97 protein-coding genes and 13 tRNA genes (2 of these 110 running past the window's edge) are annotated in these 115,343 nt (G+C 38.4%); 95 read left to right on the top strand and 15 right to left on the bottom strand.

What is annotated here, in order from left to right; genetic code table 11:
- Positions 1 to 371, top strand: the 3' end of a protein-coding gene (locus AC3B5D_RS07890; RefSeq protein WP_489840570.1) for an MDR family MFS transporter. The gene continues 862 nt to the left of window position 1, outside the view; the window shows 371 of its 1,233 coding nt (coding positions 863-1,233); the start codon falls outside the window, past its left edge; its stop codon occupies positions 369 to 371.
- Positions 372 to 535: 164 nt separating this feature from the next.
- Here the strand turns inward: AC3B5D_RS07890 and AC3B5D_RS07885 are convergent.
- The 3 genes from AC3B5D_RS07885 to AC3B5D_RS07875 all read right to left on the bottom strand — a co-directional run bounded on the left by AC3B5D_RS07885 (position 536) and on the right by AC3B5D_RS07875 (position 1,584).
- Positions 536 to 608, bottom strand: a tRNA-Gln gene (locus tag AC3B5D_RS07885).
- 7 nt (positions 609 to 615) lie between these two features.
- Positions 616 to 698 (bottom strand) — tRNA-Tyr (locus AC3B5D_RS07880).
- A gap of 58 nt (positions 699 to 756) precedes the next feature.
- A complete protein-coding gene (locus AC3B5D_RS07875; protein WP_489840571.1) occupies positions 757 to 1,584 on the bottom strand; it encodes a metallophosphoesterase in 828 nt (275 codons plus the stop codon).
- A gap of 177 nt (positions 1,585 to 1,761) precedes the next feature.
- On the opposite strand from AC3B5D_RS07875, the gene AC3B5D_RS07870 reads away from it, so the two are divergent.
- The 14 genes from AC3B5D_RS07870 (at position 1,762) to AC3B5D_RS07805 (ending at position 15,316) form a co-directional block, all read left to right on the top strand.
- Positions 1,762 to 3,207, top strand: a complete 1,446-nt coding sequence (locus AC3B5D_RS07870; protein WP_489840572.1) for a peptide MFS transporter — start codon at positions 1,762 to 1,764, stop codon at positions 3,205 to 3,207.
- Positions 3,208 to 3,567: 360 nt separating this feature from the next.
- A tRNA-Tyr gene (locus tag AC3B5D_RS07865) sits at positions 3,568 to 3,650 on the top strand.
- A gap of 7 nt (positions 3,651 to 3,657) precedes the next feature.
- Positions 3,658 to 3,730 (top strand) — tRNA-Gln (locus tag AC3B5D_RS07860).
- A gap of 112 nt (positions 3,731 to 3,842) precedes the next feature.
- Positions 3,843 to 3,915, top strand: a tRNA-Gln gene (locus tag AC3B5D_RS07855).
- A 159-nt stretch (positions 3,916 to 4,074) separates the two neighbouring features.
- A complete protein-coding gene (locus AC3B5D_RS07850) occupies positions 4,075 to 4,836 on the top strand; it encodes a DUF975 family protein (protein ID WP_489840573.1) in 762 nt (253 codons plus the stop codon).
- Positions 4,837 to 4,845: 9 nt separating this feature from the next.
- The gene (locus tag AC3B5D_RS07845; RefSeq protein WP_489840574.1) at positions 4,846 to 5,310 is read left to right on the top strand and encodes a SprT family protein; all 465 of its coding nucleotides are present in this window, start codon (positions 4,846 to 4,848) and stop codon (positions 5,308 to 5,310) included.
- A 61-nt stretch (positions 5,311 to 5,371) separates the two neighbouring features.
- Entirely contained in the window at positions 5,372 to 7,291 is a 1,920-nt protein-coding gene (locus tag AC3B5D_RS07840) for an acyltransferase family protein (protein WP_489840575.1), read from the top strand.
- 122 nt (positions 7,292 to 7,413) lie between these two features.
- Positions 7,414 to 7,878, top strand: coding sequence for a MarR family transcriptional regulator (locus AC3B5D_RS07835; RefSeq protein WP_489840576.1), 465 nt, complete (start codon positions 7,414 to 7,416; stop codon positions 7,876 to 7,878).
- Positions 7,871 to 8,782 (top strand): metal ABC transporter solute-binding protein, Zn/Mn family, encoded by a 912-nt coding sequence (locus AC3B5D_RS07830; RefSeq protein WP_489840577.1) that lies wholly within the window; start codon positions 7,871 to 7,873, stop codon positions 8,780 to 8,782. The genes AC3B5D_RS07835 and AC3B5D_RS07830 overlap by 8 nt, the downstream gene beginning before the upstream one ends.
- Positions 8,779 to 9,471 (top strand): metal ABC transporter ATP-binding protein, encoded by a 693-nt coding sequence (locus AC3B5D_RS07825; RefSeq protein WP_489840578.1) that lies wholly within the window; start codon positions 8,779 to 8,781, stop codon positions 9,469 to 9,471. The genes AC3B5D_RS07830 and AC3B5D_RS07825 overlap by 4 nt, the downstream gene beginning before the upstream one ends.
- Positions 9,464 to 10,246, top strand: coding sequence for a metal ABC transporter permease (locus AC3B5D_RS07820; RefSeq protein ID WP_489840579.1), 783 nt, complete (start codon positions 9,464 to 9,466; stop codon positions 10,244 to 10,246). The genes AC3B5D_RS07825 and AC3B5D_RS07820 overlap by 8 nt, the downstream gene beginning before the upstream one ends.
- A 139-nt stretch (positions 10,247 to 10,385) precedes the next feature.
- Positions 10,386 to 12,017, top strand: coding sequence for an ABC-F family ATP-binding cassette domain-containing protein (locus AC3B5D_RS07815; protein WP_489841194.1), 1,632 nt, complete (start codon positions 10,386 to 10,388; stop codon positions 12,015 to 12,017).
- 411 nt (positions 12,018 to 12,428) lie between these two features.
- Positions 12,429 to 13,799, top strand: a complete 1,371-nt coding sequence (locus tag AC3B5D_RS07810) for a sugar porter family MFS transporter (RefSeq protein WP_489841195.1) — start codon at positions 12,429 to 12,431, stop codon at positions 13,797 to 13,799.
- 167 nt (positions 13,800 to 13,966) lie between these two features.
- Positions 13,967 to 15,316 (top strand): MATE family efflux transporter, encoded by a 1,350-nt coding sequence (locus AC3B5D_RS07805; protein WP_489841196.1) that lies wholly within the window; start codon positions 13,967 to 13,969, stop codon positions 15,314 to 15,316.
- Positions 15,317 to 15,391: 75 nt separating this feature from the next.
- On the opposite strand, the gene AC3B5D_RS07800 is transcribed toward AC3B5D_RS07805, so the two are convergent.
- Positions 15,392 to 16,498, bottom strand: a complete 1,107-nt coding sequence (locus AC3B5D_RS07800; RefSeq protein ID WP_489841197.1) for a GntR family transcriptional regulator — start codon at positions 16,496 to 16,498, stop codon at positions 15,392 to 15,394.
- Between the two features lie 280 nt (positions 16,499 to 16,778).
- On the opposite strand from AC3B5D_RS07800, the gene AC3B5D_RS07795 reads away from it, so the two are divergent.
- The 4 genes from AC3B5D_RS07795 (at position 16,779) to AC3B5D_RS07780 (ending at position 21,638) form a co-directional block, all read left to right on the top strand.
- Positions 16,779 to 18,398, top strand: coding sequence for a xylulokinase (locus AC3B5D_RS07795; protein ID WP_489841198.1), 1,620 nt, complete (start codon positions 16,779 to 16,781; stop codon positions 18,396 to 18,398).
- Between the two features lie 6 nt (positions 18,399 to 18,404).
- Positions 18,405 to 19,109, top strand: a complete 705-nt coding sequence (locus AC3B5D_RS07790) for an L-ribulose-5-phosphate 4-epimerase (protein ID WP_489841199.1) — start codon at positions 18,405 to 18,407, stop codon at positions 19,107 to 19,109.
- A 32-nt stretch (positions 19,110 to 19,141) separates the two neighbouring features.
- Positions 19,142 to 20,569 (top strand): L-arabinose isomerase, encoded by a 1,428-nt coding sequence (gene araA, locus AC3B5D_RS07785; protein WP_489841200.1) that lies wholly within the window; start codon positions 19,142 to 19,144, stop codon positions 20,567 to 20,569.
- A gap of 220 nt (positions 20,570 to 20,789) precedes the next feature.
- Complete coding sequence (locus tag AC3B5D_RS07780; protein ID WP_489841201.1) at positions 20,790 to 21,638, top strand: aldo/keto reductase; 849 nt, start codon at positions 20,790 to 20,792, stop codon at positions 21,636 to 21,638.
- Between the two features lie 86 nt (positions 21,639 to 21,724).
- Here AC3B5D_RS07780 and AC3B5D_RS07775 read toward each other — a convergent pair whose 3' ends face one another.
- A complete protein-coding gene (locus tag AC3B5D_RS07775; protein WP_489839388.1) occupies positions 21,725 to 23,059 on the bottom strand; it encodes an ISL3 family transposase in 1,335 nt (444 codons plus the stop codon).
- Positions 23,060 to 23,380: 321 nt separating this feature from the next.
- On the opposite strand from AC3B5D_RS07775, the gene AC3B5D_RS07770 reads away from it, so the two are divergent.
- The 13 genes from AC3B5D_RS07770 (at position 23,381) to AC3B5D_RS07710 (ending at position 37,985) form a co-directional block, all read left to right on the top strand.
- A complete protein-coding gene (locus AC3B5D_RS07770; RefSeq protein ID WP_489840614.1) occupies positions 23,381 to 23,614 on the top strand; it encodes a hypothetical protein in 234 nt (77 codons plus the stop codon).
- Positions 23,615 to 23,627: 13 nt separating this feature from the next.
- Entirely contained in the window at positions 23,628 to 23,894 is a 267-nt protein-coding gene (locus AC3B5D_RS07765) for a hypothetical protein (protein WP_489840615.1), read from the top strand.
- Positions 23,895 to 24,059: 165 nt separating this feature from the next.
- Positions 24,060 to 24,791, top strand: a complete 732-nt coding sequence (locus AC3B5D_RS07760; protein ID WP_489840616.1) for an amino acid ABC transporter ATP-binding protein — start codon at positions 24,060 to 24,062, stop codon at positions 24,789 to 24,791.
- A 16-nt stretch (positions 24,792 to 24,807) separates the two neighbouring features.
- The gene (locus tag AC3B5D_RS07755; RefSeq protein ID WP_489840617.1) at positions 24,808 to 26,292 is read left to right on the top strand and encodes an ABC transporter substrate-binding protein/permease; all 1,485 of its coding nucleotides are present in this window, start codon (positions 24,808 to 24,810) and stop codon (positions 26,290 to 26,292) included.
- Positions 26,293 to 26,467: 175 nt separating this feature from the next.
- The gene (locus tag AC3B5D_RS07750; RefSeq protein ID WP_489840618.1) at positions 26,468 to 27,199 is read left to right on the top strand and encodes an amino acid ABC transporter ATP-binding protein; all 732 of its coding nucleotides are present in this window, start codon (positions 26,468 to 26,470) and stop codon (positions 27,197 to 27,199) included.
- A 16-nt stretch (positions 27,200 to 27,215) separates the two neighbouring features.
- Positions 27,216 to 28,697, top strand: coding sequence for an ABC transporter substrate-binding protein/permease (locus tag AC3B5D_RS07745; RefSeq protein WP_489841181.1), 1,482 nt, complete (start codon positions 27,216 to 27,218; stop codon positions 28,695 to 28,697).
- 305 nt (positions 28,698 to 29,002) lie between these two features.
- The gene (locus tag AC3B5D_RS07740) at positions 29,003 to 29,500 is read left to right on the top strand and encodes an aminoacyl-tRNA deacylase (protein WP_489840619.1); all 498 of its coding nucleotides are present in this window, start codon (positions 29,003 to 29,005) and stop codon (positions 29,498 to 29,500) included.
- A 54-nt stretch (positions 29,501 to 29,554) separates the two neighbouring features.
- A complete protein-coding gene (locus AC3B5D_RS07735; protein WP_489840620.1) occupies positions 29,555 to 30,223 on the top strand; it encodes an HD domain-containing protein in 669 nt (222 codons plus the stop codon).
- 23 nt (positions 30,224 to 30,246) lie between these two features.
- Positions 30,247 to 31,641 carry an MDR family MFS transporter gene (locus AC3B5D_RS07730; RefSeq protein WP_489840621.1) on the top strand — a complete coding sequence of 465 codons (1,395 nt, stop codon included), beginning with the start codon at positions 30,247 to 30,249 and terminating at the stop codon, positions 31,639 to 31,641.
- Between the two features lie 106 nt (positions 31,642 to 31,747).
- Entirely contained in the window at positions 31,748 to 32,479 is a 732-nt protein-coding gene (locus tag AC3B5D_RS07725; RefSeq protein WP_489840622.1) for a GntR family transcriptional regulator, read from the top strand.
- Positions 32,480 to 32,627: 148 nt separating this feature from the next.
- The gene (locus AC3B5D_RS07720; protein ID WP_489840623.1) at positions 32,628 to 35,087 is read left to right on the top strand and encodes a phosphoketolase family protein; all 2,460 of its coding nucleotides are present in this window, start codon (positions 32,628 to 32,630) and stop codon (positions 35,085 to 35,087) included.
- A 122-nt stretch (positions 35,088 to 35,209) separates the two neighbouring features.
- Entirely contained in the window at positions 35,210 to 35,935 is a 726-nt protein-coding gene (locus tag AC3B5D_RS07715; protein WP_489840624.1) for a DUF4811 domain-containing protein, read from the top strand.
- A gap of 154 nt (positions 35,936 to 36,089) precedes the next feature.
- On the top strand, positions 36,090 to 37,985 hold the full coding sequence (locus AC3B5D_RS07710; RefSeq protein ID WP_489840625.1) for a M13 family metallopeptidase: 1,896 nt from the start codon (positions 36,090 to 36,092) through the stop codon (positions 37,983 to 37,985).
- A 136-nt stretch (positions 37,986 to 38,121) separates the two neighbouring features.
- On the opposite strand, the gene AC3B5D_RS07705 is transcribed toward AC3B5D_RS07710, so the two are convergent.
- A complete protein-coding gene (locus AC3B5D_RS07705) occupies positions 38,122 to 39,015 on the bottom strand; it encodes an ArsR/SmtB family transcription factor (protein WP_489840626.1) in 894 nt (297 codons plus the stop codon).
- A 332-nt stretch (positions 39,016 to 39,347) separates the two neighbouring features.
- Between AC3B5D_RS07705 and AC3B5D_RS07700 the strand changes: the two genes are divergently transcribed.
- From AC3B5D_RS07700 to AC3B5D_RS07615, 18 genes are all read left to right on the top strand, one after another.
- A complete protein-coding gene (locus AC3B5D_RS07700; RefSeq protein WP_489840627.1) occupies positions 39,348 to 40,805 on the top strand; it encodes an alpha-N-arabinofuranosidase in 1,458 nt (485 codons plus the stop codon).
- 19 nt (positions 40,806 to 40,824) lie between these two features.
- Positions 40,825 to 42,078, top strand: coding sequence for an MFS transporter (locus AC3B5D_RS07695; RefSeq protein ID WP_092463370.1), 1,254 nt, complete (start codon positions 40,825 to 40,827; stop codon positions 42,076 to 42,078).
- A gap of 172 nt (positions 42,079 to 42,250) precedes the next feature.
- The gene (locus AC3B5D_RS07690) at positions 42,251 to 42,688 is read left to right on the top strand and encodes a CopY/TcrY family copper transport repressor (protein WP_489840628.1); all 438 of its coding nucleotides are present in this window, start codon (positions 42,251 to 42,253) and stop codon (positions 42,686 to 42,688) included.
- Between the two features lie 23 nt (positions 42,689 to 42,711).
- Entirely contained in the window at positions 42,712 to 43,083 is a 372-nt protein-coding gene (locus AC3B5D_RS07685; RefSeq protein ID WP_489840629.1) for a cupredoxin domain-containing protein, read from the top strand.
- Positions 43,084 to 43,095: 12 nt separating this feature from the next.
- On the top strand, positions 43,096 to 43,365 hold the full coding sequence (locus AC3B5D_RS07680; protein ID WP_489840630.1) for a cupredoxin domain-containing protein: 270 nt from the start codon (positions 43,096 to 43,098) through the stop codon (positions 43,363 to 43,365).
- 9 nt (positions 43,366 to 43,374) lie between these two features.
- Entirely contained in the window at positions 43,375 to 45,294 is a 1,920-nt protein-coding gene (locus tag AC3B5D_RS07675) for a copper-translocating P-type ATPase (protein WP_489840631.1), read from the top strand.
- Between the two features lie 486 nt (positions 45,295 to 45,780).
- Complete coding sequence (locus AC3B5D_RS07670) at positions 45,781 to 46,797, top strand: efflux RND transporter periplasmic adaptor subunit (RefSeq protein ID WP_489840632.1); 1,017 nt, start codon at positions 45,781 to 45,783, stop codon at positions 46,795 to 46,797.
- Positions 46,790 to 47,470: an ABC transporter ATP-binding protein gene (locus AC3B5D_RS07665; RefSeq protein WP_489840633.1), complete on the top strand. Its 681-nt coding sequence runs from the start codon at positions 46,790 to 46,792 to the stop codon at positions 47,468 to 47,470. The genes AC3B5D_RS07670 and AC3B5D_RS07665 overlap by 8 nt, the downstream gene beginning before the upstream one ends.
- Positions 47,471 to 47,472: 2 nt before the next feature.
- On the top strand, positions 47,473 to 48,672 hold the full coding sequence (locus AC3B5D_RS07660) for an ABC transporter permease (protein WP_489840634.1): 1,200 nt from the start codon (positions 47,473 to 47,475) through the stop codon (positions 48,670 to 48,672).
- Positions 48,673 to 49,028: 356 nt separating this feature from the next.
- The gene (gene adhE / locus AC3B5D_RS07655; RefSeq protein ID WP_489840635.1) at positions 49,029 to 51,722 is read left to right on the top strand and encodes a bifunctional acetaldehyde-CoA/alcohol dehydrogenase; all 2,694 of its coding nucleotides are present in this window, start codon (positions 49,029 to 49,031) and stop codon (positions 51,720 to 51,722) included.
- A gap of 106 nt (positions 51,723 to 51,828) precedes the next feature.
- Complete coding sequence (locus AC3B5D_RS07650) at positions 51,829 to 52,659, top strand: exodeoxyribonuclease III (protein ID WP_489840636.1); 831 nt, start codon at positions 51,829 to 51,831, stop codon at positions 52,657 to 52,659.
- Positions 52,660 to 52,993: 334 nt separating this feature from the next.
- Positions 52,994 to 53,722 (top strand): 5-oxoprolinase subunit PxpB, encoded by a 729-nt coding sequence (pxpB, locus tag AC3B5D_RS07645; protein ID WP_489840637.1) that lies wholly within the window; start codon positions 52,994 to 52,996, stop codon positions 53,720 to 53,722.
- Positions 53,722 to 54,726 (top strand): 5-oxoprolinase subunit C family protein, encoded by a 1,005-nt coding sequence (locus AC3B5D_RS07640; protein WP_489840638.1) that lies wholly within the window; start codon positions 53,722 to 53,724, stop codon positions 54,724 to 54,726. Before pxpB ends, AC3B5D_RS07640 begins: the two co-directional genes overlap by 1 nt.
- A gap of 12 nt (positions 54,727 to 54,738) precedes the next feature.
- Positions 54,739 to 55,146 (top strand): acetyl-CoA carboxylase biotin carboxyl carrier protein, encoded by a 408-nt coding sequence (locus tag AC3B5D_RS07635; protein WP_489840639.1) that lies wholly within the window; start codon positions 54,739 to 54,741, stop codon positions 55,144 to 55,146.
- Between the two features lie 16 nt (positions 55,147 to 55,162).
- On the top strand, positions 55,163 to 56,491 hold the full coding sequence (locus tag AC3B5D_RS07630) for an acetyl-CoA carboxylase biotin carboxylase subunit (RefSeq protein WP_489840640.1): 1,329 nt from the start codon (positions 55,163 to 55,165) through the stop codon (positions 56,489 to 56,491).
- Entirely contained in the window at positions 56,484 to 57,272 is a 789-nt protein-coding gene (locus AC3B5D_RS07625; protein WP_489840641.1) for a putative hydro-lyase, read from the top strand. Before AC3B5D_RS07630 ends, AC3B5D_RS07625 begins: the two co-directional genes overlap by 8 nt.
- 13 nt (positions 57,273 to 57,285) lie before the next feature.
- Positions 57,286 to 58,035: a LamB/YcsF family protein gene (locus AC3B5D_RS07620; protein ID WP_489840642.1), complete on the top strand. Its 750-nt coding sequence runs from the start codon at positions 57,286 to 57,288 to the stop codon at positions 58,033 to 58,035.
- 33 nt (positions 58,036 to 58,068) lie between these two features.
- Positions 58,069 to 59,277 carry an NRAMP family divalent metal transporter gene (locus AC3B5D_RS07615; RefSeq protein ID WP_489840643.1) on the top strand — a complete coding sequence of 403 codons (1,209 nt, stop codon included), beginning with the start codon at positions 58,069 to 58,071 and terminating at the stop codon, positions 59,275 to 59,277.
- Positions 59,278 to 59,472: 195 nt separating this feature from the next.
- Here the strand turns inward: AC3B5D_RS07615 and AC3B5D_RS07610 are convergent, their stop codons facing one another.
- The 3 genes from AC3B5D_RS07610 to AC3B5D_RS07600 form a co-directional block, all read right to left on the bottom strand.
- Positions 59,473 to 60,282 carry a Cof-type HAD-IIB family hydrolase gene (locus AC3B5D_RS07610; protein ID WP_489840644.1) on the bottom strand — a complete coding sequence of 270 codons (810 nt, stop codon included), beginning with the start codon at positions 60,280 to 60,282 and terminating at the stop codon, positions 59,473 to 59,475.
- Between the two features lie 232 nt (positions 60,283 to 60,514).
- Positions 60,515 to 60,586, bottom strand: a tRNA-Glu gene (locus tag AC3B5D_RS07605).
- 32 nt (positions 60,587 to 60,618) lie between these two features.
- Positions 60,619 to 60,690, bottom strand: a tRNA-Glu gene (locus AC3B5D_RS07600).
- A gap of 221 nt (positions 60,691 to 60,911) precedes the next feature.
- On the opposite strand from AC3B5D_RS07600, the gene AC3B5D_RS07595 reads away from it, so the two are divergent.
- Together AC3B5D_RS07595 and hflX are read left to right on the top strand one after the other, a co-directional pair.
- Positions 60,912 to 61,583: a histidine phosphatase family protein gene (locus tag AC3B5D_RS07595; RefSeq protein WP_489840645.1), complete on the top strand. Its 672-nt coding sequence runs from the start codon at positions 60,912 to 60,914 to the stop codon at positions 61,581 to 61,583.
- A gap of 7 nt (positions 61,584 to 61,590) precedes the next feature.
- Positions 61,591 to 62,877, top strand: coding sequence for a GTPase HflX (hflX, locus tag AC3B5D_RS07590; RefSeq protein ID WP_489841182.1), 1,287 nt, complete (start codon positions 61,591 to 61,593; stop codon positions 62,875 to 62,877).
- A gap of 96 nt (positions 62,878 to 62,973) precedes the next feature.
- Here hflX and AC3B5D_RS07585 read toward each other — a convergent pair whose 3' ends face one another.
- The gene (locus AC3B5D_RS07585) at positions 62,974 to 63,663 is read right to left on the bottom strand and encodes a GntR family transcriptional regulator (protein WP_489840646.1); all 690 of its coding nucleotides are present in this window, start codon (positions 63,661 to 63,663) and stop codon (positions 62,974 to 62,976) included.
- Between the two features lie 175 nt (positions 63,664 to 63,838).
- Between AC3B5D_RS07585 and AC3B5D_RS07580 the strand changes: the two genes are divergently transcribed.
- From AC3B5D_RS07580 to AC3B5D_RS07540, 9 genes are all read left to right on the top strand, one after another.
- Positions 63,839 to 65,296: a 6-phospho-beta-glucosidase gene (locus AC3B5D_RS07580; RefSeq protein ID WP_489840647.1), complete on the top strand. Its 1,458-nt coding sequence runs from the start codon at positions 63,839 to 63,841 to the stop codon at positions 65,294 to 65,296.
- A gap of 28 nt (positions 65,297 to 65,324) precedes the next feature.
- A complete protein-coding gene (locus tag AC3B5D_RS07575) occupies positions 65,325 to 65,648 on the top strand; it encodes a PTS sugar transporter subunit IIB (protein WP_489840648.1) in 324 nt (107 codons plus the stop codon).
- 80 nt (positions 65,649 to 65,728) lie between these two features.
- Entirely contained in the window at positions 65,729 to 66,052 is a 324-nt protein-coding gene (locus tag AC3B5D_RS07570) for a PTS lactose/cellobiose transporter subunit IIA (RefSeq protein ID WP_489840649.1), read from the top strand.
- A 1-nt stretch (position 66,053) separates the two neighbouring features.
- Positions 66,054 to 67,505 carry a 6-phospho-beta-glucosidase gene (locus AC3B5D_RS07565; RefSeq protein WP_489840650.1) on the top strand — a complete coding sequence of 484 codons (1,452 nt, stop codon included), beginning with the start codon at positions 66,054 to 66,056 and terminating at the stop codon, positions 67,503 to 67,505.
- 30 nt (positions 67,506 to 67,535) lie between these two features.
- On the top strand, positions 67,536 to 68,819 hold the full coding sequence (gene celB / locus AC3B5D_RS07560) for a PTS cellobiose transporter subunit IIC (protein ID WP_489840651.1): 1,284 nt from the start codon (positions 67,536 to 67,538) through the stop codon (positions 68,817 to 68,819).
- A 66-nt stretch (positions 68,820 to 68,885) separates the two neighbouring features.
- Positions 68,886 to 69,980: a DUF871 domain-containing protein gene (locus tag AC3B5D_RS07555; RefSeq protein WP_489840652.1), complete on the top strand. Its 1,095-nt coding sequence runs from the start codon at positions 68,886 to 68,888 to the stop codon at positions 69,978 to 69,980.
- 173 nt (positions 69,981 to 70,153) lie between these two features.
- Complete coding sequence (locus AC3B5D_RS07550) at positions 70,154 to 71,881, top strand: ABC transporter ATP-binding protein (protein ID WP_489840653.1); 1,728 nt, start codon at positions 70,154 to 70,156, stop codon at positions 71,879 to 71,881.
- Positions 71,871 to 73,658 carry an ABC transporter ATP-binding protein gene (locus AC3B5D_RS07545; protein ID WP_489840654.1) on the top strand — a complete coding sequence of 596 codons (1,788 nt, stop codon included), beginning with the start codon at positions 71,871 to 71,873 and terminating at the stop codon, positions 73,656 to 73,658. The genes AC3B5D_RS07550 and AC3B5D_RS07545 overlap by 11 nt, the downstream gene beginning before the upstream one ends.
- Positions 73,659 to 74,046: 388 nt before the next feature.
- Positions 74,047 to 74,781 (top strand): SDR family NAD(P)-dependent oxidoreductase, encoded by a 735-nt coding sequence (locus AC3B5D_RS07540; RefSeq protein WP_489840655.1) that lies wholly within the window; start codon positions 74,047 to 74,049, stop codon positions 74,779 to 74,781.
- A gap of 170 nt (positions 74,782 to 74,951) precedes the next feature.
- On the opposite strand, the gene AC3B5D_RS07535 is transcribed toward AC3B5D_RS07540, so the two are convergent.
- Both AC3B5D_RS07535 and AC3B5D_RS07530 read right to left on the bottom strand, forming a co-directional pair.
- Positions 74,952 to 75,023: transfer RNA gene (locus AC3B5D_RS07535), tRNA-Asn, on the bottom strand.
- A 113-nt stretch (positions 75,024 to 75,136) separates the two neighbouring features.
- A tRNA-Asn gene (locus tag AC3B5D_RS07530) sits at positions 75,137 to 75,208 on the bottom strand.
- A 197-nt stretch (positions 75,209 to 75,405) separates the two neighbouring features.
- Between AC3B5D_RS07530 and AC3B5D_RS07525 the strand changes: the two genes are divergently transcribed.
- From AC3B5D_RS07525 to AC3B5D_RS07360, 34 genes are all read left to right on the top strand, one after another.
- Positions 75,406 to 76,128, top strand: a complete 723-nt coding sequence (locus AC3B5D_RS07525) for a MucBP domain-containing protein (RefSeq protein WP_489840656.1) — start codon at positions 75,406 to 75,408, stop codon at positions 76,126 to 76,128.
- Positions 76,129 to 76,160: 32 nt separating this feature from the next.
- Positions 76,161 to 77,126 carry a mannose-6-phosphate isomerase, class I gene (manA, locus tag AC3B5D_RS07520; protein WP_489840657.1) on the top strand — a complete coding sequence of 322 codons (966 nt, stop codon included), beginning with the start codon at positions 76,161 to 76,163 and terminating at the stop codon, positions 77,124 to 77,126.
- 151 nt (positions 77,127 to 77,277) lie between these two features.
- The gene (locus AC3B5D_RS07515; protein WP_489840658.1) at positions 77,278 to 78,630 is read left to right on the top strand and encodes a DUF1727 domain-containing protein; all 1,353 of its coding nucleotides are present in this window, start codon (positions 77,278 to 77,280) and stop codon (positions 78,628 to 78,630) included.
- Between the two features lie 4 nt (positions 78,631 to 78,634).
- Positions 78,635 to 79,342 (top strand): type 1 glutamine amidotransferase, encoded by a 708-nt coding sequence (locus AC3B5D_RS07510; protein WP_489840659.1) that lies wholly within the window; start codon positions 78,635 to 78,637, stop codon positions 79,340 to 79,342.
- A 667-nt stretch (positions 79,343 to 80,009) separates the two neighbouring features.
- Positions 80,010 to 80,612 (top strand): thymidine kinase, encoded by a 603-nt coding sequence (locus tag AC3B5D_RS07505; protein ID WP_489840660.1) that lies wholly within the window; start codon positions 80,010 to 80,012, stop codon positions 80,610 to 80,612.
- A 20-nt stretch (positions 80,613 to 80,632) separates the two neighbouring features.
- Positions 80,633 to 81,718 carry a peptide chain release factor 1 gene (gene prfA / locus AC3B5D_RS07500; RefSeq protein WP_489840661.1) on the top strand — a complete coding sequence of 362 codons (1,086 nt, stop codon included), beginning with the start codon at positions 80,633 to 80,635 and terminating at the stop codon, positions 81,716 to 81,718.
- A 6-nt stretch (positions 81,719 to 81,724) separates the two neighbouring features.
- On the top strand, positions 81,725 to 82,585 hold the full coding sequence (gene prmC / locus AC3B5D_RS07495; RefSeq protein ID WP_489840662.1) for a peptide chain release factor N(5)-glutamine methyltransferase: 861 nt from the start codon (positions 81,725 to 81,727) through the stop codon (positions 82,583 to 82,585).
- A 2-nt stretch (positions 82,586 to 82,587) separates the two neighbouring features.
- A complete protein-coding gene (locus AC3B5D_RS07490) occupies positions 82,588 to 83,616 on the top strand; it encodes an L-threonylcarbamoyladenylate synthase (RefSeq protein WP_489840663.1) in 1,029 nt (342 codons plus the stop codon).
- 29 nt (positions 83,617 to 83,645) lie between these two features.
- Positions 83,646 to 84,896, top strand: a complete 1,251-nt coding sequence (glyA, locus tag AC3B5D_RS07485) for a serine hydroxymethyltransferase (protein WP_489840664.1) — start codon at positions 83,646 to 83,648, stop codon at positions 84,894 to 84,896.
- Positions 84,897 to 84,938: 42 nt separating this feature from the next.
- Positions 84,939 to 85,568, top strand: coding sequence for a uracil phosphoribosyltransferase (gene upp / locus AC3B5D_RS07480; RefSeq protein ID WP_489840665.1), 630 nt, complete (start codon positions 84,939 to 84,941; stop codon positions 85,566 to 85,568).
- Positions 85,569 to 85,984: 416 nt separating this feature from the next.
- Positions 85,985 to 87,262: a solute carrier family 23 protein gene (locus AC3B5D_RS07475; RefSeq protein ID WP_489840666.1), complete on the top strand. Its 1,278-nt coding sequence runs from the start codon at positions 85,985 to 85,987 to the stop codon at positions 87,260 to 87,262.
- A gap of 329 nt (positions 87,263 to 87,591) precedes the next feature.
- Complete coding sequence (gene atpB / locus AC3B5D_RS07470) at positions 87,592 to 88,302, top strand: F0F1 ATP synthase subunit A (RefSeq protein WP_489840667.1); 711 nt, start codon at positions 87,592 to 87,594, stop codon at positions 88,300 to 88,302.
- 38 nt (positions 88,303 to 88,340) lie between these two features.
- Positions 88,341 to 88,559 (top strand): F0F1 ATP synthase subunit C, encoded by a 219-nt coding sequence (gene atpE, locus AC3B5D_RS07465; protein WP_002828033.1) that lies wholly within the window; start codon positions 88,341 to 88,343, stop codon positions 88,557 to 88,559.
- A gap of 24 nt (positions 88,560 to 88,583) precedes the next feature.
- Positions 88,584 to 89,099: a F0F1 ATP synthase subunit B gene (gene atpF / locus AC3B5D_RS07460; protein WP_489840668.1), complete on the top strand. Its 516-nt coding sequence runs from the start codon at positions 88,584 to 88,586 to the stop codon at positions 89,097 to 89,099.
- Complete coding sequence (gene atpH, locus AC3B5D_RS07455; protein ID WP_489840669.1) at positions 89,099 to 89,641, top strand: ATP synthase F1 subunit delta; 543 nt, start codon at positions 89,099 to 89,101, stop codon at positions 89,639 to 89,641. The genes atpF and atpH overlap by 1 nt, the downstream gene beginning before the upstream one ends.
- 74 nt (positions 89,642 to 89,715) lie before the next feature.
- Positions 89,716 to 91,230 (top strand): F0F1 ATP synthase subunit alpha, encoded by a 1,515-nt coding sequence (atpA, locus tag AC3B5D_RS07450; RefSeq protein WP_489840670.1) that lies wholly within the window; start codon positions 89,716 to 89,718, stop codon positions 91,228 to 91,230.
- 17 nt (positions 91,231 to 91,247) lie between these two features.
- Positions 91,248 to 92,129, top strand: coding sequence for a F0F1 ATP synthase subunit gamma (locus tag AC3B5D_RS07445; RefSeq protein ID WP_489840671.1), 882 nt, complete (start codon positions 91,248 to 91,250; stop codon positions 92,127 to 92,129).
- A gap of 45 nt (positions 92,130 to 92,174) precedes the next feature.
- On the top strand, positions 92,175 to 93,575 hold the full coding sequence (gene atpD, locus AC3B5D_RS07440) for a F0F1 ATP synthase subunit beta (RefSeq protein WP_489840672.1): 1,401 nt from the start codon (positions 92,175 to 92,177) through the stop codon (positions 93,573 to 93,575).
- Between the two features lie 17 nt (positions 93,576 to 93,592).
- Positions 93,593 to 94,018 (top strand): F0F1 ATP synthase subunit epsilon, encoded by a 426-nt coding sequence (locus AC3B5D_RS07435; RefSeq protein ID WP_489840673.1) that lies wholly within the window; start codon positions 93,593 to 93,595, stop codon positions 94,016 to 94,018.
- A gap of 218 nt (positions 94,019 to 94,236) precedes the next feature.
- The gene (locus AC3B5D_RS07430) at positions 94,237 to 94,887 is read left to right on the top strand and encodes a deoxynucleoside kinase (protein ID WP_489840674.1); all 651 of its coding nucleotides are present in this window, start codon (positions 94,237 to 94,239) and stop codon (positions 94,885 to 94,887) included.
- A gap of 17 nt (positions 94,888 to 94,904) precedes the next feature.
- A complete protein-coding gene (gene serS, locus AC3B5D_RS07425; RefSeq protein WP_489840675.1) occupies positions 94,905 to 96,188 on the top strand; it encodes a serine--tRNA ligase in 1,284 nt (427 codons plus the stop codon).
- Positions 96,189 to 96,511: 323 nt separating this feature from the next.
- Positions 96,512 to 96,594, top strand: a tRNA-Leu gene (locus tag AC3B5D_RS07420).
- Between the two features lie 20 nt (positions 96,595 to 96,614).
- A tRNA-Thr gene (locus AC3B5D_RS07415) sits at positions 96,615 to 96,687 on the top strand.
- A gap of 6 nt (positions 96,688 to 96,693) precedes the next feature.
- Positions 96,694 to 96,766: transfer RNA gene (locus AC3B5D_RS07410), tRNA-Gly, on the top strand.
- Positions 96,767 to 96,796: 30 nt separating this feature from the next.
- Positions 96,797 to 96,870 (top strand) — tRNA-Arg (locus tag AC3B5D_RS07405).
- A 233-nt stretch (positions 96,871 to 97,103) separates the two neighbouring features.
- Positions 97,104 to 97,580 (top strand): CtsR family transcriptional regulator, encoded by a 477-nt coding sequence (locus AC3B5D_RS07400; RefSeq protein WP_489840676.1) that lies wholly within the window; start codon positions 97,104 to 97,106, stop codon positions 97,578 to 97,580.
- 1 nt (position 97,581) lies between these two features.
- On the top strand, positions 97,582 to 100,077 hold the full coding sequence (locus AC3B5D_RS07395) for an ATP-dependent Clp protease ATP-binding subunit (RefSeq protein ID WP_489840677.1): 2,496 nt from the start codon (positions 97,582 to 97,584) through the stop codon (positions 100,075 to 100,077).
- A 270-nt stretch (positions 100,078 to 100,347) separates the two neighbouring features.
- A complete protein-coding gene (gene rpoB / locus AC3B5D_RS07390; RefSeq protein ID WP_489840678.1) occupies positions 100,348 to 103,953 on the top strand; it encodes a DNA-directed RNA polymerase subunit beta in 3,606 nt (1,201 codons plus the stop codon).
- A gap of 152 nt (positions 103,954 to 104,105) precedes the next feature.
- Entirely contained in the window at positions 104,106 to 107,750 is a 3,645-nt protein-coding gene (rpoC, locus tag AC3B5D_RS07385) for a DNA-directed RNA polymerase subunit beta' (RefSeq protein ID WP_489841183.1), read from the top strand.
- A 147-nt stretch (positions 107,751 to 107,897) separates the two neighbouring features.
- Complete coding sequence (locus AC3B5D_RS07380) at positions 107,898 to 109,091, top strand: iron-containing alcohol dehydrogenase (protein ID WP_489840679.1); 1,194 nt, start codon at positions 107,898 to 107,900, stop codon at positions 109,089 to 109,091.
- 162 nt (positions 109,092 to 109,253) lie between these two features.
- Positions 109,254 to 110,102 (top strand): methyltransferase domain-containing protein, encoded by an 849-nt coding sequence (locus AC3B5D_RS07375; protein ID WP_489840680.1) that lies wholly within the window; start codon positions 109,254 to 109,256, stop codon positions 110,100 to 110,102.
- Positions 110,103 to 110,232: 130 nt separating this feature from the next.
- Entirely contained in the window at positions 110,233 to 110,634 is a 402-nt protein-coding gene (locus AC3B5D_RS07370; protein ID WP_489840681.1) for a helix-turn-helix domain-containing protein, read from the top strand.
- 14 nt (positions 110,635 to 110,648) lie between these two features.
- Complete coding sequence (locus tag AC3B5D_RS07365) at positions 110,649 to 111,479, top strand: SAM-dependent methyltransferase (RefSeq protein WP_489840682.1); 831 nt, start codon at positions 110,649 to 110,651, stop codon at positions 111,477 to 111,479.
- A 14-nt stretch (positions 111,480 to 111,493) separates the two neighbouring features.
- Positions 111,494 to 112,738 carry a chloride channel protein gene (locus tag AC3B5D_RS07360; protein ID WP_489840683.1) on the top strand — a complete coding sequence of 415 codons (1,245 nt, stop codon included), beginning with the start codon at positions 111,494 to 111,496 and terminating at the stop codon, positions 112,736 to 112,738.
- A 137-nt stretch (positions 112,739 to 112,875) separates the two neighbouring features.
- On the opposite strand, the gene AC3B5D_RS07355 is transcribed toward AC3B5D_RS07360, so the two are convergent.
- The 3 genes from AC3B5D_RS07355 to AC3B5D_RS07345 form a co-directional block, all read right to left on the bottom strand.
- Positions 112,876 to 113,052 (bottom strand): PspC domain-containing protein, encoded by a 177-nt coding sequence (locus AC3B5D_RS07355; RefSeq protein ID WP_489840684.1) that lies wholly within the window; start codon positions 113,050 to 113,052, stop codon positions 112,876 to 112,878.
- Between the two features lie 85 nt (positions 113,053 to 113,137).
- Positions 113,138 to 114,511, bottom strand: a complete 1,374-nt coding sequence (locus AC3B5D_RS07350; RefSeq protein WP_489840685.1) for a sugar porter family MFS transporter — start codon at positions 114,509 to 114,511, stop codon at positions 113,138 to 113,140.
- Positions 114,512 to 114,770: 259 nt separating this feature from the next.
- A protein-coding gene (locus AC3B5D_RS07345) for a M3 family oligoendopeptidase (RefSeq protein ID WP_489840686.1) crosses the window boundary here: on the bottom strand, positions 114,771 to 115,343 show its 3' end. Its footprint extends 1,233 nt past the window's final position; the window shows 573 of its 1,806 coding nt (coding positions 1,234-1,806); its start codon lies beyond the right edge, outside the window — the gene reads right to left on this strand; it ends in the stop codon at positions 114,771 to 114,773.

The following is a 115,343-nucleotide window of genomic DNA, read 5'->3' as shown; positions in this document are numbered from 1 at the left end:
GGCCATTATTACGAAGCTTTGCGATTGGCACTTTCTTACAAGGACTTGGTTTTGCTGTTTCTTTCTTGTTACGTGATTTTTGGCCATTGGTATTTATTTCATTTGTCTTTACATTAGGTGAAATCATTAATGTACCATCTAGCCAAACAATGCGTGCTGACATGATGAATCCAGTTCAGATCGGTGCTTATTCTGGTGCCTTTTCAGCAACACGCCCAGTTGGAAATATCCTTTCAGGTTTGATGGTATCGTTATCACAGTTTACCAATGATCTCGGTATGGCTACTATCTTGATGTTGGGTACATTTATTGCGATTGGTACAATTGTGAAGGCGGCTAAAATGCCAGCGCATTTTAAAACTGAAAATTAGTTATGATTAAAAGTAACGCGTTATAGCAGTAAAACTGTCAATCGATCCATTTAGTATGGTCGGTTAACAGTTTTTTTGTGTAATAAAAGGGGGTATTATAATTATGTGGAGAAATGTGCAAAATAAAAAGCCAACAAGCGTAATCGCTCATTGACCCTTTGTAGCTGGGATAGCTGGATTCGAACCAGCGAATACACGGTACCAAAAACCGATGCCTTACCACTTGGCCATATCCCAATAATGATGGGGGCTATAGGATTCGAACCTATGAACCCGAAGGAATGGATTTACAGTCCACCGCGTTTAACCGGACTTCGCTAAACCCCCATATGTATCGTTTAAGTAATTAAGATATCACTCAACGAATATATACTATACAGAATAGTTATTTGTTTGTCAACACTATTTGTATAATTTTGTTACGCCACGATTGATAAAATGTATCAGCTGTCCATTCTTTTAAACGGTGACGATTATAACCAACGCTTGGATTATAATAAGTGAGTGATCCCTTTTCTCGTGGGGGGACAGTGACGTGAATATGGCCATAGAAAACATGACGAATATTAGGGTAATGTGCTAGTAATTCGCCCGTTTTTGCTGATCCTAAAACGCCGTTGACCATTGTCCAGCGTGTATTATCTTGCGGATAAAAGAGCTCATCATTAATGGGCGCAAAGTGTGTGAAGAAAATGACTTGTTTGTGTTGCTTCATGGCATCGTCAAATAGCGCTTGCATTTGATAATGGCCAAGAGCCATTCGTTCAATATCACTCATTGGTTGGTCAATGACGCGATCATAATAAAAGCCAGATCGAAAGCGGGCAATCGCCTCAGGTGCAACATTTGGGGCAAAAGTGTAATCATACCAACCGTTATGACCAATAATTCGCCAGTTTGTCTGAGGAATATCAAGATACTGATTATGAAGATAGCTGGTATCTAAGGGTGTTTCTAATTCAGAAAAGGCAATATTACGACCCATATCATGATTACCAGCAATGAAAAGAACTCGTGTATCTGAGGCAAGCGCTTGTTGTAAAGCATGAACGTATTTTAGAGACTTTTCAAAATCATTAAATAAATCACCAGCAATTAAATAGTAATCTGGTTGTAGCTGGTTTAGGGTGGTAATCTGTTGTGTCAAAGCTTTTTCGATATCTTGTTTGTTGACGTCAAAGTGATTGTCACTGGATACGATAATTTTTGTCATAAACGCTCCTTTCTTTACCGGGTTCATCATTTGATTATAACAAGGTCGCAAAAAATTAGCGAAAGATGCTGGTTGTTCTTGTCGAAAGTTATAAAATCAAGTAAACTTTAACGAGTGATCTGACATCACGTTGTTCAGAGTAGAAGAACAGTTGATATGAATAAGGAGTTTTTGATTATGAAAACGGAAAAGAAATTTCTGGGACAACCATATGGTCTAAAAACATTGTTTATGACCGAAATGTGGGAACGTTTCAGTTATTATGGTATGAAAGCCATTTTGTTATACTACATGTGGCATTTAATTAGCACTGGTGATCTTAATATCTCTAGAGCCACAGCTGCATCTATTATGGCGATTTATGCATCGATGGTTTACTTATCAGGTGTAATTGGTGGCTTTATTGCTGATCGTATTTTAGGACAGCGACGGACAGTCTTCTGGGGTGGTGTCCTTATCATGTTTGGGCATATTGCGTTATCACTACCATTTGGGGCAACTGCAATGTTTGTTTCAATGATTTTAATCGTCCTTGGAACAGGGTTACTAAAGCCTAATGTCTCGTCATTAGTTGGTTCATTATATGATGATAATGATAGTTCACGTGATTCAGGTTTTTCAATTTTTGTGTTTGGTATTAATTTAGGGTCATTTATTTCGCCATTATTGGTTGGCTGGACACAAGAAAATATTGGTTTCCATGTCGGCTTCTCACTAGCAGCAATTGGGATGCTTTTTGGGTTGATACAGTATCACTTTGGTGGTAAGCATCTTCATGAAGATTCAAATTATGCACCGGATCCATTACAAGAAGAAGAAATTAAACCATTGGTCGTTAAAATTATTCTTGGTGTGATTTTCTTTATATTAGTGATTATTTTAATGAATCTAATGGGTTGGAATAGTCTCCAAAGTTATATTAATTTATTGACGATTGTGGCAGTGATTTTACCCATCTCGTACTTTGTGTTGATGATTACGTCTACTAAGGTAACCAAAAATGAGCGGTCACGTGTTTATTCATATATTCCGTTATTTTTAGCAGCAGTATTGTTTTGGGCAATCGAAGAACAAGGATCAATTGTTTTAGCAACGTTTGCTGCTGAACGGGTGGACACATCTTGGTTCCCAGCGGCATGGTTCCAATCGTTGAATCCTTTGTTCATTATGCTTTATACACCATTTTTTGCTTGGTTATGGGTAAAGTGGCAAAAGAATCAGCCATCATCACCAATGAAGTTTGCTGTGGGATTAATGTTTGCTGGCGCATCATTCCTATTGATGGCTGTACCAGGAGCATTGTTTGGTACTACTGGTAAAGTATCACCACTTTGGTTAGTTGGTTCGTGGGCACTAGTTATTATTGGTGAGATGCTTATTTCACCCGTTGGTTTATCAGTAACCACGAAGCTAGCACCGAAAGCTTTTATGTCACAAATGATGTCAATGTGGTTCTTGGCTTCTTCAGCAGGATCAGCATTAAATGCTCAGCTAGTAACACTATATTCAGCTGACAATGAAGTTGCTTACTTTACATGGTTTGGTGTGGCATCTGTCGCTCTTGGTGTCTTATTAGTATTCATGGTACCGCGTATTAAGCGATTGATGAGTGGTATTAAATAGAGTCATAAAGCGTTGGCACATCAATCGTTATGAACCAGCTGCAACGGGGCGTCGATCTATCAATTTGATTGGTAGATTGGCGCCTTTAAACGTGTTCCAAAAGACTGAAGCCTTACTGTAACAACAATTAGGCGCTTCCGGTTCTTCGTTATACTGCGAACCAGAATCCCCCAATTATCGTTACAATCGGCTTCAAACCGTCTTTTGTCACATTCTTTTTATCATAAATACTTTAAAAATTAATCATCAATCGGTCACTTGTTTTGGTCGTCATGGGCACCTTAAAAGAAAGTCTTGCATTCTCCATTTTTAATTGGTATGATATAAGAGTTGTCGGGACAGAGTGCCTGACAGAAATATGGGGGTTTAGCGAAGTCCGGTCAAACGCGGTGGACTGTAAATCCATTCCTTCGGGTTCATAGGTTCGAATCCTATAGCCCCCATTATTATTGGGATATGGCCAAGTGGTAAGGCATCGGTTTTTGGTACCGTGTATTCGCTGGTTCGAATCCAGCTATCCCAGCTACAAAGGGTCAATGAGCGATTACGCTTGTTGGCTTTTTATTTTGTCTGATAAAAGATGATGGTATTGACATGAATAACAGGTTGCACTAAAATAATTAAGTTGATGACATTGGGATATGGCCAAGTGGTAAGGCATCGGTTTTTGGTACCGTGTATTCGCTGGTTCGAATCCAGCTATCCCAGTAATATATTGTTAAACATCTGTCTTAAAACAGGTGTTTTTTTTAGTTGTTTATTTCATTTGTTAGGGAGAATTTGTGATATAGAATCTGATGTAAAATAGCTAATTTAGTAACTAATTTATGTTAAAATTAATAGAAATTGACAAATGAAAGGTAATCTATGTTAACGAATTACGATTTAAAAAAACAAGCGAAAACATATGTGCAAGGTAGTAATTTTGGTATAGCAGTGAAGCTATCCGCTATCTTAATTATTTGGCAAATTGTTACCGCAGTTCGAGATAATAATCAGGCAGTTTCTGGCACAATGAGTCAAGCAAAGAATACGGAAACAATGGCGTATTCATCACAATTATTGTCAAACTCATTCTCGTATGCAGTGCAGATTTTTACAACGAGTTTATTATCAGAAGTTATTTTTGGTGTGTTTACATTAGGGATTACTTGGGCGTTTGTGCAGTGGCATCGTCAAAAAAAGGGACCTGAAAAACCTTTCCAAACTAGTTTTCATTTTTGGAGTGGTAAAACAATTGTTGATATTGTCGTGTTATTAGGATTACGATTTATCTTCACCGTCTTGTGGACGTTTGTATTTATTATTCCAGGTATTTTGAAAGCTTATTCGTATTCACAGGCCCCGCTGTTATACGCAGAGGATGTGAAGGCTGGTCGAGAAATTGCGTCAATTACATCATATTTAAAAAAATCTGAGGAAATGATGCGTGGTTACCGGTTGCAATTATTCTGGTTACAAATTAGTTTTATTTTTTGGTGGATTTTTGTCTCGTTGACTTATGGTATTGCAGCAATCTATGTTATTCCATACTATCAAGCAACTTTGGCTGAATTCTATTTAGCGGTTCGTTCAGGAAAACCTATGCAACGGAGAACGATGCCGTTCGATGAAAATGATGAACTGTAAAGAGTTACTATGACGGATCAAGACTTACAGCGATTGGTTGAAAAAATATCTAAAGCGTTTTTTGGAAGATCATTTGAACACCAAGCTAGGTTTAATGACCGGTTGAGGACAACAGGTGGCCGTTATTTATTGACCAGTCATGATATTGAAATTAATCCATTGATGTTGTCAGCTTTTGATTTAGATAACCTTGTTGGTATCATTAAACATGAGTTAGTTCATTATCATTTGCATAGACAACAACTGCCATACATGCATCGTGATCAAGCATTTAAAGATTTATTGCAACAAGTTCATGGGTTACGGTATGCACCACGTATTGTTAAGCCCCATGAAGAAAAACGATATTGGCTTTATGTTTGTCAAAATGGTCATAAAATATATCGACAACGTCGTATTAATTTAGCGCGCTATGTTTGTGGTGACTGTCAAACAGCGCTAAAATTAGTAGGATATTATTATTTAGAAAATTGATTAAAATACCCGGACAGGGTGAATGTTTAAATAAGAGTAGAAGTATTTAGGAAGAGATAAAATGAGCCAAAATGTTACAAATAAGCCACGTTACATTACGGGATTTGATGGGCTTAGAGCAATTGCTGTTATTGGAGTAATTATATTTCATTTATGGCCAACGTATTTACCCGGTGGTTGGATGGGTGTCCCATTGTTTTTCGTCCTATCAGGGTATTTAATTACAGATTTATTGATCCAAGAATATGATCGTAATGGTCGCATAGATATTTTAGGATTTTATAAACGCCGAATGAAACGTTTGTATCCTGCATTATTAATGATGTTATTTGCTACAGCATCCTATATTGCATTTTTTGCCCGCGATTTACTATATAATTTACGCGCAATTTTAGTTAGTAACATGTTATATGTCTATAATATTTGGGCAACTAAGCATGGTGATTCATATTTTGATTCATGGGGTGGTTCATCACCGTTTACCCATTTATGGTCATTATCAATTGAAGGTCAATTTTATTTAATTTGGCCAATTATTGTTATGATTTTATTAGGATTGCGTATTCGCCGTATTTCCATTGGTGTTGCTTTGATTGGGCTTGCGGGCGTCTCAGCAATCTTATTGGGCATCATGTATGATCCAATGAACATTAATCGTGCCTACTATGGTTCAGATACACGTATTTTTGCAGTTTTATTTGGTGCCGCATTAGCATTTGGTTGGCCGTCTAGGCGGATGAAATATATTTTATCGCCACGTGTACGTCGCAATTTGAATGTTTTAGGTGGTATTGCCCTCGCGTTAACAATTGTGACGTTGTTTGGCTTGAATGGTCAATGGCGTGCAACATATATGGGCTTGATGTTTGCTGCAACAGCAGTGATCACAGGTTTAATTGCCATCACAGCTCATCCAGCATCCTTTTTGAGTCATGCATTAGATAATCGTTTTTTGAACTATTTGGGTACGCGTTCATATAGTATTTATTTGTATCAACTACCTGTGTTTGTATTTTTTGATAAATTGATACCACAGCACGAATCATTTTTAATGAATCTAGCAAAAATTGCAATTGTGTTAGTGCTAGCAGAATTGAGTTATCGCTACGTTGAAAATGTCTTCCGTCAGCTTAAAAAGCCAGCAATACCTGAAAAAACATCGTGGTACAAACAGTTCTTTGGTGCACATTCTGTCCAAGCAATGCTAGTTGTGGCGGTATTATTGATTGCAGGGACTGGTTATGCGGTATCAGCAGATGCTTCAGGACATGCAAAACCCAAAAATACGTTAGAAAAGCGACTAACTAAAAATAAAGATCGCATCAGTCAGGCAAATAAAAAAGCTGTTGCACAAGCAAAACAAGCGCAAAAAGATCAAAAAGACAAGAAAGACCAAACGAGTGCGCAGTCATCTAGTCAAAAGATTGATCCACAGTCGTTATCACAGTCTGATCGTGATTTGATGGGAAAGTATGGTCTTAATGCAGATCAATTTACAGCAATTCGTGATAATCGCGTGACAGCAGTTGGTGACTCTGTCATGGTTGATGTTGCGCCTGATTTACAAGAGTTAATGCCAAATACCGTTGCAAATGCGACAGTTGGTCGGCAACCGTATTCTGTGCCAGAAATCCTTGAATCATATGATAGTCAAAGTTTGTTATCACAAAATGTTGTTATTTCCATCGGAACGAATGGTTTGATTGGTGAAAATGATTTTAAAAAGATCATGGATACTGTTGGTAATGACCGGCAAGTCTATTGGGTTAATGGATTTGCTAGTCGTGATTGGGTTGGTAAGAATAATAACTTCTTAACTGAACAAGCAAAACGTTATAAGAATCTGCATATTGTTGATTGGGCAGCACTCGTGAAAGATCATCAGGATTGGTTAGGTGATGATCATGTACATCCAAATCAAAATGGTTCTGTACAATATGCTGCACTGATTGCGAAAACAATGGCTGAACAAAATAAATAAATAATTCACTGTCAATCTGCTAGGTTAAGCTAGTCAGATTGACAGTTTTTTTTAGATGTTGCACTAACTATTTGTACGTGTTATTATTAACTGGTTAATTAACCGGTTAAGGAGATGTACAGATGACAAATCATGATTATGCAAGTCAAATTGATGAATTTTTAAATCATTTAAAGTTAAGTTCCGAAAATCAACGTGAGGTGTTGATTGGTGAAAATAAAACAGATATTACGACAACGCAAGGACATCTGTTGATGTTGTTATCACAAAATGGTCCCCAAACAAATTCAGAACTTGCACGTGCGTTGCACGTTTCTGGTGCCGCCGTAACTAAGGCAATGAAGAGTTTATATATACGTGATGAGCCAATGGTCAATGCCATGCCAGACCCGGCAGATGGGCGTGTTAGTCGCTGGTCATTAACAACGTTAGGTATTTCATTAGCGTCTGCACACACACGACGTCATCGTGAAACCATCGTGGAATATGAAAAATTATTAGATACATTTTCGAAAGAGGAACAGGCGGTCATTAGTAAATTCTTAACGCAATTATCAGTATGCTTAACAGGAGAAATACATGAATAACAAACAGTCAAAGTTTATTTGGGTGCCAATTATTTTAGTCATTGTATTACTAGGTATGATTTTTTATCGTGCGTGGCAACGACAAACACCAACAGTTAAAACCAATAAAATTACCGTTGTTGCTAGTCTGGATAGCTATGGTGAAATGGCCAAAGCGGTTTTAGGGAATCAAGGAAAAGTGACGAGTGTGATCAATAAGCCAGATATGGACCCTCATGAATATGAACCAACGGCAAGTGTTGCCAAGCAGTTCCAAAAAGCAAATATTATTATTTCTAATGGTGGTGGCTTTGATAATTGGAGTGTCAATTTTGCGAAACAAAATACAACCGCTAAGACGATTACGTTAGCAAAGCTTTATCATTATAAAGATGGTCAGAGTGGTGGTAATGAACATTTTTGGTATAAAACCGATGTGATTCCTCGTTTAACACAACAATTAGTCAAAAAATATAGTGCATTAGTGCCAGCAAAACAAGCCTACTTTGAAAAGAATGCAAAAAATTATCAAAAGAAAGCAGAAAAATTAATCAATTTACAAAATCAAGTTAAAAAGCATTTGACGGGGAAAAAATTATTGGCAACTGAACCAGTGTTTGATAACACATTGATAGCATTAGGTGCTGATATGCAAGATCAAAACTTTGCTCGGGCTATTGAAGAAGGCGATGATCCAACACCAAGTGATGTACGTGAATGGCAGACGCTCATTAATCAGGGGAAAATTGCTGTCGTGATTAATAATCCTCAAGCAACTGGTAAATTGGCGAAGCAAGGTGTGGCTTATGCGAGGGCCCATCATGTACCTGTTGTTCAGGCACGTGAAACAAAACCGGCAAAGACAACATATATTGATTGGCAAATCCAACAATTAAAAGCGTTAGATGAGGCATTACAAAAATGAAGATTTTAAGTGGTAAAAATATTGGTATTAAATTTGGTGATCGTTGGTTGTATCAGAATGTTAATTTCGAATTAACACAAGGACATAATATGGCCTTGATAGGTGATAATGGGGTTGGAAAAACAACCTTGATTCGTGCGATGCTTGGGAAAATACCTTTAACGACAGGACAATTTGAATGGGATAAAAAGAGCCAATATAAAATTGCGTATGTGCCACAGTATCGGCCGGATATGCAAGCTTTTCCATTGCGAATCAAAGATTTTGTGGGTCTAACTTTCGATCAAGGGGTACGACCATGGTTATCAAAAAGTGAAAAAGATCGTTTGGCACAGATATTATCTTTGACAAATTTAACCACCATTGCTAATCAACGTATTGACATGGCGTCTGGTGGCGAACGGCAACGTGCTTATTTGGCACAGGCATTGGTGCAACAACCCAATGTTTTGATATTAGATGAAGCAACAGCTAATTTAGATAATGTTGCCAAATATGAATTAATGGATGTTATCACAGCTTATCAACAACAGTATCAACTAACGATTATTATGGTTAGTCATGATATTGATATCATCCAACGTTACGCTGATGAATATTTACTCTTAACAACACAAGGCAGTGAATACGATACGATTAATCAGCTAGATGTTATGAAACTACGTGAGGGAGGCACAAATTTTGTTTAGTTTTCCATTTATGCAACATGCTTTTGTAGCCGGCACGATTATCGCGATAATGAGTGGCCTGATTGGACCATTCATTGTTGCTCGACGCATGTCCTTCTTAGCACATACATTGAGTGAGATTGGTTTTGCAGGGGCCTCTTTTGCTTTGTTTATGAGTTGGTCACCATTAGTGGGGATGCTGTTATTTTCAGTTGTTGCTTCAATGAGTATTGGTGAGTTAGGGATGAAAGAGCAACGTTCTGAATCATTGATATCAGCAGTGAGTGCGGTGGCGATTGGCTTAGGAATTGCCTTCTTATCGTTATCTGATAAAAATGCGACCGCTGCTACAGGCATTTTATTTGGTTCAATTTTTAGTATTGACCATATTGATGTTGTGGAAGTGGTTGTCTTGGCCTTAATCGTTATTTTAGTCACATTACTAATGTATCGACCATTACGTCATTTTGCTTTTGATCACACGACAGCTAGTTTTAGTTTGAAAAATATTCAGTTGATTGAGGTGCTATTTTTAGGTTTAATGGCGGTGACAGTCGCTGTTTCTGCTCAAATTGTTGGGTCATTGTTAATTTTTATTCTAATGATTTTACCAGCAAGTTCAGCAATGCGTTGGGGTAGATCGGTTGCCCAAATTATTGTTTTGGCAATGACATTCTCCGTTTTAGGTGTCTGGGTATCGCTTGTACTATCATTTTGGCTAAATTTGCCAGTTTCATTTTTTATTGCTTTGATTGAAGCTGGTATTTACTTCGTTAGTTTAATGAAAAAAAGATAGTTGATTTCGGCTGATTATCGTTCATTAAACTTGCTTATAAATACACCATTTGATACAGTTATAAATGGTATGCTTATGTTTATTAAGCGGAAGTTTATACGTAAAAATAAGATAATATTTTGTAGGAGAAGTAAAAAATATGCTAACTGTTTCGAATGTCTCAGTTTCATTTACTGGGAAAAAATTGTACGACGATGTTAACTTGAAGTTTACACCGGGCAATACTTACGGCATCATTGGTGCTAACGGTGCTGGAAAGTCAACCTTTTTAAAAGTTTTAGAAGGCAAGTTACAACCAACAACTGGTCATGTATCAATGGATCCTAATGAACGGATGTCATCACTAGTACAAGATCACTTTGCCTTTGATCAATACACTGTTTTGGATACAGTGATGCAAGGTCACAAGGAATTGTATGACGTCAAAACGGAGATGGATGCCATCTATCTACACGATCCATTTACGGATGAAGATGGTATTCGTGTTGGTGAATTATCTGCTCGGTTTGAAGAGTTGGATGGTTGGACTGCTGAAACGGAAGCAACACAATTGTTGCAGAGTATTGGTATTCCAGAGAGTCAGCATCAAACAATGATGTCAGATTTACCTGAAGTTACTAAGGTTAAGGTATTGCTCGCACAAGCATTATTTGGTAATCCTGATATCTTGATTCTCGATGAGCCAACGAATGGGTTGGATACAAAGACCATTGCCTGGCTAGAAGATTTTTTGGCTGACTATCAGAACACCGTTTTAGTGGTTTCCCACGATCGTCACTTCCTGAATGCGGTGGCAACAATGATTTTGGATGTTGATTTTGGTAAAATCAAGCTCTTTGTTGGTAATTATGATTTTTGGAAGCAATCATCTGAATTAGCACAGCGGCTTCAATCGCAAGCTAATGCTAAAAAAGAGGAACAAATCAAAGAATTACAAGACTTTATTGCTCGTTTTTCTGCCAATGCTTCTAAGTCAAAACAAGCGACATCACGTAAGAAGCAATTAGATAAGATTACGTTGGACGATATTCAACCATCTTCACGTAAGTACCCATATATTAACTTTGAAACGTTACGTGAAATGGGAAACGATATGTTGCGAGTTGAAGGTGTTTCAAAGAGTATCGATGGTGAAAAAGTGTTGGATAATATTTCATTCACAGTTAACCCTAATGAAAAAGCATTAGTCATGGCTGAAAATGACGTTGCCGCAACGATGATTTTGGATATTATTGCTGGTAAGGTAAAGCCTGATTCTGGTAAGGTTACTTGGGGTGTCACGACGACTCAAGATTATTTAGCTAAGGATATGGGAACTAACTTCCCCAATCCTGAGCGTCCAATTCTAGATTATTTGCGTGACTTTGCTTCCAAAGAAGAAAGTGATAATACCTTCTTACGTGGTTTATTAGGTCGGATGTTGTTTAAGGGTGAAGACGCTGAAAAGACATTGGATGTTCTTTCAGGAGGTGAAAAAGTCCGCGTGATGTTGTCAAAGCTCATGTTGACAAAAGCAAACGTCTTAATTCTTGATGATCCAACGAACCATTTGGATTTGGAGTCAATTACATCATTAAATGATGGCTTGATTAACTTTAAAGGTGGTCTAATTTTTACGTCTCACGACCATACATTTGCTCAAACAATTGCAGATCATGTGATTGTTGTTTCTGATCAAGGTGTCATTGATCGCGCAGAAACGACTTATGATGAATTTATGGCACATCCCGAGGTGCAAAAGCAATTAGCTGCTAAGAATATTGTATTGTAAAAAAGAATATAACAAATTTAATGATTGATACAGTTCGTTAAATCATACTGCCTAATTGGTACACCTCATAATGGTGTTTACCAATTAGGTTTTTTTGTTGTTTATAGAAAAATATTTTCAGCATACAAATAACCGAACAAACCTGAATAAAAGCATTACTATGATAAATTGCTCCGAATATTTGTACGTAAATTTGTATGTTTTCAATAAAAGACTTTTAATTTGTCCGCACAACATGTATAATGATGTTGTTGATGAAAACGGTTACAAAATTTCACGAAGTTTTATTTGATTCTAAATCATTGCAGGTATTTGTTTTTGAACTTCGTTTGGGGGTCAGATAGTCGTTTTCAATAAAATTTTTTAAAGTTTAGGATTATGCAAAAAGCATGATTTTGGAGGGATTAGTTCATGTCTGAGAAGAAAATTTCTAGTAAATTTATTTACTTCTTTGGAGCCTTTGGAGGTATTCTGTTTGGGTACGATATTGGTGTTATGACCGGTGCATTACCATTCTTGCAAAGTGACTGGAATTTGTCAGGTGGTGGTGTTACAGGTTGGATTACATCATCGCTGATGTTAGGTGCTGTATTTGGAGGTGCTATTGCTGGTCAGTTATCTGATCGTTTGGGACGTCGTAAGATGGTGTTATATTCAGCATTGCTATTTATGATTGGTGCTCTTCTAGCAGGAATTTCACCACATAATGCTGTTGGTTATTTGATTTTCACGCGTGTGGTATTAGGAATTGCGGTTGGTGCAGCCTCAGCGTTGGTACCAGCTTATATGTCAGAGATGTCACCAGCTGAAAAGCGTGGTAGTTTATCAGGAATCAATCAATTGATGATTGTTTCAGGTATGTTGATTTCATACATTGTTGATTTCATTCTTAAAGGATTGCCAGAACATATTGCATGGCGTTTGATGCTATCTTTGGCAGCCGTGCCTGCCTTGATTTTGTTCTTGGGAGTGCTACGTTTGCCTGAGTCACCACGTTTCTTGATTAAATCAGGTAAGAATGATGAAGCACGTCAAGTATTGTCATGGATTCGTAAGCCAGAAGAAATTGATGCTGAAATGACTGATATTAGTGAAACTGCTAAGATTGAGCAACAAGCTGCTAAGACCACAACTTGGGGTTCATTGTTAGATGGCCGTTACCGTTATCTAGTTATTGCGGGTGTCGTTGTCGCCTTCTTCCAACAATTCATGGGTGCTAATGCTATCTTCTATTACATCCCATTGATTGTTGAAAAGGCTACTGGTCAAGCTGCTGCTGATGCCTTGCTATGGCCTGTTGTTAACGGTGTTATCTTGGTTGTTGGTGCTTTGTTCTATATGGCTATTGCTGAGAAGTTTAACCGTCGTCACTTATTGATTTTAGGTGGTACGGTGATGGGTCTTTCATTCATCTTGCCAGCAATAATTAATTCATTTATGGATACTAATCCAATGATGATTGTTGTATTCCTATGCATCTTCGTTGCTTTCTATGCCTTTACATGGGCCCCAATAACTTGGGTGTTAGTTGGTGAAGTTTTCCCACTAGCTATTCGTGGTCGCGCATCAGGTTTGGCATCATCAATGAACTGGGTCGGATCATTCGCAGTTGCTTTGGTCTTCCCAATCATGACTGCATCAATGTCACAAGAAGTGGTCTTTGCTATCTTTGGTGTCATTTGTTTAGCCGCTGTTGTGTTCGTATTATTCCGCGTACCAGAAACACGTGGTCGTTCTCTTGAAGAAATTGAAAAGATTGGTGCTGAAAAAGGTAACAATTAAATATTTGTGTTATTTTCTAAAGTAGCAGATGAGTGAAACAAAAGTTCGGACAAATTGTTCGGACTTTTTTAATTTACTGATAAATAATCATTATTAATAGACAAATGCGCAACGCTTATTCTATACTTTAACCTAATGCAAATTTATAGATTTAAGGAGCGGTAAGCATGCAAGATTTAACAAGTGGCAAGCCAGTGAAAGTCATTCTGATGTTTGCCATTCCATTAATGATTGGAAATATGGTACAACAACTTTACAATATTTCTGATACGTTAATTGTTGGGCAAACACTGGGTGTGAATTCTTTGGCTGCAGTTGGTGCAACAGGTAGTATTCAATTTTTGATTATGGGTTTCGTGCAAGGATTTAGTTCAGGGATGGCCATTATTACTGCGCAACGTTTTGGTGCACAAAATGTGCGTGGTGTCCGTGAATCATATGCAGCAAGCATTATTGCAGCATTGATTATGTCAGTTATTCTCACCATTATTAGTTTGGTGTTTTTAGATAATCTGATGCAAGTCATGCAAATGCCTGCTGCCATTTATGGAGAAGCGAAGCTATTTATCGGGATTATTTTAGCAGGAACTGTGATGACAATGGGCTATAATGTCATTTCAAATGCTATGCGAGCGGTTGGAGACAGTAAAGCCCCCTTATATTATTTAATTATTGGTATGATTGTTAATGTGACTTTAGAATTACTACTGATTTTAAAGTTTCATTGGGGCGTTGAAGGTGCCGCAACGGCAACAGTTTTTGCACAATTTGTGACAGTTGCTGTTTCGTATTGGCATATCACAAAATATACAGATACATTGAGATTAAGTTGGTCTGATTTTAAGTTAAAAAAAGGTGATTTACGTAAGCATTTCATGGCGGGGCTACCAATGGGATTCCAGCAATCAATTATTGCGATTGGTTCAGTGACATTAGCAACGGCTGTTAATACATTGGGAACTAATGCCGTTGCAGCAAATACAGCAGCTTCTAAAGTTGACCAAATTAGTACCCAATTGTTAATGGCTGTTGGTGTTGCTATGGCGACGTATACTGCACAAAATTATGGTGCCGGAAAATATGATCGTATTTTAACGGGTGTGAAAAATGCGTTAACGGTGTCAATCAGTGTTAGCTTTGTGTTAGGAGCCATTGAAGTTATCTTTGGTCGCGATTTGGTGAGCTTGTTTGTTGGTGCTGGTCAGTACAAGGTTATGAATCTAGCACAAGAATTTTTCTGGGCAAATGGACCATTTTATTTTATTTTAAGTATCTTGTTTGTTTTACGTTATACTTTACAAGGACTTGGAGATGTACGAACACCTACTTTAGCCGGTATGGGTGAAATGGTGATGCGGTCAATTGCAGCATTTTCGTTAGTTGTATGGTTTGGTTTCTTTGGCGCTAGTTTGGCTAACCCATTAGCATGGTTAGGTTCACTATTATTCTTAATACCAGCCTGGCTTCGAATGGTTCGGCGATTACGTCAGCTATCGACACCAGTGCGTGATGAATAGTATTAGTCAATTAAATAGTTTGTACATATAAAAAGGCAGTTGCCTTCCATTTTGGAAGGTGGCTGCCTTTTTTTATCACATGTTTTCTGAATCTTTTATTGGGTGAAGAGTTGTTGATGAGTTACGGATAATAATATCTGGTTCATAAACAACATCATGACCATCTTGACCATCAATAATGTTTAGCAAAATTTGAGCGGCATCGCGCCCCATTTTACGTTTTGGATGGCGATTGGTTGTTAAACTAGGTGTCATATATGTTGATAAGCTATAGTCATCAAAGCCGACAATCGCAATATCTTCAGGAATCCGAAAACCTAATGATTTCACCAAATCAATCGTTTGTATCGCGAGTGAATCGTTATATAGTGCTAAAGCAGTTGGGCGATGAGGTGATTCTAAATAGGTTTCGATTTTATTTAAGATCAAGTCATTATTTTCCTCATCATTTGATTGATACATAATAATGTTGCTATCTAATGCATAGTCAGGTTGGGCCTGAAATGCCTTATAGAACCCCTGCATACGATGAGCACCTTGAATATCATCAACTTTAAAGACTCCCAGAATGCGTTTATGGCCTTCTGTAATTAGGTGGCGGACTAACTTGGCCTCTGAATCAATATCGTTAACTTCTAAATAATTGAAATCTAAATCTTCATATTTTGAATTGATAAAGACGGTTGGGATGTTTAGTTGCTTGATTTGATCGTATAAATCTTTATTAGGGTTTGGTAGAGCTGACATGGTAGGTTCGATGATAAGTCCACTAACACCAGTCTCAATAATTCTCAATAAGCTACGACGTTCTCGATCGAATGTGTTGTGAGTGTTACTGATAAAAAGCGCATAACCGGCATCAGAAATGACTTGGTCAATACCACTAATGATTTCAGGGAAAATGTAGTCTGCCAAATGTGTTGTTACAACACCGATGACTTTATTTTCGGTCTTGGCAGCAGGAACTTTCTTCCAATCATTAACGTACATGCCATCCCCTTGGATGCGATAGAGGTAATGTTCTTGTTCTAGACCTGCAGTCGCCCGCCGTACAGTATAACGGCTAACGTTATATTGTTCAGTTAAGTTCGCTTCAGTTGGTAATTTATCACCAATTGCAAATTTTCCAGAAATAATATCGTTGCGGAGCCCTTTTTTAACGATGTCATATTTTGTATCCATAATTTGATAGCTCCATTTCAAGAATTTAATAACTAAGTTCATTATACAAAAAAAACATAATGGAACAAAGCGCTTTATTAATGCAACCAGAGTGAATAGTTAGCGGTATGAAAATGACTTTTAAAAGCCTAGTGCTATCATGTTTGCAAACATGTATGGAATTGTGCATACAAATTTAAAGATTTTTACTTGATTTGTCCGCACAAATGTTTTATTATAATAATTGTAAACGGTTACAAAAACGAAAACAGATTGATTCTCATTTGAGGGGAATAGATTAATGAATAAAGAACAGATTCAAGAACAAATTAAAACAGGGCAAACTGCCCTTGGTGTTGAGTTTGGATCTACCCGAATTAAAGCAGTATTAGTTGCAGCTGATTCATCAGTGATTGCAGTTGGTAGTCATAATTGGGAGAACAAGCTAGAAAATGGTATTTGGACATATTCTTTGGAAGATGTCTGGTCAGGTTTGCAAAGTGCTTACAAGAATTTGACGGAAGTTGTTGCTGACAAATACAACGTGAAAGTAACAAAGCTTGCTTCGTTTGGCATTGCGGCCATGATGCATGGCTATCTTGTATTTGATAAAGATGATCAGTCATTAGTACCATTCCGTACATGGCGTAATGCAATTACTGCTGAAGCTGCTGCAGAGTTGACAAAGCTGTTTAACTTCAATATTCCACAGCGTTGGAGTATTGCTCACTTATATCAAGCAATTTTGAATCAAGAAACGCATGTGAAGGAAATTAATTACTTAACAACGTTGGCTGGGTATGTTCACTGGCGTTTGACCGGTGAAAAAGTTATTGGTATTGGTGATGCGTCGGGTATTTTCCCAATTGATGCTGAGACAGATGATTACAATCAAGTAATGATGGATAAGTTTAATGCTTATAAGTCAGTGCAGCAATATTTATGGCAGTTACGTGATATTTTACCAACTATCAAGTTAGCTGGTGAAGAAGCGGGTCACTTGACTGATGCAGGAGCGAAGTTACTCGATCCATCAGGAACACTTCAAAGTGGTGCACCTGCAGCAGCGCCCGAGGGAGATGCTGGTACTGGTATGGTATCAACAAACTCAGTTAAGAAGCGAACAGCCAATGTATCTGCGGGTACGTCAGCCTTTGCGATGGTGGTTCTTGAAAAGGACTTATCACAAGTTAATGAAAATATTGATATGGTAACAACGCCTGATGGCTCACCAGTTGCCATGGTTCATATTAACAATAGTACGTCAGAAATTAATTCATGGGCACGTGTCTTTACTGAATTTGCTGCGGCAATTGGTGCAACGGTCACTGGTGGTGAAATCTTTAGTGCATTGTTCAATAGTGTTCTAAAGTCCGACCCAGATGCTGGTGGTCTACTGAGCTATGGTTATCATTCAGGTGAGAATATCACAGGTATGAACGAAGGTCGTCCACTATTTGTCCGGACACCAAATGCTAAGTTTACTTTAGCTAACTTGATGCGGATGCATCTATACAGTGCTTTTGGTGCCATGAAGATTGGGTTGGATGTTTTAGCAGAGGAAAAGGTTGCTATGGATTCGGTCGTTGCTCAAGGTGGTATTTTTACAACACCAGTTGTTGCGCAAAAGATTTTAGCAGGTGTCATGGATACGCCTGTTACTTTGATGAAGAATGCCGGTGAGGGTGGTCCTTGGGGCATGGCAGTTTTGTCACAATTTGTGGTGAACCGCAAAGAGGGTCAAACATTGGCTGATTATCTAGAAACTGAAGTATTCCAAGCGCAAGAAAGTACAACGATTGCGCCAGATGCAGAAGATGTTGCTGGCTTTAATGAGTTTATGACAAGGTATAAAGCAGGTCTGTCAATTGAACAAGAAGCAATTGATAAAATGCCAGTTGAAACAACTAAGGAGGATTAATTAAGAATGTTAGAAGATGTTAAGCAACGTGTTTATGATGCAAACATGTCTTTACCAAAGCATGATTTGATTAAATTTACTTGGGGTAACGTTTCAGAAATCGATCGTGAAAGTGGTTTATTTGTTATTAAGCCTTCTGGCGTACCATATGATGAATTAAAACCAGAAGATATGGTTGTCGTTGACCTTGATGGCAAGATTGTCGAGGGTGATCTTAATCCATCAAGTGATACGGAAACGCACCGTGTGCTATACAAGGCGTTTCCAGAAATTGGTGGTATCGTGCATACACACTCGCCATGGGCTGTTGCGTTTGCACAAGCTGGGATTGATTTGCCAGCTGCAGGGACGACTCATGCAGATACATTCTATGGGGATGTGCCAGTTGCTCGCCAAATGACCGATGAGGAAATTAATGGTGAGTATGAGCTTGAAACAGGTAATGTGATTGTTGAGACGTTCAAGAAGCGTGGAATTGATCCAATGGCAGTGCCAGCTGTATTGGCACAGGATCATGGCCCATTTACATGGGGAACATCTGCGGATAAGGCAGTCTATAATGCTGTTGTTTTGGAAGAGTCAGCAAAGATGGCTTACCATACCATTATGTTGAATCCGCATAGTATCCATGTTTCACAGGCGTTGTTGGATAAGCATTATTTGCGTAAGCATGGTGCAAATGCTTACTATGGTCAGAAGTCTAAAGACTAATTGTTATTATATATTTCAGGGGGAAATAGAACATGTTTAACACAGAGAATTACAAGTTTTGGTTTATTACAGGATCACAATTCCTATATGGTCCAGAAGTATTAGATAAAGTTGAAGCAGATGCGAAAGATATCGTTGATAAGTTGAATGAATCAGGAAACTTACCATATCCAGTTGAGTTTAAATTAGTTGCAACGACTTCAGAAAATATTGCTGGTGTTATGAAGGAAGCTAATTATGATGATTCTGTTGCCGGAGTCATTACTTGGATGCACACATTCTCTCCAGCAAAGAACTGGATTCGTGGCACACAATTACTACAAAAGCCATTACTACACTTTGCGACACAATATCTAGAAGAGTTGCCATATGATAGCATTGATTTTGATTACATGAATGCCAACCAATCAGCTCATGGTGATCGTGAATATGCATTTATTAACGCGCGTTTGCAGTTAAACAACAAGATTGTTTATGGCCACTGGGCAGATACAGATGTCCAAGCACAAATTGGTAAGTGGATGGACGTTGCTGTTGCATATAACGAATCATTCAAGATCAAGGTTGCTTCATTTGCTGATAAGATGCGCAATGTGGCTGTTACCGATGGTGACAAAATTGAAGCACAAATCAAGTTTGGTTGGCGTGTCGATTACTGGGCAATGGGTGATTTGGTTGAAGCCGTTAACAATGTTAGCGAAGATGATATCAATGCCAAGTATGAGGAACTACAAAAAGTTTATGACTTTGTGATTGGTGATAACACACCTGAAAAGTTTGAGCACAGTGTTAAGTATCAAATTCGCGAGTATTTTGGTTTGAAGCACTTCATGGACGAGCATGGCTACACAGCCTTTACAGATAACTTCGAAGACTTGTATGGTCTAGAACAATTACCAGGTTTGGCATCACAATTATTAATGGCCGAAGGTTATGGATTTGCTGGTGAAGGTGACTGGAAGACAGCTGCTTTGGATCGTTTGATGAAGATTATGTCACACAACAAGCACACAGTTTTCATGGAAGATTACACACTTGATTTGCGTAAGGGTCACGAAGCAATTCTTGGATCACACATGCTTGAAGTTGATCCAACGATTGCTTCAGACAAGCCACGTGTTGAAGTTCACCCATTAGACATTGGTGACAAAGCTGATCCCGCTCGTTTGGTCTTCACTGGTATGGAAGGGGATGCTGTTGATGCAACCCTTGCCGACTACGGTGATGAATTCAAGTTGATGTCATATGATGTTCGTGGTAACAAGCCTGAAGCAGAGATGCCATTGTTGCCAGTTGCTAAGCAATTATGGACGCCAAAGCAAGGCTTGCGTGAGGGTTCTGTTAGTTGGTTGACACTTGGTGGTGGTCACCATACAGTGCTATCATTCGACATTGATTCAGAACAATTGTCAGATTTGGCAAAGATGTTTGATTTGACTTACGTTGATATCAAAGACTAAAATAATTCACTAATAAAATTTCTTAATTTAACAATAAATAAAAAATAAAACCTAAAATCTCATATAAAAGTTAACAATAAAATCTCTCACAAAATTGTCAGTAACAATATGTCACATAAAGCATATTATTACTGACTTTTTTATGTTATCTGTTATGATTTATTGTTAAAATATTAAGTGAGCACAGTTATTCCATGTAAGAAGGGGCATAAATCATAAAATGGATATTCACACACAGCTTCAATTGGCAGATGGTTATCAAATGCCACAACAAGGGTTGGGACTTTATAAAGTTACTGATCAAGCTAACCTGACAGAAGTCGTTAAAACCGCTTGGCAAACAGGTTATCGTTTGTTTGATACAGCACAAATGTACAAAAATGAAGCAGAAGTTGGCCAAGCATTACAGGAACTTCATGTACCACGTGAAGATTACTTTGTGACGACGAAGGTTGCAGAAGTTAATCAGGGCTATGATCAGACGTTGGCTTCTGTTGAACAGTCGTTAAAAGATTTACAAATGGACTATGTCGATTTATTGATGGTACATTGGCCATTACATGAACAATTTTTTGAAACTTGGCGTGCATTTGAACGCTTACAAGCAGAGGGAATCGTCAAATCATTAGGCACGTCAAATTTTGGCATGATTCATTTACAATATCTAGCAACACAAGCAAATGAAATGCCAGTTGTTAATCAAATTGAAAATCATCCACATCTTGTTCAACCGGAATTACGTCATTTTTTGCGTGAAAATGATATTGTGACACAAGCATGGGCACCATTAGGTCGTGGTTCAGTACTCAATGAACCAGTGATTGCGAAAATTGCCGAGAAATATGGGAAGTCACCTGCACAAGTTGTTTTACGTTGGCATTTAGCACATGGCACAAGTATTATTCCAAAGTCAGTTCATCCACAACGTGTGATTGAGAATGGTGATATCTATGACTTTTCACTTACTGTGGAAGAAATTAAGGCCATTGATGCGCTAGATAAGTTTACGCGTATCAGTCAAGAACCTGAACAAGTATATGAACGTGGGCGTCAATATCCACATCAATAACGTTTGAGGGCGTCGATCTACCAATTAAATTGGTTATTGGTCAAATTGTACTGATAGCAGAATTATTTAATTAAATAGCTTAAACATTAAGCAGCTGAATTTTTCATAAATTTAGTTGCTTTTTGTCTGTAGCTTTGCGAATAAAAACTATCTTTGAAGGCAATTAATATGCGCAAACGAAACATTTTAAAGTTTCGAAAACCATAGGCAGTCCGTTTAATGGCTTTAATTTTGTTATTAGCCCCTTCAACGGGACCGTTTGAGAACGGGTAAATAAAACTGTTTTTAATTTCTGGTAGGTGCTTACGCAAGGTCCGTTGGGCCTTTTTCATAGTTTCTGGCAAATGTTGGAAACGAGTTTCTTGCGTATTTGTTGTAACAGCTATTTGCAGTTGTTCAAAATCTTTATATCGTACGGCGTAAAGGATGTCTTGATAAAAATTATAAGCTGAACGTAGCTCTGGTGATAAGGTTAATAATCGATCGATGACCTCTTGATCGGTTAAATAAGCATAACGATAGTTTCGACGCTTTCGAAAATCAGTATAATTCAAAGTGGTTTCATCTTTCAAAAGCAGTTTCCAATATCGCTTTAACTGGCGATAAGCTCGTGAATCTGTACCATAGGATTTCATCGTTTGGATACGTGTTTGGTTTAATGCACGGTAAACTTGTGTGACAACATGAAATCTGTCGGCGATGATTTGAGCGTGTGGAAACAAGTCATGAATTATATTGCGATAAGGACTAAATAAATCAACGGTAATGGTTTTAACAGCAGCACGCGCTGCTGCTGAATATTGCTCAAAGTAATGGCGAAGACTATGATCGCCACGTTCACGCATGATATCTAATACGCGGTAGGTTGTACTGTCCATTAAAATCATGCTCATACCACTATTTTCCGCAAAGTTACCAGACTTAAAATCATCAAAAGCAATATGCTGAGGTAGATAATGAAAACTTGTTTTGTTGTAAGTAAAGAGTCCTTGCGCTTGACGCATCACAGTGTGTGATGAAATGTTATAGGCTTGGGCGATATGTTTTTGGCTAACATTTTCACTTAACTCCATGGCAGCTGCTTGTTTAACATTCGTCATGATATGATCACCTGATTTAATATCAGAAAATTCAGCTAGTGCTGTTCGATGACATTGTGGGCAGATGTATTTTTGTTTGCGAATCGCTAGCTGATTAAATATATTGGCAGCACGAGAGGCGATATGTTGGACGAATTTCATGCCATTCTTATTCATTAAACAAGCACAATGTGGACAATAATTATCATAAGATAATTTCAAATGCCAAATTTGTTGTCGAACGCCATTTTTTAAGACCGTGGTCATCACCTCCGAGGCTTGATCATCTAATTCAATACGTGTGTCTTTAATTCCGAGTAAAATCTTGATATACTTATCCATGTTAGAGGTCCTTTCAAAGGGATTTTGTGAGACAGACTAGTGGCTGCTGGTCTGTTTTTTTGTGTTTATAAATGAATTATACAAAAACAACAAAAAAAGCACTAATGACTAATCTGTCAGATTAGCTATCAGTACCAAATATTGTAGAACCATTAAATTGATAGATCAACGTCCTTTTCATTTGGTCATAACGATTACTGCCGCAACCCCTTTGAAAAAATGTGACATTATTAATGATTGGTAACGTTAGTATAAGTGTCAGCAATAAGCTGATAATTCAAATGGCCATTTGATCAAATATTAGGAATGAGGAAAGTTATCATGGTAGAAAAGCAGGTAAAGGTGCCAAATATGTTAAAAGTCAAAATTATTGGGAAGGCATCTGAAAATGTTGTAACGAGTCGTCAATTTTATGTGAAGTCTGGCACAACGGTTCATGAATTATCACAGTTAGCACAAGTGATGTTGCGATTAGGTATTGAAACAACCATTGAAAAAATAACAACCGTTGAAACGAAGGCACATTTATTTAGTCCCAATACAGGCGGTAATTAAGGAGATGATTAATATGAACCAAGTATTAGAATTAACATTTATGACACTTGATGGTAAGGATACTGATACATCAAAAAAGCTATCAGTCATCAAAATTAAGCATCCAGCGACGATGTTAGATCGTGAAACGGTTTACGAAGCGATGAAGACGTTAGCGTCATTTGATTTCTTGTTAAATGCTAAAGGGGAATCAATGAAATTAGGCACACCATACATGGCAACAATGGCTGTGACTAATAAGCAAATTATTTTTGATAGTCAGCAAAAAGCAGTAGCTTAAAACGGATATTTTATTCTAAAAACAGTGAATATGTGCATAATTAAATGCATATATTCACTGTTTTTTGTATAAATAAAAGTTTTTAAAGAAAATATTAGTTTTTCATTGCATAAATTCTCATTACTTGTTAATATTTATTCATCAACAACGAATGGGAGTAGCGTGATGGCAATTTTAGAGATAAAAAATTTACATAAAGAGTACGGTAAGCATACGGTCTTGCAGTCAATTAATGCCAAAGTTGAAGAGGGCGATGTGATTGCAATTCTTGGACCATCGGGTACAGGAAAATCGACATTATTACGAGAATTAAATATGCTAGAACATCCAACATCAGGGGCGGTTATTTTTGAAAATCAGGATATTACAAAGGCAAATGAGGCAGGGTTAGATAAGATACGTCAAGATTTAGGCATGGTTTTTCAGAGTTTTAATCTATTCCCAAATATGACGGTATTAGATAATGTGAAAATTGCATTATTAAAGGTCAAGGGATTATCTGATAGTGAAGCAACCACAACGGCAAAGCAATTTTTAGACAAAGTTGGGGTGGCAGAAAAAAGTGACGTTTATCCAGCATCGCTTTCTGGTGGTCAACAACAACGTGTGGCCATTGCCCGCGCATTAGCAATGCATCCTAAAATTATGTTATTTGATGAACCAACCTCTGCGTTAGATCCTGAGATGGTTGGGGAAGTATTAAAGACGATGCGTGAGTTAGCGCAAGAGGGTATGACAATGTTGGTCGTGACACACGAAATGGGTTTTGCGCGTGAAGTTGCTTCAAAAATTTGGTTTATGAGTGATGGTGAGATGACAGCATATGATGACCCGATTGGTTTTTTTGAATCACCAAATTCAGAACGTGCACAAAATTTCTTAGCCAAAATGTTGTAAGAAGGGAATTTTATTTATGAAGAAGTGGATAAAAAAAATCGTCACCTTATTAATGGCGATTGGGATATTTATGAGTAGTGGTATCGGTATTTTGGGCACAACGACAGTTAATGCTGCTGAAACTGATCCAACGTTAGAGCGAATTAAAAAATCAGGTAAATTAGTCGTTGGAACGGCTGCTGAATATGCGCCGTATGAATTTCATGCGACAGTTAATGGTCAAGATAAAATCTTAGGATTTGATATGGATGTTGCACGAACGATTGCCAAACATTTAGGTGTAAAGTTAGTTGTGCAAGATATGAGTTTTGATTCATTATTAGGCTCTGTGAAGACGGGAAAAATTGATATGGCGATTGCGGGGATGACAAGTACCCCTGAACGTGAGAAAGAAGTTAATTTTTCAACACCATATTATAATGATAAGAATGTCATTTTAACTTTAAAGCAAAACAAAAATAAATGGGCAACACTCGATCAAATTCGGCATGCAAAACTAGGAGCACAAGTGGCATCTAGTCAAGCAAGTTTAGCTGGTGACTTAACAGATAAAAAGCTTGTTCAAGTTAAAAAGGTGACGGATCTCGTGATGCAACTAAGTCAAAAGAAAGTTGATGCCGTGGTTGTAGCACAAACAACCGCTAGAAGTTATTTGAGTCAAAGCAAGCAGTTTGCTATTACTAAGGCAGATTTGCCTGTGAAGACAGGTAATGCAGTCTCAGTGGTTATGAATAAGAATGCGCCTGTCTTAAAAACGAAGGTTGATAAGATATTAGTTGACCATGTCATTGGGGCACCATTACATAAATGGCAAGAAAAAGCCTTTAAGCAAGCCAATCAAAAAGATTCATTTATTAAGAAGTACATGCCCTATTTTATTAAAGGAACGGAATATTCGGTTGGGTTAGCAGTTATTGGTGTCTTCTTTGGTATTATCTTAGGTGTTTTGTTTGCTTTGATGAAAATGTCAACAATCAAACCATTGAAATGGTTGGCAATTGCTTATATTGAAGCGGTCCGTGGCGTGCCATTACTAATTCAAGTTTTTATTGTTTACTTTGGTACTCAGGTGATTGGTATTCATGTTTCAAGTTTCTTAGCCGGAGCGATTGCGATGTTTTTGAATTCAGCAGCCTATGTCGCGGAAATTATTCGTTCAGGTATTCAAGCGGTACCCGATGGACAAGCTGAAGCGGCACGTTCACTAGGTTTTACAAAGAACCAGACGATGCGGTTTATGATTTTACCACAAGCGATTAAGAATATTTTACCAGCCTTAGGAAACGAATTTGTGACAGTGATTAAGGAAGGTTCGGTTGTCTCTGTCATTGGGGTCGGTGAGTTGACCTTCCAAACATCAGTGGTTCAGGGAGCATCATTCAAACCATTCTTACCATTGTTAATTACAGCAGTTATTTATTTTGTGTTAACCTTTGGTATTAGTCGTCTGTTGAACTTATTCGAAAAGAAATTACATAAGTCTGATAAATCATTTGGTTAATGATAGCTAAAGCGGAAAATATTTTAAATGAGAAGCTGGATATAACGCATATTTGTGTATATATTCAGTTTTTTTGAATAAATCGGGGTATTTTAAGGGTTTTTTGAGGAAATTATTGCATATAATTTCAATTGCTGTTAAGATTTATTAATCAGCAGTGAATGGGAGTAGAAATATGGCAATTTTAGAAATTAAAAATTTACACAAAGAGTATGGTAAGAATACGGTTTTGCAGTCAATTAATGCTGAAGTTGAAGAGGGCGATGTGATTGCAATTTTAGGACCATCAGGAACGGGTAAGTCAACATTATTACGAGAATTAAATATGCTAGAACACCCAACATCAGGGGCGGTTATTTTTGAAGACCAAGATATTACGAAAGCCACTGAATCGGATCTTGATAAAATTCGTCAAGATTTGGGGATGGTTTTCCAAAGTTTTAATTTGTTTCCGAATATGACGGTATTAGATAATGTGAAAATTGCTTTGTTGAAAGTGAAAGGCATTGCAGATAGTGAAGCAACGCAGATTGCGCAACAATTTTTGACAAAAGTTGGGGTGGCTGACAAAGCGGCTGTTTATCCAGCATCATTATCTGGCGGTCAACAACAACGTGTGGCTATTGCGCGTGCATTAGCAATGAATCCCAAAATTATGTTATTTGATGAACCAACCTCTGCGTTAGATCCTGAGATGGTCGGTGAAGTATTAAAGACGATGCGTGAGTTAGCGCAAGAAGGCATGACAATGTTGGTCGTGACACATGAAATGGGCTTTGCGCGTGAAGTTGCTTCAAAAATTTGGTTTATGAGTGATGGTGAAATGACTGCATACGATAGTCCGGCAGGCTTTTTTGAAAATCCTAATTCAGAACGTGCGCAGAATTTCTTAGCAAAGATGTTGTAAGAGAGGAATTTGAATGATGATTAAATGGGTGAAAAAGCTGATCATGGCAGTGATGGCCTTTGGCTTAGTCATGGCTAGCGGGTTAGGTATCTTTGATATGCATACTGTTAGTGCTGCACAAACAGATCCAACCTTAGAGCGAATAAAAAAATCAGGTAAATTAGTTGTTGGAACTTCAGCAGACTATGCGCCTTATGAGTTCCATACAACTGAAAACGGGCAAGATAAAATTGTTGGTTTTGATATTGACGTTGCGCGTGAAATTGGTAAGCAATTAGGCGTTAAGACGGAAATTCAAGAGATGAGTTTTGATGCTTTGTTGGGTGCTGTGAAAACGGGCAAGGTGGATATTGTTGTTGCGGGGATGACAAGTACTCCTGAACGTGAGCAAGAAGTCAATTTTTCAAAGCCGTACTTTGTTGATAAAAATGTTGTTTTAACATTAAAGCAAAACAAAGACAAATGGGCAACGTTGAAGCAAATCCGCCAAGCAAAATTAGCAGCACAAGTCTCATCAAAACAAGATGATTTAGCACATGAAATCAGTGATAAAAAAGTTGTTTCGTTGAAGAAAATTACTGATGAAGTAACACAGTTAACGCAAAAAAAGGTTGACGGTGTGGTTGTGGCAAGTACCACTGCCAAAAGTTATCTAGATCAAAGTAATCAATTTGCCGTGTCACCAGCAAAATTGCCAGGTATTTCTAATGGTTCATCAGTTGTTATGAACAAAAATGCCACAGTATTACAAGCAAAAGTTAATAAGATATTAACTGACCATGTGATTGGGGCACCGTTGCAGAAAATGCAAGATAACGCCATTAAGATAATGAATAAAAAAGAATCATTTGTTTCTAAGTATGCACCATACTTTGTTAAGGGAACATTCTACACGATTGGGTTGGCTGTCATTGGGGTCTTCTTTGGTATTATTTTAGGTATCTTGTTTGCACTCATGAAATTATCAACGATCAAGCCATTAAAGTGGTTAGCGTCAGCATATATTGAAGTTGTTCGTGGTGTGCCTTTGTTGATTCAAGTCTTTATTGTTTACTTTGGGACACAAGCCATTGGATTACATGTTTCAAGCTTTTTAGCTGGTGCGATTGCGATGTTTTTGAATTCAGCAGCTTATGTCGCCGAAATTATTCGTTCAGGTATTCAAGCGGTACCCGATGGACAGACTGAAGCAGCACGTTCATTAGGTTTCACGAAGAATCAAACAATGCGATTTATGATTTTACCACAAGCCATTAAAAATATTTTGCCAGCCTTAGGTAACGAATTTGTAACGGTTATTAAGGAAGGTTCAGTTGTTTCTGTTATTGGTGTTGGTGAGTTGACCTTCCAGACATCAGTGGTTCAAGGAGCATCATTTAAACCATTTATACCCCTAATTATCACGGCTGTGATTTATTTCATATTGACATTTGGTATTAGCCGTTTGTTGATTTTATTTGAAAAGAGATTACGCAAATCAGATAAGACACTTGGATAAAAAATGCATGAAGTAAGCAAAATAAGCACCATAAAATAGTGTCAGACGACAATATTTTAGAATAGTTAGGCAGCAATCTTTTTGTAGGGGGCTGAGACATAAGTCGTTATGATCCGTTAAAAAAGGCGCTAATCTATCAATTTTGATTGGTAGATAGCGCCTTTAAACGTGTTTTGTCACACACTCTTCTTTTGAATAGCGACAGCAAGCTAGTGTCGTTATTTTTACGTTTTTAAGGGGTGTTACTTTTCTAAGTCAACAGAATGGCGTATATTAAAAAGGACAGAGAGTGAAGGAGAAACAAGATGTCAAAGAAAGCACGTATTAAGAAAATTCTTGTTGAGCAAATTTTAGATAAAGCAAATATTCCTTATGAAACGATTGTTTTTTCAGGAGGTATGAATCGTGATCAAGCAGAGTTAGATGCCTATGGGTTAACAGATCATGACATTTATAAAACATTGGCATTAGAGGGTAACGTCACCGGACCAGTGATTGGCATTGTACCGGTTGATAATCATTTAAATGAAAAAAAGCTGGCAATGGTATCGGGTAATAAAAAAGTGACCATGATTCCAACCAAAAATTTACAAAAAACAACTGGTTATATTCATGGTGCAAATAACCCAGTCGGTATTTGGCAAACGAAGAAATTTCCAATTTATTTTGATAATAGTGCCAAAGAAGCTGGGACGATTACGGTTTCAGCCGGTGAAGTTGGTCGCTCGATTCGTCTTGATGCCGTTGCACTGGCTGAATTTGTGCATGGCCAATTTGCTGATATTCGCTCAGTTGATGAATGAGACTAGTGACGACGTTGGTTACAGTGACACGTTATAACGATTGGAGATCGGGTTATGAATCAGCAGGAAGTAGAACAATTAGCGGCTATTAGAACGTTTACTGAACGGACCTTGTCTAAAGACAAAACGGGACATGATATGACACACATTGATCGAGTGTTCAACATGACGCGACACATTTTAACAACGGAACCAACGGCCGATACATTTATTGCTCAAGCAGCTGCACTTTTACATGATACGTACGATGATAAGTTGTTTGCAGATGTGGCTGGGGCGAAAGCAGCCGTTGTAGACATGTTAACAACTAATCAAGTCACCAAGAGTCGTCAAATGGAAATCTTTACAATTATTGACAATATGTCATGGAGTAAACAACGATTTGGTCAGCCAGTATCGTTGTCGTTAGCGGGTCAAATCGTGCAAGATGCAGATCGATTAGATGCGATAGGGGCAATTGCCATTGCACGGGTGATTCAATATGGTGTTGCTCATGGACATGAACTATATCATCCTGATATTAAACCACGTCAGGTAAAGACAAAGGCAGAGTACCGTCAAGCAGATGGTGAGACCATTATGAATCATTTTTATGAAAAACTTTTTTTGCTCAAAGGTTATTTGAATACGAAAGAAGGACAACGAATTGGTGCCAAAAGAGACCGAATAATGCACGATTTTGTCACACAATTTGAACTTGAATGGCAACAAAAAGATTACTAATTTTTTAAAAAAGGGGTGGATATGTGAATTCAATATCAAAAAAGGAACGTGGTGTCCTATTAATATTGATGGTCGGTGTTTTTCTAGGATTTTTAAATCAGACGTTAATGAATACAGCATTGCCACAAGTCATGGCAGATTTTAAAATTTCAACAGCACTGGGTCAATGGATGACAAATGGGTATATGTTGGTTAACGGTATTATGGTCCCACTAACAGCTTTTCTGATTCAACGTTTGAAAACAAGGACGTTATACCTTAGTGCGCTATTGATTTTTGCTATTGGAACCTTAATTGCAGGTTTTGCACCAACTTATTTTATCTTAATTTTAGGTCGAATGGTCCAAGCTGCTGGTGCAGGTATTTTCGGACCATTGATGAACGTGGTGGTGATGAATATTTTTGCGGCTAATCGTCGCGGTGAGGCAATGGGAATCATTGGCTTAGCCTTAAATTTTGCACCAACCATTGGACCAACATTATCTGGATTTATTGTTTCTAGTCATTCATGGCGTTGGCTATTTTGGGGCATTGCGCCATTTATCTTTTTAGATTTAATTTTGGCTTTCTTCCTATTAAACAATTTAGGCACACAAAAGTTTTTGAAGTTTAATTTCTTAGGTGTGTTATTGTCAAGTATTGGATTAGGTAGTTTACTGTATGGTTTCTCAAACGCAGGGGATGGTCAATGGACAAGTCCAAATGTATGGGGATTTTTACTTGTTGGTATTTTGGTCACGACGCTCTTTGTTTACCAACAAACGCATGCGAAAAATCCATTGCTGAACTTTGATGTATTTCATTATCATAATTTTACAGTTGCAACCATTATTAATGTTGTCTTGATGTGTGCCTTATATGGTGGGGCATTAATGTTACCATTGTACATGCAAACGGTACGTGGTGAATCAGCATTGATTTCTGGACTGATCCTATTACCTGGTGCGTTGATTACGGCTATTTTATCGCCAACTTCAGGTAAATGGTATGATCAATTTGGGGCACGTCGTTTAGCACCAATTGGACTAGGGATTGTTGTCTTAGGGACAATTATTTTAGCTAACCTGCAATTGGATTCACCATTATGGTTGCCAGCAGTTGGTCAATTGATTCGCCAGTTAGGGTTGGTTATGGTGACGATGCCAATTCAAACGGAAGCATTTAATTCATTACCGATAGCCATGGTACCAGATGGTTCAGCTGTTTATACGACGATTCGTCAAGTTGCTGCATCATTTGGAACAGCCGCGTTGATTACAGCATACGGCTTAACCTCAGCGAGTGTTAAAGCAGGGCAAACGCAGTCTTCAGCTGATTTAGCGGGAATTCATGTTGCTTTTTGGATAGCCACAGTGCTAGTTGTTATTGCGTTGACTTTAACAAGATTGTTACGGCAGCGACAAGATGCTGATGCGTGATAAACCAATTATAAAATAAAATCATTTCATAAAAGTGGTCTGACCTTGTTTTGGTTGGACCACTTTTATGTTATGATTGTAACTTGTAGTGAACAGGAGGTTCAACATGGCTAAAGAAGTACTGTATATGAAAGTGCTCAACGATTTAAATAGGCGGATCAATAATCAGGAATTTCCTGATTTAAAATTACCAGATGAGCGGTCTTTGGCTAGCTCGTACGCTGTTTCACGAAGTTCGATCAAACGAGCCCTCAATGTATTGGTGCAACAAGGCATTATTTTTAAAAAGCGTGGTTCGGGGACATTTGTTAATCCATTATATTTAAAAAATCAGGGGATGTTTCATGCCGTTGGTCAAAACTTAGGGGTATCAGATTCATTTCGCTTTAAAGGTGAGACACCAGCAATTAAATTACTTGTGTTTGAAAAAGAAATTGCCAATGAGGAAGACCGTGAAGCCTTGTTTTTAGAATCAGACGAAGAAGTTTATCGTATTAAGCGTCTTCGTACCTTGCAAGACAAGGTATTTATGATTGAAAACGCAGTGATTCCAGTGAAATTATTGCCAATGTTAACAGCAGAAGATATGACGCATTCCATGTTTCAATATGCAGAGCAGACAACGAACAAAGCGGTGACTAAGTCATTCATGACCGTTACAGCGGAACCATCAAGTGAAGAGGATCAGGCATATTTGCATTTGAAACCAACTGAACCAGTTGGGGTGATGGCAGGTGTGTACTTTTTAGACGATGGGACTCCTTTTGAAGTTGGTCAAATGCGCGTACATTATGAATACATGCGTTACAACAGTTTCGTGAGTTTAGACGGTGAATAACATATAAAAAATTGTTACAAAATTGGGACGGTCCAATTAGGAGTTTTTTATTGTACCTGATTTGGAAATCTGTTATTATAATAATGTAATCCAGAAGATGACTTCTGCGATTGAACCTTTCTCAAAAGTAAAAGGAGATTTCATCAAAATGGCAGTAGATTTTGATTCAAAGGAATATCTAGCAAAGGTTGATGCTTGGTGGCGTGCCAGCAACTACCTTTCAGCAGGTATGATCTTTTTGAAGAGCAACCCATTGTTTTCAGTAACTAACACACCAATCCAAGCGGACGATGTTAAAGTTAAGCCAATTGGTCACTGGGGAACGATCTCAGGACAAACATTCTTGTATGCACATGCAAACCGTTTGATCAACAAGTATGACTTGAACATGTTCTACATTGGTGGACCTGGTCACGGTGGCCAAGTAATGGTTACGAATTCATACTTGGACGGTACTTATACTGAAAACTATCCTGAAATTACACAAGATGTTGATGGTATGGCACGTTTGTTCAAGCGATTCTCATTCCCTGGTGGAATTGGATCACACATGACTGCACAAACACCAGGTTCATTGCATGAAGGTGGTGAATTAGGTTACTCACTATCTCACGCAACTGGTGCTGTTTTGGATAACCCAGACCAAATTGCTTTTGCAGTTGTTGGTGATGGGGAAGCTGAAACTGGTCCTTCAATGACATCATGGCATTCAATCAAGTTCTTAAACCCTAAGAACGATGGTGCTGTTTTGCCAATCTTGGACTTGAACGGATTTAAGATTTCAAACCCAACAATCTTCTCACGTATGAGTGATGAAGAAATCACAAAGTTCTTTGAAGGTTTGGGATACTCACCACGTTTCATTGAAAACGATGATATCCACGACTACATGGCATACCACGAGTTGGCTGCTAAGGTATTCGACCAAGCTATCGAAGACATCCAAGCAATTCAAAAAGCTGCCCGTGAAGAAGGCCGCTATATTGATGGTGAAGTTGCTGCATGGCCAGTCATCATTGCTCGCTTGCCAAAGGGTTGGGGTGGTCCAACTCATAACGCAGCCGGTGAGCCAATTGAAAACTCATTCCGTGCTCACCAAGTACCACTTCCTTTGGCACAAAATAAGTTGGATACTTTGCCTGAATTTGAAGAATGGTTGAATTCATACAAGCCAGCTGAATTGTTTAATGTTGATGGCTCATTGAAGGCAGAAATTGCTGCAATGGCACCAAAGGGTGATAAGCGTATGGCTGCTAACCCTGTTACTAATGGTGGTCGTCGTCGCGGTGAAGCTGCTACTAATTTGGCTTTGCCAAATTGGAAGGACTTTGCCAACGAGATTACTGCTGATAACCGTGGAACGGAATTGCCAGATGGTAACCGCAACATGGATATGAACGTTTTGTCAAACTACTTTGCTGCAGTATCAAAGTTGAACCCAACATCATTCCGTATCTTCGGACCTGATGAGACGATGTCAAATCGTTTGTGGGGTATGTTCGACATTACCAACCGTCAATGGATGGAAGAAGTGAAAGAACCTAACGATCAACATGAGGCTCATGAAGGTCGTATCTTGGATGCTCAATTATCAGAGCACCAAGCTGAAGGTTGGTTGGAAGCATATACGTTGACTGGTCGTGTTGGTGTATTCGCATCATACGAGTCATTCTTGCGTGTTGTTGATTCAATGATCACACAACACTTCAAGTGGCTACGTCACGCCTCAGAACAATCATGGCGTAATGATTACCCATCATTGAACTTGATTTCAACATCAACAGCCTTCCAACAAGATCACAACGGTTACACTCACCAAGATCCAGGTCTATTGGCACACTTGGCTGAGAAGAAGGTTGATTTTGTTCGTCAATACTTGCCAGCTGATGGTAACACTTTGTTAGCTGTCTTTGGTCGTGCATTTACTGAACGTCACAAGGTTAACCATATTGTTGCTTCAAAGCAACCTCGTCAACAATGGTTCTCAGTTGAAGAAGCTGAAGAATTGGCTAACGAAGGTGTTAAGGTAATCGATTGGGCTTCAACTGTTGCTGAAGGTGAAGATGCTGATATCGTCTTTGCATCTGCTGGTGTTGAACCAACAATCGAAGTTCTTGCTGCATTGCACTTGATCAACGAAGCCTTCCCAGCTGTTAAGATGCGTTACGTAAACGTTGTTGAATTGCACCGTTTGCTAAACAAGAATGGTAAGATGAACCACGAACGTGCCTTGTCAGACGAAAAGTTTACAGCATTGTTCGGTGAGTCAGGAACACCAGTTATGTTTGGCTTCCACGGTTTCGAAGACTTGATCGAATCAATCTTCTATGAGCGTCAACACTTAGGTGCTCACGTTCACGGTTACCGTGAAGATGGTGACATCACAACAACTTATGACATGCGTGTATACTCAGAGTTGGATCGTTTCCACCAAGCTAAGGAAGCTGCAAATATCTTGGCTGACAAGGGTGTTATTAATGTTGATGAAGCAAAGGCCTTTGACGAAAAGATGGATGCTATCTTGGCAAAGCACTTCGATGTTACTCGTAATGAGGGACGCGATATCGAAGAGTTTACTGACTGGAAGTGGACTGCTTTAAAGAAGTAATCAACATCACAGGTTAGTTGAAATATGATAAAATAAAAGCTTGCAATCGCTATTTCTTGGCGATTGTAAGCTTTTTTTGTTATAATTTGTAATGGTTGAATATGTTTTTAAGGAGAAAGTTAATGATTGTCTTATTTGTGTTGGGAATTGTGCTGCTAGCGTACGCAGCAATTCAAGGTGTTGTACATCATGAAATACGATGGGTACCGATTGTTATCGGTCTTTTGTTGACTGTTTTCATGGGGTTAGGTTTGCAGCGTGCACAACAACGCCACTTTTTAATGGCTGAGGTCCCATTCACTAAAACACAAAAAATTCAGCCTGCTGTTACTGTAGATGGATTTAATTTAATAACGACGGAAAAAGGGAGCAATGGTCATTTACGTTATACTTATAAGACGAATGACAAAACATATCAGACATTAACGCAACAAGCACAGACAAAAATTGTTGCTGGTAAGCAAGCTACTTTAAAAACAACAGTGATGACTTATCAAGCAAATTCAACTTGGCGTCGTTTCTTACTGTTAGGGCAAAAGACGTTAGAAAAGGGTGATACGACATATCAATTAACGCTTCCTGAGGGTTGGTATGTTGTTCCAGCTGATAAAGTTGATGATCTACAAAAATTAATTGAAACCAATGAGTCAAAAATTTCTGATAAAGTACGTGATGAAATTAATAAACGAGTTGCTGAAAAAGTGAAAACGGATAAAGATTTTGTTAATGATACAGATAGTCAGAATAAGTTAAAGAATGATGTTGTGAAACAAGTGACAAGTGATGCGAACAAGCAGTTAAAGGTTGATATTGTCAACCAAATTCGCAAATGGCAACAAGCGGAATAATTTAAACAAGGTCGGATACATGTGATGTTTGTATATATCTTTGTGTGCGGCTTTTTTAATGCGGTCTTATTGAAAATAGATATGGAAACATGTTCGAACTTCACGAATTGTGTTATCTTAGTCTATAAGAAAAATTAAAATTTGAGGTGAAACAATGGGGACACGTCGACAAGATGATTTTTATGAAGCAATCAATGAAGATTGGCTAGCTCAGGCAGTTATTCCAAATGATAAGTCACGTACAGGTGGCTTTATTGATTTAGCTGATGAAATTGAAAATTTAATGCTAACAACAACAGACAAATGGCTAGCTGGTAAGGATATACCGGATGATGATGTGTTACGTAATTTTATTAAGTATCATCGTTTAGCAGCAGATTGGCAAACGCGTAATGAATTAGGAACAACGCCAGTTTTGCCAATTATTCGGCGCTACCAAAATTTTCAGTCGTTTGCTGATTTTGCACAACATATCGTTGCATTAGAAAAAGAAGGCTTACCAAATGCTTTGCCACTAGGTATTGCACCAGATTTTAAGGATGCACAAACTTATGTATTATGGGCAGATGCTTTAGGAACGATTTTACCGGATACAACTTATTATGCGCCTGATCACCCACAAGGGGCAGCATTATTAAAGCAATGGCGTGAATCCCAAGAAAAATTGTTGCCTAAATTTGGATTTCATGCAAATGAAATTAAGGACTTGCTAGATAAAGCAATCGCATTTGATGCGCGCGTTGCGCAAGTTGTTTTGAGTCAAGAAGAATCCGCTGAATATGTGAAATTGTACAAACCATACAAGTGGGCTGATTTTACAGCATTAACACCAGCATTACCATTAAATGAAATTGTCACCAGCATGATTGGTGAAGAACCGGATATGGTCGTTGTGCCAGAAGAACGTTTTTGGCACGCGTCTGACCAGTTTTTCTCTGAAGAAGCCTGGCCATTATTACAAGCAACATTGATTGTTGACATTGCGAATGGTTATACAGGTTACCTATCTGATGAAGTTCGGATACTAGGTGGTGCTTTTAGTCGGGCATTGTCTGGTACACCCGAAGCAAAAAGTCGTCAAAAATCTGCTTATTATTTAGCAGAAGGACCGTTTAATCAAGCATTAGGTCTATGGTATGCACATCATCAGTTTTCTGCAGCAGCAAAGGCTGATGTGGAAGATAAAGTTGCAACAATGATTGATGTTTATAAAGAACGTTTACAAAATACGACTTGGTTACAACAAGCAACGCGTGACCAAGCGGTGGTCAAGTTGAATGCAATCAAACCACATATTGGTTATCCTGAAAAATTGCCAGACTATTATCAAGATAAGATTGTTGACGACAACGCGACGTTATTCGAAGCCATGCAAAAATTTACCCAGCAAAATGTGGCACGTGCATGGGCAAAATGGCATCAACCAGTAGATCGTGAGGAATGGCATATGCCAGCACACATGGTGAATGCTTATTATGATCCACAACAAAACCAAATTGTTTTTCCTGCAGCGATTTTGCAGGCACCATTTTACAGTTTAGAGCAATCGGATTCAGCTAATTATGGTGGTATTGGTGCAGTCATTGCACATGAAATTTCACATGCCTTTGATACCAATGGTGCCTCATTTGACGAACATGGTAGCCTGAATAATTGGTGGACAGATGAAGATTATGCGGCCTTTAAAGAACGCACACAAAAAATCATTACCCAATTTGATGGATTAGATTCGTATGGTGCGAAAGTTAATGGTAAGTTGACTGTTTCTGAAAATGTTGCTGATTTAGGAGGCTTTGCAGCAGCATTAGCGGCTGCAAAGCGTCAACAAACATTCTCGGCAAAAGAATTTTTTGAAAGCTGGGCAACTATTTGGCGAATGAAAGCTCGACCAGAACTAATGAAATACTTTGCAGCAGTTGATGTGCATGCACCAAATAAAGCAAGAACCAATGTCATTGTGTCAAACTTTGATGATTTCTATGAAACATTTGATGTTAAGCCAGGCGACGGTATGTACCGTGAACCAGCTGAACGTACGATGATCTGGTAAAAATTAATTATACTAACTATACAAAAACAGGTCGTTGGGACAAAAGAAGATGTCCCAACGACCTGTTTTTGTTAAAAACGTATTAATTATAAGACTACAAGTTTTGTAGTATAAACATTTGTCTGGCTCTACTTTTTTAATTACTGAAATAGATTGTACTCTTAATTCCTTGATCATGATTACCAAATTTATTACCGAAAATGGTGCAACCACCAATGTTAGTTGCAGAATCTTTGATTTCAAAACGTAAGGTCCAAGAATTCTTTTCAGTATCAATCATAGTTATATCTGTATCACTTGCAGCCAAGCCATCGATATATGAACCTTGTTTAGCAATTCTAAATGTTTTCAGTATACCGTATTGATTCATGTCATCTGCGACCCAATCAGGTGTGTAACGTCCACGAGTGTCTGAAAAATCACCAGGGCTTGTCCAAGTACCAATTTCATGGTTATCGATGCTGACAGTTATGTCAGAGAGCCATGTGTTGTTTGAGAATGGAAATTCTGAACTTAATTCTACTGTTAATTCAATCATTTCTAATTGTTGTGCATTTTGTAAATAATTTGGAATTTGATACTCAACGAAGCCTTGGCCGAACCAAAGAATATCTGCTTCATATCTTTTTGGATCCATAAAATAGCTGGGATGATCCACTTGACCAATAAACCCCTTTTGACCACCTAGACCGCAAGTAGGGGTGACATCAAAATTTGTGTATTGGCCAACAGGAATTTCAACCTGCCAATTTTCGAAAGGAATATAAAGTTGTTTTGGAAAAGAAATGTTAATTGTATCAATATTCAAGCTTGCAATTCGCTGATTACCTTTTTTTTCAGTACGAATGAGGTGGGCCTTTTCTAGTTTGTTTAAATGTGAAACTGTAATTGGACTACTCAAACCAATTGATTTGGAAATTTCAGAAACGTTCATTTTTTGTTGTGAAAGTAACCGAATAATTTTAATACGTACTGCGCTGTCTAAAGCAGCAAAAATAGGTAATGATTTGTCTGAGACGTCTATATCCATAAGAGAAACCAACCCGTTCATAGTATTTATATGATGAATATACCATAAAATCATAATAAATGGGTTGCCGATATCTTTAATTCCGTTGTTTTTTAAATGTGAATCTACCTAATATAAAGAATAATCTATGTATTATATTTATTAATTTCTTTGCCCTTACAAGTGTTCCGTTAGTAAATTAATTAATGTAAATGTTAATTAACATAAAATAAAGCGTGAAAATTAACATAAAAACTATTTACTTATTATTTTGTAAGCGTTATCATTTATTTTGTAAGTTGGTTAGAAAAATTAGTAGTTAACTAATTTGTGAATTACGAAAGGTAAAAAAGATGACGATTAAGGTAAATAATACGCAAGCCGGACCTAAGATTAGTAAATACATTTATGGTCAATTTTCTGAACATTTAGGACGTGGTATTTATGAAGGCCTATATGTAGGTGAAGATTCGAAAATTCCTAATGTAAATGGTATGCGTACAGATGTTGTTGAAGCTTTGAAGGAAATTCATGTACCAGTATTGCGTTGGCCTGGTGGATTATTTGCAGATACTTATCATTGGCAACAAGGAATTGGACCTAAAGCTAATCGTAAGCGAATCGTGAATACCAATTGGGGGGACGTTGTTGAAGATAATTCATTTGGAACGCATGAATACTTTGAATTATTGAATCAATTAGGTGCAGAAGCATATATCAATGCCAATATTGGTAGTGGTACTGTTCAAGAAATGGCTGAATGGGTTGAGTATATGACCATGCCAGGTGAGTCACCAATGTCTGAATTGCGCCAAGCAAATGGTCGCAAAGATCCATGGCACCTAAAGTTCTTTGGTATTGGTAATGAAAATTGGGGTGGCGGCGGTAATATGCGCCCTGAGTATTATTCAGATGTTTACCGTCAATATCAAACATTTTTGCCACAATATGATAAAGATCAGCCAATTTATCGTGTTGCTTGTGGTCCGAATGAAGATGATTATGATTGGACTGAAACTGTCATGAAGAATGCAGCTCAATACATTGACGGCTTTAGCTTGCATTACTACACGTTGCCAACTGGTGACTGGATTAATGATAAGGGTTCTGCAACTGGCTTTACTGAAAAAGTTTGGTATGACACAATGACACGTGCTGCTTTGATGGATCGCTTAATTACAAAGCATTCTGAAATCATGGATAAGTATGATCCTAACAAACGAGTAAATCTAATTGTTGACGAATGGGGAACTTGGTTTGATGTTGAAGAAGGTACTAACCCAGGATTTTTGTATCAACAAAATACAATTCGTGATGTACTAACTGGCGCAATTACGCTAAACATTTTCCATAAACATGCTGATCGTGTCAAAATGGCCAATATTGCACAAATGGTTAATGTGTTGCAAGCCATGATCTTAACAGATGGTGAAAAGATGCTTAAGACGCCAACTTATTATTTGTTTGACATGTACCAAAAGCATATGGATGCAGAACTTGTTAATTTAGTGGATGAAGATGAATTGCCAAACAATGTGACCTATACAGCATCAAGAAAGAATGATGAATTAACAATTTCACTAGCAAATTATGATGTTGCTAATGAAAAAGAATTAGATATCGCTTTTGACGAATTGCCAAGTGAAATTAAAGAAGCAACCATTATTACAGCTGACGTGATGGATGCACATAATACATTTGATCAGCCAGACAACGTTGTACTACAAAAATTCACAGGTGCTTCATTAGCATCAGGTAGATTGCATATGACATTGCCTACAATGAGTGTGGTCTCAGTTACTTTAAGTTAAAGTAGTTTTGGAGGGATTTATGAATTGGGTTAGTCGTATAAAAAGTCCGTATAATTCGTTTGGTAAGTTTTGGTCATTTGTCATTTCAGAAATGTCATTTAATTTTATTTGGCCAGTTATGTCAACGTATTCCGGCTTTTGGTTAGTAAAGTATGCTAATTTTACACACGCAAATGTTGGGTTGGCATTTTCAATGATGTCGTTGATGGGATTAATATCAGCGCCAATTATTGGCTTTATTGGGGATAAAGTCTTAGAGAAGAAGTATTTATTGTACTTTATCGCAATCCTGTCCGTCGCGATGGGACCGTTTATGGAATTGGTTATTATGCCAATGCAGGGTAATACCTATATAACGGCGATAATCATGGGACTATTTGTTGGTATTGTCATGAATAGTGGAACGAACATTAATGAAACTTATGAGCAACGTATGAGCTTTGTGAATAAATTTGAGTTTAGTTGGGTCCGTTCAGGTGTGACAATTATCGGTTTTATTGCACCGTTGATTTGTGGTTATTTGTTATCGTGGCAACCACGTAGCTTCTTTTGGAGTCTAAGCGTTACTGGGTTGATTTACTTAATCATGGTTGTGTTCTTCGTAAAGCATGATGATAGTAATTTAGATGTTTTGGTTGATAAGAAATCTGATAAAGTGACGCTTAAGGGTGTTTTGAAAAGCATTCGCTCTAAGCCATTTATATTCTTTGTTATTTTCTTGCTTGGAACAGTACCACTTTCACAAATTGTTGATCAACAAGCAATTAATTACTTTACAACGTTCTTTAAGAGTAATCAGGGAACAACCTTATTCTCATATGCAACAACAGCGCAACAACTATTAGCCTTTGTCGGAATGCTATTGATTCCATGGGTTAACAAACGCATTGGTTATCGTAATGGATTAGTAATTATGTCATTGTTGATGGCAGCGCGTATTTTAGTATTTGCGGTAGCGCCAAATTGGGTATTTGTCGGAGCAGCATATGTACTTGGTGGTTTATTTATACCATTCTGGTTTATTTGCCCAATGGGATATATTTTCTCAGTATTTAGTAAGAATGAATTTGCAACGATTCAGTCATTAAGTACAACGGCGGCTGTACAGATTTCGCAGATGTTATTCTCAACCGTAATCGGTTCAGGATATGATGTACTTGGCTTTAAGTCGACGTATACAATCGTTGGTATCATTGTATTAGTATTTGCATTATTCGGAATGTTCTTCTTGGTAAGGGGAAAGAACGACGGATCAATGAACACAGCAGAATAAGTCCTTTTTAAGGAAAAGAATGTTACAAAAGAAGTATTTAGTCTTTTGATGCATATTTGAAGAACCTTAATTCATTATATGGTGAATTAAGGTTCTTTTTGTTGACGTTTGTAAACGATAAAAGGTATACTAATAACAGTTACAAATGTAAACAATAAAAGGGGATGATTTAATGGCGCAAGCAAGTGATATGTCGAATGCTGAATGGCAAATAATGCGTGTGGTTTGGACAGTTAAAGAAGCAACTAGTAGTGAAATTATAACTGCGATGAAACAAAAGAAAGACTGGTCTGAATCAACAATTAAAACGTTATTGCGTCGTTTAGTGCAAAAAGAGATGTTAATAACGCAGAAAGTTGGTCGTCATTTTATTTATCGTCCTTTAATTGCTGAAGACGATGCGATGATCCAGATGACATCAGCAGTTTTTGAACGTTTATGTAGTATGAAAAAAGGTCACACTTTAGCTGAATTAATAACTGATATGCCTTTGAGCCAGTCAGATATTATGAATTTACAGGAAATATTAAAGCAAAAAATAACAACGGCGCCGGAGACAATTGCTTGTGATTGTTTGGAACCTGCGTCATGTACACATTGTGCTGAATAATTATGATGTAAGGAGTGATACTTATGACAAGAATTATAGTATTCATTGTTGGCATCGCGTTGATTGCCTTTATTAGTTGGTGGTTTTTTGGTAAACATGCTACAGAGACGCAGACGGCATCTGTCACCAGTGAGAAACAAGATGTTGATATTTTGGTTAAAGGTGGTTATTCACCAGAACAAGTTGTGTTAAAGCAGGGTGTTCCTGCACAATTGCATTTTACAAGGACGGATGCATCAAGTTGTCTTGATCATGTGGTTTTTGCAGATTTTGGGATCAATCAAGCGTTACCACAAAATCAAGTGGCGACGGTTACGATAGATACGAGTCAAACTGGTGAATACGAATGGGCGTGTGGGATGGATATGTTCCACGGCAAGGTTATTATTAAGTAAGGAGAAAATAACATGAATGATGTACAAAAGGTTAATATAACAGTTAATGGTGGCTATGAACCAAGTATTGTGAATTTAAAGCAAGGTATCCCTGCAGAATTAACGTTTACTAGAACTAATAACAAAGGGTGTTTAGACGTTGTGCATTCGGATGATTTCGCATTTCGTGAGTCATTACCGATTAATGAACCCAAGACAGTGACCATTGCGACAGATAAAGCTGGTGAATATAAATTTAGTTGTGGCATGGATATGTTTTCAGGTAAAGTCATCATAAAGTAGGTGAACCATATGAAAGTGACTACACGGTTTTGGATATCATTCGTATTGTCACTGCCGATGTTAATGGAGATGATACTTATGCCATTGACTGGTTGGATGTTGCCAGGTGGGCAGATGACGATGTTTGTTTTGACGACGATTGTGATGTTGATTTCGGCACGCCCTTTTTTAATGAGTGCTTGGGCATCATTCCAAAAACATCATTCAAATATGGATACGCTGATTGCTGTTGGCACAGGAACAGCTTATATTTATAGTATTTATGCGATGTTGACTGGTAAAGCTGTTTTTTTTGAAAGTGCGGCGTTTGTCATTACGTTTGTTTTATTAGGACAAGTGCTCGAAGAAAAAATGCGAGACAATACTTCTTCGGCAATTAGTAAATTGATGGATCTGCAGGCTAGAAATGCTGAAGTTAAACGAGATGGTCAATTTATTCAAGTGCCATTAGATGAAGTCGTCGTCGGTGATTTGATTCGTGTCAGACCAGGCCAAAAGATTCCAGTGGATGGTCAGATGATTACCGGTAGTTCAACTGTGGACGAATCGATGGTTACTGGTGAGAGTATGCCGGTTGCAAAAAAGACCGGCGATCAGGTGATTGGCTCTACCATCAATACAACAGGGACTTTCATTTTTAAGGCAAAAAAAGTTGGTAATCAAACGATGTTGGCACAAATTGTGACTTTGGTAAAAAAAGCCCAGTCGAGTCATGCACCAATTCAGCAATTAACTGACCGTGTTTCAGATATTTTTGTGCCAATTGTTTTGATTATTGCGATCGCAACATTTCTTGTTTGGTATGTCTTTATTGGGCATGATGTCGCTAATTCATTAATTTTTGCTGTATCAGTCGTTGTGATTGCGTGTCCATGTGCTCTTGGATTAGCAACACCGACAGCCTTGATGGTTGGGACCGGGCGTGGGGCTAAAATGGGCATTTTAATTAAAAATGGTGAAGTGCTCGAACGAGTTAATGATATTGATACGATTGTTTTTGATAAAACTGGCACGATAACAGTTGGTCAACCAAAAGTGACTGATATTATTGGTGATCAGCAGCAAGTATTAACATTAGCCGCACGACTTGAAGCAAATTCAGAGCATCCTTTAGCACTGGCAGTCATACAAGCAGCAAAAGAGCAGCACTTAACATTATCAGCCGTGACTGATTTTAAAGCTTTATCAGGAAAGGGCGTTGCGGCAACGGTCGATGGGCAACAAGCTTTTGTGGGTAATGAATATTTGTTGACAGATGTGACAATGACAGATGTGCTACGACAAAAGATGACGCAATTACAAAATGATGCCAAGACAGTTGTTCTCGTTGGTTTGCAGCAGCAGGTCATCGGATTGATTGCTATTCAAGATACGCCAAAAGAAACGTCGGCAGTAGCCATTGCGACGCTGAAAGCACGTGGCCTAAAAACAGTGATGTTAACCGGAGATAATGAACACGTTGCCAAAGCAATTGCCAATGAAGTTGGTATTGATGAAGTCATTGCAGGTGTTTTACCTGCTGAAAAAGCTGATAAAATTAAGGCATTGCAGCAATCGCAAACGGTCGCCTTTGTTGGTGATGGTATTAATGATGCACCAGCATTAACGACCGCTGATGTCGGTATTGCAATGGGTGCTGGGACAGATGTTGCCATTGATGCAGGAGGCATTGTTCTAGTTAAAAATGATTTGCGAGATGTTGCGATGGCCTTATCATTAAGCAAAAAAACGTTTAATCGTATTAAGTTGAACCTTTTTTGGGCGTTTGTGTACAATGTGTTAGGGATTCCACTAGCAGCTGGTCTGTTCTATGGCCTGGGGATTGTCTTGAGTCCAGAAATAGCTGGTTTTGCAATGGCATTGAGTTCGTTATCGGTTGTGACAAGCTCAGTCATGTTAGGTAAAACGAAGTTAGTTAGCGCTTATTAATAAAGTATCATATGATAAGAAATGGCTATTTATCAATTATAAAATTTATTAATCAAGCATAATAATATGAGCAGCAGAAACAGATATGATAGTATCTATTTCTGCTTTTTTAGTTTTGACCATTGACCTCCGGACATCATTTTCAAATTTGCTTTTTTGAAGTCTGAATATTGTGGTAGTCGATATCAAAAAAACATTAAAATACAATTTTTATAAAAAATAATTTATATTAAGCATTAAATAAAGTCATATTTCAAAAAATGCTTTTTAGGATATAATAGTTAATGTAAATGCTTTCATTACATTTAATTGAGCAGAGAAGGTATTTTTGGATGGTCATTGATATCGTCTCAAGTATTTTCTGTAGTAATTTTACTTATTAGATCAAAAAATAATTAATATATATGATGTAAAGGAGTTTACTCAATTGTGTTATATCTTTCAACAATTTATGGATTATAGCACTTTGGTATTTAGGGGAAAACTATGAGAAATATAATAACTTCTAAGAAATTTAAGTATGTCGGTTTATTGGTATTAATAATCATGATAATTTTTGCATTGAGTATTTATCACAATATCCATCAAAAAAAGAATGATATACCAGAATATAAAAGTACAAAGGTTATTCAATTAAAACCTTTAATTCTTACTGGTAAAATTAAGGCAGATCGAATGCAACATATTACTTTACCACAGGGAAAGGTGCAACAAATTTTAGTTGATAATGGCGCCCATGTTACTGAAGGGCAACCACTTGTGACAATGTACAGTCAAGTAAGTCAAAATAATGTCGATGATTTTAATCAAGAAATTTTGCAACAACAACGTAAAGTCTCTGATTTAAAACACCAACTAGATGTCGTAAAGGCTCAAGATGATCAAGAAGAACTTGCAACAGCACAAACGAGCTATAATGAGGCAAACGATGACTTAACAAGATTAAAAACGAAATTACAAAGAGAACAGACCAAGGTAAGCAGTTCAGCAATTGCACCTTTTACTGGAACGGTCATTATTAATGACACTGAAACTGATAAACCCAATATTATGGTATATAGCGACGATTTAGTTTTTAAAGCAAATGTATCTGAGTATGATTATGCTGACGTAAAAACAAATGCTAATTTAAAAGTTACAGCATTGGCTTCAAAAGAAAGTGTTGATACAAAAATTAAATTTATATCGAATGAGCCGACGACAACAAGTAAGGCTAATGACGCAAAATATGAAGTTACGGCACCTATTAATGGCCATTTTATGAATGGACAGACAGCGCGTGCATCAGTTAAGCAATTAGGTTTATCAATACCAATGTCAAGTGTTCAACATCATGGTGTTTATGTGGTAAATAAAAAGCATGTTGTTTCATTCAAAGTAGTTACAGGTAAAATGGAGAATGGGCACTACAAAGTTGAAAAAGGTCTTCATTTGGGACAAACGGTTATCGTTAATCCAGATAAAAATTTACATGATGGAAGTAAGGTTAGCTTAGATGATTAAGTTAAAAAATATCAATAAATTCTACAAACAAGGACAATCTTTGACTCATATTTTACATGACATTAATTTAGACATTGCTGAAGGTGAATTTGTTGCAATTATGGGGCAATCTGGCTCTGGAAAATCTACTTTGATTAATATCATTGGTTTTTTAGATGATCAGTTTGAAGGTAGTTATTTTTATAATGACTTACCAATCCACGATTATACGCGGGCACAATTTTCTAAATTAAGAAATAGTAATGTTGGATTTGTATTTCAAAATTTTAAATTAATTAGTAATTTAACCGTCCAAGAGAATATTGGGTTACCCCTTTTGTATGCTGGTGCTAAACGAGCTAATATTAAAAAAAGTGTTGCAGATGTTTTACAACAAGTTGGGTTGCCTGGTATAGAGAAAGAATTACCTAAAAATTTATCTGGTGGACAACAGCAGCGTGTTTCAATAGCACGAGCAATTATTACTAAACCCCAATTTTTAATTGCAGACGAACCGACTGGAGCATTGGATAGTCAAACTTCTGCTGAAATAATTTCACTTTTTAAACAGTTAAATCAGCAACAAAATACCACTATTATTATAGTTACACACGATGAAAAAATTGGTCATCAAGCAGAACGTTTGATTCAAATTTTAGACGGCCACATCATTTCGGATGAAAAGGCGGTATAATCATGATTTTTTTTGAATTATTTAAGACGGCATGGCAATCGTTAAAGACGAATCCTAAACGTAGTCTATTAACAATGGTAGGAATTGTAATTGGTGTGGGAGCAGTTATTACAATTATGTCCTTAGGTAATGGCATCAAAGATAAAATGCTGTCACAATTTAATTTCACAAGCGATGGTAAAGTGACTGCTGAAATTGATTTTTATCAAAATGATGGTGTTAGTATGGGAAAACAAGGCTTTAGTGATATTGATGTTAATTTGATTAAAAATAATTTTGCAAAAGATGTTCAAAAAGTTAAAATTGATCACTCTAGTATAGGTTCAGAAATCAATATGTATGGCAATTTGGGTAATCATAATAAACTTTTTAATATTGGTTTAGTTAAAGGGAATTCTAATCAGTATGATGTTGTGAACGGTCATAACATAACAAGGAGAGATAATATTGATGGCCGCTCGGTTGCGTTAATTAGTAAAAGCCTTGCAAAAAATGATTATGGTAACAGTCAAAACGCAATTGGTACTAGTATTGAGATTTCAAATCAAACATATGAGATAGTAGGTACTTTTAATCATCGGAAAGGTGATTTTTTGGATAGAGAAGTTAATGTCATTTTACCTAAAACGGTGTTTAATTCTTCGGATGGTGCACAAAAAGGTGATTCCTTACAAATAACTTTTAAGAAAGGTAGCGATGTTAAGTCAGCTGCTAAAAGTATTACATCATTTTTAAAAAAGAATGGTCAGAGTCGATATGATGGTAGTTATTCATATACCGATATTGGGAGTGAACTGCGTAAAATTAAAACGATGTTTAATGCGTTAACATATTTTATTAGTGCTATCGCAGCTATTTCTCTGTTTATTGCTGGTATTGGTGTTATGAATATGATGTATATTTCCGTTTCAGAACGTACACAAGAAATTGGGATTCGATTAGCAGTTGGAGCCAAGCCAAGTAATATTATGTTACAATTTTTACTCGAATCGGTTATGCTGACACTAAGTGGTGGTTTGATTGGGTTCTTATTTGGATGGGGATTAGTTAGTTTAATATCGTTAGTATTTCCATTTAAGGCAACTGTCACATTTGAATCATTTATCTTAGCGGTTGGTATTTCTTCAGCTGTCGGTATCATTTTTGGTATTTTACCTGCAAGACAAGCCTCACAAAAGAATCTAATTGATACCTTACGATAACTAATGATTATTTATAATAAAAAATAAATGCAATTAATTGCCAAATTATAGTAAAAAAATTTATGATATTTTTTTAAGCCACGAAATTCAGTGATAATTTCGTGGCTTTTTTACTGACAAAAAACATTTTTATAAAAGAGATAGTTCGCAAAAATGTAAGCGTTTTATTTGTTAAAAGATGAGCAATATAAGGGAATTTTTTAATTTTAATAATTACTGATTATAATAAAAAAAACAATGAAAGCTTGATTAATTGCGATTTAAAGTGTTGACACAGGCTGTGCATTTGCTATAATTAACATTGTTAAAAGATGAGCAAAGTTAATTTGTTTTAAACCATTTGAGAGGTAGATACAATGACTACTACGATGAAAAAGAAAAAAGTACTGACACCTGAAGAAAAAGCAGCACACTATGCAGCTGCAGAAGAAATGACTAATAAATTAGTTGATCAGGCAGCTGTTGCTTTACAAGAATTTGAAACTTACACGCAAGAGCAAGTTGATAAAATTGTCGCAGCCATGGCCTTGGCAGGTTCTGAAAATGCTTTACTTCTTGCTCATGAAGCATATGAGGAAACTGGACGCGGTGTTATCGAAGATAAAGATACGAAAAACCGATTTGCTTCTGAATCCGTTTATAACGCAATCAAGAATGATAAAACAGTGGGTGTGATTTCTGAAGATAAAATCAGGGGGAAGGTTGAATTAGCTGCACCACTTGGTATTCTAGCTGGAATCGTACCAACGACCAACCCAACATCAACAACGATTTTTAAATCAATGTTGACGGCTAAAACACGTAACGTGATTGTTTTCGCGTTCCATCCGCAAGCACAAAAATCTTCTGCTCATGCAGCTAAGATTGTCTACGAAGCAGCGTTAGCAGCAGGCGCACCAAAACATTTTGTGCAGTGGATAGAAACACCATCAATTGATGCGACGAATGCTTTAATTAAAAATCCAAATATTGCTTCGATTTTAGCAACAGGTGGTCCATCAATGGTCAATGCAGCATTGCATTCTGGTAATCCATCAATGGGAGTTGGTGCTGGAAATGGTGCTGTATATGTTGACAAAACAGCCAATGTTGATCGAGCTGTTTCTGATTTGTTACTATCAAAGCGTTTTGATAATGGGATGATTTGTGCATCAGAAAATTCAGTTGTTATCGATGCTAGCATCTATGATGAGATGTTACGCAAGCTTCAAGAGCAGGGCGCTTATTTAACACCTAAGAAAGACTATCAAAAAATTTCTGATTTTGTTTTTAAACCAACGGCAGATGGTTATGGTGTGACGGGTCCAGTTGCTGGACGTTCTGGTCGTTGGATTGCTGAACAAGCTGGATTAAAGTTACCAGTCGATAAGGATGTTTTGTTATTTGAGCTTGACAAGCGGCATATCGGGGAACCGTTGTCATCAGAAAAATTAAGTCCATTATTATCGATTTATAAAGCACAAGATCGTAATGAAGCTGTTGAAATTGTACGCGCATTGTTGAACTATCAGGGGGCTGGTCACAATGCTGCCATTCAAATTGGGGCACAAGACGATCCTTTTGTTAAAGAATATGCAGACAGAGTCGAAGCATCTCGTATTTTGGTTAACCAACCTGATTCAATTGGTGGTGTTGGGGATATTTATACAGACGCTTTGCGACCATCACTAACGCTTGGAACTGGTACTTGGGGGAAGAATTCATTGTCGCATAATTTATCAACTTATGATTTGTTAAATATTAAGACCGTTGCTCGTCGTCGTAATCGCCCACAGTGGGTTCGTCTACCAAAAGATATTTATTACGAAGCAAATGCAGTGACTTATTTACAAGAATTACCAGATGTTGACCGTGCCTTTATTGTTGCCGATCCCGGTATGGTGAAATTTGGTTTTGTTGACCGAATTTTGGATCAATTTGCTTTACGTGAAGATCAAGTCAAAACATCATTCTATGGATCAGTTAGTCCGGATCCAACGATTTCACAAGCCATTGATATTGCTCGCCAAATGGCGGATTTCAAGCCTGATACAGTTGTATTGCTTGGTGGTGGTTCAGCACTAGATGCTGGTAAAATTGCCCGTTTCTTATATGAATACTCAGCAACAAAGCCGGGTATTTTGTATGATGATGAAGGTCTAAAAGAGTTATTCCAAGAATTAGCACAAAAGTTTATGGACATTCGTAAGCGTATCGTGAAGTTTGAGCACCAACGCTTGACACAAATGGTCGCTATTCCAACGACATCTGGTACAGGTTCTGAAGTGACACCATTTGCCGTCATTACTGATGATGAGACACATGTGAAGTATCCACTAGCTGACTATGAGTTAACACCACAAGTTGCGATTGTTGATCCAGAATTTGTCATGACAGTCCCAAGTCGTACTGTTGCTTATTCAGGAATGGATGCATTATCACATGCGTTAGAATCATATGTTTCAGTCATGTCATCAGAGTTTACACGACCATGGGCATTGCAAGCTATCAAGCTGATTTTTGATTATTTGGAGTCTTCATACCACTATGATGCAAAGCATCCAACTAAGGAAGGTGAATTAGCACGTTCAAAGATGCACTATGCTTCAACCTTAGCTGGTATGTCATTTGGAAATGCCTTCCTGGGATTGAATCATGCGATTGCCCACAAGACAGGTGGTGCGTTTGGTTTGCCACACGGCTTGGCAATTTCAATTGCAATGACACATGTGATTAAATTTAATGGTGTGACTGGTAACGTTAAGCGGACACCATTCCCACGTTATGAAACATACACGGCACAAAAAGATTACGCCGATATTGCCCGTCATATTGGGTTGACAGGAAAGAATGATGCCGAATTAGTGTCTGCCTTAATTCGTAAGATTAAGGACTTGGCTGCAAAGTTAGACATGAATTTGACATTGTCTGGTAATGGCGTTAAGCGTGAAGATTTTGATCGTGAGCTGTCAGGATTAATGGATCTGGTTTACAATGATCAAACAACACCAGGTAATCCTCGTCAACCACGACTAAGTGAAATTGAACAACTGTTGAAAGATCAATTTTAATCATTCGTGATAATTAATCCCCGGCTGATCGACGTAGTAGTCAGCCAGGGATTATTTTTTGTTATAATAATAGGGAATAGAATGATTAAAGAGGAACGGTGGCAAAATGAAGTTTATATCATGGAATATTGATAGTATCAATGCAGCTGTTGAACACAAGTCACCACGTGGTGAAATGACGTGGGAAGTATTACAAAATTTGGCCGCAGAACAGCCAGATGTGTTAGCAATTCAAGAAACAAAATTAAAAGTAACGGGACTCACAGCGAAGCAAGAACGCGCATTAGATGAATTATTCCCCAATTATTACCGTTATTTACGTGTTAGCACGGGGCGTTCAGGTTATTCTGGTACAATGATGTTAACTCGGCATGAGCCACTTCGAGTAGAAATGCCTGAAATTGGTGCACCAGGTGATATGGATATTGAAGGTCGAGTGATCACGCTTGAATTTGCTAATACCTATGTTTCAACAGTTTATACACCAAACTCTGGTAGTGGTTTAGCACGTTTAGATGATCGTCAGTTATGGGATGATGCTTACCGAGCATATATACAACAATTAGATGCACAAAAACCGGTTATTTTTTCGGGTGATTTCAATGTGGCGCATCAAGAAATTGATTTGAAGAATCCTAAGTCAAATCACAAAAAAGCGGGTTTCACAGATGAAGAACGTGAACATTTTAGTCAGTTATTGAATGCTGGTTTTACGGATACATTTCGTTATTTACACCCAGATCAAACAGGTATATATACTTGGTGGGCGCAAATCTCAAAAACATCAAAAATCAACAATTCTGGTTGGCGAATTGATTATTATTTAACTTCTAATCGTTTAGCTGATCAATTAGCTGAGATGTCAGTGATCGATACAGGTGCCCGTCAAGATCATGCGCCAATTATGTTAACAATGACGGATAATTTTACAATTTAAAGTACAAGAAAGAGGTTGGACAATGTGGGTCTTAATCTCTTTTTTTTTTGTTATTAATTAAATAGATAATCATATGATTTATAAAATAAAATCGTCATCAAGCAAGACGTTATTTTAATTATTTTTTAATTATTCATATTATATAAATTAAATCATTGGTATCAGATATTTTTAATACCGAATGGAATAAAGACTTTACAATATTAATAAAACGGTTAATAATTAACGAATATAAAAATTATTGTTCGCTAAATTCAGAAGTAAATCGCATTGCAATAAATTTGTGATAGAATTTATTCTAACTAATTTTTAATTTAGAAAGAGGTAATTAAGAATGAATGAGTTTTCGATTTTTCCAGCAGGAGACTCGGCTATCAACGTGACATTTGCTAACGTTGTTGATCCACAAATCAATCAATTTATTCGCATGCTACAAAAAAAATTAGCAATTCAGAATATTAATGGTCTAACAGCATTGGTGCCAGCATTTCGCACTTTGACCATTTTTTATGATCCAGAAATATTGTCTTTTGATGAATTAACGAAGATAGTTCAAGTTAGTGCTAGTCAAGCGCAACAAATTGATCAGCAAGAAAAAAGAGTTGTTCATATTCCAGTATGTTATGAAGCATCATTTAGTCCAGACATGGCACATGTTGCGGAACATAGTGGTTTGTCGATACAAGAAATTATTGACCGACACACGCAGCCAAATTATTTGATCTACATGTTAGGTTTTTTACCAGGGTTTGTGTATTTGGGTGGTATGGATAAGGCGTTAGCAACGCCCAGATTAGCAACGCCTCGACTAGCTATTGATCCTGGTGCTGTTGGTATTGCTGGTGAACAGACAGGTGTTTATCCAATGACATCGCCAGGTGGTTGGCAAATTATTGGACAGACACCATTGAAATTGTTTCGACCTGAAAATGACAATCCCTTTTATTATCAGGCGGGTGATTATGTTCATTTTGACCCAATTACAGTTGCAGAGTTCAACCAAATTCATCGTCTTGATGAGGAGGGACAATACCAAATTAAAGTAGAAGAAGGGATGGCGTAATGGGAATTCGAGTTATCGACGGCGGCTTGTTAACGACGATACAGGATTTTGGTAGAATGACTGGCTTGGCAACCGGGTTTTCACCATCTGGCGTGATGGATACGGATGCAGCATCGTTAGCGAATATTTTAGTGAATAATGATTATCAGACACCTTTGATAGAATATAGTGTTTTAGGACCATCGATCACGTTTACAACGGCGACCGTGATTGCATTATCTGGGGCAACCGTCAGCGGGAAAATCAATAATCAGCAGATAGCAATGAATCAAGCCGTTGATGTGAAAAAAGGTGACACTTTGGTCATTGGGCCAACAATCAAAGGACGCTATGGTTATTTAGCGATTGCAGGTGGCATCAAAGTACCGAAAGTGATGCAGAGCTATGCAACAAGTTTGAAATATGGCATTGGTGGTTTTAAAGGGCGCTCATTACAGCAGGGTGACTATATTAAGACGGTAGAACCAGCGCCTGCCGTTTCAAATCTAAATCAACGGCATGTCATGTTCTCAAACATTTCTGATGAATCTGAGGTAACAATCAGAGTAACAAAGGGACCAGAATACGACCAGTTTGATCAAGATATTCGGACACAATTCTTTAGTCAATCATATGAAGTTAGCAAAAATTCTGATCGAATGGGCATGCGGTTAATTGGCGAGCCATTGGATACGAATCAATTACCAGAAATGTTATCAGAAGCGACTGTTTTAGGTGGTATTCAGGTTCCTAAAAGTGGTGAGCCGATTATCTTATTATCGGATCGACAAACAACAGGGGGTTACCCGGTGATGGCAGTCATTTCAAGTGTTGACTTAAGTAAAACCGTTCAGTTAAAGCCTGGACAAAAATTGAGGTTTGAACTCATTGACTTAGCACTCAGCCAACGGTTATTACATGAAAAAAACACCAAAATAAAAGCAATTAAGACGAAGTTTATGGCGATGACAAATCATCCTGAACGTAAAATGGCGCAGCGCTTAAGTCATATTTTTGAAAAATAGGGGGATTAACAAATGGACTTAGAAGAAATGAAATCAATTATGGCGCTGATGAAAGAGAATCAAATCACAACATTTGATTACACCCAGGGAGATGTTCACTTTCATTTGAAACGCCAGTTAAATGGCACAAAATCAATGGCACTGCAATCAGAACCAAGTGATATTGTCAGTGATGATCTGCAAACTGCCCAAACAATCAATGCCCAAATGGTGGGGATTTTCTATACTGCACCAGGCCCTGATGAACCACCTTTTGTAAAAGTTGGTGATGACATTGAAGCAGGCCAAACAATTGGTGTGATTGAAGCAATGAAAATGGTTCACGATGTTAAAGCTGATCGTTCAGGTAAAATTATTAAAATTTTAGCAGCCAATGAAGAAGATGTTGAGTTCAATCAACCATTATTTGAAATTGAATAGATAGGAAAGTGGTTAAATGCAAAAAGTATTAATTGCAAATCGTGGTGAAATTGCTGTTCGCATTATTAGGGCATGTCACGAACAAAATTTGCAAACAGTAGCGGTCTATTCAACCGTTGATGCAAATGCGATGCATGTTAAAATGGCTGATCAGTCTGTCTGTATTGGTCCAGCTAATCCACAGGCGAGTTATTTGAATCAAGATAGTATTGTTCAAGCAGCACTGATGACGGGTGCGGACGCTATTCATCCGGGGTATGGTTTTTTATCAGAGAATGCAGATTTTGCTCAACTTTGTGAAGAACAGGGATTAACGTTTATTGGACCACATGCTGAAACAATTCGTTTACTTGGTGATAAAGCGCAAGCGCGTGAGGTAATGCAAGATGCAGATGTACCAGTCATTCCCGGAAGTCGTGAAGGATTCACAGAGCTAGATATGGCTGTTACACAAGCTAATGATATCGGTTACCCAGTGATGTTGAAAGCAGCAGCTGGAGGTGGTGGCAAAGGGATGCGTATGATCCACGATGAGAATCAATTATTGCATGAATTTCCACTAGCAAAAGGTGAAGCACAACAAGCCTTTGATAATCCAGAAATGTATCTTGAAAAATTCATTGTGCGTCCGCGACGTATTGAAGTACAAATTTTGGCAGATGCTTATGGGAACACCATTTCACTTGGTGAACGCGATTGCTCACTGCAACAGTATCATCAAAAGGTAATGGAGGAAGCACCTAGTGCAATTGATCAGCAAACGCGTCATGACATGTTAGCGACAGCTCGTCGGGCGGCTAAAGCATTGAATTTTCTGGGTGCTGGGACAATTGAGTTTTTATATGCTGGTCCGGGTCAGTTTTACTTCATGGAAATGAACACAAGAATTCAAGTAGAACATCCAATTACAGAAATAATTACAGCCACTGATTTAGTGGTTGCACAACTAAATATTGCTGCTGGTAAAAAATTGACCATGACACAGGCAGATGTCACATTAAATGGCTATGCATTAGAGTGTCGGATTACAGCGACAACACCTGGCAAAATTGAGGGATTACATTTGCCAGGTGGCAACAATGTTAGAGTTGACACCGCCTTATATAACGGTAGTCAAGTACCGGCAAATTACGATGCATTACTTGCAAAAATTATTACATATGGTGCAACTCGCGATATTGCAGTAAAAAAGATGCAAGTTGCGATTGAAGAAACAGTTATTATGGGTGTCGGGACGAATCTTGATTTCTTATATCAATTGTTAAATAATACCGACTTTTTGGCGAATAACTTTGACATTGAATTTATTGAACGTTTGACGAATGGAGAAAATGATGATGGCTAATCAATTAACACCAACAGAACTGCGACGCCAAGCTCGGTCAGGCGTCTTTACTGGTCAGACAAGTGGCCTTTGCCTTGGTTATACACAGGCAAATTTAGTTATTTTGCCTAAGGCACAAGCATATGACTTTCTTTTGTTTGCTCAGCGTAACCCAAAGCCATGTCCCATATTAGAGGTAGCTGATATGGGGTCACGCAAATTACGAACGTTTGCGAAAGATGTGGATCTTGCAAAAGATTTTCCAAAGTATCGAGTATATGAAAACGGTCAATTGGTGAGTGAACCAACTGACGTTGCCGATTTGTGGCGTGAGGATCTGGTGTCATTTCTAATTGGCTGCAGTTTTTCATTTGAAGCAGCATTAATTGCTGCCGGTATTGAAATGCGCCATATTACGATGCAGCGCAACGTACCAATGTATCGTACCAATATTGAAGCCAACGCGGCGGGTCAATTTCATGGCAATTATGTTGTCAGCATGCGACCAATACCAGAATCCCAAGTCGTTAAAGCTGTTACCATTACTGAAAGGTTACCACAAGTCCATGGTACGCCTTTACAAATTGGGCATCCTGAAACCATTGGTATTACTGATTTAAATCAGCCAGACTTTGGAGATGCAGTCGATATTTATCCGGGCGAGGTACCTGTATTTTGGGCCTGTGGGGTCACACCACAACAGGTTGTTATGCAAAGTAAGCCTGAATTTGTGATAACACATGCACCAGGACATATGTTGGTGACGGATATAAAGGATAATCAATTAGCTGATATTTTATAGGAGAGAATAGTGTATGGTACAGGTTGATTTAAATTGTGATTTAGGTGAAAGTTTTGGGCGTTATAAGTTAGGCTTAGATGAAGAAGTGTTGCCATATATTACATCGGCAAATATTGCTTGTGGTTTTCACGCTGGTGATCCGGAAGTGATGGCACGTACTGTTAATTTGGCTCGTGAAAATAACGTTGCAATTGGTGCACATCCGGGATTACGTGATCTGCAAGGATTTGGCCGTCGCCAGATGAAAATTGATCCACAAACCGCTAAAGCAGAAATGCGCTATCAAGTAGGTGCATTACAGGCTTTTAGTGCAGACCATAAATTGCATCACGTTAAGCCGCATGGGGCTTTATATAATATGGCGGCCAAAGATTATGATCTCGCGCGTGCGATTTGTGAGGGAATTTATGCAGTAGATCCTGATTTAATTTTAGTTGGTTTAGCCAATAGCGAATTAATTCATGCTGCGCAAGATATTGGCTTACCGTTTGCACAGGAAGTATTTGCTGATAGAAATTATGAGCCAGATGGTAGCTTAATGTCGCGTAGTTTACCTGATGCAGTGATCACTGATGAAGATGTTGCTGTTTCTCGGGTGATACAAATGATTAAAACGCAGTCTGTTCAGGCACATGATGGGACAACGATTGAAATCGTACCTGACACGATTTGTGTTCATGGAGATGGCGTTAAGGCAGTAGCATTTGTTAAGAAAATTCATCAAGCACTTATAGATGAGGGAATTGCAGTCAAAGCCATTTAAAATAAAAAAATTGTTTAAAGGAAGATAGCTGTTATGAAAGAAAAAGAGCCACAAATTAAAAAAAGATCACCGTTAAATGTTGCAATGGGTGCTGCCTTCATGATGGCCATGGCAGCTGTTGGTCCAGGTTTCTTAACACAAACTGCAACATTTACAGGGAAAATGGGCGCTAATTTTGGTTTTGCCATTCTGATTTGTATTATTGTTGATATCGTTGTGCAATTAAACATTTGGCGTATTATTATTGTTTCTGGTAAGCATGCACAAGTATTGGTAAATGAAATCGTACCTGGTTTAGGTTACGTGTTAACCGCCTTAATTGTTTTTGGTGGTTTTGCCTTCAATATTGGTAATATTGGTGGTGCCGGGTTGGGGCTTAACGTCTTGTTTGGTATATCGCCTGAAAATGGTGCTTTGATTGCTGCAGCATGTGCCATTGTGTTATTTCTCGCTCGTAACGCGATGCTAGTGGTTGATCGAACAGTCCAAATTTTGGCGATCATCAAGGTTTGTATTTTAATTTATATATTGGCAGTGGTAACTGTACCATATCAAAGTGCAATCGTTCATACTTTTGCGCCGACCTCTGTTGATTTTTATTCGATTGTGACAATCGTTGGTGGTACTGTTGGTGGTTATATCTCTTTTTCAGGTGGTCATAAACTGCTTGAAGGAGGCGTTAAGGGTATTGACAACATTAAATACGTCAATGAAGGTGCACTGACAGGAATTGGTGTTGCCTCAGTCATTCGTGTTATGTTGTTCTTAGCCGGCTTAGCAATTGTCATTACTGGTGTGAAATTGGATCCTGCTAATCCAGCCGCAACGATTTTTAAGGTAGCCGCAGGTAATTTTGGCTATAAATTCTTTGGATTACTATTATTGGCAGCAGGAATGACTTCCGTTTTGGGATCAACTTTTACGTCGATTTCTTTTTTGGATTATAACAAGAATCAAATGGGTCGTAAAAATTGGCGTTCTTGGTTAATTGTTTTGTTTATTGTTGCTTCAACGGCTGTTTTCTACATCGTTGGTAACCCAGCCAAAGTGTTAGTGATTGCAGGAGCTTTGAATGGCTTAATTTTGCCAATTGCTTTAGCCATTTTGTTAATTGCTGCAACTCGTAAAAAGATCATGGGAGCAGAGTATCATCATCCACGTTGGTTATTGTATACTGGTTGGATTGTTGTAGTATTCATGGCGTACGCTGGTATTAAAGCGTTGATGAATATCAGCCTCTAGTTTACTGTTGTCATATGTTAACAATTGTGTAATGCCATGAATGAACTGAAAATAATGAATCACATAAAGATGGTTAAATATTAGGATTTAAATTCTCTATCCTTTTATAGAATATTTTAAGTTCTTTATTAAAAAAGCTTGCAGTATGCTAATGATTTAGCAGCTTGCAAGCTTTTTGCTATGTCTAAAATGAATTTAAAATACGAACTTATTTAATGCGTTTGCAATGCCATCATGATCATTGGTATCAGTGACAAAAGTTGCATGGCTTTTGGCAATGTCAGAGCCATTGCCCATAGCAATGGCTTGACCAGCAAAATCAAACATCGGTATGTCATTTTGTTCGTCGCCAAATACCATCACTTCATCAGGAGATATCGCTAATTCATTAGCCAATATGTTTAGTGCAGCCCCTTTATTAGCAGCTTTATTCATGACTTCTAGAAAATTACTAGCGGCACGAACAACATAATGAGTATCACCAAAAACTTGTTTAACAGCAGCTTCGGCTTGATTTAATTGTTCAACTTCACCAACAAAAGCAGCTTTGACAATGGTAAAATTATTGTCTAACTCTTCAGGCGTACGAATAAAAATACCAGCATTATTTTCCCACGCTTGAATAACAGCAATGCGATTGACATCTCGATTACTTGTATAAACTTCACCAGCTTCGTCTAAAACGTAGTATGGCAATTGATGTTGTTTTGCATAGTTGTCAATTTCTCGATAAGTTTGATTGCTTAAAACTAATTTATTAATGATGTTACCAGTCACTGATTCAATGACACTACCATTGTATGTGATGGCGTATTGTTCATCACCATGAACGTTTAATTCTTGCAAAAAAGGTTGGACGCCTGGTAGGGGGCGGCCAGAACATAGCACTATTTTTATGCCAGCGTGCAATGCTTCTTCTAACGCAACTTTGGTGCTAGTAAGGATTTTACCGTCTGAGTTAAGTAATGTGTCATCAATATCTAACGCAATTAATTTTATGGTCATAAAGATTCCCCCAGTTTATTATGTTAGCGTTTTCATAATAAGGGATTTATTGTAAAAAAGCAAATAAAGTACCTAATTAATGAAATATGTCATCACTTGATAATTAATCTGAATAACTTTTGATTTCATATGATAGGCCATAAAGATTTAATTGGAAAACAAAAAAACATGATTACTTAATCATATCAGTAATCACGTTAACATATTATTATTTGATGAAATCCCTAATGTATAGCCCAACAGGGAGTCGAACCCTGGATTCCGCGCTGAGAACGCGACGTCTTAACCACTTGACCATTGGGCCATGATGATAATGGTGACAAAGCCATAAACGAATAGCCCAACAGGGAGTCGAACCCTGGATTCCGCGCTGAGAACGCGACGTCTTAACCACTTGACCATTGGGCCAACACTATCATCGTTGTCTTAACAACAATAATTAACTATACAGGGAAACCGGTTTTCTGTCAATATACTAATTTAAGAAACCTCGTAGGGCGATCAGTTTGCTATTTTGTACATAAAAGTGGACAACATAATGAGGAAAAGAGTACTTAATGATACAATTATAAGTAATTACATCATAACAAAATAACAAAAATCAAATGAACAATACAGAGGAGCCAAGAATGTCATTCAATTTATATCTTGTACGTCATGGACAAACAATTTTTAATCATTATGAACGAATGCAAGGTTGGAGTAATGCGCCATTAACTGATAAGGGCGTTTCCGACGGTTACGCTGCGGGAGATCGTCTAGAAAATATTAGATTTGACGCTGCTTATTCGTCAGATTTGCAGCGAGCGATTCAAACAGCAGAGTTTGTTTTAGCACGTAATAAACAAAGTGGTGACTTACGAGAACCAGAACAATTGCAACAATTACGCGAGCAGTTTTTTGGTTTTTTTGAAGGGTTGCCTAGTGACAAAAGTTCACAATTGTTTGCTGAAAAAATTGGCTTAGGTGAATTAGATAGTTACGGTGATTTAATGGCGCGTCTTAGTCAAGATGATGTCATGGATGCTATGCATACTGCTGATCCAACTGGAGATGCTGAAAATGCGGATATGTTTTGGTCACGTGTTAACAAAGGTTTGGAATTGATTCGACGTAATACACGGGATGGTCAAAATATTTTGGCAGTTTCACATGGCACATTGATTCGTAATTTAGTGGATAAATATGCGTCACATGAATTAGCAGCTGAGAAACCTCAAAATGGGTCGATTACGATTTGGGAAGTATCAGATGATAATTTGAAACTGAAGGTATACAATGACACAACAACAAAATGGTAAAAAAGCAATGATTGAAAATGAGCAACAACCAACACGGCGAGTTATTGTAGCAGGTTTAGATCAGCAAAATGACAATTTTGCATATGAAATGACGGAATTGACTAATTTAGCGGCTGCTAATAATATGATGGTTGTTGGTACTGTCGTTCAAAAATTAGAAAAACCGAATGCATCTACTTATTTTGGAAAAGGCAAAGTCACTGAATTAAAAGAAGCACTAACTTATTATGAAGCAGATATGGTTGTGACTAATGATGAATTATCACCTTCACAGATTCGTAATTTAGAAGCTGGTACGTCAGCAGATATCATGGATCGGACAGCATTAATATTAGATATTTTTGCTTCACGGGCAAAAACGAAAGTTGCGAAATTACAAGTAGCGATTGCGCAATTAAAATATCAATTACCGCGATTACGCACATCAATGAATGTTCGATTGGATCAGCAAACGGGTGGTGGTGGCGGTAGTTTTACTAGTCGTGGTGCTGGTGAAACAAAACTTGAAACAAACCGTCGTCATATTCAGCACCAAATTTCTTTAATGCAAGCAGAATTAGCAAATATAGAAGAAGATGACGCAACGAGAAGAGCTTATCGCACGAAACAAAGTATTCGTCATGTTGCCTTAGTAGGCTATACCAATGCGGGTAAGTCAACCATTATGAATGAATTGGTTCGCCGTTTTGGTGATAATCCCGAAAAGACAGTTTTTCAGGCGGATATGTTATTTGCAACGTTAGAAACTTCTGTCCGTAAGATGCAATTACCAGACAAAGAAAATTTTTTGCTATCTGATACCGTTGGTTTTGTATCTAAGTTACCACATGGCTTGGTTGCAGCTTTCCGAGCAACTTTAGCAGAAGCAGCAGATGCGGATCTATTAATTCAAGTTGTTGACTATTCAGATCCACATTATCAAGAAATGATGGCAACAACAGCAACAACGCTAAAAGAGATCGGTGTTACGAATATCCCAATGGTCACTGTATACAATAAAGCTGATCAAATACAAGATCAGACCTATCCGTCACGGGAAGGTGATACTTTGATCCTATCAGCGCTTGATAAAGCTTCTCAAGATGTTTTGATTGATGTCGTGAAAGAACATATTTTTGCTGACTATGTGACGACCAGACTACACGTACCTTTTCAAGATGGTCAGATCGTTAACGAATTAAATGAACAAGCAACGGTGCATGCTTTAGATTATGATGAAAGTGGGACAGTCCTGACAGTGACACTAACACCAATTCAAGCAGCCCGGTTTGCAAAATATCAAATAGATAATTAAAGCCAGAGTACGATTATTGAAAAAGTTGGGCCGCCAATCTACCACGTTATAGTGGTTGGATTGGCGGCCTTTTTACTAAAAAAGTTGTCATAAAATTTATAGATAAAATTTTGCATTTTCGTGATGATAAACATTTTCTGAATAATCAAAAATTTCACCACTTGTCGAATAAAAAGACTCATGGACGGATAGCCCAAAACTTTTTGCTGGTAAACCTAATTTTTGTGTTTCGATATCAGTTAACTCACGGACATTAAAATATTTATCTGAAAAACCAACAGAAATTTTATAAGCTTGCTTAATATATTTAAAAAGCGATGAAGTCGCCATTTCTGTATTTAAGAAAGGAACCAACGTCGAATTATAATAGGATGTTTCAAAACAAAAGATTTTATCATGACGAAGTTTAACACGTTGAACTTTAAAAACAGGCGTGTCAACTGAACAATGTAATTGTTTCGCAATATTCACGGATGGTAAGATTTCTTGCACAGAAACATCAGCATTTTTAGTTGGTTGTTGTGTGAAATCACTCGTCCAACCATGACTCATATTAAAGTTAATGTAATCATCCTTCGGTAAATTTCGTACGAAGGTCCCACTACCTTGTACTTGATAAATAAAACCATCACGCTCTAATTCATCTAAGGCTTTTAAAATTGTTGCTTTACTAGCATGATGATGCACGGTTAATTCAGTTAAACTCGGTAACTGATCACCTTGTTGCAAATGATTGTTTTTAATATAAAAAAACAGTTCTTTTGCGATTTGTTGATATTTAAGCATAACCTAACTCCTTTAGATTAATTATATACCAAATGGCACATAATAAAAGTTTACATGAAAGCGGTTGCAAAACTGTACATGTACTGTTATAGTGTACCTATACAGTTTGAAATAGTCAAAGATTCCGCATTTGACAAAGACTGTAACCAAGAAAGAATGTATACGGGAGGCAAACATGGGACTCAAGTTAGCTGATAACTTTTTGTGGGGTGGCGCAATTGCTGCTCATCAAGCTGAAGGTGCATGGAATAGAGATGGTAAAGGGGTATCGATTGCTGATATTTTAACGGCGGGTGCAAATAATAAACCCCGTGAAATTACAGATGGTGTGATTGACGGATTAAATTATCCCAATCACCATGGTATTTATTTTTACGATACTTACAAAGAAGATTTAGCTTTAATGGCCGAAATGGGCTTTAAAGCCTTTCGAACATCGATTGCTTGGACACGTATTTTTCCAAATGGGGATGATGATGAACCGAATGAAGCAGGATTAAAATTTTATGATGATTTGTTTGATGAGATGAATCGATTGGGAATTAAACCAGTCGTGACATTAAATCACTTTGAAATGCCATACCATCTTGTGAAAGCATATGGTGGCTGGTCAAACCGACAACTAATTGATTTGTTCGTTAAGTATGCAACAACAGTATTTACACGTTATAAAGACAAAGTGACCTACTGGATGACACATAACGAAATTTCGAATCAAGCCAATTTAACTGATGACGTCATGAGTGAGTTTATGATTTGGACAAATTCAGGTTTACAATTTCCAAAACAGACAACGCCGGAAGAAAAATTAGCTGCAATGGTGCAAGCAGCGCACTATGAACTCGTAGCAAGTGCCAAAGCAGTAAAGATTGGTCATCAAATTAATCCCGACTTTATGATTGGGGGGATGTTGAATGTTGCTCCATTATATCCAGCATCACCGAAGCCAGCGGATATGTTGGCAACACAAAAAGCGCGTCAGTTACATGATTGGTTTTCAGATGTTCATATACGTGGCGGATATCCAGCTGAATTTGAAGCATTTGCAGAACGCACAGGTTATCGACCTGATATCACAACGGCTGATCGAGATGCTTTGTATGAAGGAACGGTTGATTACTTAGCAATCTCTTATTACAACTCAACAGTGATCAAGGCAAAAGACGACCAGGATACTAATTTTGAAGATGTGAAACATTACGAAGTTGTCCCAAATCCAGAAATTCCAGTTTCAGATTGGGGTTGGGGTATTGATCCACAAGGTTTGCGCTATACGTTAAATGAATTGAATGATCAATATCCAGAATTGCCAATCATGATTGTTGAGAATGGCTTTGGTGCTTATGATGAGGTTGTTGATGGCAAGATTCATGATCAATATCGAATTGATTATCTAAAAGCACATATTTCTGAAGTTGAAAAAGCAGTCGTTAATGATGGCATACCAGTTATTGGTTACCTATCATGGGGTCCAATCGATATTGTGTCAGCAGGAACTGGTGAAATGAGTAAACGTTATGGTTACATTTATGTTGATCTTGATGATATGGGTGAAGGCTCAGGAGACCGTCTGCGAAAAGATTCATTTGATTGGTATAAGCATGTGATTGCGTCACATGGTGTTGATTTATAATTTTTAAAAGAAAAAAGGGGATAGAAAAATGGCAGATAAGAAAATAATGTTAGCATGTGCAGCAGGGATGTTAACATCATTATTGGTTAGCAAGATGCAGGCAGCCGCAAAAGAAAGTGGCAAGGATTATGAAATCTTTGCCAAGTCAACAGCTGATATTGATAATGAACTAGCTGCTTCAGTGAAACCAGATGTTTTGTTACTTGGACCACAAGTGAGCTATATGAAGAATGAAGTGAAGTCAAAGACAGATGCTGCAGGAATTCCAATGGATGTTATCAACATGATGGACTATGGCATGATGAAGGGTGATAAGGTTTTGGCAGCAGCTGAAGCATTAATGAATGCATAGTCGATACGAATAATAAGTAAAAGGTGAACGAATGAGTTAATAAGCCAACGCGTTGCCTTTATTAATAGGAGGAATTCATCATGGACGATGAACGTATGACAGTTGTCATGGGCTTAATTATGCACGGTGGCAATGCAAAAGGACAAGCTTTCCAAGCAATTCAGTTAGCAAAAGAAGGTAAGTATGATGAAGCTGATGAAGCGATGGCATTGGCTAACCAAGAACTAAAAGAAGCGCATGATGTTCAAACGGATATGCTAACGAAAGAAGCGCAGGGTGAACATACAGAAATTGATTTGTATATGGTTCATGGTCAAGACCACTTAATGAATGCGATTACTTTCCGTGATATGGCAGTCGAATTGATTGCACTGATGAAACGTGTTGCAGCATTGGAGGGTTAACATGGTCAAAGGATATCAAATGCCAGCAGATTTTTTGTGGGGTTCCGCAGTGGCAGCACACCAATTAGAAGGTGCTTGGGATGTTGATGGTAAGGGTGTTTCAATTGCTGATGTGATGTTAGCAGGTAAAAACGGTGTTCGTCGAGAAGTCACAGATACTGTTTTACCAGATGGTAACTATCCAAATCATCGTGGCATTGATTTTTATCATACTTATCCACAAGATTTTAAAATGATGAAAGAATTGGGTTTGAAAGCGTTTCGAACATCAATTGCTTGGACACGTATTTTCCCTAATGGGGACGAAGAAGAACCAAACGAAGCTGGATTAGCGTTTTATGACCAAATGATTGATGAGATGCATAAAAATGGGATTGAACCCGTGATCACACTCAGTCATTTTGAAATGCCATTACATTTAGTGAATGAATATGGTGGTTTTCGTAATCGTAAAGTGATTGATTTTTTTGTCAAATTTGCAGATACTGTGATACGCCGATATGGTGATCGTGTCAAATACTGGATGACATTTAATGAGATCACGAATCAGACAGAGTGGATGAACCCACATCCGATGTTGCAAAATTCGGGTTTGAAAGACTACCAACCTGAAGAAGCACAAGAGCTGATGTATCAAGCATCACACTATGAATTAGTTGCTTCGGCGCTAGTGACAAAACATGCTCATGAAATTGCGAAAGAGATAAATGCTGATATCCAAGTGGGCTGCATGTTATCAATGAATCCAATTTATCCCGCCTCACCAAAACCAGCTGATATTTTGATGGCACAACGAGCAATGCAAACACGCTATTACTGGGGTGATGTTCATGCTAATGGTGTTTATCCAAATTGGGTAAAGAAGTTCTGGGAGCATAAAGGATTCAAGATCGATATAACGGCGGCTGACGAAAAAGTCCTAGCTGAAAATACGGTGGATTACGTGGCCTTTTCTTATTATATGTCATGGACAGTATCAGATACAGGTGATGAGTGGCTAGAATACAACGAAGATGAAAATCATGGTGATAATCCATTCTTACAAAAGTCGGATTGGGGTTGGCAAATTGATCCAGTCGGTATTCGGTGGGCAATGAATTGGATGTGGGATCGTTGGCATAAACCACTATTTATTGTTGAAAATGGGTTTGGTGCTTATGACAAGTTGACTGGTGATAAACAAGTTCACGATGATTATCGCATTGCTTATTTCCAAGGACACATTCAAGCAATGGAACAAGGTGTTGTTTTAGATGGCATTCCATTAATTGGTTATCTACCTTGGTCAGGTATTGATTTGGTTTCTGCTTCAACGGGTGAAATGTTGAAACGTTATGGATTTATCTATGTTGATTTGGATGATATGGGTCAAGGAACTGGTAACCGATATTATAAAGATTCATTCAAATGGTTCCAAAAAGTTATTGCATCCAATGGTGTTGATCTGGATTAGGACGTTTATTTAAAGTGTGAGGTAAGAAATATGGCAAGTAATGTATTAAATGAAAAAATTATTCCATTTTTTCAAAAATTGTCGGGCTCGCGACATTTAGTTGCTTTGCGTGATGGAATGACGGCAGCCGTACCAATGATTATTATTGGGTCTGTCTTTATGATCATTGCCCAATTTCCAATTCAAGGTTATCAAAACTTTATGGCGCATACTTTTGGATCGAATTGGGCAACGGTTGTGCAATATCCAACCAATGCATCGTTCCATATCATGGGGTTAGTCGCCGTTGCTGGTATATCATATAATTTGGCGAAAAGTTATAAAGTAGATGCCTTTTCAGCAATGATTGTTTCAATTGGAGCGTTTATCCTGTCGATTCCTTTGAAAGTTGATAAAGCAGGTGCGATGTGGGTACCACTACAACAATTAGATTCATCAGGATTGTTTATTGCCATTCTAGTTGGACTGTTTATTACCGACTTTTATGTGTGGTTAGTTCATAAGAACTTAACGATTAAAATGCCTGCTAGTGTACCACCAGCTGTCAGCAATTCATTTGCATCACTATTCCCTGGTGCCTTAGCTTTGATTGTGATGTGGGTCATCCGAATGGCAGTTGAAGCTTCACCAATGGAGAGTATTCCAAATATTATTACGTTCTTCTTGCAAGAACCATTAAGTCATTTGAATAATTCGTTGCCAGGTGCGATTGTTGTCGAACTAATTATCTGCTTGTTATGGTTCTTTGGTATCCATGGTTCTAACACGGTTAGTGGTGTCATGATGCCAATCTGGTTGGGAGCTATGGCACAAAATGCCAATGCCATGCAAGCGGGTAAGACCTTACCAAATATTGTTACCCAACAATTTTATGATAACTTCATTCACATGGGTGGATCCGGCGCCACGCTTGGTTTAGCCTTTATGATTGCTTTCTTATCAAAGAGTAAAGAATTTAAAACGTTGGGTAAGTTGGTGGTTGGACCTGCCTTGTTCAATGTTAATGAGCCAATTATTTTTGGTATGCCAATTGTGATGAATTATAAGATGATCATTCCATTTGTTTTGGCACCAATGGCAAACGTTATTACAACTTATACAGCAATGAGTACTGGATTAGTGGCAAAAACAATGGGAATCATGGTTCCTTGGACTACGCCACCAATTATTTCGGGTTACTTAGCAACTGGTCATATTTCAGGTGCTGTTATGCAAGTTATTAATATTGTGTTAGATGGTTTGATTTACTATGTCTTCTTCAAGAGTATGGATCGTGATCGTTTGAAGGAAGAAAAAGAAATTGAGGTTGCATAAATTTTGTTTTGTAAAAAGCTAGATGGTGTGATAAACACGATCTAGCTTTTTTGAAAGGTAGGAAAAATGACGAAACGACAATTAGGTTTATCTATTTACCCTGATCATAGTGATTTTGAAGCTGACAAACAGTATCTAAACTTAGGACATCAGTATGGCTTTACCCGTCTATTTATGAGTATGTTAGAAGTGACTGGCTCAGTTGATGAAACAAAACAAAAATATCAACGCATCGTTGATTATGGGAATGCGTTAGGGTATGAGACCATTATTGATGTTGCACCGAGAATTTTTGATCAATTGCATATTTCATATCATGATTTATCATTTTTTCACGAACTGCATGTCGCGGGTATTCGGTTGGATCAATCGTTTGATGGTGAAACAGAAGCGCTGTTATCCTATAATCCATATGGATTAGCAATTGAGTTAAATGCTAGTAATAATGTTGATTATTTGAATAATATTATGACGCATCAAGCGAACGCACCGTTTATTTACGGCTGTCATAATTTTTATCCACAAGTTGGTACAGGATTACCTTTTGATTATTTTGTTGCTTGTAGTGAACGATTTAAAAAATATGGTATTCGGTTAGCAGCCTTTGTTTCTAGTCAGACAGGACATATTGGACCATGGAATGTCAATGATGGGTTGCCAACATTGGAGGTTGATCGGAAACTGCCCATTGCTGTGCAAGCGAAGCATTTATTAGCGACGGGGTTGGTTGATGATGTGATTATTGGGAACGCTTATGCTAGTGAAACTGAGTTAGCCGCACTAAGCCAACTCAATCGATATCAGTTAACGTTAGCCATTTCTTTTATTAATAATGTGAATGATATTGAACGAATGATTACGTTAAAGCCACAACATTTTCGTCGGGGTGATATTAACGATCAGGTCATTCGTTCGACAATGCCTCGTGTGACTTATCAGGCAACAGCTAATCAGCCACATGATAATCAGGATATATTTGTCCGAGGAGATGTTGTCATTGGTAATGACACATTTGGTGTTTATAAAAATGAATTACAGATTGTCTTAGAACCACATCGCGACACGCGCAAAAATAAAATTGGTCATGTTGATGAAAAAGAATTATTTTTATTAGACTTTATTAAGCCGTGGACAAAGTTTAAATTTGCTGTAGCAGGATAATTTAAAAAGAAGGATTAAGCCAAAAACTTGATTCTTCTTTTTTTGACAAAATAATTAAAACTAGTTGTTACAAAACAAATATTTTTTTGTTAAGTAAATTGACAATGCTAGCCATAAAAGTGATACAATAGCTTATTACACGAATCAAAATGGGGATTATGGGAGGAAAACAAATGAGGTTGCTTAAGCCATTTATTGGCCGCTATAAACTTGATTTAACAATAGCGATACTAATGGTAGTCATTGCATCAGTTGCAACACTATTACAACCAACATTACTAAGTAATATTGTCCAAGCAATTACAGATGACAATATGCATAAAGTAAACAAAATTGGGGCACAATTATTAATATTAGCAGTGATTGGTTTATTAGCTGGTATATTGAATACAATTTTTGCAGCACGTGCATCACAAGGCATTTCAGCAGATGTGCGTGAAAGTGCCTATCGTAAAATTCAAACTTTTTCGTTTGCGAATGTTGAAAAATTTTCGGTTGGTAATTTAGTGGTTCGTTTAACAAATGATGTGACACAAATTCAAAATGTCTTAATGCTTGTTTTACAGCCGTTAATGCGCATGCCAATTTTATTCATCGGTGGTTTTATTTTAGCAATGCGTTCAATTCCACAATTATGGTGGATCATTATTTTGATGATTATCTTAGTTAGCTTAGTTTCGTTTTTCGTTGTTAAGAATTTAGGTAAGCGCTTTGGTAAAATCCAATGGTTAATGGATAAGGTGAATGCCAAAGCCAAAGAAAATTTACAAGGTGTGCGGGTTGTTAAATCGTTTAATCAGGAAAAAAATGAAGAAGCACGATTTACAGCCGTATCTGATGATTTAAAAGATGTTAATATTCAAATCGGTTACATTTTCGCTTTGGTCATGCCCGCTTTTATGTTCGTTGGGCAAGGATTAATGGTGTTAGCCATTTATTTTGTGGGTAATATGGTTGATGCTCAGCCAACTTTATTAGCACAGGTGACTGGATTTACAAATTACATTATGATTATTATGAACGCCATTATTATTGGTGGTATGATGATGTCCTTTGCAACTCGTGCGTTTGTTTCAATGGGCCGAATCCAAAAGATTATGGATACGGAGCCTGAATTAACTTATGCCAAGACCGAGCGTCAAAATCTAACGGGTCGAGTTGCATTTGAAGACGTATCATTTACGTATCAAGATGATGATCAACCAACATTAAAACACATTTCATTTCAAGTAGATCCAGGTGAAATGGTGGGCATCGTTGGCGCAACTGGGTCTGGTAAGTCAACATTAGCACAATTGATTCCACGCATTTATGATGCAACTGAAGGGACGGTTAAAGTCGGTGGTGTTGATTTAAAGCAGATTAATGAAGCGTCATTACGTGCAACTGTCTCATTTGTTTTGCAAAAAGCAACACTCTTTTCAGGAACTATTGCTGACAATTTACGACAAGGTAAGAAAGATGCAACATTAGCTGATATGAAACGGGCAGCGAAGATAGCACAAGCAGCTGAATTTATTGAACAATATGATGATCAGTATGATCATGTTGTTGAAGAACGTTCAGCAAATTATTCTGGTGGTCAAAAACAGCGTTTGTCAATTGCCCGTGGCGTCATTGGTGACCCCAAAATTTTGATTTTAGATGATTCAACATCAGCGTTGGATGCGCGTTCGGAAAAGTTAGTAAAACAAGCGTTGGATGAAGAATTAAAGGAAACGACCACATTTATTATTGCGGAAAAGATTTCTTCAGTCATTAACGCAGATCATATCTTAGTGCTAGATAAAGGTGAGTTAGTCGCTTATGGACCACATGCGGAATTGATGAAGACATCAGCGGTGTATCAGGAAATCTATGCCACGCAAAAAGCAAGGGAGGCAAAGAATCATGAAGAATAATTTTAAAGAATCGGTTATCTTCTTTGCTCACTACTTAAAACACTTTAAATTATCACTGATTTTTATATTTATACTGACAATTTTAGCGACGTGGTTGCAAGTGAAAGCACCTGTTTATATGGGACGCTCAATTACAGAGTTATCAAAATATTTGATGACTTATCTTAATCCGCTGACAAGGCGTCAAGCAACGCTAACGGACTTTCACCAAGCGCTTTTACTGTTTGGGTTATTTACCGTCACAATATTGATTGTGCTATTTTTGAATGGATTACTACAAGCAATTGTGTCACCCAAGTCGGTTAATGATATGCGAACGGGTTTGTTTGCCAAGTTACAACGAATGACCGTGCGTTATTTTGATAATCATCAAGACGGTGAGATTTTATCACGCTTCACCTCTGATTTAGATAACATTTTTAATGCGATGAATAATGCCTTGTTTCAAATTCTACAACAAGTGGTCATGTTTATCGGTGTTATTTGGATGATGTTTAATGAAAGCCCTAAAATGGCGCTAGCGACGATGGCAACAACACCGCTAGTCATTATTGTTGGCATTGTTATTATGATTCAAGCCAAAAAGTATGTTGATTTGCAACAAGCTGAGGTTGGTCATTTAAATGGTTATATTAATGAACAGATTAATGGTGAAAAAGTTATCATTACCAATGGTCTGCAAAAAGAGTCGATTGATGGTTTTGTGACGCACAATGAGAAGGTTCGCCGGGCGATGATTCGTTCACAAGCTTGGTCTGGTATTCTGAATCCGATTATGCAAGGACTGGGATTGTTTAATTTAGCGATTGTGATTTTCTTTGGTGCGACGCAAGCCTTGTCTGGGGATGTTGCTTCACGAGCAGCAGGATTAGGCTTAATTGTCACATTTGTTTCTTTCTCGCAACAGTATTTCCAACCTATTTCACAAATCACGTCATTGTATAACATGATGCAACAAGCGATGACAGGTGTGCATCGCTTGAATGATATTTTTAAACAAGACGAAGAAATGAATCCAACAAATGGTGTGAAGTTTACTGGTGTGCAAAATAACATCAAATTGCAAGATGTTCATTTTGGATATAATTCAGATCGAGAAATTATTCATGGCATTGATATTGATGTTGAAAAAGGTGAGATGGTTGCTTTGGTGGGGCCAACTGGCTCTGGAAAAACAACTGTCATGAATTTATTAAATCGGTTCTATGATGTGACTTCAGGAGCTGTTTTGTTTGATGATGTTGACGTACGTCAGATGGATTTGAAATCATTACGTGATCATGTAGGTATCGTCTTACAAGAATCGGTATTATTTACTGGTACTGTGCGTGACAATATTGCTTTTGGTAAAGTTAATGCGTCTGATGAAGAAATTATTGCCGCTGCCAAACAAGCGAACATTCATGACTTTATTATGACCCTTGAAAAGGGATATGATACTGAGGTTTCAGATGAAAATTCAGTCTTTTCAACGGGCCAGAAGCAACTACTATCTATCGCCAGAACGATTTTAACACAACCAGATTTATTGATTTTAGATGAAGCAACATCGAATGTTGATACGGTGACTGAAGAACGCATTCAACGAGCAATGGACAATGTCATTGCCGGCCGTACGAGTTTTGTGATTGCACATCGATTAAAGACGATTCTAAATGCGGATAAAATTGTTGTCCTAAAAGACGGCCGAATTATTGAACAAGGTAATCACGAAACACTGTTAGCACAGAATGGTTTTTATGCAGAATTGTATAAAAACCAAATGGTGTTTGAATAAAATGTTGGTGAATTAACTGGTATGTTACAAAAAATGGTTTAAGAAATTGGCACATCAGTCGTTATGACTAACTGAGAAGGGCGTTGATCTATCAATTTGATTGGTAGATCAACGTCTTTTTTCGCACTTTTTTAAAACCTGCTCTAAAAGACTGAAGCCTTACCGTAACAACAATTAGGCGCTGCTGGTTCTTCGTTAAACTACGAACCCAAATCACCCTATTGTTGGTTACAATCGGCTTCAAACCGTCTTTTATCACGCTCTCTTTTTGTTATCAGTACTGAATATCAGATTTTAAAAGTAAAACGCTTACATAATTTAAGACAGTTGATGTATAATAAGCTTATAAACAATCCTAACAATATCGATTAAATGGGGAGATAAACAAATGGGAAAATTTACGGATAAAGTGGCAATTGTTACTGGTGGTGCGTCAGGAATTGGCTTAGCAACCGTTAAGGAATTAATGGCAGAAGGGGCAAAGGTCGTTATTTCAGATTTATCTGATAGCGGACCAGAAGTTGCTGCTTCACTGGGCAGTGAAGATCAAGTTATTTTTGTCAAAACTAATGTGACTAAAGAAGAAGACGTCAAGCACGTTGTGGCAGAAGCAGTGGCGCACTTTGGCTCATTAGATATTATGGTCGCAGATGCAGGAATTGCACGTGATGGTAATATTACAGACATGTCATATGATCAATGGCGTATGACAATTGATATTAATTTGAGTGGTGTCTTCTTGTCTGACAAGTATGCTATCGAACAAATGCGTACACAGAAAACCGGTGGTGCTGTTGTTAACATGGGATCAATTCACAGTTTCGTTGGTAAAGTTGGTGTGACTGCTTATGCATCTGCAAAGGGTGGGGTTAAGCTACTGACACAAACTTTAGGAGCTACCTATGCTGCAGAAGGGATTCGTGTGAACGCGGTTGCACCAGGTTATATTGATACACCATTAATTGCTGGTGCTGATAAGGAAGCGCTCGTTAAATTGCATCCAGCAGGTCGTCTAGGAAAGCCAGAAGAAATTGGGAAGGTCGTTTCATTCTTAGCAAGTGATGATGCATCGTTTGTTAACGGGACGACGTTGTTGGTTGATGGTGGTTATACAGCTGTTTAAGAAATGAAATAGGTACCATTGATAGTCCTTGGTTCAAGGATAAGGCATCAAATCGATAGATGATTTGGTGCTTTTTTAATGATGAGCATTTGTTTTAAATAGGTTAAAAATAAAAAGCCAAAACTACCGAAAATGACGGTAAGTTCTGACTTTTCTGATGCTTGATATAACTGCTCTGGCTGGGTTCGAACCAGCGACCTCCTCATTAACAGTGAGTTATTCTACCACTGAACTACAGAGCAATGTTTGATTAATAAACAATATATAATATATAACACGTATGATTAAAAGTCAATGAGATAAATGACTCTACTTTCATTCGGTTTTATATAAAAGTTTGGTTACTTTTATATAACTGCTCTGGCTGGGTTCGAACCAGCGACCTCCTCATTAACAGTGAGTTATTCTACCACTGAACTACAGAGCAATTATTAATCAGCGAATACATATAATATACACACTAAAAAATTAAAAGTCAACAAATTAAATGAATAAATTCTAATTTGTTTATTCGATGATGGACAGGGAATTTAAATAAAATTAAAAGGATAACATTAAAGAGAGCAAAAAATTCATTTAATTGGTATGATAGAGATAATAAATGACGATTAGGAGGCGGCGTGAATGGCTGACTTTCAACTAAAGGGGATGCCCGTATGGGTTTATGCAAAAGATGTTGATACAAAAAGTACGTTAACGCGTGCACGATTAATTGACGGCTATATTGGTGAGAAATTTTCAATTGATCCAGAACCAATCTCTGGCTATCGCTTTGTTTCTTCTGAGGGTACGTTGACTGGTACATTTAATGAAAAAGAAATGTATACCACAACTTTTTATTATCAACGAGATGATGTTGCAGAGACTGAAAAATTAACGAATAAATATTTACATATTTTTTCAGACGTACAACCAGTTATGTCGATTGCGCAAGCAACAGGTGTCGGACAAAAATTATGGGCAGGCTCTGTTGTCAAAGCTGCACAACGTATTGCAACACGTACCGGTGATTTTTGGTATCAATTAGCGGATTCGCGATGGTTAAAATATGATATGCAGACGATGAAATTGACAGGTAATGATGGACAGCATCAACAGCCAATCACAGAATGGAAACGACCAACAATTTGGCAACCAGAATCGTTTATTGCTGGTGGCAAGATTGATTATATTCCAGGTTCAGAAGTAGATGTTTATTCACAACCCTATGGGCATCAAATCGATCGGATGCAACATGGCACACCTGTCGAGATTACGGAACGGGTGCAGGACCCATCAGGTGTTACCTGGTACCACGTTGCCCAACACGGGTGGTTATCAAGTATTTATTTATCACTAACAAAATAATAATCAGATTATAGACAAAGTTGGGGGAAATTATGACGGAACCTTTTATTTTAAAACCAGCATTACATGAAAAAATTTGGGGTGGAACAGCATTACGTGATATTTACCATTTAGATATTCCCTCAGAGACGACAGGTGAGGCATGGGTGATTTCTGGCCATCCCAATGGACCAGTCACAGTGACAAATGGTCGCTATGCTGGCAAAACAATTGCTGAATTATGGCGTGATGAGCCACAACTATTTGCAAATGATGATGCGAAACGGCCATTTCCATTATTAGTGAAAATATTAGATGCACATCAGGATTTGTCTGTTCAAGTCCATCCAGATGATACCTATGCAGATGAACATGCAGGTGAACTCGGTAAAACAGAATCATGGTATATTTTAGCCGCCAAGCCAGATGCAACGATTTATTATGGACATACAGCCAAAGATAAAGCGACATTTGATACGGAAGTTGATCAGGGTGACTGGGAACATCTTTTGCAAAAGGTGCCTGTTAAAGCAGGTGATTTTTTCTATGTGCCATCGGGAACATTACATGCCCTTGGTGAGGGTGTTTTAGCCTTAGAAACACAACAATCATCAGATGTTACCTATCGTGTATATGATTTTGATCGTATTGATAAAACAACAGGTAAAAAGCGGGAATTGCATTTGGCAGATGCTAAAAATGTGACCACAGTACCATTTGTACCAGAAAAGCCAGCACAGAAAGTATCACATGTGGCAGATTTGACGATAACCGAGTTAGTGACAGCTCCTTACTTTAATGTGACAAAATGGGATGTTGCGGGACGAGTAACAATGGATGCGACGGCACCTTACACATTAGGAACAGTGATTGATGGTGATATTGATTTAACTGTTTTTGGCGTGACTTATCATTTGGATACAGCAACTAGTTTTATTTTGCCACATGATGTTGAGGCTTGGACGATCAATGGGTATGCAACTTTAATAACATCAACGCCTGGTCCAAGGTCATTATAATAGACGTGTGTATTGATAAGATGAAACACCACCGACAATATGAACAGTGGTGTTTTTATGTTGTTAAAATGGTAAAATTTGATAGTGATTGTTATAAATAATTAAAAATAAGAAAGCTAGCGGGCTGGATTAACGAAACTAGGAGGATAACATGAGCCTTAAAAGTGGATTGGCAACTTTCGTTGGCAAAAGCACATACGTATTACTGCATGATGTATTGCGTCGAGGTGGCACATCATTACCAGGAAAATTGGCAACAAAAATTGATCCAAATGTGATGCAAAGTTATGCTGAAAATTATGATGTTATCTTGATTACGGGAACAAATGGGAAAACATTAACAACGACATTAACAACGCGTGTGTTGAGAGAAAAATATGCAGATGTTATCACAAATCCTTCTGGTTCGAATATGATGCAGGGCATTACAGGGACAATGTTGACGTCTAAGATAACTGATCCACAACAACGACCAGTTGCCTTGTTAGAAGTTGACGAGGCAAATGTTGAGGCAGTTGCTCGTCAGCTGAAGCCGAAAGCATTTGTTTTAACAAATATTTTTCGTGATCAACTAGACCGTTATGGTGAAATTTATACAACTTATGAAAAAATTTTAAAAGGGATTCGCCTATTTCCTGAAGCGACTGTGATTGCAAATGCTGACTCACCCATTTTTATGCGAGGCGATTTACCTAATCCAAAAGTTTATTATGGATTTAATCATTTGCCTGCAACAGGAGATATGAAAGCACCCCACAATACTGATGGCGTTTTGTCACCAACAGATAATTCTATTTTACATTATCATTTTATGACTTTTGGTAATCAGGGTGATTATTTCTCAGTGACTGACGATTTTAAGCGTCCACCTCTGGATTATGCTGTGACAAAATTAAATAAATTAACACCAGTTTCGTCAAATTTTGATATTGATGGACTGACTTACCAAATTGAGATTGGCGGTATGTATAATATTTATAATGCGTTAGCCGCATATGCCGTTGGTCGATTTATGGGCGTATCATCAGAACAAATTCAACAAGCTTTTACATCGAATGCCCAAATATTTGGGCGCCAAGAAGCCGTTAAAGTTAATGATAAAGAAGTTACGATTGTATTGATTAAGAATCCAGTAGGTGCCAATCAAGTCATTGATATGATGAAAACAGATGATCAACCGTTTTCAATGATCGCATTACTAAATGCAAATTATGCAGATGGTATTGATACGAGTTGGATTTGGGATGCAAACTTTGAATCACTGCATGAAACAGGTATTCAAGCAGTAGCAACAGGTGGTGAACGTTATAAAGATTTGTACGTACGTTTGAAAATGGCTGGATTTGGTGATCACCCTGTTTATCAGGATCTAAAAGATATTGTGACTGCTATTGAAAGCATGCCAACAAAACGTGTTTATGTATTAGCAACTTATACGGCGATGCTACAATTGCGTGCCGAATTAAAGCAGCAAGGCTATATTCACACAGGAATGGGGGAATAAATAGATGGCTGAATATGAGATACATGCCGCTCATTTGTATGGTGATTTAATGAATACGTACGGCGATTTTGGCAATATTGTTGCGTTGCGTTATTATGCAAAACAATTAGGTATCACGGTTGACGAAAAAATTGTCTCATTGGGTGATCCTTTTGATGCGACGGCTTATGATTTTGTTTTATTTGGTGGTGGGCAAGATTATGAACAAATGATCGTTGCTGATGACTTGCCGGATAAAGCGCCTGCTTTGAAAACGTACATTGAAAACAATGGACCATTATTAGGTGTTTGTGGTGGCTTTCAATTGCTAGGACAATATTTCTTATTGGCGGATGGGACAAGAGTTAATGGCATTGGTGCTTTAAGTCACTACACTTTGAATCAACCAGACAATCGTTTCATTGGTAACGTTACAATTGAAGATGAAGTAAATCATTTGGAGTATCATGGTTTTGAAAACCATCAAGGACGTACGTTCTTAGGAGATGATGAGCGGCCATTAGGTAAGGTTATCAAAGGAAACGGGAATAATGGTGAAGATGGTGGCGAAGGACTGGTCTATCGTAATGTTTATGGGACCTATTTTCATGGGCCAATTTTGACTCGTAATGGAAATCTAGCGTTGCACATGCTACAGTTGATTTTAGATCGAAAGTATCCAGGCATTGATTGGCAAGCTAAAATTGCAACTATTTCACCAGAATTTTTCTAAGAATATGTTATTATTTTATATTGATTGTTGTGACCATAAATCGTTATAAAGTCTCAATAAGCCGTCAATTTCGCTATTTTATGGCAAGATTGACGGTTTTTAAACGTGTTCCAAAAACTTGAATCCTCAATGTAACGCATTTGTTCGTTTCATGGTCTATGACCACAAACCGACCAAACTCCGTTACACACCGGATTCAAACCAGTTTTTGTCGCACTCTGGGTTAAACGTGTTCCAAAAACCTGAATCCTCAATGTAATGCATTTGTTCGTTTCATGGTCTATGACCACAAACCGACCAAACCACGTGACACACCGGATTCAAACCAGTTTTTGTCGCACTCTGGGTTAAACGTGTTCCAAAAACCTGAATCCTCAATGTAACGCATTTGTTCGTTTCATGGTCTATGACCACAAACCGACCAAACTCCGTGACACACCGGATTCAAACCAGTTTTTGTCGCACTCTGGGTTAAACGTGTTCCAAAAACCTGAATCCTCAATGTAACGCATTTGTCCGTTTCATGGTCTATGACCACAAACCGACCAAACCACGTGACACACCGACTCCAAGGCATCTTTTGTCAGCTTATCTTTTTTTTATTGACAATTTTGGTATACTAGATTGGAGTGTAAGCTAGATTTTACAGGTGAAAGGCAGGGACAAGATGGCGCAATTATTTTTTCGTTATGGTGCAATGGCCAGTGGTAAAAGTATTGAGATATTAAAAGTTGCGCATAATTATGAAGTGCAACAACGACATGTCTTGTTATTAACGAGCGCTTTGGATAATCGTACAGGTGTCGGTGAAATTGCTTCGCGTATTGGTATGCAACGGTCCGCTCGGGCAATTCATGCCACGGATGATTTATTTCAAATTATTTTGAACAATGACACAGTAGCAGCAGTGTTGATTGATGAAGCACAGTTTATGACGAAAGAACAAGTACTGCAACTAACCCAAGTAGTTGACGAATTAAATATTCCTGTCTTAGCTTTTGGTTTGAAAAATGATGCATTTAATCAATTGTTTCCTGGTTCGGAAGCTTTGTTGATTTATGCAGATAAAATTGAGGAAATGAAAACACTGTGCTCGTTCTGTGGTCGTAAAGCGATTATGAATTTACGATTGGCAAATGGTCAACCGATATATGAAGGTGAACAAGTTCAAATCGGTGGTGACGAAGCCTATATGCCTGTTTGTCGGAGACATTATAATCATCCAGATTTAGAAGCATTAGCACGACGAACAGCGATTAATCATGAATAATGTTAAAGGAATAGAAAAACATGGATGAAATTTTTGAAAAAGTACAATCCGTTGTGGATCGGTATGATGAAGTAAGTGAAATGATTTCAGACCCGGAAGTCATTGCTGACACAAAACGGTTTCTTGCACTCTCTAAAGAAGAGGGTAGTTTACGTGAAACAGTTGAAACGTTTAAACGTTATAAAAAAGTCATTGCAGGGATTGCAGAAAATGAAGATATTCTTCGTGAAGAAGCGAATGATTCAGAATTAGAAGAGTTAGCAAAAGAAGAATTAAAAGATTTGCATACTGAAAAAGATGAATTAGAAGAACAAATCAAAATTTTGTTACTACCAAAGGATCCTAATGATGATAAAAATATCATTATGGAAATTCACGGCGCAGCTGGTGGTGATGAAGGCGCTTTGTTTGCGGCTGATTTATATGATATGTATGCTCGCTATGCTGAAAAACAAGGTTGGCACGTTGAAATTATTGATGAGAATAAGACGGAAATTGGTGGCTACAAAGAAATCGTTTTGATGATTACCGGTGATAATGTTTATTCTAAATTAAAATTCGAAAATGGTGCGCATCGTGTGCAACGTGTACCAGAAACTGAATCAGCTGGTCGTGTACATACTTCAACCGCAACAGTTGGTGTGATGCCTGAGTATGAAGATGTCGATATTGAGATTGCCGATAAGGATCTGCGTGTTGATGTTTATCGTTCATCTGGTGCTGGTGGACAACATATTAATAAGACATCATCAGCAGTTCGTATGACACATTTACCAACAGGTATTGTCGTTGCGATGCAAGACCAACGTTCACAACAACAAAATCGTGCGAAGGCAATGGAAATTTTAAAGACGCGTGTGTACGATTATTATGCATCACAAAATGAGGCAGAATATGCCGAACAACGAAAGACTGCTGTTGGGACTGGTGATCGCTCTGAGCGTATTCGAACATATAATTATCCTCAAAATCGGGTAACAGATCACCGAATTGGCCTATCATTAAATAAGTTAGACCGTATTATGAACGGTGAATTGGCAGATATCATTGATGCCTTATTGATTGCTGATCAAACGGCTAAGCTTGAAGCATTAAAACAAGGATAAGATAATATGTTTGATGAACAATGGACCATTCAAGCAGTACGTGAATGGGGGAACTGGCAGTTGGAACCTTATATTCATGATGAAGTTGAGCGGATGGCACAAATTGACTATTTGTTAACTGGGATGATGGATTGGAATTATGCGCAATTATCAAATAATCGCAATACAGTTCTAGAAGATGAAAAACGTTTGCGTTTTATGGTTGCGGTACGCGCCATTAAGGGTGGTCAACCAGTACAGTATGCATTAGGGCATGCTGCATTTTATGGTAGAGAATTTCAAGTCGATCGACGAGTGCTCATTCCTCGTCAAGAAACAGAGGAATTGGTTGAATGGATTTTAAACGATCATGTGACTCGTGACAAGAAACGAGTGTTAGATATTGGCACTGGTTCAGGTGCGATTGCTGTGACGTTAAGTGCGGAACGACCAACCTGGGATGTCAATGGATTAGATATTTCAAGTGAAGCATTGTTTGTCGCTAAGGAAAATGCAGCATTGTATGCACCAAATGTGAGCTTTTTAGAGAGTGATTTGTTTACAAATGTTGCAGGTCGCTTTGACATTATTGTTGCTAATCCACCTTATATTAGTCGTGATGAACAGGCTATGATGGACGAATCTGTTGTTGCTTTTGAACCAGATATCGCACTATACGCTGAAGATGATGGTTTAGCATTATATAAACAAATGGCAGCCGATTTATTAGCATATCTGAATCCAGGTGGTGCTGCGTACTTTGAAATTGGTTATCAGCAAGGACAGGCACTTGTTGAATTATTTGAAACATTACCTCATGTCAAGGTAACATTACGTCAGGATTTAAGTGGTCATGATCGAATGATTAAAGTATTGCGGGAGATGTAAAAATGACAGAAACAAAAATATGGACAGTTAATGATATGGATGCGGCAGCACGTGCCATTAGACGTGGTTCGTTGGTTGCCTTTCCAACAGAAACTGTTTATGGACTTGGTGCGGATGCCTATAATGAAAAAGCAGTTGGCAAAGTGTATGCAGCGAAAGGGCGACCATCTGATAATCCGCTAATTGTCCACGTCGCTGACCCAGAGCAAGTGGCTGACTTTGCCATTGTTAACGAGTTGGCACAAAAATTAATGGCTGCTTATTGGCCAGGACCATTGACGATGATTCTGCCAGTTAAGCCAGGTGTCTTATCAATGACAGTGACCGGTGGATTGGATACGGTTGCTGTACGTTTGCCTGACAATGATGTGACGCGTCAATTGATTAGAGACAGTGGTAAGACATTGGTTGGACCATCTGCAAATACTTCGGGTAAGCCATCGCCGACATTAGCAAAACACGTGTATCATGATTTGCATGGTAAGATTGCAGGTATTTTAGATGACGGTCCAACAAAAATCGGGGTTGAATCAACGGTCTTAGACTTATCAACTAAAATGCCAGCCATCTTACGTCCAGGTAAAATTACGCCCGCACAAATAGAAGCAGTTATTCAAACGCCAGTGGATTCTGAAATTCATCGTGTTGCAGACAATGAAACACCTAAGGCGCCTGGTATGAAATATCGGCATTATGCACCTGATAAGGATGTCTATATGGTTGCACCGGAAGATTGGACAAAGGCGATTATTTGGATGCAAAGCCAAGTTGATCCAGTTGGGTTAATGTTGACTAATGATTTAATTGCAACGCACCAATTAGCAGGTATGGATTTTGTTTGGTCATTAGGAGATAATAATGATACAGCCGCTGCAAAATTATTTGCGGGGCTAAGGTATTTTGATGACAAAAAAGATGTGCGAACGATTCTTGTTGCTGCCATGCCACAGATTGATGAAAATGGTGCATATAATAATCGACTAGGTAAAGCATCTGGTGGCCACTGGATTAGTGAGCTATTAACTAATTAATCTGTTTTGACTGAAGGAGGTCAACCCCAATGACAAATTATCGAGAATTTGATCCTGAACTATGGGCTGCAATTGATCGTGAAGCCGATCGCCAAGAGCATAACATTGAATTAATTGCTTCAGAAAACATTGCGTCTGCAGGTGTGCGTGCTGCACAGGGCAGTATTTTAACCAATAAATATGCTGAAGGCTATCCTAACAAGCGTTATTATGGTGGTACTGAATATATCGATCAAGTTGAGCAATTGGCAATTGATCGTGTGAAAGAGCTGTTTGGGGCGGAGTATGCCAATGTTCAGCCACATTCTGGTTCACAAGCGAATGCGGCTGTTTACGCGGCATTACTTGAACCTGGTGATCATGTCTTGGGTCTTGATTTAAATGCTGGTGGTCACTTAACACACGGGTCACCCGTTAATTTTTCTGGTAAGACTTATCATTTCCATGCTTATGGTTTGAATGATGATGAGCGGATTGATTATGAACAAGTTGCTGCTTTAGCAAATGAGTTCAAGCCAAAGTTGATTGTGACAGGTGCATCAGCATATTCACGATTTATCGATTTTGATCGTTTCCGTCAAATTGCTGACTCTGTGGGGGCATATCTCATGGTTGATATGGCGCATATTGCTGGCTTAGTTGCTGCTGGTGTTCATCCTTCACCAGTTGGCATTGCTGATGTTGTGACATCAACAACGCATAAAACATTACGTGGGCCACGTGGCGGTTTGATTTTAGCAAAGCAAGCATTAGGAAAAGCGATTAATTCAGCTATTTTTCCGGGTACACAAGGTGGACCATTAGAGCATGTGATTGCTGGTAAAGCAGTTGCTTTTTACGAAGCAATGCAGCCTAGTTTTAAAACGTATGGTCAACAAGTAATTGCCAATGCGAAAGCGATGGCTGATGTGTTTGCTGCGTCTGATCTAGTACGTGTTGTATCAGGTGGGACAGATAATCATCTGTTTAACTTAGATTTAACGGCGACTGGTATTTCTGGTAAGCATGCACAAAATGTTTTAGATAGTGTGCACATTACAACTAATAAAGAAGCGATTCCAAATGAACCGCGCAGTCCGTTTGTGACATCAGGTATTCGTATTGGAACACCAGCAATTACAACACGTGGTTTCAAAGAAACTGAGTCAAAAGAAGTGGCAACATTGATTTTGAAAGTACTTGCTAACCCTGAAGATGAAGCAACATTAACGTCTGTAAAGCAGGCGGTATTAGACTTAACTAGTCGTTTCCCTTTGTCAGGGATTGAATACGCAAATTAAGAAAAAGCGTTATAATAGAAGAAAACGAAATGGAGCTTTGAAATGAGTAAGCTAACGGTTTTTGACCACCCACTAATTCAACATAAATTAACAATTATTCGTAATAAGAATGTTGGTACAAAAGAATTTCGTGAAATTGTTGATGAAATTGCTTCATTGATGGCTTATGAAGTGACACGTGATTTACCAGTTGAAGATGTTGTTGTTGAAACCCCGGTTGCGACAACAACGCAAAAAACATTGGCTGGAAAGAAATTAGCCATCGTGCCAATTTTACGTGCAGGCCTTGGAATGGTAGACGGTATTATGAAGTTGATTCCTGCCGCTCGTATTGGTCACATCGGTATGTACCGTGATGAAGAATCACTAGAACCAGTTGAGTATTTTGTGAAGTTGCCAGAAGATATCGATCAACGTGAAGTATTGGTCGTTGATCCGATGTTAGCAACGGGTGGTTCAGCGGTGATGGCAATCGATGCACTTAAGAAGCGTGGTGCGACTAAGATTAAGTTGATTACGTTGGTATCAGCACCAGTTGGTGTTGAAACAGTGCAAAAGACACATCCTGATGTTGATATTTATACTGCTGGATTGGATGAAAAACTTAACGAACATGGTTATATTATTCCTGGACTTGGTGATGCAGGAGACCGTTTGTTTGGTACTCATTAATAAATTAAAATTTTTACATCATGTGACTGTGATGTTGAGGTTAATCAATTGTGGTTAACCTCTTTTTTATATACGTGATAGGTATGTTACTTGCATACTTAATATGTCTAAAGACAGCTATTTAGGATTAACGACAGTTTGTTCCAATTAAAACGTTTAACTAATTTAAAAGATGTTTACTAGATTTGTTAACTGATATATAATAAATGACGTTGAAAATAGCTTTAACTTGGTCCTGTGAGACTAGTAAGATTATTTTGGTACTGGGTGCATCAATTAGGGTACAAATTTGACACATGTTTGTGGACTATTAATCTACCAAGTTAAAATGGTAAGATTGACAGTCCCTTTTTAGGCATTCAGCATTTTTTAATTATTTCCCAGCAATTAAGCTGACGTATGAAAGGAATAACACAATGGATACAGAACGGCAGGTTGTATTAGATGTAGATGAAAAGCCAGGCTTTTGGCAATGGATAGGGCTATCGTTACAACATATGTTTTCAATGTTTGGGTCAACTGTTTTAGTACCATTACTAGTTGGATTAAATCCGGGCATTGCGCTATTTAGTTCTGGTGTTGGAACACTATTACATATTTTGATTACAAAGCGTCAGATCCCTGCTTATATGGGATCAAGCTTTGCTTTCATTATTCCAATGGTTGCTTTGATGAAAACAACTGGCTATCCTGGTGTGGCAACAGGTGTGATTTCTGTTGGTATTGTTTATTTGATTGTTGCAGCGATTGTTGGGTTCATCGGGACTGAATGGATTGAAAAGTTATTACCACCAATAGTCGTTGGTCCAATTATTATGGTGATCGGATTATCATTGTCTGGTTCTGCTGCACAATCGGCAACATTATTAAATGGTAAATATGATATTCGAGTATTTTTAGTCGCGATGGTAACATTGGGGATTACAATTTTCTTTAATATGTATCTTCGTGGTTTCCTGGGCTTGATTCCAATATTATTAGGAATCATTGTTGGTTACGTTTTAGCAATAATGGTTGGTTTAGTCGACTTAAAGCCAGTTGCTGATGCCGCATGGTTTACTTTACCAGCTTTTGATATCCCGTTTGTGGATTACCGACCAGTAATGCATTGGGGTGCTGTGCTCGTGATGGCACCAATTGCGTTAGTTACTATTACAGAACATTTGGGTCATTTGATGGTGTTAGATGATTTGACAGGACGCGATTATATTAAAAATCCTGGGTTGCACCGGACGCTAGCTGGTGATGGGGTTGCTTCGTTATTTGCTGGTTTAGTTGGTGGACCATCTGTAACATCATATGGTGAAAATATTGGTGTTATGGCAATTACAAAGGTGCATTCGGTGTATGTTTTGATGGGTGCCGCAACATTTGCCATTCTCTTCTCGTTTGTGGGTAAATTATCAGCTTTGATTCAAACGATTCCGGGAGCAGTCACAGGAGGGGTATCGTTCCTATTGTTTGGTGTGATTGCCGCATCAGGATTGCGAATCATTGTTGAAAATAAACTAGATTTTAATTTGAAGCGTAATTTGATGATTGCTTCATCTGTCTTAGTTATTGGGATTGGTAACGCTTATCTACAATTGGGACATGGTAATAATATTGTACAATTTTCAGGTGTTGCAATTGCCACTGTCTTGGGTATCGTTTTGAACTTGATTTTACCGGAAAAAGCAGCTTCTGAAAAATAAATTATCGTGATGATGACAGCATTTTTTGACTGTTATTTTGCAATGTGTGTTGTAAAATAACGGTTTTTTTTTATAAGGGAAGACAGAGTAGTACAAAATATTATTTCTATTTTGGATATAAAATTATTATTATTCTTATTTGGAATAGTACAAAGTGTGATATAACAAGCTTTGTAAAAAAGCGTTGCAGAAATGGGACAAATTAAAGTAGTCCTTTATTATTGAAATACCTTCAAAAAGGGGTAATATTAGGTGGTAAAAGTTAAACGGTCCTGTTTGATATGCATGCCGCTTGATTATATTTCAAGAAAGGAAAGAGGTGAATTTCATTGGAGAAAACCGCGACCTTTAGCATTGCGGGGTTGACGTTTGATTGGAATGTGGTTATTTCAACATTAGTTTCGATGACGATTGTTTTTCTGCTAGCATTGTGGACTTCTCGAAAATTGGTTATGAAGCCAGCCGGGAAAAGTAAGCAAAATATGCTAGAGTGGGTCATTGATTTTACTAATAATATTGTTGATGGATCATTGCCAAATAAGACTGGTAACAGTTTGAAGTTTTTCATATTTTCCATGTTTTTGTTCATCTTCGTTGGCAATCAACTAGGTGTTGCCTTTACGGTTAAAGTGGATGGTAATACATTTCTGAACTCACCAACCGCTAACCCACTAGTGACAATGACATTAGCATTAATTGCGATTACCATTGCTCATTTCTTAGGTGTTGAAAAGCAAGGATTTAAGAAATACTTCAAGTCAGTATATCTGTCACCATTTAGTGTCTTATTCCCCTTAAATCTTATTGAGCAGTTTACTAGTTTTCTAACATTGGGACTACGTCTGTTCGGTAATATCTTTGCTGGTGAAATGGTTTTGTCTCTATTGTGGCAATTGGCACAGTCTGCTGGTGCCTTAACATTTATTCCAGCGTTTGTGCTCACAATTCTATGGCAAGGATTTTCATTGTTTATTGGGGCCATTCAAGCGTTTGTCTTCGTCACTTTGACGACTGTCTATGTTTCGGAAAAGACAGAGTAACTACAGTAACTGTTTAAATTAATCGGAGGATTGTAAAAATGGATGTTGCAACCATTGGTGTTGGTGTTGCCGCAGCTGGTGCCGCTATTGGTGCTGGTATTGGTAACGGTATTGTTATTTCAAGTATGATTGCTGGTACAGCACGTCAACCTGAATTAGAAGGTAAGTTACGTACGAACATGTTTATCGGAGTTGGTTTGGTCGAAGCCGTTCCAATCATCGCTATTGCTATTGCCTTCATGTTGTTAGCACGATAATCGAAACGCGGAGGCCAACTAATTATGTTTAATCAAATTGTTCTAGCAGGTGCTAGCGAAGGGTTGGCTTTGGGTAACATGTTGTTTGTACTAGTGGCATTCCTAGTCTTGATGCTTCTATTAAAGAAGTATGCTTGGGGACCAGTAGTAAAAATGATGGAAAAGCGTGCGGAGAAAGTCGCTCATGATTTGGATACTGCTGAAGAAGCGCGTCAAAAGGCCGAAGAAATGGCTTCAAAGCGTTCAGAGCAGTTGCAATCAGCACGTACTGAAGCTAACGGTATTGTTTCTGATGCCAAGGCAGCAGCTGGTAAGCAACGTGATCAAATCGTTGCTGACGCTCAAGCAGATGCCCAAGCAACTAAAGAACAAGCAAGTGCTCAGATTGCACAAGAACGTTCTGAAGCAATGGCTGACGTTAAGAGTGAAGTTGCTGAACTTTCAGTAACCATCGCACAAAAGATTATCCAGAAAGAACTAAAGTTAGATGATCAAAAAGCGCTTATTGACGCTTACATTGAAGGGTTAGGTAACAAGTAATGGCATTAGATAAAGCAACGATTGCTAAGCGATATGCCGTTGCTTTGTTCGAATTAACCCATGATCAAGGTACTGATGAAGCAACGATGGCTGAGTTATCAGTTGTTCGTGATGTATTAGTACAAAATCCAGAATTTACGAAGGCATTGCTATCTTTGCGTATTGATGAAAATGTGAAGCAGCAATTGTTAACAACTTTGTCAGAGAATACGAGTCAGGTTGTTAAAAATCTGATTAAGATGACGTTTGATTATCGACGTATTCAAAACTTGCCAGCAATTATTTCAAAGTATGAAGAACTTGTTAATCAGGCTGCTGGTATTGTGAATGCAGAGGTACAAACAGCGGTGCCATTGAGTGAAGAGCAAGTGTCACGTTTAAAAGAGAAACTTGTGCAACGTTATCAGGCTAACGAAGTTCGTTTGACACAAATCGTTGATGAGAACCTACTTGGTGGCGTGATTGTGAAAGCCAATGACCAAATTTTGGATGGATCATTAGCAACAAAATTAGTTGCTATTCGTCAGAGTATCATCCGCTAGTAATCGAAATTCTAGTTAAAATTGATGTTGTGTGTGATGAATAGACACACTATAAAGAAAGAGGAACTGCTGAAATGAGCATCAAAGCTGAAGAAATCAGTTCACTCATCAAAAAGCAATTAGCCAATTATCAAGACGACTTAACAGTAAAAGAAACTGGAACTGTTACCTACATTGGTGATGGTATCGCTCGCGCAACGGGGTTGGAAAATGCCCTTGCTGGTGAGCTTGTCGAGTTTGAGAATGGTGTTTATGGTATGACGCAAAACCTAGAATCAAATGATGTTGGTATCATTATTCTTGGTAGCTATGACAGTATTCGTGAAGGTGATACTGTTAAGCGTACTGGACGTATCATGGAAGTGCCTGTTGGTGAGCAACTGATTGGTCGTGTTGTTAATGCCTTGGGACAGCCTGTTGATGGGATGGGCCCAATTGAAACAGAAAAAACACGTCCTGTTGAAGTTAAAGCTCCAGGTGTTATGGAGCGTAAGTCTGTGTTTGAACCACTACAAACTGGTCTAAAGGCTGTCGATGCTTTAGTACCAATTGGTCGTGGTCAACGTGAGTTAATTATCGGTGATCGTAAGACTGGTAAGACATCTGTTGCGATTGACACGATTTTGAATCAAAAAGATCAAGATATGATCGTTGTCTATGTTGCGATTGGCCAAAAGGCCTCAACTGTGCGTACGCAAGTTGAAACTTTGCGTCGTATGGGTGCCATGGACTATACAATCGTTGTGACTGCTAGTCCTTCAGAACCAGCCCCAATGCTATATCTAGCGCCTTATGCTGGTGCGGCAATGGGTGAAGAGTTTATGTATAACGGTAAGCATGTGTTGATTGTTTATGATGATTTATCAAAGCAAGCAACGGCTTATCGTGAGCTGTCATTGATTCTTCGTCGTCCACCTGGACGTGAAGCCTACCCTGGTGATGTCTTCTACTTGCATTCACGTTTGTTAGAGCGTGCTGCTAAGTTGTCAGACGAGCTAGGTGGTGGGTCAATGACCGCTTTGCCAATTATTGAGACACAAGCTGGTGATGTTTCTGCATACATCCCAACCAATGTGATTTCAATTACCGACGGCCAAATTTTCTTGGATGCGGATCAGTTCTATGCTGGTGTTCGTCCAGCTATCGATGCCGGAACTTCTGTTTCTCGTGTTGGTGGTGACGCGCAAATTAAAGCGATGAAGAAAGTTGCTGGTACACTGCGTTTGGATTTGGCTTCATACAAGGAGTTGGAGTCATTTGCCCAATTTGGTTCAGATTTGGACGAGGCAACGCAAGTTAAGCTAGCCCGTGGTCGTCGTACCGTTGAGTTATTGAAACAACCTTTGCATCAGCCATTGCCTGTTGAGGAGCAAGTGTTATCACTATATGCCCTAACACATGGCTTTATGGATGATGTCGCAGTCGATGATATTCTACGTTTTGAATCAGAATTAATTGCTGCTGTGCGTGCATCACATAATGATTTGTTAGAGACGATTGTTGAGACAAAGAACTTGCCTGATACCGACACGATAGATGCTGCAATTAAGGAATTCAAAGCAACATTTGCCGGCTCAGCAGAAGAATAGTAAAGGAGGGGCGATAAATGGCAGCTTCTTTACAAGATATTCAACGCCGCATTGCCTCAACAAAAAAGACGCGTCAAATTACAAGTGCCATGCAAATGGTTTCAACTGCTAAGCTAAGTCAAATTCAACGTCATGGGGGTTCATATACGGTTTATGCCGATGCCCTTCATGACGTTGTGGCACACTTAGCAACAGCGCATATCAACAATGTTTCAGGGACTTTGCTTGAACAACGTCATGTGTCAAAGGTAGGATTTTTAGTACTATCTTCTGATCGTGGTTTAGTTGGTGGTTATAATTCAACATTATTAAAAGAAGTAATGTCTAGAATGACTGAACGTCAATTGACACCTGATCAAGTTGTTATCTTAGCGGTTGGTGGTAATGGTGCGGATTTCTTTAAGAAACGTGGGTTTGATGTTGCATACGAGTATCGTGGTGTTTCCGATGTGCCAACCTTTAATGAGGTTCGTGAAATTGTGAAAACTGTGACAACAATGTATGACAACGAAGTTTTTGATGAATTAATCGTTGGTTATCAGCATTATGTTAGTCGTATTACAAATGAAGTACATTTAGAGAAGATGTTACCTGTTTCAACAGAAGATTTAACAGAATCTAAAAATGATACAAAGTATACGGCTGATTATGATATGGAACCATCAGCTGAACAAATTTTGGGTGTTGTGCTACCACAATATGCCGAAAGTTTAGTCTATGGTGCTATCATCGATGCAAAAACTGCTGAACATGCGGCATCGGCAAATGCGATGTCTTCAGCAACTGATAATGCCAAGGAAATTATTGATTCACTTGGACTGCAATTCAACCGTGCGCGTCAGGGTGCAATTACGACTGAAATTACAGAAATTACTGGTGGAATGGCTGCTTTGGATTAAAAGCATCTGACATCAGATTTATATGAATGAAGAAAGGAAACGACAATGAATACCGGACAAGTTGTTCAAGTCATTGGTCCCGTTGTTGACGTTGCTTTTCCATCAGGTACAAAGATTCCAGATATTAATAATGCATTGATTATCGATAAAGGTGATCAAAAAACATTGACGGTCGAGGTTTCTTTGTCACTGGGTGATGGTGTCGTGCGTACGATTGCCATGGATTCAACTGATGGGTTGCGACGTGGAATGACGGCAACAGATACTGAAAAATCAATCAGTGTCCCTGTTGGTGAGGCAACGTTGGGACGTGTGTTTAACGTGCTAGGAGAGCCAGTTGATGGTGGTGAAGCACTGGGAGACGACGTACAACGTGATCCAATTCATCGTGATGCACCAGCATACGACGAATTGTCAACGTCAACAGAAATTTTAGAAACTGGTATCAAGGTTATTGATCTATTAGCACCATATGTTCGTGGTGGTAAAATTGGTCTATTCGGTGGTGCCGGTGTTGGTAAGACGGTGTTGATTCAAGAATTGATTCACAATATCGCACAAGGTCATAATGGTATTTCTGTCTTTACTGGTGTGGGTGAGCGTACTCGTGAAGGTAATGATATGTACTATGAAATGCAAGGATCTGGTGTTTTGAAGCAAACCGCCATGGTCTATGGTCAAATGAACGAGCCTCCTGGCGCACGTATGCGTGTTGCTTTAACTGGTTTGACGATTGCTGAGCATTTCCGCGATGTCAATGGTCAGGATGTGCTATTATTCATTGATAATATTTACCGTTTCACGCAAGCAGGTTCAGAGGTTTCGGCTTTGCTTGGACGAATTCCATCAGCCGTTGGTTATCAACCAACATTAGCTACTGAGATGGGTCAGTTACAAGAACGAATCACTTCAACGAAGAAGGGTTCAGTAACATCGATTCAAGCTGTTTATGTGCCTGCCGATGATTATACTGACCCTGCGCCTGCAACGACATTCGCACATTTGGATGCAACGACTAATTTGGAACGTTCATTGACACAACAAGGAATCTACCCAGCCGTTGATCCATTGGCTTCAACGTCTACGGCCTTAGCACCAGAAGTTGTTGGACAAGAACATTATGACGTTGCAACTGAAGTGCAACATACATTACAACGTTACCGTGAGTTACAAGATATCATTTCTATTCTAGGAATGGATGAATTGTCAGATGAAGAGAAGACGATCGTTAACCGTGCTCGTCGTATCCAATTCTTCTTGTCTCAGCCATTTTCTGTTGCCGAGACGTTTACAGGATTACCTGGACAATATGTACCATTGACTGAAACTGTACGCAGTTTTAAGGAAATTTTGGAAGGTAAGTACGATCAATATCCTGAAGATGCTTTCCGTAACGTTGGTGCCGTTGAAATGGTAGCTGAAAAAGCTGCTCAAATGGCTGACTAAACAAAGGGGGCGGCGCCATGAGTGAACACACCCTACATGTTAAGGTGGTAACGCCAAATGGTGTGGTTTTTGAACATGAGACAGCTTCATTAGTTGTTTTAAATACAACCAATGGTGAAGAAGGAATCATGGCGAACCATGCACCAATTATTTCAGCGTTGCACATTAGTGAAGTGAAAATTGTTGATGACGAATCAGATTCGTCAGATACAGAAGAAATCATTGCAGTTAGTGGTGGTTTTGCTGAATTTTCTGATAATGAATTAACAATTGTCTCTGATAGTGCAGAAAGAGCACAAGATATCGATGTTAAGCGTGCAGAAGATGCGAAAGCACGTGCTGAAAAGCGTTTAGCAGCAAGTGAAACAAACGATGTTGCACGTGCACAAACTGCCTTAATGCGTGCGGTTAATCGTATTCATGCAGTTTCTGGTAAAAAGTAATTGTGTGAACGAGTAAACGTGAAACAATGATAGGTTTTGAGGTAACGGTGGTTATTTCAACTTAAAAAGCCGAAGTCTTCGATTATTTCGAAAGGCTTCGGCTTTTTAATTGGATGCAATTAGTGGGAATTCGGTTGGTTCTCAAAAGTGGATGTGTTAGACGTTGTAAAATTTGGTAAAATAGACTTAATATTGATTAAAGAAAGTAGGACAACAGGATGATCGTATTATCGGGAACTATTGGTGCTGGGAAAACCAGCTTAACAACGATGCTCGCAGAACATTTAGGGAGCGAAGCACTATACGAATCCGTTGATGATAATCCTATTCTGCCATTATTTTATGAAGATCCAAAACGTTATGGGTTTTTATTACAAAATTATTTTTTAAATAAGCGTTTAGATAACATCAAGGATGCACAGGGTAGCCAATTAAACGTCATTGATCGATCTATCTTTGAGGACTTGTTGTTGTTTAAATTAAATGCAGATTTAGATAGAGCCACCCAGACTGAAGTACAAATCTATGGTGATTTGTTAAATAACATGATGGAACAGGTTGATTTTTCTGATGATGCGATCGTTAAAACACCAGATTTGTTAATTTATATTCACGTTAGTTTTGATACGATGTTAGCTCGTATCAAAAAGCGTGGTCGTGAATATGAGCAAATTGAGAACGATCCATCCTTATATAATTATTATAAGAGTTTAAATGACCGTTATGTTGCCTGGTTTGAAAGGTATGATCGATCCCCAAAATTAAGTATTGATGGTGATCAATATGATTTTGTAACGGATGAGGTAGCAGCCAACAAGGTATTATCCTTGATTGATGACAAAATCGATGAGCTGGGTTTGAAAAAATAACTAGGAGAATAATGATTATGTTAGATATGAAATTAATTCGTCATGAGACAGCAAAAGTAAAAGAACGTTTAGCAACACGTGGCGTTGCACCAGAAGAGGTTGATGCTTTAGTTGCCGATGATACAAAACGTCGCGAATTATTGGTGAAAACGGAAGAATTAAAAGCACGTCGTAATACCGTATCAGATCAAATTGGTCTGAAGAAACGTCAAAAAGAAGATGCTAGTGACGTCATTGCTGAAATGCAAACAGTTTCAGCAACAATTAAAGCACTGGATGAGCAAGTCGTTGTGTTAGACAAGCAAATTAAAGAACGCGCATTACATTTTCCCAATTTGCCAAATGACACGATTCCTGTTGGCCCAGACGAAGCAGCCAATCGCGAAGAACGGCGATGGGGTGATATACCAACATTTGATTTTGCACCCAAAGCGCATTTTGACATTGGTGAAGATTTAGGTATCTTAGATTTTGAACGTGGTGCAAAAGTATCAGGTGCTCGCTTTGTCTACTATGTTGGACAAGGGGCTCGTTTAGAACGAGCTGTTTATAACTTTATGTTAGATGAACATCAAAAAGAAGGTTATAAGGAAATGATCACACCATACCTGGTTAAAGATGAAGCCATGTATGGGACTGGTCAATATCCAAAGTTTATGGATGATGCATACCGTGTTGGTACAAATGATGACATGACGTTGATTCCAACGGCAGAAGTCCCATTAACGAATTACTTCCGTGAAGAAGTGATCGATGCAGAAAAGTTACCATATAGTGTCACAGCATTATCACCAGCTTTTCGTCAGGAGGCGGGTTCAGCAGGGCGTGATACGCGTGGCTTGATTCGTATGCACCAGTTTAATAAGGTCGAAATGGTTAAATTCACAAAGCCTGAGGATTCATATCAAGCTTTGGAAGATATGACAGTCAATGCCGAAAATATTTTGAAGAAATTGAATTTACCATATCACGTTATCACATTATCAACAGGTGACATGGGCTTTTCAGCAGCAAAGACATATGATGTGGAAGTGTGGATGCCACAGCAAAATATCTATCGTGAAATTTCTTCTGTCTCAAATACAGAAGCATTTCAAGCTCGCCGAGCACGTATTCAATATCGTGATGAAAATGGTAAATTACAATTTGTGCACACTTTGAATGGATCTGGTTTGGCAGTTGGTCGAACTGTTGCAGCAATCTTAGAAAATTACCAAAATGAAGATGGTACAGTGACAATTCCGAAAGTATTACGGCCATACTTTGGTGCGGATAAAATTGTTGCAGAAGATTTGTTATAATCATTTATCAATGATTGATCGAAAAAAATAGTTTATCGTAGTCGCTAATTTACCAGATTAACATGGTTGATTAGCGACTTTTAAAATTGATTTTAATGTCTTTTTTATATGAAGAATAAGGAAATGTATTGTAATTTTTCAAAACAGCGAAAAAAGAATTGCAAAAAAATAAAAAAGCTAGTAATATATATCGAGTGGTAAGTTGTTATTAGTCATGATAGCAGTTACGATATATACCAAATCAAAATGAGTGTTGACACTTAATAAATGATTAGGTATAATATAAAAGTTGTCTAGAGTTGTTTACTCGATGGACGTCTGTTGCGGATGTGGCGGAACTGGCAGACGCGCTGGATTTAGGTTCCAGTGCCCCTAGGGCGTGCAGGTTCGATTCCTGTCATCCGTATATCGATTTTCGATACAGAAGCCGACTTAGCTCAGCTGGCAGAGCGCTTCACTAGTAATGAAGAGGTCGCTGGTTCGAATCCAGTAGTCGGCATTCCATGCGAATATAGTTCAGTTGGTAGAACGCTACCTTGCCATGGTAGAGGTCGCTGGTTCGAATCCCGTTGTTCGCTTACTTCCAATAGGAAGCTTCAAATGAACATGCACCTATAGCGCAACTGGATAGAGTGTCTGACTACGAATCAGAAGGTTGAAGGTTCGAATCCTTCTAGGTGCATTGATTGCAAACCATCAAGAGAAATCTTGGTGGTTTTTGTGTCAATACATGTTTTTTTTAAATGGGTAGTCAATAAAAATAATGACAAGTTGATATTTTTAAGTTAAGCGAACCTTGAATTAGCTTTTGTAAAATACTTTGCGACCGACTCTTAAAAAGATATGATTGATTAGTAGCATTGTTTGACGATGCGTTTTATAATGATGTCAATATTGGTCAAGGGGGTGAAGGTCATGGCTGATTCAAATATGTCTGATAATATTGAGGCATACTTGAAACAAATTTTGCAGCAGGCGAATGAAATTGAAATTCGTCGTGCTGAAATCGCCCGACGCTTCAACGTCGTGCCATCACAAATTAATTATGTCATTAAAACGCGTTTTAGTGCCGAAAATGGTTATTTCGTCGAATCAAAACGTGGTGGTGGTGGTTATATTCGTATTGTAAAAATGGCATTACGGACAGAGCCAGATCTGATTGAAGAGATGCGACAAAGTCTCCCTGAGATTGTTAGCTTTAGGACGGCAACAGCAGTAATATCTAGTTTATATCGAGAACAAATCTTGACACAACGTGAAGGGGAACTTCTTTTGACGTTAATGTCTAAAGAAGCATTAGCAGTTGGCGATGCAACTGTTCAAGGTCGTTTACGAGCTAGATTATTACAACAATTATTGAACCGATTACGGTTTGAAAGTGAGCGTAATTAATATGGATAATCAATATACACCAAGTGCAAAGAATGTGTTAGTTATTGCACAAGAACAAGCAAAGCATTTTAAACATCAAGCTGTTGGGACAGAACATCTATTACTTGCTTTGGCAATTGAAAAAGAAGGCATTGCTAGTAAAGTCATGCAACAATTTAATGTTGTTGATGATGATGTGAGAAGTCAAATTGAACAGTTTACGGGGTATGGCACACTATCTCGTGCCGAAAAAGAAGCTTATTTGCCCTATTCTCCGAAAGCAGCTGAAATGATTCGATTGGCAAATGAACATGCCGTTAAACTTCATCAAGAACGTACAGGAACAGAACATATCCTATTGGCATTATTGTCAGATGAGACCATTTTTTCATCACGTATCTTAATTAATTTGGGTGTTAATCCTCAAGAAATGCGACGTGCAATTTTACGTAAATTGGGTGTTAGTGATACAGCAAAACGGCATGATGCACGACGGAAACGTGGTAATCAAGCACAAGCAACAGAAGGGACACCAACGTTAGATGCTTTAGCGCGTGATTTAACACAATTAGCGCGTGATCAAAAGATTGATCCAGTTGTTGGTCGTGAAAACGAAGTGAAACGTGTGATTCAAATTTTGTCACGACGTACTAAGAATAACCCAGTATTAATTGGTGAACCGGGTGTTGGTAAAACAGCGATTGCTGAAGGACTAGCACAACGTATTGTTGCAGGTGATGTTCCTTCAGATATGACCCAAAAACGTTTAATGATGTTAGACATGGGTTCTTTAGTTGCTGGTACAAAATATCGTGGTGAATTTGAAGATCGTTTGAAGAAAGTCATTGATGAAATTCAACACGATGGTCAAGTCATTTTGTTTATTGACGAACTACATACGTTAATTGGTGCCGGTGGCGCTGAGGGTGCCATTGATGCGTCAAACATCTTAAAGCCCGCTTTGGCACGTGGTGAATTGCAAACGATTGGTGCAACGACTTTAGATGAATATCAGAAGTATATTGAAGTAGATGCCGCCTTAGAACGACGTTTTGCACAGGTGACTGTGAATGAACCAACACAAGCGGATGCGATTGCTATTTTGAAAGGGTTGAAAGAACGTTACGAACAACACCATCAAGTGGCAATTCCTGATGAAACCATTGTTGAGGCAGTGAAATTATCAGTACGATATGTCACGGATCGTTTCTTACCTGATAAAGCGATTGATATTATGGATGAGGCGGCTGCCAAGGTTCGCATTGATCGAACAGGTCACGAAACACCATTAGCGAAGCAACAAGAAAAATTGGCGACATTACAACAAGAAAAAGATGAAGCAATTGCGCGATTAGATTTTGAATTAGCAGCTGAACTGCGTAAGAAAGAAATGCGGCAAAAACGGCACATTGATAAATATTTGGATGCACAGACTAATCCAGAAAATGTGGATAAAACAAAATACGATTTGGTCTTATCACTGCATGATATTGCTGAAGTCGTATCAGAACAAACGGGTATTCCTGTGACGCAAATGGAAAAGTCAGAGAAAGAACGTCTAGTTAATTTAGAGAAAGTACTGCATCACCGAGTTGTTGGTCAAGATGAGGCTGTATCAGCCATTGCACGTTCGATTAGACGAGCTCGTTCAGGTTTGAAAGATCCAAAACGTCCAATTGGAACTTTCTTATTCTTAGGACCAACTGGAACAGGTAAAACTGAATTAGCAAAAGCGTTAGCTGAAGCGATGTTTGGTTCAGAAGATAACATGATCCGTGTAGATATGTCAGAATATCGTGAAGCCTATTCAGCAAGTCGTTTGGTTGGCTCAGCACCGGGTTACGTTGGTTATGAAGAAGGTGGTCAACTGACAGAGAAGGTTCGCCGTCAACCGTACTCAGTTGTCTTGCTTGATGAAGCTGAAAAAGCGCATCCAGATATTTATAATTTAATGTTGCAAGTGTTTGATGATGGTTATTTGACAGATTCTAAAGGACGCAAAGTTGATTTTAGAAATACGATTATTATTATGACATCTAACCTAGGAGCAACGCGATTGCGTGATGAAAAATCAGTTGGTTTCGGGGCAGTCGATAAGATGTCTGATTATGATGCAATGCGTGATACTATTATGCAAACCGTTAAGGAAACATTCCGTCCAGAATTTATTAATCGTTTGGATGAAGTGGTTGTCTTCCATTCATTGAACAAAGCGGAGCTACATCAAATTGTTAAGTTAATGTCAAAGTCGGTCTTGCAACGGATCGGTGAACAAGGCTTTAAGGTGAAAATAACACCAGCTGCAATCGATGTGATTGCTGAAGCTGGTTTTGACCCAGAATATGGTGCACGGCCAATTAGACGAGCGCTACAATCGAAAGTTGAAGATGCCTTATCAGAAGAATTATTGACAGGACAAGTAACTGTGAATGATCAGGTAACGATCGGTGCCAAAAATGGCGAGATAAATATCACCGTCAAACCAGCCAAAAATAAGACAGTGACTGTGACAGAATAATAAACTTAAAAAGTAAGCGTTGACAAGGATTGTTTTTCTTGCTAATGCCTGCTTTTTCTTGTATACTAATGGTTAGTTTAATTGTGTATAAGACAACGGTTGACAGGAAATATTGTCCCTGAAGGCCTGCATAGTAATGACAAGAGCGTTTTCAGGTATGGGGATGCTGTTGTCTTTTTTGCACTTAAAAACCGGTGAAAAGCAGAAATTGTTATCAAACTGTAATATAACTCGGTGCACAGTTGGCCAATTCAAAGCGAGGTGGAAAACTTGGTAGGAACGCTTGTAAAGTATGGTAAACACCGTGTTCGTCGTAGTTATGCACGAATCAAGGAAGTTCTTGATTTGCCTAACTTGATCGAAATTCAAACGGACTCATACAACTGGTTCTTGGATGAAGGATTACGTGAAATGTTTATGGACATTTTGCCAATCGAAGATTTCCAAGGCAAGTTGTCTCTAGAATTTGTGGACTATAAGCTCATGGAGCCTAAGTACACAGTAGAAGAAGCTCGTAACCATGATGCTAATTATTCGGCACCATTACACGTTACGTTGCGTTTAACAAATCAGGAAACTGGTGAAATTAAGTCACAAGATGTTTTCTTTGGCGATTTCCCATTAATGACACCGTCAGGAACATTTATTATTAATGGTGCCGAACGTGTTATTGTTTCACAATTAGTACGTTCACCTGGTGTGTACTACAACGAAGAATTAGATAAGAATGGTCGCCCAAATTACGGTACAACGTTCATTCCAAGTCGTGGTGCTTGGCTAGAATTTGAGACCGATGCTAAGGGATTAAGTTACGTTCGTATTGATCGTACACGTAAATTACCAATTACTGAATTGGTTCGTGCATTGGGTTATGGTTCAGATTCAGAAATCTTACAAATGTTGGGTGACCAATATGATTCAATCTCATTAACGTTGGATAAAGATGTGCATAAAGACATCGAAGATTCACGAGTTGAAGAAGCCTTAAAGGATATCTACGAGCGTTTACGTCCGGGAGAGCCTAAGACTGCTGATTCAGCACGTGCCTTGTTAACAGCACGTTTCTTTGATCCAAAGCGTTATGATTTGGCACCAGTTGGTCGCTACAAGATTAACAAGAAGTTGTCATTGAAGTCTCGCTTAATGGGCTTGACATTGGGTGAAACACTAGCTGATCCAGATACTGGTGAAATCATCGCTGAAAAGGGTGCATTGATTGATAAGAAAGTTATGTCAGCTTTGTCACCTTACTTAGATCGTGACGACTTTAAGCGCACAACTTATACACCATCAGATGATGCAGTTGTGACGGAACCAATGGTTTTGCAAACAATTCTTGTTGAAAATCCAGAAGACCCCGAAAAGACATTGCCAATCATCGGTAATGGTCAATTTGATCCAGCTATTCGGACAGTTAAGCCAGCAGATATTATCGCAGGTATGAATTACTTCTTAAACTTGCCATTAGGTGTTGGAACAACTGACGATATTGATCATTTGGGAAATCGTCGTATTCGTCGTGTTGGCGAGTTGTTACAAAATACTTTCCGTATTGGTCTAAGCCGTATGGAACGTGTTGTTCGTGAACGGATGTCAATTCAAGATCCTGATACCGTTACGCCACAACAATTGATTAACATTCGTCCAGTTGTTGCTGCTGTGAAGGAATTCTTTGGTTCATCACAGTTATCACAATTCATGGATCAAACAAATCCGTTGGGTGAGTTAACAAACAAGCGTCGTTTATCAGCCCTTGGACCTGGTGGGTTGACTCGTGACCGTGCTGGATATGAAGTTCGAGATGTTCACTATACACATTATGGTCGTATGGATCCGATTGAGACACCTGAAGGACCTAATATTGGATTGATCAACTCATTGGCCACATATGGTCGCGTTAATAAGTATGGTTTCATTGAGACGCCTTACCGTCGTGTTGATTGGACAACACACAAGGTGACTGATCGAATTGACTATTTGACTGCCGATGAAGAAGATAATTTCGTAGTTGCACAAGGAAACTCTGTCCTAAATGAAGACGGTTCATTTGCTACTGAAACTGTTTTAGCTCGTAAGAGTGATGAAAACGTTGAAGTACCAATTGATCAAGTTGATTATATGGACGTTTCTCCTAAGCAAATCGTTGCTGTTGCCACTGCAGCAATTCCTTTCTTGGAAAACGATGACTCAAATCGTGCCTTGATGGGTGCTAACATGCAACGTCAAGCTGTGCCTTTGATTGATCCACATGCACCATTAATTGGTACGGGTATTGAGTATAAAGCTGCTCATGATGCTGGTGTGGCAATTATTTCAAAGTATCCTGGTGTTGTTGAGTATGTTGATGGTCGCGAAATTCGTGTTCGTCGTGAAGATGGTTCATTAGACAAGTATGCCTTGATGAAGTTCCGTCGCTCAAATGCAGGTAAGAATTATAACCAACGACCAATCGTTAAAGTTGGTGACTCAGTTGATGCAGATGAAGTATTGGCTGATGGACCATCAATGGAACAAGGTGAATTGGCATTGGGTCAAAACCCATTGATTGCCTTTATGACATGGCAAGGATATAACTTCGAGGATGCCATCATTATTAACGAACGTTTGATTCGTGATGATGTTTATACATCAATTCACATTGAAGAATATGAATCAGAAGCTCGTGACACAAAGCTTGGCCCTGAAGAATTTACTCGTGAGATTCCAAATACTGGTGAGGATCAATTAAAGAATTTGGATGAACGCGGTATTATCCGTATTGGTGCTGAAGTAGAAGACGGTGATATTTTGGTTGGTAAGGTAACGCCTAAGGGTGTGACTGAGTTATCAGCTGAGGAACGTTTGCTACATGCTATCTTTGGTGAAAAAGCTCGAGAAGTACGTGACACATCATTGAAGGTACCTCATGGTGGTGGCGGTGTCGTACAAGATGTCCGTATCTTCACACGTGAAAATGGTGATGAGTTGTCACCAGGTGTTAACATGATGGTTCGTGTCTACATTGCTCAACGTCGTAAGATTCAAGTTGGTGATAAGATGGCCGGACGTCATGGTAACAAGGGAACGGTTTCAGTGATCGTTCCTTCTGAAGATATGCCATTTATGCCTGATGGTACGCCAATTGACATTATGTTGTCACCAATGGGTGTGCCTTCACGTATGAATATTGGTCAAGTGCTTGAATTACACTTAGGTATGGCTGCTCGTGAATTGGGTATCCACGTGGCATCACCTGTCTTTGATGGGGCTCGTGACACGGATATTTGGGATGCCATCCAAGAAGCTGGTTTGCCAGCCGATGGAAAGTCAATTCTTTACGATGGTCGTACAGGTGAAGCATTCGATAAGCGTGTGTCTGTTGGTATCATGCATTACATGAAGCTAGCTCACATGGTTGATGATAAGATTCACGCTCGTTCAATCGGACCTTACTCATTGGTTACGCAACAACCACTTGGTGGAAAAGCGCAATTCGGTGGTCAACGTTTTGGAGAAATGGAAGTATGGGCCCTTGAAGCATATGGTGCTGCACATACGTTGCAGGAAATCTTAACATACAAGTCTGACGATGTTGTTGGTCGTGTTAAGACATACGAAGCTATTGTTAAGGGTGAGCAAATTCCAAAGCCTGGTGTACCAGAATCATTCCGTGTGTTAGTAAAAGAATTACAAGCACTTGGTTTGGACATGAAGGTCTTGGATGCTGAAGATCGTGAGATCGAGCTACGTGATATGGATGAAGATGATTCTGTCCTAAATGTTGCATCAGCAGATAAGAAAACTGACAAATTAGCACAAGAATTTAATGCTGAAGGTGCGGGTAATATAACCAATAATTCAGATAATGTTGCAAACACGAATGATCGTGCTAATTAATTTTAAAATATAAATAAAGTGTCAGCCGACCTAGCGTTTCGTTTGCTAGGTTTGTGCTTAGTGTGGTGGTGATTTAACGATCACACTAAGCACAAATCTAGTCAACGATTGGGTCGGAATTGTATAGAGAACCTATGAAAGGGGTCGAACCATTGATCGATGTCAATAAGTTTGAAAGCATGCAAATTGGTCTGGCAAGTCCGGACAAGATTCGCAGCTGGTCTTATGGTGAAGTAAAAAAGCCCGAGACAATCAATTACCGAACACTGAAGCCTGAAAAAGATGGCCTTTTTGATGAGCGTATCTTTGGACCTACAAAAGATTACGAATGTGCCTGTGGTAAGTATAAGCGAATTCGTTATAAGGGAATCGTTTGTGACCGTTGTGGTGTTGAAGTCACTTCAGCAAAGGTTCGTCGTGAGCGCATGGGCCACATTGAGTTGGCTGCGCCAGTATCACATATCTGGTACTTCAAAGGTATTCCATCTCGTATGGGCTTAGTTTTGGATATGTCACCACGTTCACTTGAAGAAGTTATTTATTTTGCTTCATACGTGGTTACCAAGGGTGGTGATACACCATTAACTGAAAAGCAACTACTATCAGAACGCGAATATCGTGAATTAAAAGCCGAATATGGTAACGCATTTGAAGCAGGAATGGGTGCAGAAGCTGTTCAAACCTTGTTAGCTAACGTTGACTTGGAAGAGGAAGTGACTGAATTAAAGGCTGAATTGCGTGAGGCAACTGGTCAAAAGCGTGTTCGTGCGGTACGCCGTTTGGACATTATTGAAGCCTTTGTTAAATCTGGTAATAAGCCAGAATGGATGGTGATGGATGTTATTCCAATTATTCCACCTGATTTGCGCCCAATGGTTCAACTTGAAGGTGGTCGTTTTGCCACTTCTGATTTGAATGATTTGTATCGTCGTGTGATTAACCGTAACAATCGTTTGAAGCGTTTGTTAGAGTTGAATGCACCTGGTATCATCGTGCAAAACGAAAAGCGTATGTTGCAAGAAGCAGCAGATGCTTTGGTTGATAATGGTCGTCGTGGTCGTCCAGTTACTGGACCAGGTAACCGACCATTGAAGTCATTATCACATATGTTGAAGGGTAAGCAAGGACGTTTCCGTCAAAACTTACTTGGTAAGCGTGTTGATTATTCTGGACGTTCAGTTATCGATGTTGGGCCTTTCTTGAAGATGAATCAAATGGGATTGCCACGTCCAATGGCAATGGAGTTGTTCCGTCCATTTATCATGAAAGAATTGGTCAAGCGTGATTTAGCTGGTAACATTCGTGCTGCAAAGCGTAAGATCGATCGTCGTGATGATGATGTCATGGATGTTTTGGAAGACGTTATCAAAGAGCACCCAGTGCTATTGAACCGTGCGCCAACGTTGCACCGTTTGGGGATCCAAGCGTTTGAACCAGTGCTTGTTTCTGGTAAGGCGATGCGTCTACACCCATTGGTAACTGAAGCGTACAACGCCGATTTCGATGGGGACCAAATGGCCATTCACGTGCCATTATCAGATGAAGCACAAGCAGAAGCACGTTTGTTAATGCTAGCTGCCGGGCACATTTTGGCACCTAAAGATGGAAAGCCAATCGTGGCACCATCACAAGATATGGTTATCGGTAATTACTACCTAACGACTGAAGAAGCTGGTCGTGAAGGTGAAGGTATGATTTTCAAGGATATCAATGAGGTGCGAACAGCTTACCAAAATAAGTATGTGCACTTGCACACACGTATTGGTATTCAAACAGATTCATTACCAGCTGCAAAGCCATTTACAGCTGAGCAACGTTCACGCATCATGTTGACTTCTGTTGGAAAGTTGTTCTTTAACGACATTTTGCCAGAAGACTTCCCATACTTGAATGAACCAACTGAAGCAAACTTGCATCGTATTGATGACCGTTTCTTCTTGGAGCCAGGTGAAGATATCAAGGCACGTTACGCTGAGACACCAATCTTGCCACCATTCAAGAAGGGTTACTTGTCAGATATTATTGCGGAAGTTTACAAGATTTACAAGGTTACAGAGACGTCATTGCTGTTGGATCGTATGAAAGACTTGGGTTATGATGAGTCAACAAAATCTGGTTTGACAGTGGGTGTTGCCGATGTGACTGACTTGAAAGAAAAGCCAGAGATTATTGATGCTGCTCACAAGCAGGTCGCAACTGTAACGAAGCAATTCCGTCGTGGTTTGATTACTGATTCAGAACGTTATGAACGCGTTATTGCTATTTGGAATCAAGCAAAAGATGATATTACTGAAAAGCTAATTGAACACTTCGAACCAGATAACAACATCTTTATGATGTCGGATTCTGGAGCTCGTGGTAATATTTCTAACTTTACGCAATTGGCTGGTATGCGTGGTTTGATGGCAGCTCCTAATGGTCGTATTATGGAACTACCTATCATAGCTAACTTCCGTGAGGGACTATCTGTTTTGGAAATGTTCTTCTCAACGCACGGTGCTCGTAAAGGAATGACTGATACGGCTTTGAAGACAGCTGATTCTGGTTACATGACTCGTCGTTTGGTTGATGTTGCACAAGATGTTATTATTCGTGAAGTTGATTGTCATAGTGATCGTGGCTTGGATGTGACTGCTATCATGAATGGTAATGAAGTTATCGAGTCATTATACGAACGTATTTTGGGACGTTATGCACAAAAGTCAGTCTTTGATCCAGAAACTGGTGACAAGATTGTTGGTCATAACGAGATGATCACAGAAGATATTGCCAAGCGTATTATTGAAGCTGGCATCACAACCGTTACAATTCGTTCAGCATTTACTTGCAACACTGAACATGGTGTTTGTGTTCGATGCTACGGTCGTAACATGGCTACTGGTGATGTTGTCGAAGTTGGTGAAGCTGTGGGTACTGTTGCAGCACAATCAATTGGTGAACCAGGTACACAATTGACTATGCGTACATTCCACACGGGTGGTGTTGCTGGAAACGATATTACGCAAGGACTTCCTCGTGTGCAAGAAATTTTCGAAGCACGTAATCCTAAGGGACGTGCTATGATTACTGAAGTTACTGGTGAAGTCACTTCAATCGAAGAAAATCCTGCTGATCGTACCAAAGAAGTTACAATTCAAGGTGAGACGGATACGCGTACGTATACATTACCTATGACTGCTCGTATGCGAGTTGGTGAAGGTGATCATATTCATCGTGGTGAGACGTTGAATGAAGGTTCAGCTGATCCTAAGGAAATTATCCAAGTACGTGATACGCTTGCTACTGAAAACTATATTGTGCATGAAGTGCAAAAAGTTTACCGTATGCAAGGTGTTGAGATTTCTGATAAGCACATTGAAGTAATGGCTCGACAAATGCTACGTAAGGTTCGTGTCATGGATCCGGGCGAGACCGATCTGTTGCCAGGAACTTTGATGGATATTGCCCAATTCCGTGATGCAAATGAAGAAACTTTGCTGAAGGGTGGTCTCCCTGCAACGGGTCGTCCAGTTTTGCTTGGTATTACTAAAGCATCATTAGAGACGAATTCATTCTTGTCTGCTGCATCATTCCAAGAGACAACACGTGTCTTGACAGATGCTGCTATCCGCGGTAAGAATGATCCACTTGTTGGTTTGAAGGAAAATGTTATCATTGGTAAGTTGATTCCAGCTGGTACTGGTATGAAACAATATCAAGAAATTGAAGATAAAGTTGTTGCTGATCCAATCGTTACTGAGGAAAATGCACCAACATCAATTGCTGATATTGAAAACGCCATGAATTTAACAAAATAAATCGTTGCAGATTCATTTTAACGATTAATTAAAGCACTCATAGATGTCATTTGTTTGTTATCTATGAGGCTTTTTTGTTACCATGAAAGTAAGTATGGTTAATTAAAATTAATGAGTGGCAGCCGTCTTTCAAGACAGGAGGTTCATATGGAAGATTTTCGTTTTCAAAATAGTACAGATATTCGTTTTGGGAAACATCATATTGATGAAGAATTACATGACACCATTGCGCAATTTGGTCAAAACGTCTTACTAACTTATGGTGGTGGTTCAATCAAACACTCTGGTCTGTACGACCGTGTGATAAAAGCTTTAGCTGGTTTACATGTGGTTGAATTATCAGGCATTGCACCTAATCCAAAAATTACTTCAATTCGTGAAGGTCAACGATTAGTAAAAGCACACGATATAGATGTGATTTTATCTGTTGGTGGTGGTTCTGTTTTGGATGCATCAAAGGTCATTGCTTCTGCAAAGTTTTATGATGGGGATGCTTGGGATCTAGTTGCTGATCGTGGTTCAAAATCACGAGCAAATATTAATCAATTACCAGTCGTTGACATTTTAACGTTGGCAGCAACAGGTTCAGAGATGAATGCGGGGTCAGTTATTTCAAATCCTGATTTAAATATTAAGTTAGGTACTTATGGTCCTAAGACACCAGCGGTTTCATTTTTAGATCCACAACTAACTTATTCTGTTTCGCAGTGGCAAACTGCTGCAGGATCGTTTGATATTTTTTCACATTTAACAGAACAATATTTTGATCGGTCAACTGCCAATGACGTAACTGCTGGTATTATTGAAGGTATGATGCGTTCAGTAATTAAATGGGCACCAGTTGCATTAAAGGAACCGAATAATTATGACGCCCGCGCTAATTTGATGTGGGGTGCAACCATGGCACTGAATGGGATTGCGCGTTCTGGTAATCAGAATGGTTGGACAGTTCATCCAATTGAACATGAGCTATCTGCTTATTATGATATTACGCATGGTGTTGGTCTCGGTATTTTAACACCACGATGGATGCAGAAAGTCCTTTCAAGCAAAACGGCAGCAAAATTCGCACGATTTGGGCGTGAAGTTTGGCACTTAACGGGTAGTGATGAAAAAGTTGCAATGCAATCTATTCAATCAACCTATGATTGGATAAAGTCGTTAGGCATTCCGATGACATTAGTTGGTGTTGATATTCGTACTGATGAAAAATTTGTTGAAATGGCACAGGAAGCTGTTCGCATTGGTCATTTAGATCATGAAGGTGGTTATGTCAATTTGACTGTTGATGATGTCGTCGATTTGTATCGGGCATCACTAACAACTGATGGTTTTGAATAAGATATCAATATTTTAGAACATGTTTAATAGGATCGACAATCTACCGAATTAAAATGGTGAGATTGCCGATCCTGTTTGCGTACCATAGACTGTTATCAGATGCTAAAAGATATGATTAATTTGTGATATACTATCAAATAAAAAAATGAAGATGACGGGAAAATGAAAAAAATAGATAAAGGACAACAATTTGTCACACAACACTTATCAATGTTTCGTTGTTTAGTAGATAATGAACCATATGATCACGTGAGTGGCCACAGCTTAATTTGTCCACGTGGCCATCGCTTAGATTTAAATAAAAAAGGGACACTCTATTTTTTGAATAAAGCGATCAATACAGAATATGATGATCAGATGTTAGCTTCTCGTAGACGAGTATTAACAGCTGGATTATTTGATGGCATCATACAGGCTGTTAGTGAAGAATTACCAACAAAAAAACAACGTATTTTAGATGTTGGTACGGGTGAAGGCACACCATTACAGCGATTACTCAATTTACGACACAATCAAGATACCGCGATTGGCTTTGATATTTCAAAAGCAGGCATTAACCTTGCAACACAGTTAGAGACGCAGGCATTTTTTAGTGTTGCTGACTTAGCTAACCTACCATTTACAGATAATAGTTTTGATAGTATCGTTGAATTTTTTTCGCCGAGTGCCTACGAAGAATTCAAACGGGTATTAAAACCATCAGGAACATTGGTGAAAGTTGTGCCAGCTGCAGGCTATTTACATGAATTACGAGAAATGTTATATCCACTTGATTCACCAAAGCATACCTACCAAAATGATAAAGTTGTGCAACGTTTTATGGTAAATTATCCAAAAGCAACACAACGAGAAATTTCTTATGAATGGACAATTCCCAATGATTTATATGCTGATCTATTACATATGACGCCATTGCATTGGGGTGCACGTCCAGAAACACAGCAAGTTGCCGAGCAGACACCCTTGTCAAAGGTAACCGTTCATGTTGTTATTTTGACATATCATCATTAATTGTGCATAATGTGGATAAATTAATGTCTTTTCCACAAATATTTGTGGAAAAACAGATAAAAGTTCGGTAAAATGGACATATTAAGGTGAAAACCCATAAACGATATTTAATGAATGGAGTCCTACGCGTATGTTTCCTGATCGCTTACGTGAATTACGAAAAGGCCGTAATATCACATTGGAAAATCTTGCTGAAGAAATGAACAAACATCTTGAGCCAGGTCAAAAACCAAATACAGCCGCTCAAATTGGAAACTGGGAGCGGGGCGACCGTTCACCGTCTTACATAGAGGTACGGAAATTAGCTGATTTTTTCAATGTGTCCATGGATTTTTTAGTTGGGCGAGCAATGTCTGAAAAAACTGATCTATCATTACTATTTTTATCGGGTAAAGAAATTGATTTTAATGGTAAGCCATTGACAGATCAACAACGGTTTGATATTTTTCAATATGTCAATTCGTACTTGAATCCAGTATCTTATACTGCTGATGATGATGTACGTAGTAATCATCAAGAAAGTTTGTTTTAAAGGATCAAAACAAGATGAACCAAGAAGAACTTATTCGTTTTGGTACAGGCAGACAGCTCACTGAGATTGATTATCTTAGTGAGCTGTTGTCGTATCAGGCATCATTTCGTCATATAACAAGTGTTAATCATTTAGTCACGCAAGTCGCACAAACTATCAATTCCTTAAATCAAGGTTATTTACCAGCAACTTTACCTATTTTAGAAGTTACTGAAGAGATGATTACTGCGACTCAAAGCGATGTTCTACGACGATTTCCACAACAACCTACGCGTGGAAACGCCTTATGGGCACAGCTAAGAGATGATTTAGAAAATATTGATTTTTTAGTTCATCATTTACGTGATGCCTTAATTGAATACTTTAGTATGTATGGTTATGTATCAACACCATTTATTCAAGACTTGTCACGTGAAACGGCAGGTCAACCAGTTCTTGAATTAATGGCTGGACATGGCTATTTGTCTGCAGGATTGCGAGCTATTGATCCCAAACAAATTGTATTTGCCACAGATAATCAAACTTGGCGTAATCAACCCGATATTACCTTGGCAGAGCCAGTAACGACAGTTGAAAATATGACCGCGTTGGCAGCATTAGCCAAATATGGTGAGACAGCAACAACAATTATCATGAGTTGGGCACCGGATACGACCCAAGCTGATTGGGATGTTCTGCAAACTATTCGGAGTCAATATGCCCATAAGCGATTTATTATTATTGGTGAACCGAACGGGGCGACAAATTCTCAGCAGTTTTGGTCACAAGCCAAACTAACGCCCATTCTAAGTACCTATCATCAATCATTTGATTTGATTAATGAACAAGTTTTTGAAGTTGAATAGTAAGGAAAATTATTATGATGAAGGAAACAACACGTCAAACAATGACGTTGATTATATCAACGATCGTTCTTGGTATCATTGTGGGATTTAGTTCACTATTGTTAGGTCAATTATTAGATGTCGTTGAGCGTTTATTTTTACATTTTGAGGAAAATGCAAGTATACCAGTGGCTACTCAAGCAACAGCAATCAATCGCTTAGTATCAGTCACTCTTGGTGGCATTATTGTGAGCCTTGTTTGGTATGCATTGAAGCGTTATTGTCGGCCAACGGTCAGTATTAATCGTGCGTTGAAAGGTGAAACGATGCCTTTTTGGGTAACAATCGTTCATGTGATGACGCAGATTTTCTATGTTGCAACAGGTGGGTCAATTGGTCGTGAGTTAGCACCACGGGAAGCGGGGGCCATGTTAGCCCAACACTGGCAGAAATTTAGTCAGCATGTTGGTTTAGCTAGTTTATCAACAGATGATCAACGTTTATTGATTGCTGCAGCTGCCGGTGCTGGTTTTGCTGGTATCTATATTGCACCAATAACAGGGATGATGTTTGCTGTCGAATTATTGTTAAAAAAAGTTAGTATGCGGACCGTGTCAGTTAGCTTAAGTATGTCTGTCATTGCGATGTTGATTGGATCAATAACGAAGGGCTTTGTGCCTTATTATTTGATTAATCATAAAAATTTTGCCATGGATATGTTACCGCTGGTGGTGATATTTGGTATTCTCATGGGAATTTTGGGAGCATTATTTCGCCGAGGATTCCAATGGGCTGGTAAAAAAAGCAGTACACCTGCACAAATTCTTTGGCAGTTACCATTGGTTGGTTTATTAACTGGGATTGTGGCAATGTTTATGCCACAAATTATGGGTAATGGTCGTGGACTAGCTGAGTTTGCGTTTATACAGACAGATAGTCGTGTCGCCGGCTTTTTATTAGTTGGGGCCCTACTGAAGACGTTCGTTACTATTTTAACAATTAGAGGTGGTGCTGCTGGTGGCACATTGACGCCCTCAATTGCAATTGGTGGTGCTCTAGGGGTATTACTTGGATTTGGTTATGTGATGATCGTGCCAGACGCCTCACTTGCACAAGCAGGTGTTTTGGGAGCAGTTGGCTTTTTGGCAGCTTCGCAACAGGCCCCATTAATGGCCTTGTTTATGTTATTTGAAGTCTGTCATCTAGATTATTCAGCCTTATTACCATTAGGATTAACTGTTGCATTGGCTAGTGCCTCTTCAAAATTAATTGTTAAATAAATCAAAGCATCATGAAAGAGCGTTAAACAGCCAAATGAAGTGCTCCATAATCGTTAGATTTTTATGTCTAACAATTATGGGCACTTCAAAATGTATCTGGTTGTTTAACGCTCTTTTTTAACAATATTTTATTCATGCTATTTTTCAGGTAGTAATAACCAAAGTATTAAGTAAATAATTAAACCTGGAAATGGACTTAAAGTTAACAATACCCAGAGAACTCTTAGTATATTAACGTTCCAATCGAAACGTTCAGCTAAACCACCCAAAACACCAGCTAAGACACGACTATCTTTCGAACGATATAATTTCATGATATTTCCCCCTGTATACCCGTTTTCTGCTATTATACAGGAGATGATTAATAATAACGATTATTTTATCGCATAGTGATCAATATTAGTCGATTTTTGCAGCGGCTCGTTTGATAAGGTGTGAGTTGGCAAAAATTGCTGCCAAAAAAATGCAACCAAGATTGGCAAAGGTGAAAATCAAGAATACACCAGCCGTGCCTTGATGAGCAATTAAAATTGGGAAAATTAAACTAATGATAAAGTTTGTTAACCAAATCATTGCCGTACTCAAAGCGTTAAAAGTCGTCCGCAATTGCTGTGGGAACATTTCTGAGAGTAGCATCCAAGTGACAGGACTCACAAGACCTTGTTGGGTTGCCAAAAAGTAGGCCAAAATGATTAGTACCAAAATGTTATTCATCGCTGGTGCAAGTGGTGTCGTTTTCATGACCCAACTTAATAGACCTAAACTAAAAACATTTGAAGTTAAACCAATCGTTAATAGCCGAAAAGGGGAAACGCGTTCAACAATGTGTTTTCCAGCGAAAATAGCGATAGACGAAACAATCCCAATTAGGACATTACCATATAATGAAGCGCCAGATCCCAGCCCTACCTTTTCAAGAATGACTGAGCCATAATACATGACTGTGTTAATACCAGAAGCCTGTTGAATAAAACCAACGGTTAAACCAGCACCGAGGATATATAACGCAGCCCTAGATGAAAAAATAAGGTGCCAATTGATTTTTTCACCTTGGCGTAGTGATTGTTTGGCTTCGCTAATGTTTTCTCGAATATCTAATTTTGGAAAACCTAACTTTTTGAAAACTTTTTGTGCCCGTTCACGTTGACGTTCCAACAAATACCAGAAGGGACTGTTTGGAATTTTGGCAGAAGCAATCCATAAGAAAATGGCAGGAATGGCTGCTGCTAACATCATAATACGCCAAACGGGATGCCAATTGCCCCATAATGAACCAAGAATGGCATTAACTGTAAAGGCCGTTAATTGACCAACAACGATTGCGATAGCATTTTTATTCACGTTTTTCGCCTTTAAGCGATCAGGTGAAATCTCGTCTAAATACAGTGGTGATAAACTAGATGCACAACCAACTGATAAACCGAGAATAAAGCGTGAAATAATCAACATCCAAGCGTTAATTGCCAACGAACAAGCGATAGTTGCAATTGTAAAAATTGCTGCAATCCACTGTAGCAGTTTTTTTCGACCAAGATTATCAGCTAATGTCGTGACTGATAATGCACCAAACATACAGCCTAAAACTAGTGCACTTGATATTAAACCTTGAATCGTTGGTGAAGCGCCTAATTGGTCAGCATGACTAATGAAAGTTAATGCGCCATTAATCACACCTGTATCATATCCAAAGAGAAAACCACCTAGTGCAATAATATAAGCTGTGTAATTTAGAAATGGATTGTTCTTTTTAGGACCACTCTCTTCTTTATTCAAAATAAAAACACTTCCTTTCAGAATTTTTGTTCAAAATACCTCAATGATTGTCTTTGATTGATAAAGTCGTTACTGAAAATTTGATCAGTAAAATGAAACACCCCTATAATTGTTATTTTATTACCATGAAACTTAAATGAAAATTAAAAATATAATAATGCTATTTTAAGCAAAAGGTAACAGGACCGTTAAACGACCAGCTTAATGGTTTGTTTAACGATCCTGTTCAGGTATCAATGATTAACTTAATCGATGAAATTTAGATGAATTGCTCTGAAAGTTGTAAGAATTCATTGATGTCTTGTTTGATTAAATCAGCACCAGCCTGCCAGAAATCTGGTTTTGTTAAGTCAACACCAAGATGTTTTTGAGCCAGTGCTTCAGTGGTCATATTTGCGGTGTCACGGAGTAACGAGATATAAGCCTCTTCAAAATTATCTTGTGTTTGCGCCCAAGCATAGATACCTTGACTAAATAGATAACCAAAGGTATATGGGAAATTATAGAAAGGCACATCATCAATATAAAAATGTAGTTTTGATGCCCAGAAGTGGGGATGTGTTTCATCCAAAATACCACCAAAAGCTTGTTTTTGGGCGGTTGTCATTAGTTCATTCAATCGTGCTGCAGGAACAAACCCATTTTGACGTTCTTCATAAAAACTTTTTTCAAATAAGAAACGTGCATGAATGTTTAAGAACATGGCAACGGGGTTCGCCATCTTCGCATCAAGTAACACAACTTTTTCAGCATCTGATGTTGCCGCTTGAACATTGGCATCAGCAATCAACATTTCAGCAAAAGTTGAGGCTGTCTCGGCAACGTTCATGGC

The organism is Weissella sp. ESL1177 (genome assembly GCF_058107185.1).
This window is presented reverse-complemented; position numbering and strand designations above follow the sequence as displayed.

Bases quoted from the DNA above. Each gene is read 5' to 3' on its own strand.
- AC3B5D_RS07770 (WP_489840614.1), top strand. From the start codon at position 23,381: ATGGTAGAAAAGCAGGTAAAGGTGCCAAATATGTTAAAAGTCAAAATT.
- AC3B5D_RS07475 (WP_489840666.1), top strand. From the start codon at position 85,985: ATGGATACAGAACGGCAGGTTGTATTAGATGTAGATGAAAAGCCAGGC.
- AC3B5D_RS07725 (WP_489840622.1), top strand. From the start codon at position 31,748: ATGGCTAAAGAAGTACTGTATATGAAAGTGCTCAACGATTTAAATAGG.
- AC3B5D_RS07870 (WP_489840572.1), top strand. From the start codon at position 1,762: ATGAAAACGGAAAAGAAATTTCTGGGACAACCATATGGTCTAAAAACA.
- AC3B5D_RS07620 (WP_489840642.1), top strand. From the start codon at position 57,286: ATGGTACAGGTTGATTTAAATTGTGATTTAGGTGAAAGTTTTGGGCGT.
- AC3B5D_RS07825 (WP_489840578.1), top strand. From the start codon at position 8,779: ATGAAGATTTTAAGTGGTAAAAATATTGGTATTAAATTTGGTGATCGT.
- AC3B5D_RS07585 (WP_489840646.1), bottom strand. From the start codon at position 63,663: ATGCTTAAATATCAACAAATCGCAAAAGAACTGTTTTTTTATATTAAA.
- araA (WP_489841200.1), top strand. From the start codon at position 19,142: ATGTTTAACACAGAGAATTACAAGTTTTGGTTTATTACAGGATCACAA.
- AC3B5D_RS07640 (WP_489840638.1), top strand. From the start codon at position 53,722: ATGGGAATTCGAGTTATCGACGGCGGCTTGTTAACGACGATACAGGAT.
- AC3B5D_RS07635 (WP_489840639.1), top strand. From the start codon at position 54,739: ATGGACTTAGAAGAAATGAAATCAATTATGGCGCTGATGAAAGAGAAT.
- AC3B5D_RS07430 (WP_489840674.1), top strand. From the start codon at position 94,237: ATGATCGTATTATCGGGAACTATTGGTGCTGGGAAAACCAGCTTAACA.
- AC3B5D_RS07630 (WP_489840640.1), top strand. From the start codon at position 55,163: ATGCAAAAAGTATTAATTGCAAATCGTGGTGAAATTGCTGTTCGCATT.
- AC3B5D_RS07680 (WP_489840630.1), top strand. From the start codon at position 43,096: ATGAATGATGTACAAAAGGTTAATATAACAGTTAATGGTGGCTATGAA.
- AC3B5D_RS07580 (WP_489840647.1), top strand. From the start codon at position 63,839: ATGGGACTCAAGTTAGCTGATAACTTTTTGTGGGGTGGCGCAATTGCT.
- AC3B5D_RS07445 (WP_489840671.1), top strand. From the start codon at position 91,248: ATGGCAGCTTCTTTACAAGATATTCAACGCCGCATTGCCTCAACAAAA.
- prfA (WP_489840661.1), top strand. From the start codon at position 80,633: ATGGATGAAATTTTTGAAAAAGTACAATCCGTTGTGGATCGGTATGAT.
- AC3B5D_RS07505 (WP_489840660.1), top strand. From the start codon at position 80,010: ATGGCGCAATTATTTTTTCGTTATGGTGCAATGGCCAGTGGTAAAAGT.
- glyA (WP_489840664.1), top strand. From the start codon at position 83,646: ATGACAAATTATCGAGAATTTGATCCTGAACTATGGGCTGCAATTGAT.
- AC3B5D_RS07665 (WP_489840633.1), top strand. From the start codon at position 46,790: ATGATTAAGTTAAAAAATATCAATAAATTCTACAAACAAGGACAATCT.
- AC3B5D_RS07790 (WP_489841199.1), top strand. From the start codon at position 18,405: ATGTTAGAAGATGTTAAGCAACGTGTTTATGATGCAAACATGTCTTTA.
- AC3B5D_RS07570 (WP_489840649.1), top strand. From the start codon at position 65,729: ATGGACGATGAACGTATGACAGTTGTCATGGGCTTAATTATGCACGGT.
- AC3B5D_RS07675 (WP_489840631.1), top strand. From the start codon at position 43,375: ATGAAAGTGACTACACGGTTTTGGATATCATTCGTATTGTCACTGCCG.
- AC3B5D_RS07660 (WP_489840634.1), top strand. From the start codon at position 47,473: ATGATTTTTTTTGAATTATTTAAGACGGCATGGCAATCGTTAAAGACG.
- AC3B5D_RS07780 (WP_489841201.1), top strand. From the start codon at position 20,790: ATGGATATTCACACACAGCTTCAATTGGCAGATGGTTATCAAATGCCA.
- AC3B5D_RS07795 (WP_489841198.1), top strand. From the start codon at position 16,779: ATGAATAAAGAACAGATTCAAGAACAAATTAAAACAGGGCAAACTGCC.
- AC3B5D_RS07550 (WP_489840653.1), top strand. From the start codon at position 70,154: ATGAGGTTGCTTAAGCCATTTATTGGCCGCTATAAACTTGATTTAACA.
- AC3B5D_RS07670 (WP_489840632.1), top strand. From the start codon at position 45,781: ATGAGAAATATAATAACTTCTAAGAAATTTAAGTATGTCGGTTTATTG.
- AC3B5D_RS07850 (WP_489840573.1), top strand. From the start codon at position 4,075: ATGTTAACGAATTACGATTTAAAAAAACAAGCGAAAACATATGTGCAA.
- AC3B5D_RS07435 (WP_489840673.1), top strand. From the start codon at position 93,593: ATGAGTGAACACACCCTACATGTTAAGGTGGTAACGCCAAATGGTGTG.
- AC3B5D_RS07705 (WP_489840626.1), bottom strand. From the start codon at position 39,015: ATGGATATAGACGTCTCAGACAAATCATTACCTATTTTTGCTGCTTTA.
- AC3B5D_RS07355 (WP_489840684.1), bottom strand. From the start codon at position 113,052: ATGAAATTATATCGTTCGAAAGATAGTCGTGTCTTAGCTGGTGTTTTG.
- adhE (WP_489840635.1), top strand. From the start codon at position 49,029: ATGACTACTACGATGAAAAAGAAAAAAGTACTGACACCTGAAGAAAAA.
- AC3B5D_RS07400 (WP_489840676.1), top strand. From the start codon at position 97,104: ATGGCTGATTCAAATATGTCTGATAATATTGAGGCATACTTGAAACAA.
- AC3B5D_RS07775 (WP_489839388.1), bottom strand. From the start codon at position 23,059: ATGGATAAGTATATCAAGATTTTACTCGGAATTAAAGACACACGTATT.
- AC3B5D_RS07845 (WP_489840574.1), top strand. From the start codon at position 4,846: ATGACGGATCAAGACTTACAGCGATTGGTTGAAAAAATATCTAAAGCG.
- atpA (WP_489840670.1), top strand. From the start codon at position 89,716: ATGAGCATCAAAGCTGAAGAAATCAGTTCACTCATCAAAAAGCAATTA.
- atpF (WP_489840668.1), top strand. From the start codon at position 88,584: ATGTTTAATCAAATTGTTCTAGCAGGTGCTAGCGAAGGGTTGGCTTTG.
- AC3B5D_RS07760 (WP_489840616.1), top strand. From the start codon at position 24,060: ATGGCAATTTTAGAGATAAAAAATTTACATAAAGAGTACGGTAAGCAT.
- AC3B5D_RS07515 (WP_489840658.1), top strand. From the start codon at position 77,278: ATGAGCCTTAAAAGTGGATTGGCAACTTTCGTTGGCAAAAGCACATAC.
- AC3B5D_RS07510 (WP_489840659.1), top strand. From the start codon at position 78,635: ATGGCTGAATATGAGATACATGCCGCTCATTTGTATGGTGATTTAATG.
- AC3B5D_RS07765 (WP_489840615.1), top strand. From the start codon at position 23,628: ATGAACCAAGTATTAGAATTAACATTTATGACACTTGATGGTAAGGAT.
- AC3B5D_RS07565 (WP_489840650.1), top strand. From the start codon at position 66,054: ATGGTCAAAGGATATCAAATGCCAGCAGATTTTTTGTGGGGTTCCGCA.
- AC3B5D_RS07360 (WP_489840683.1), top strand. From the start codon at position 111,494: ATGATGAAGGAAACAACACGTCAAACAATGACGTTGATTATATCAACG.
- hflX (WP_489841182.1), top strand. From the start codon at position 61,591: ATGATTGAAAATGAGCAACAACCAACACGGCGAGTTATTGTAGCAGGT.
- atpE (WP_002828033.1), top strand. From the start codon at position 88,341: ATGGATGTTGCAACCATTGGTGTTGGTGTTGCCGCAGCTGGTGCCGCT.
- AC3B5D_RS07380 (WP_489840679.1), top strand. From the start codon at position 107,898: ATGGAAGATTTTCGTTTTCAAAATAGTACAGATATTCGTTTTGGGAAA.
- AC3B5D_RS07575 (WP_489840648.1), top strand. From the start codon at position 65,325: ATGGCAGATAAGAAAATAATGTTAGCATGTGCAGCAGGGATGTTAACA.
- AC3B5D_RS07700 (WP_489840627.1), top strand. From the start codon at position 39,348: ATGACGATTAAGGTAAATAATACGCAAGCCGGACCTAAGATTAGTAAA.
- AC3B5D_RS07810 (WP_489841195.1), top strand. From the start codon at position 12,429: ATGTCTGAGAAGAAAATTTCTAGTAAATTTATTTACTTCTTTGGAGCC.
- AC3B5D_RS07610 (WP_489840644.1), bottom strand. From the start codon at position 60,282: ATGACCATAAAATTAATTGCGTTAGATATTGATGACACATTACTTAAC.
- AC3B5D_RS07540 (WP_489840655.1), top strand. From the start codon at position 74,047: ATGGGAAAATTTACGGATAAAGTGGCAATTGTTACTGGTGGTGCGTCA.
- AC3B5D_RS07615 (WP_489840643.1), top strand. From the start codon at position 58,069: ATGAAAGAAAAAGAGCCACAAATTAAAAAAAGATCACCGTTAAATGTT.
- celB (WP_489840651.1), top strand. From the start codon at position 67,536: ATGGCAAGTAATGTATTAAATGAAAAAATTATTCCATTTTTTCAAAAA.
- AC3B5D_RS07835 (WP_489840576.1), top strand. From the start codon at position 7,414: ATGACAAATCATGATTATGCAAGTCAAATTGATGAATTTTTAAATCAT.
- AC3B5D_RS07750 (WP_489840618.1), top strand. From the start codon at position 26,468: ATGGCAATTTTAGAAATTAAAAATTTACACAAAGAGTATGGTAAGAAT.
- AC3B5D_RS07595 (WP_489840645.1), top strand. From the start codon at position 60,912: ATGTCATTCAATTTATATCTTGTACGTCATGGACAAACAATTTTTAAT.
- upp (WP_489840665.1), top strand. From the start codon at position 84,939: ATGAGTAAGCTAACGGTTTTTGACCACCCACTAATTCAACATAAATTA.
- AC3B5D_RS07735 (WP_489840620.1), top strand. From the start codon at position 29,555: ATGAATCAGCAGGAAGTAGAACAATTAGCGGCTATTAGAACGTTTACT.
- AC3B5D_RS07720 (WP_489840623.1), top strand. From the start codon at position 32,628: ATGGCAGTAGATTTTGATTCAAAGGAATATCTAGCAAAGGTTGATGCT.
- AC3B5D_RS07545 (WP_489840654.1), top strand. From the start codon at position 71,871: ATGAAGAATAATTTTAAAGAATCGGTTATCTTCTTTGCTCACTACTTA.
- serS (WP_489840675.1), top strand. From the start codon at position 94,905: ATGTTAGATATGAAATTAATTCGTCATGAGACAGCAAAAGTAAAAGAA.
- AC3B5D_RS07745 (WP_489841181.1), top strand. From the start codon at position 27,216: ATGATTAAATGGGTGAAAAAGCTGATCATGGCAGTGATGGCCTTTGGC.
- AC3B5D_RS07395 (WP_489840677.1), top strand. From the start codon at position 97,582: ATGGATAATCAATATACACCAAGTGCAAAGAATGTGTTAGTTATTGCA.
- AC3B5D_RS07740 (WP_489840619.1), top strand. From the start codon at position 29,003: ATGTCAAAGAAAGCACGTATTAAGAAAATTCTTGTTGAGCAAATTTTA.
- AC3B5D_RS07625 (WP_489840641.1), top strand. From the start codon at position 56,484: ATGGCTAATCAATTAACACCAACAGAACTGCGACGCCAAGCTCGGTCA.
- AC3B5D_RS07650 (WP_489840636.1), top strand. From the start codon at position 51,829: ATGAAGTTTATATCATGGAATATTGATAGTATCAATGCAGCTGTTGAA.
- AC3B5D_RS07815 (WP_489841194.1), top strand. From the start codon at position 10,386: ATGCTAACTGTTTCGAATGTCTCAGTTTCATTTACTGGGAAAAAATTG.
- AC3B5D_RS07710 (WP_489840625.1), top strand. From the start codon at position 36,090: ATGGGGACACGTCGACAAGATGATTTTTATGAAGCAATCAATGAAGAT.
- prmC (WP_489840662.1), top strand. From the start codon at position 81,725: ATGTTTGATGAACAATGGACCATTCAAGCAGTACGTGAATGGGGGAAC.
- AC3B5D_RS07875 (WP_489840571.1), bottom strand. From the start codon at position 1,584: ATGACAAAAATTATCGTATCCAGTGACAATCACTTTGACGTCAACAAA.
- manA (WP_489840657.1), top strand. From the start codon at position 76,161: ATGACGGAACCTTTTATTTTAAAACCAGCATTACATGAAAAAATTTGG.
- atpH (WP_489840669.1), top strand. From the start codon at position 89,099: ATGGCATTAGATAAAGCAACGATTGCTAAGCGATATGCCGTTGCTTTG.
- AC3B5D_RS07800 (WP_489841197.1), bottom strand. From the start codon at position 16,498: ATGGATACAAAATATGACATCGTTAAAAAAGGGCTCCGCAACGATATT.
- AC3B5D_RS07715 (WP_489840624.1), top strand. From the start codon at position 35,210: ATGATTGTCTTATTTGTGTTGGGAATTGTGCTGCTAGCGTACGCAGCA.
- AC3B5D_RS07490 (WP_489840663.1), top strand. From the start codon at position 82,588: ATGACAGAAACAAAAATATGGACAGTTAATGATATGGATGCGGCAGCA.
- AC3B5D_RS07685 (WP_489840629.1), top strand. From the start codon at position 42,712: ATGACAAGAATTATAGTATTCATTGTTGGCATCGCGTTGATTGCCTTT.
- AC3B5D_RS07525 (WP_489840656.1), top strand. From the start codon at position 75,406: ATGGCTGACTTTCAACTAAAGGGGATGCCCGTATGGGTTTATGCAAAA.
- AC3B5D_RS07695 (WP_092463370.1), top strand. From the start codon at position 40,825: ATGAATTGGGTTAGTCGTATAAAAAGTCCGTATAATTCGTTTGGTAAG.
- AC3B5D_RS07370 (WP_489840681.1), top strand. From the start codon at position 110,233: ATGTTTCCTGATCGCTTACGTGAATTACGAAAAGGCCGTAATATCACA.
- AC3B5D_RS07690 (WP_489840628.1), top strand. From the start codon at position 42,251: ATGGCGCAAGCAAGTGATATGTCGAATGCTGAATGGCAAATAATGCGT.
- AC3B5D_RS07555 (WP_489840652.1), top strand. From the start codon at position 68,886: ATGACGAAACGACAATTAGGTTTATCTATTTACCCTGATCATAGTGAT.
- pxpB (WP_489840637.1), top strand. From the start codon at position 52,994: ATGAATGAGTTTTCGATTTTTCCAGCAGGAGACTCGGCTATCAACGTG.
- AC3B5D_RS07365 (WP_489840682.1), top strand. From the start codon at position 110,649: ATGAACCAAGAAGAACTTATTCGTTTTGGTACAGGCAGACAGCTCACT.
- AC3B5D_RS07375 (WP_489840680.1), top strand. From the start codon at position 109,254: ATGAAAAAAATAGATAAAGGACAACAATTTGTCACACAACACTTATCA.
- AC3B5D_RS07840 (WP_489840575.1), top strand. From the start codon at position 5,372: ATGAGCCAAAATGTTACAAATAAGCCACGTTACATTACGGGATTTGAT.
- AC3B5D_RS07805 (WP_489841196.1), top strand. From the start codon at position 13,967: ATGCAAGATTTAACAAGTGGCAAGCCAGTGAAAGTCATTCTGATGTTT.
- AC3B5D_RS07830 (WP_489840577.1), top strand. From the start codon at position 7,871: ATGAATAACAAACAGTCAAAGTTTATTTGGGTGCCAATTATTTTAGTC.
- AC3B5D_RS07755 (WP_489840617.1), top strand. From the start codon at position 24,808: ATGAAGAAGTGGATAAAAAAAATCGTCACCTTATTAATGGCGATTGGG.
- atpD (WP_489840672.1), top strand. From the start codon at position 92,175: ATGAATACCGGACAAGTTGTTCAAGTCATTGGTCCCGTTGTTGACGTT.